Origin of the sequence: Dyella sp. OK004, from assembly GCF_900114495.1 — a bacterium.
Lineage (GTDB): Bacteria > Pseudomonadota > Gammaproteobacteria > Xanthomonadales > Rhodanobacteraceae > Dyella_D.
In genome coordinates this window covers 284110-396117 of sequence record NZ_FOZI01000002.1, presented here as the reverse complement: position 1 = coordinate 396117, position 112008 = coordinate 284110, and the positions used below count along the sequence as shown (strand labels likewise).

Below are 112008 nucleotides of genomic sequence, written 5' to 3'. Positions count from 1 at the left end.
CCAGCCTCCGTGCCGGAGGCGGCCGCCCTCGACGAGCGCGGCCGCGGTGCTGTCCTTAGTGCTTGTACTCGGAGCCCCAGTACGCCTCGATCTTCTTGACCAGGGTGTCCGGCAGGGCGACGTAGTCGAGCGAGGCCGCCTGCTGCTGGCCGTTCTCGAGCGCCCACTTGAAGAAGTCGAAGGTCACCTTGGTGTGCTCGGCGTTCTTCGGCTTCTTGTACATCACCACCCAGGTGGTGGCGGTGATCGGCCACGCCTGCGCGCCCGACGCATTCGTCATGATCACGTTGAAGTCCTTGGCGCTGGTCCAGTCCGCGGTGGCGGCGGCAGCGGCGAAGGCTTCGGCGCTCGGCGAGATGAAGTTGCCGGCGGCGTTCTTCATGTCGACCCAGCTGATCTTGTTCTTCACGGCATAGGCGTATTCGACGTAGCCTATCGAACCCTTGATCTGCTTCACGTACTGCGACACGCCTTCATTGCCCTTGCCGCCCACGCCGGTCGGCCATTCCACGGCGGTGCCGAACTTGACCTTGTCGGCCCAGTCCTTGTTCACCTTGGACAGGAAGTTGGTGAAGTTGAACGAGGTGCCCGAACCGTCGGAACGATGCACCACGGTGATCTTGCCGGCCGGCAGGGCCAGACCCGCATTCAGCGCGGCGATCTTGGGGTCGTTCCAGTTGGTGATCTTGCCGAGGAAGATGTCGGCCAGGGTGGTGCCGTCCAGCTTCAGCTTGCCGGCGTCGATGCCGCTGATGTTGATCACCGGCACGATGCCGCCGACCACGACCGGGAACTGGCCCAGGCCGAACTTCTCAAGGTCTTCGGCCTTGAGGGGCGCGTCAGTGGCGCCGAAGTCGATGGTGCCTTCCTTGATCTGCGCTACGCCGGCGCCCGAGCCCACGGACTGGTAGTTGAGCTTGTTGCCGGTCTTTTCGGCGTAAGCGGCGGACCACTTCGAGAGCACCGGGTAGACGAAGCTCGAACCGGCGCCCGTGATATCTGTGGCGTGGGCCGACATGCCGAACAACGACGCAGCGGCGAACACCGCAGTCGTGCCGATGCGAGACAGAGATTTGGTTGAGGTCAACACGGTGACTCCTTAGTGATAAGGGTTTCGGGGGATTCCCGCCCGCTCCCTATTTCATGCGTGCCGTGTTGCAATGAAATGAGTTGAATGTTTCAGATAGATGACAATTCGAACGAACTTGTCATGGAGAGCCGGGCGCGGGCGAGCGGCGCGGGCCAAAATTTGTAGGCTGGCCGTAAGCTTGCGGCATACATAGGTGAAGCTGCCGCAGGTGCGGCGTGGCCTTCAGTATTTCGCGATGAGCGGGCTTGCGCCCCGGTACCCAGGCCTTTAGAGCACATCCAGCCCGATGTGCTCGCGCTCGAACGTCTCCAGCCGGCGCCAGCGATTGACGATGGTGCAGAACAATTCGGCGGTGCGCTCGGCATCATAGATAGCGGAGTGCGCTTCGCGCGTATCGAACACGTGCCCGGCCGCCTGCACCGACTTGCTGAGCACGGTCTGCCCATAGGCCAGCCCGCCCAGGGTGGCCGTGTCGAAACAGCTGAAGGGGTGGAACGGATTGCGCTTGTGTCCGACCCGGCGCACGGCCGCATTGACGAAGCCCAGGTCGAATGCCGCGTTATGGCCGACCAGGACGGCGCGCTGGCAATCGTTGTCGCGCATCGACTCACGCACCGCCTTGAAGACGTGGTCCAGCGCCAGGCGTTCGGCGAGGGCGCCGCGCAGCGGATTGTCCGGATCGATGCCGGTGATCTCTAGCGCGCGGGGATCGATATTGGCGCCCGGAAAGGGCTCTACATGAGCCGCAACGGCCGGCCGAGGGCGCAGATAGCCTTCGGCATCCATGTCCAGGGTGACGGCGGCGATTTCCAGCAGGGCGTCGCGCTCGGCGTCGAAGCCGCCGGTTTCCACATCCACGACCACCGGCAGAAAGCCGCGAAAGCGCTCGGCCATGCGGCTGGCCATGCTGTTGCTGAGATTCTCCATTAGAGAAGCATATCAGCCGTTTCGCATCCCCAGCGAACCTGGGAGGCCCCGTAGGCGCCCGTACGCACGGGTTCGGAGGCGCGCCTGGCCGAAGCGAATGTTGCAGTTGATGGTGTGGCTGTCTTCATTTTGTCACGCAAACAGCACGGAATCGTAAACAGGCGACCGCATTCTGCGACCCGTTCCTACTGGGCGCCAGACTGATCTAGGGGGCGGTCCAGGTGATTCCTACCAACATGCGGAGAACATCCATGCGTTCCAAGTTGCTCGCGGTGGCGATTGCTGCCGGTTTGGGCGTAGCCAGCTTCCACGTTGCTGCCGAGCCGGCGACGAAAGCCAAGGCGACCCACAAGCAGACGACCACCAGCCAGGATTCGTCGGCGTCCAAGAATGCCGAGATCGAGTTGCTGAAGGCCCAGCTCGCCGAGCTGCAGGCCAAGGTGGCGTCGCTGGAGGAGCGCACGGATGCGCAGTCTGACATCAACGTCAGCACCGGCCAGAATGTCGAAGCCGTGCAGAAGGCACAGGCTGTCTCCGACAAGAAGGTCGCCACGTACGACAAGCTGGTCAACAACACCAAGATCGGCGCCACCATGTTCTTCGACATGACCGACGTCAATCACAAGGAAGCCGGCAAGACCGGTGGCTTCGTGAAGAAGGACGGCCATGGCTCGACCAATGGCACCGGTTTCGACGTCAAGCGCTTCTACCTGGTCGTCGACCACAAGTTCGACGATGTGTGGTCTGCCAACCTCACCACCGACTTCAACTATCAGTCGACGCTGGGCCAGACCAGCCTGTTCGTGAAGAAGGCCTACGTGCAGGGCACGTTCGATCCGCTCTTCGCCGTGCGCTTCGGTGCGGCTGACATGCCGTGGATTCCGTTCGTCGAGAAGTGGTACGGCTACCGCTTCCTCGAGAACACCATCACCGACCGCTCGATCGATGGCGGCCGCGGCACCGCAGGTACCGCCGCGCAGGGTGTGGGCTCGTTCGGCAACTCGTCCGACTGGGGTATCCATGCACTGGGTGCCACCACCGGCGACAACTCCATCAACTACCAGCTGTCGGCCGTCACCGGTCGCGGCTACAAGAACCCGTCGCGCTCCAACGGCATCGATGTCGAAGGCCGTTTCGGCTACTCGCCGATCGAGCAGATGGTCATCGCCGTGGGCGGTTACGACGGCAAGCGCGGCAACAAGGTGCAGAACGGTGCGCCGACCCAGAACGCTACCCGTGGCGACGCCTTGGTGGCCTACCGCGACAAGACCTTCGGCGTGGGTGCCGAGTACTTCACCGCGAAGAACTGGGACGACGTGCTGAAGATCGCTGGTCCGCTGCCGGGTCCGGCCGCGGTGCGCGACAAGGCCAATGGTTACTCGCTGTTCGGCGACTGGACCTTCATGCCGCAGTGGGCTGTGTTCGCTCGTTACGACCGCGTGGACTACAAGTACTGGGGCCTCACCGGTCCGCAGAACAAGCTGAAGGACACCTACTACAACGCCGGCGTCTCCTACGACGTGCTGAAGAACCTGCGCCTGGCGTTCGCGTGGAAGTACGACAAGCTGGAAGGCCCGATCAAGGCGTTCCAGTACAAGACCAACGAAATCGGCTTTTGGGGCCTCCTGTCCTACTGATTTCACGGTTATCGGAAGGGAGTTCGACCCAAGGACGGAAAAACGGCGGGCTTAGCCCGCCGTTTTGCTTTTCTGGGTTTGGAAAACGCAACCTGTAGGAGCGCACCCTGTGCGCGCTCCTACAGCAGATGCCGTCCGCTATCAGTCCGCGACCGTCTTGTCCTTGTAACGACACAAGTCGCGGATGACGCACTGCGGGCAGTCAGGCTTGCGCGCCTTGCACACGTAGCGGCCATGCAGGATCAGCCAATGATGGGCGTCCTGCTTGAACTCGGCCGGTACGACCTTCTCTAGCTTGTCTTCCACCGCGCGCACGTCTTTGCCTGGAGCAAGGCCGGTGCGGTTCGAGACGCGGAAGATATGGGTATCTACCGCAATGGTCGCGTGCCCGAAGGCGGTGTTGAGTACCACGTTGGCCGTCTTGCGGCCCACGCCCGGCAATGCCTCCAGTGCTTCCCGCGTGCGCGGCACCTCGCTGTCGTACTGCTCGACCAGGATGCGGGATAGCGCGATCACGTTCTTGGCTTTGCCGTTGAACAGACCAATGGTGCTGATGTAGCCCTTCAGCTTCTCTTCGCCCAGATCCAGCATGGCCTGAGGCGTATTGGCGACAGGAAAGAGTTTCTTGGTGGCCTTGTTGACGCCGACATCGGTCGCCTGCGCCGACAGCACCACGGCAACCAGCAGTTCGAACGGCGTGGAGTAGTCCAGCTCCGTGGTGGGATGCGGATCGATTTCGCGCAGGCGGGAAAACAGCTCGACGACGTCGGCTCGCTTCACGGTTTGGGTCCCTGCTGTTTGGCTTTGGCGCGGGCCAGCGCGGCCAGCACCGGATTCTCACTGATCGCCGCGCCTACCTGCGCCTTGCGCGCCGTCAGTTCTTGTTCGCGTTGCGCTTGCTCGTGCGCGAGCCGAGCTTCGCGGCGTTGAAAGTGCTGGCGCGCCGCGTCGGCATGCGCCATGTCTTCAACCTGTGCGAGAGGCATCGGCTCCAGCACGATGCAATCCACCGGGCAGGCCGGTACGCAAAGTTCGCAGCCGGTGCAGTCGTCGCTGATGACGGTGTGCATCAGTTTGGCCGCGCCCACGATGGCGTCCACCGGACAGACCTGGGTGCACTTGGTGCAGCCGATGCAATCGGCCTCGATGATGCGCGCCAGCGTGCGTGGCTTTTCCACGCCATGCTCAAGGTTGAGCGGCAGCGTCGCGCGCTCCAGCAGCGCAGCCAGCTTGGCGATGCCTGCGGCACCGCCGGGCGGGCATTGATTGATCTCAGCTTCGCCGCGCGCGATCGCCTCCGCATAGGGGCGGCAGCCGTGATAGCCGCATTGCTCGCACTGCGTCTGCGGCAGCAGGGCATCAATGCGATCAGCGAGGGTGCTCATAACTCCGTAGGCGGCGGCGCGCTGGCTTCAGCGAACCGTCGCGCCCGGCTTCGCTCCCTGGTCCGCATCCAGCAGGAACAGATCGCTGCCGCCGTCGCCGGCGGAAAGGATCATGCCTTCGGAAAGACCAAAGCGCATTTTTCGCGGTGCGAGATTGGCGATGAACACCACGTTGCGGCCGATTAGCTTCTCCGGCTCGCCGTAGGCGGCGCGGATGCCGGAGAATATCTGGCGAGTGCCGAGCTGACCCGCATCGAGTTCGAAGCGCAGCAGTTTGTCGGAGCCGTCCACGAATTCACAGGCGGTGACCTTGCCAATGCGCAGGTCGAGCCTGGCGAAGTCGTCGATACCGATGATGGCGGCGCCGTCGACGGCAATGTTGCTGATCTCACTCATGGTCTTGCTGGGTTCCTTCGGTTTCTTGGCTGGCGCGAGTTTGCTCTCGGCGACAGGGGCGCCGAGCGACTCCTTCGAAGCCTCGACCATCGCCTCGATGTGCTTGGGGTCGATGCGGGCGAGCAGGGGCTCGAACGCATTGACGGTGTGGCTGTGCAGCTCGGCACGCGCATCCTCGAAGCCGGTGATTGGCGCTGCGAGGAACTGCTCCGCGGCGGCCACCGTGGCCGGCAGCACTGGCTTGAGTACGCCGGCGAGCAGACGAAATGCAGCCAGCGCGAACGAGCAGACCTGGTGCAGTTCTTCGCGGCGGGTATTGTCTTTGGCGATCGCCCACGGTGCCTTGGCGGCGATATGGCCATTCACCAGGTCCGCCATCAGGACGAACTTGCGCATGACCTCGGCGAACTCGCCGTCGCGGTACAACACAGGTACGTCACCGTAGTGCGAGACCAGCACGCGCCACAGTTCGGCTTCTTCCTCGCCGAATGCTGGTGCAAGGCGACCGTCGAAGAACTTCTGCACAAAGCCTGCGGTGCGGCTGGCGATGTTCACCCACTTGCCGACCAGATGTGAGTTAACACGCTCCTCGAACGACTTGAGGTCGAGGTCCACGTCCACCGGCGTGTCGCTGAGCATGGTGGCGAAGTAGTAGCGCAGGAATTCCGGATGCAGTCCGGCATCCAGATAGGTGCGGGCCTTGATAAAGGTGCCGCGCGATTTGGACATCTTCGCGCCGTTCACCGTCAGGTAGCCATTGACGTGCAGTGCCGTCGGCGTGCGGAAGTTCGCGCCGTGCAGCATCGCCGGCCAGAACAGACCGTGGAAATTGATGATGTCCTTGCCGATGAAGTGATGCATCTCGGCCTTGCTGTCCGGCGCGAGGAAATCCTCGAAGCGGATGCCGATCTTGTCGCACAGGGCCTTGAAGCTGGCGAGGTAACCTACCGGCGCGTCCAGCCACACATAGAAGAACTTGCCCGGCGCATCCGGGATGGGAAAGCCGAAGTAGGGTGCGTCGCGCGAGATGTCCCAATCTTTCAGGCCACCGTCCAGCCACTCGCGCAGCTTGGCGACGACGCCGCTGTTGGCTACCGGTGCGCCGCCGGTCAGTTTGCCGGCGAACCAGTCGCGCAAAAGCTGCTCAAACTTGCCCAGTTCGAAGAAGTAGTGCTCGGAATCGCGCAGCACCGGTGTGGCGCCGGACATCACCGAATACGGGTTGATCAGATCGGTGGGCGCGTAGGTGGCACCGCAGTTTTCGCAGTTGTCGCCGTACTGGTCCGGCGTGCCGCAGTTGGGGCAGACGCCTTTGATATAGCGGTCCGGCAGGAACATCTGCTTTTCGGGATCGAACAGCTGCTGGATATCGCGGCGCGCGATATAGCCGCCGTCGCGCAGGCGCGTATAGATCAGCGAGGCCAGCGTGCGGTTCTCTTCCGAATGGGTGGAGTGGTAGTGGTCGAAGGTCACGCCGAACGCGGCGAAATCCGTCTCGTGTCCGACACGGATGCCATCGATGTAGGCCTCTGGTTCCAGCCCAGCCTTTTCCGCCGCCAGCATGATCGGCGTGCCGTGCGCGTCGTCGGCGCAGACGTAGAAGGTCTCGTTGCCTTGCATACGCTGCGCCCGCACCCAGATGTCGGCCTGGATGTAGCCCAGCATGTGGCCGAGGTGCAGGGGGCCGTTGGCGTAGGGCAGGGCGTTGGTAACGAGGAGTCGGCGGGACATGGTTGCTTGGTTGAATTTATGAGTTGGGCATTATGGCATGGGTATTCGGGGCGTTTTTGAAGGCTCACTACACCGCATCTACGTTCGTTATCCCTGCGCAGGCAGGGATCCAGTAGTGAAGTGCTTCGATGGTCGCGTCTGCGTGCTCTGGCTCGCCTGCCGCGGGCTTCCGAACCGCTGCCGCGGTCCGGGTCACTTTCTCTTTGCTGGCCCAAAGAGAAAGTAACCAAAGAGAAATGGCCTGAAGAGCAGGCGGTGTGCTTTGTAGCCACGCCCTTTCCAGTGTCAGGCGTCGGGATGGCTTTCTTCTCAGCCTGATCGTCTAAGTCTCATCGCCACACCGGGGCCATTACCGGTCCGGCTTCGCATCGCCTAGTGCAGCACTTCTCCCTCTCCCCTCCGGGGAGAGGGTTGGGGTGAGGGGTGGGTGCTCGGTGTGTTGTTGCTAGTGGTGTTTTGCAGGTTGCCTGATTCGGCTGACGCCAAATAGCTCTTTGCATGTTTGTGCATGATTGTTTACATTTATGCGCAATATCCATGCAAGGTTTTGGCAATGAGAGTCACCAGCGAACCCGTGAGCACTAGCCGCGAACCTGTGACGGCGGCGATTCGCGCCACGCGTTTGATCTTCCTGGTGTCGGGGATCGGTATGGCGGCGTGGGCGCCGATGGTGCCGTATGCCAAGGCGCGGCTTGGGCTGGACGATGCGCAGTTGGGGCTGATCTTGTTGGCCTTTGGTGGTGGCTCGATGGTTTCGATGCCGTTTGTGGGGTGGTTGAGTCATCGCTTCGGCAATCGACGGGTGATTGTGGCGTCGGGTTTGTTGCTGTGTCTGGCGCTGCCGGTGTTGGCGCTTGCACCCAGTGCGGCGGTGCTCACGGCGGCGTTGTTGTATTTCGGCGTGATGCTGGGCGCGGTGGATGTCGCCATGAATGCGCATGCGGTGGAGGTGGAGCGGCGCGACGGGCGTGTGCTGATGTCGGGCTTCCATGGGCTTTTCAGTGTCGGTGGCCTGGCTGGCGCGGCGGGTATGAGTGCGCTGCTGGCGTTGGGTTTGCCGTTGCCGGTGTCGGCTTTGGCGGTGTCGGTTTTGCTGGCTGCGCTGGTGTTGTATCTGCGCAACGGGCTGTTGTCTGAAGTGGATGATGCGGAGACGGGGCACGCACCATTCCGCATGCCGCGCGGCGTAGTGCTGTTGCTGGGCCTGTTGTGCTTCGTAAGTTTCATGGCCGAGGGTTCGATGCTGGATTGGAGCGCGGTATTCCTGCGCGATTTCCGCGGTTTCGAGCCGAGTTCGGCGGGTATCGGTTATGCGTGTTTCTCGATAGCGATGGCGCTCGGTCGTCTTACCGGTGATCGTCTGATCCAGCGGCTTGGTACGGTATGGGCGGTGCGCGCGGGTGCTGGGTTGGCTGCCCTTGGATTTGTGTTGGCGGCGAGCGTGTCGTGGCCGCCGGCTTCGTTGTGTGGCTTCGTGCTGATCGGTCTGGGCGCTTCGAATATCGTGCCGGTGATGTTCAGTGCGGCCGGTCGTCTGCCAGGGACGTCGCCGGCGATTTCCATCGCCGCGGTGACCACGCTCGGTTATGCGGGCCTGCTTAGCGGGCCTGCATTGATCGGCTTTATTTCCAAGCTCAGCAGTCTGCCGCTCGCGATGGTGGTGGTGGCGGGCTTGTTGTTGATGGTGGCGGCGTCCGCAAGGATCGTGCGGCGATGAACGGGGCTGGCAACATGATCGATACGGTGGTGTTCGACCTCGGCGGTGTGCTGATCGACTGGAATCCGCGCTATCTCTATCGCCAGCTGTTCGATGATGACGCGGCAATGGAGCGCTTTCTTTCGGAGATCTGCACCGGCCCCTGGAACGAACAGCAGGATGCGGGGCGTCCCTGGCACGAAGCGATCGCCAGCCTCAGCGCCGAGCATCCGGCGCAGGCGTCGCTTATCGCGGCCTACAGGCAGCGCTGGGAAGACATGCTGGGTGGCGTGATCCAGGAGACGGTCGATCTACTGGCCGAACTGAAGGCGCGCGGCGTGCGTCTGTATGCGTTGACCAACTGGTCGCACGAAACCTTTCCGCGCGCGCTGGAGCTTTTCGATTTCCTGCACTGGTTCGAGGGCATCGTGGTCTCCGGCGAAGAACGCCTGATTAAGCCGGACCCGCGCATCTATCAGCGGCTATTCGAGCGCTATGCGATCGATCCGGTACGCGCGCTTTACATCGACGACGCGCGACGCAATGTGGATGCCGCCGCCGCGCAGGGTATGCAAGCGTGGTGGTTCCGCGATCCGGCAGGCCTGCGTGCGTGGCTGGCTTCGCATGGGCTGGTTTCCGCGGAGGTGTCGGCATGAGCAAGTCGCGCGCGGCAGCGCCGATTCCATTGGGTGAAGCGATGCCGCAGGAGCGGCAGCAATGGATTCTGCAACGCCTGCGCAGCCATGGACGCGTGGTGGCGGCGGAGCTGGCGGCGGAATTCGAGGTCTCCGAAGACTCTATCCGACGCGATCTGCGTGAACTGGCGGGGCAGGGCTTGTGCAAGCGTGTCTATGGCGGTGCCTTGCCTTTGTCTGTTGCGGTGTCGCCGCTGAAGCAGCGGCGCGTCGAGCACACCGGCCGCAAGCAGGCGCTGGCACGCAAGGCGGTCACGCTGGTGCGGCAGGGACAGATCCTGATGATCGACGCGGGCTCGACCAACACGGCGATTGCTGCGGCCTTGCCCGAGCGCTTCGGCCTGACCGTGGTTACCAATGCGCCAGATGTCGCACTGGCACTGATGGATCGCGAGGGCTTCGAGATCCTGTTGATCGGCGGCCGCGTCGATCCGCGCATCGGTGGCGCGGTGGGCGCGCAGGCGGTGAAGGAGTTGCAGCGGATCCGCGCGGATCTTTGCTTCCCCGGCGCCTGTGCGGTCGATGTGGAAGGCGGCCTGTGGGGTTTCGATAGCGAAGAAGTGCTGTTCAAACGCGCGATGGTGGAGGCCAGCGGCGAAACCGCGGTGGTGGTCACCAGCGACAAGCTCGGCACGGTGGCGACGCATCGCGTGGCGGAACTAGCCGAGGTGCAGCATCTGGTCGTGGAGCATGACGTGGACAAAGCCACGCGCACGGCCTACACGGCACGCGGCGTGACCGTGCATCGCGCCGACGCCGCGGGCGGCGAGTAGGGCGCATAAAAAAACGCGGGCCAATGGCCCGCGTCTTGTCCAGCCGATGCCAACGCCAGGACTTATTCCTGGCGTTCCCACACCTGGCTGCGGCCGAGCAGCGAGAAGCCGATGTAGCCGTGCACATCCAGCTTGGTGCCGTTCTCGATGGTCTTGAGCTTGACCTTGTAGGTCTTGCCGTTTTTGGGGTCGAGGATTTTGCCGCCATCCCACTCGTCACCATCGGGCTTTACGCCCCACATGATGACCATGCCCTCGACGGGTTTGTCCTTGCGGTCGCCATCGCACTCCTTGCAGACCGGGTGCGGGCCTTCGTCGGACTGCAGCACCTGCAGCACCTTGCCCTGCAGCTCGCCGTTGACCTCGGTGATCTGCACGATGGACTTGGCCTGGTGGGTCTTGTCGTCGATGGTCTTCCAGGTGCCCACTGGCGAGTTGCTGGCGGCAAAGGCAGCGCCGGTGCCGAGCAGCAGGCCGGTCGCGACAGCGAGGCGAATCAGTGGCTTCATGTAACCCTCCCGTACGAAACAGTATGGACGGAGCCTGACGAGCGCGCGGCAGGGCGTCAAGCTGCAACGCGCAAGCTCTCTCGGAGCCGGGAAAGTCGGCGGACTGGCATAATGGAAGCCTTCTTCTCCCCCAATGCCCGATCCCATGACGCAAGCAAGCGAAGCCCTGGTCCGCCGCATTCTTGGCGAGCTGATCGACACCCACACCGGCGCCCCGCTGGCCGACAGCCTGCGCGCGGTGGGTGTGGACGGCGCGCGTGTATCGGTGGATCTGCAACTGGGCTATCCGGCAGGCACCGCCATGGCGGAACTGACGGCACGCGTGAAGCAGGCGCTGGAAGCGGACGCGGCGATCGAGGCGGCTTCGGTGTCGATCACCACCCGCATCTACGCGCATAAGGTGCAGGGCACGCTGGCGCCGCAGCCTAACGTGAAGAACATCATCGTGGTGGCCTCCGGCAAGGGTGGCGTGGGCAAGTCCACGGTGTCGGCCAATCTGGCGCTGGCACTGGCGGCGGAGGGCGCCAAGGTCGGCGTGCTGGATGCGGACATTTACGGTCCCAGTCAGCCACGCATGCTCGGCATCAGCGGCAGGCCGGACTCCCCGGACGGCAAGTCCATTACGCCGATGCAGGCACATGGCCTGCAGGCGATGTCGATCGGTTTCCTGGTGGACGAGGAAACGCCGATGATCTGGCGTGGCCCGATGGTCACCCAGGCGATGATGCAACTGCTCAACGACAGCCGCTGGGAGCAGCTCGACTATCTGATCGTGGATCTGCCGCCGGGTACTGGCGACATCCAGCTCACGCTGTCGCAGAAGGTACCGGTAGCTGGCGCGGTGATCGTCACCACGCCGCAAGACATCGCCCTGCTCGACGCGCGCAAGGCGCTCAAGATGTTCGAGAAGGTCGAGGTGCCGGTGCTTGGCGTCGTGGAGAACATGGCCACCCACGTGTGCTCGAACTGCGGGCACGAGGAGCACATCTTCGGCGAAGGCGGTGGCGCGCGCATGGCCGAGCAATACCACGTGGCTTATCTCGGCTCGCTGCCGCTGGATATCCGCATCCGCGAACAGGCGGACAGCGGTACGCCCACGGTGGCGGCGATACCCGATTCCGATCTCGCCGCGCGCTATCGCGAGATTGCGCGCAATACGGCCGGGCGCCTGTCGCGCCAGCCGCGCAACAAGTCGCTGGGGCTGGGCAAGATCGTGGTGCAGGGTGCGCCGTCGGCATGACGGCGGGCGCGCGGTTTCGCGTGCTGTGCCTGTCCGGCAGCCTCCGTGGCGTGTCGGGTAATACGGCATTGCTGCGCGCGGCGCGTACTTTGGCGCCGATAGAACTCGAGCTGTCGCTGTACGAGAGCATGGGCGCGCTGCCGCTGTTCAATCCCGATCTTGATGTGGAGCCGTTGCCCGAGACGGTGATCGCCCTGCGCCGTGCTATCGGTGCGAGCGATGCGCTGATCGTGGCATGCCCGGAATATGCGCACGGCATCCCCGGCCCGTTCAAGAATCTGCTCGACTGGCTGGTCGGCAGCTTGGAATTTCCTGGCAAACCGGTGGCCCAGTGGAATGCATCGGGCCGCGGCTCGCATCACGCGCAGGCGGCGCTGCGCGAAGTGCTGCAGACCATGTCGGCGCAGGTGCTGGACAGCGCAACGGCCGAAGTGCCACTGCCTGGGGCGGGATGCACGGTCGAGTCCTTGCTGGAGCAAGCGGAGCAGACGGCGCGGATCGGGGATGCGCTGGGCCGACTGCTGCAGGCATTACATGAATTGGCTGCCCTGGAAGCCGGCCGCGTCTGACCGCAAGGCGCTGTCCAAATATGCCGCGCCTTCATGGGCTTACCCTTCGATGCTTGAGGCGGCCTCATGAAAAGCGCAGGGAGACGCCGATGACCTCGACTGGCGGGGTACCGGCCGATCCGTTATTTTTCCGCATCTTGTGCCCGGCGCCTGGCGCCGACGCACCCACGAACGCAACGGGAGCCTGAGTGAGCATCAAATCCGACAAGTGGATCCGGCGCATGGCCGAGCAGCAGGGCATGATCGAGCCGTTCGAGCCGGGCCAGGTGAAAATGCGGGATGGCAACAAGCTGGTTTCCTACGGCACCTCCAGCTACGGCTACGACGTGCGTTGCGCGCGCGAGTTCAAGATTTTCACCAATATCAACTCCACCATTGTCGACCCCAAGGCGTTCGATCCGACCAGCTTTGTCGACGTGGAAGCGGATGTCTGCATCATCCCGCCCAACTCGTTCGCGCTGGCGCGCACCGTCGAGTACTTCCGCATTCCGCGCCAGGTGCTGACCATCTGCCTGGGCAAGAGCACGTATGCGCGCTGCGGCATCATCGTCAACGTGACGCCGCTGGAGCCGGAGTGGGAAGGCCACGTCACGCTGGAGTTCTCTAACACCACGCCGCTGCCCGCAAAGATTTACGCGAACGAGGGTGTGGCGCAGATGCTGTTCCTCGAATCGGACGAGGAATGCGAGACCAGCTACCGCGACCGCGGCGGCAAATATCAGGGCCAGCAAGGCGTGACCTTGCCGCGCACCTGAGTCGGCGCAGGTTCCTGTGTCCGCGTATCACGGGCGTGTGCGTTGCAGCTGAATGGCCGCCGTCCGAATGCGATGCGGCGCCAGCGCGCGGCGCTACACTCCCCACGTTGTTCTCATTGATCGAATGTCGGAGATACACATGATTCGTTTATCCACGCTGCTGAGCCGCACCGCTGCCGCCATCCTCCTGGGCAGCCTGCTGGTGCTGGCCGGTTGCCATCGCGGCGACACCAAGGGCGAGGCCATCAAGACCGAGCAGATGCAGGGCAAGTTCGACGCCACGGTAGAGGCGTACAAGAGCGGCCAGTTCGTGGTCGATGGTGCGGTGCTCTCGGCACTCGATACCGGCAGCCACTTTGCCTACCTCAAGGATCAGGGCAAGCTGCCCAAGACCGTGCTGCTGATGCGCAGCGACGAGTCGAAGATCCGCAAGCAGCACCTGGAATTCATGGCGCGCATGCAGCTCGACTACGGCTTTGTCGTGTACTACGACGACGGCGGCACGCTGAAGAAGATCAATGCGATCGAAACCAAGGCGCGCGATCTCGAGGATTACCACGCACCGGTCAAGATGAACGACGAGATGAAGGGCAAGTCGGCCAGCGACAGCGGCTACGATCCTTCGCGGCGCTGATTCGTTCCGCTCACCAAAAAAGCCCGCGGTTTCGATCGCGGGCTTTTTCTTTGCGCGCTCGCTAGGCCGATGTTGCTTGGGTTTCGAGCGCAGCGCGCAAGCGTCCGATCAAATCTTCCAGCGCATCCGGTGCATAGGCTTCGGCGTGGCCGCTGCCCCACACGGGGCCAGGCCAGGCTGCATCGCCCTCGCAGCGCGCGACCACATGCACGTGCAGCTGCCGCACGATATTGCCCAGCGCACCGAGATTGAGCTTGTCGCAGGGTGCGTTGGCGCGCAGTGCGGCGGCGGCGCGGCTCACTTCCTGCCATAGCGTCGCCTGGGCTTCCCCCGGCAAGTCGGCGATCTCGACCAGGCCAGGGCGATGCGGCACCAGGATCACCCACGGGAAGCGCGCGTCGTTCATCAGCAGCACGTCGCACAAGGGCAGCGAGGTGATGCGACGCGTATCAGCTTCCAGCCGCGCGTCGAGAATGAAACTGGCGCCTCTCATGCAGCCGCCAGTTGCTTGTCGAAGAAAGCCATAGTGCGCTCCCATGCCAGCTTGGCGCTGGCCTCGTGGTACTGCGGGCCGACATCGCGATTGAACGCGTGATCGGCCGGATACGTGAAGACCTCCATCTGCGGCAGCATCTCGCGGTGCTTGGCTACGGCCTCCGGCGGGATGCTCTTGTCCAGCTCGCCGAAGTGGAACATCACCGGGGCCGCGGGCTTCTCGCCGAGGAAGGGCAGGTTACGCGCGCCGTAGTAGCTCACGGCCGGCAAACCCAGACGTATTGCGGAAAGCATTGCGACGGTGCCACCCCAGCAGAAACCGATCACACCGATCTTGCCGGCCGATGCGATGGACTCGGCGGCGCTGGCGACGTCTTCCAGTGCGCGATCCAGTCCCAGCTCCGTCACCAGGGCTTTGCCGCGCGTGGCGCTGGCTGAGTCGTAATCCATCTCCAGGCCGGTCTCCAGGTGATCGAAGACGCTGGGAGCGATGGCGGTGTAACCCGCGGCGGCGAGGCGGTCCGCGACGCTTCGGATATGGGCGTTGACGCCGAAAATCTCCTGCACCACCACGATGCCGCCCTTCGGTTTTCCGGCAGGTTGGGCGAGATACGCGCCAATGCACTGCATGCGGGTGGTGTTGAGGTGGATCGTCTGGCCCATGGCGGGATCCTTTCGCGGTGGCAAAGCGCAATTCTAGCCAGCCGGGCGGAAGGGCCGGGCTGGCGTATAATTGACCGTTTCCCGCACGTTTACGGTAGCCCTGCCATGTCCCAGGCGTCCCACAAGATCGGTTTCGTCAGCCTCGGCTGCCCCAAGGCGCTGGTCGACTCCGAGCGCATCCTCACCCAGCTCAAGGTTGAGGGCTATGAGATCGTGCCGCGTTATGACGCCGCCGATGCCGTGGTGGTGAACACCTGCGGCTTCATCGATGCGGCTGTGCAGGAATCGCTGGACGCGATTGGCGAAGCGCTGCACGAAAACGGCAAGGTGATCGTCACCGGTTGCCTGGGCAAGCGTTCGGAGCTGATCCGCGAGGCGTATCCGGATGTGCTGGCGATCACTGGCCCGCAGGACTACAGCAGCGTAATGAACGCAGTGCACAGCGCACTGCCGCCGAAGCGCAACCCGCTGCTGGATATCATTCCTGACACCGGCGTCAAGCTGACGCCGAAGCACTACGCGTATCTGAAGATTTCCGAAGGCTGCAACCACCGTTGCAGCTTCTGCATCATTCCGTCGATGCGCGGCGACCTGGTGTCGCGTCCGGTCGACGAAGTGCTGATCGAAGCCGAGAAGCTGGTGAAGGGCGGCGTGAAGGAACTGCTGGTGATTTCGCAGGACACCAGCGCCTACGGTGTGGACCTGAAGTACGCCGAACGCCAGTGGCGCGACAAGAGCTACCGCACGCGCATGACTGAGCTGTGCGAAGGCCTGTCCGAACTGGGCGTGTGGACGCGCCTGCACTACGTCTACCCGTACCCGCACGTGGATGAGGTGATGTCGCTGATGGCCGACGGCAAGCTGCTGCCGTACCTCGACATCCCGTTCCAGCATGCGAGCCCGCGCATCCTCAAGCTGATGAAGCGCCCCGGCAACATCGATAAGACGCTGGAGCGCGTGCGCAATTGGCGCAAGGCGGTGCCCGATCTCACCATCCGCAGCACGTTCATCGTCGGCTTCCCCGGCGAGACCGATGCGGAGTTCGAGGAGCTGCTGGACTTCCTGCGCGAAGCCGAACTGGATCGCGTCGGTGCGTTTGCCTATTCGCCGGTGGACGGCGCCAAGGCCAATGAGTTGCCGAACCCGGTGTCCGAAGAGTTGAAGGAAGATCGCCTCGAACAATTCATGGCGGTGCAGGCGGAAATTTCCGCGGCCAAACTGCAGCGCAAGATCGGCCGCACCATCAAGGTGCTGGTGGACGAGGCCGGTGCCGCAGGCGCGGTCGCGCGTTCGGCTGCCGACGCGCCCGAGATTGACGGTTTGGTGCATATCGCCAACGGTCAGCTGCTCAAGCCGGGCCAGTTCGTCGACGTGGTGGTCGAATCCGCCGACGAGCACGACCTGCACGCCCGCCTCGCGGGCTGAGGTTTCGCACCATGCGCTACGTGGCACCTGCGCGCGACTCGATCGACGCGTCGGTGTTTCGCCAGCTGCCGTTGGCCGCGTGGCGCGACTATGCCGACCTGCTGGAAGGCGATGCGTGGCCGTCGATCGATGCGCTCAACGCACGTTTGCCCGCAGATGCGCGCGAGCGCTTCGTGGCGCAGACGCCGGAACTGCTCGCCGATGGCATGCATTACGAACAGCGCATTGCCGAATGCGGCGAGATCGCCACGCGCCTGTCTAACTGGCATGACCTGTTCAATGCACTGATTTGGTTGCGCTACCCGGCGATCAAGCGGGCGCTGAATGCTCGGCAGATGGCGGAGATCACGCATATGGGGACGCGTGAGCGTTCGCGGCCGCAGTATGCGCAGACGCATTTCGATGAGGCTGGGGTGATCGTCGGTGTAAGCGATGCGTCGCTCCTTGCGCTGTGGGATGCGCATGACTGGCATGGTCTGTTCTGGCGTCGCCGTGAGGCGTGGCTGGATGGGTCGATTCGTGTGCGGGTGTTTGGGCATGCGTTGCTGGAGCATGCGTTGACTGCCGGGAAGTTGTTGGTGGGCAAGGCGGTGGTGTTTTTGGTGCCGCACGGTGGAGAGGTGGATCTGGTGGCGGGATGCGCGCGGGAGATCGCGAAGGGGGAGCTATTGCGCGATCCGCTTGAATTGCGGCCGTTGCCGATGTCGGGGGCGCCGGGGTGGCATGTCGATAATGGGCGGGAGATGTTTCATCGGGAGGCGGCTTGTTATCAGCCGTTGAGGGTGGGGCGGTGTTATCCGGTTCCGCTCGATGGCTCCTCTCTTCTTTGAGTTGCTCTCTTCTTTGAGTTGAGAGGCGACTCCTAATTTCGTCATTCCGGCGCAGGCCGGAGGCGTTTTTCAACAGCGAAGCTGGTCATCCAGTGCCTTATCGCTCGGTTTTAGCGTCTGCGTGGGCTGGCTCGCCTGCCGCGGGCTTCCGAACCGCTGCCGCGGCTCGGGTCACTTTCTCTTTGCTGGCCTAAAGAGAAAGTAACCAAAGAGAAATGGCCTGAAGAGCAGGCGGCGGGCTTTGTAGATGCGCCTTTTCCAGTGTCAGGCGTCGGGATGGCGTTCTTCGGCTTGATGGTCTGTCCCGCCTTGAAGCGCAACATCTCCCTCTCCCCTTCGGGGAGAGGGTTGGGGTGAGGGGTGGGTGCTCGGGATGACGCTTCTACTTGGTTGGCCCGGTTTTCAATTGCGAAAGCAAAAGCAAGCCAAAGCAAAGACCTTTGTCTTCCTCTCGCGATTGCTCCGGTAGGCAATCGCGGCTATACACCCTTCAGGGGCTGGTCGGGGGCGATCGCTATGGGTTGGATGGTGTTGTGGCGGCGGCCGTGGGGTGGTTATAGCCGGTGGCTGCTGGCGTTGGTTTGCTGCCTGTCTGTGGGTGGCACGGGGGCGGCTGGGGCGAATCCTGAGCCGGAGGCGGCGACGATCCGCTTTGGCATTTTGCCGATTGGCAGTGCGTCGGAGTCGCGGGAGCAGTGGCGGCCGTTGCTGGCGGATCTGGAGAAGCGGCTGGGGCATCCGGTGACGACGGTGTCGGTGAGCAGCTATGCCGGTCTTTCCGGTGCGATCGGGGAGCAGCGGGTGGATATCGCGTTTCTCTCCGGTAAGCTGGCGATCGATGCGGTGTTGAAGCAGCGCATGAGTGTGATTGCGCAGTTTGTTCGTAGCGATGGAGCCAAGGGTAACGTGGGGTACCTGATCGTCCGCGTGGATGGTCCTATCCATGATTTGCCGGGGCTGCTGGCGCATCCGGGGCGCTGGCGCTATGCGCGCGGTGAGCCGCTGTCAGTGACGGGATATGTCGCGCCGGAGGCTGAGGTATTTGCGCCGCGTGGGCTGAATTCAGACACATTCTTTGCCTCGGTGCATGTGGGCAATCACCAGAACAATGCGCTGGCGGTGGTGAATGGCGAAGCGGATGTAGCCAGCAGTAATAACCCGGATCTGGATCTGTTCCGGCGCAACTTTCCGCAGGAGGCGGCGCAGCTGAAGGTGATCTGGCATTCGAGCCTGATTCCTTCCGGCGTGCTGGTAGTGCGCGACGAGATGGAGGAGCCGCTGCGCAGTCAGCTGATCGCTTTCATGCGCGGCTACGGCAAGAGCAGTGGCGTCAGTGGCGAGCGCGAGCGCGCCAATCTGGCGCGTGTTCCCGATCTGGCGGGATTTGCGCCGGCCGACAGTCTGGTGCTGCAGCCCTTTATCGATATGGAGTACACCTTGCAGCGTCAGCAAGTGCAGCATGGGCGCTGGGTGAGTGAGGCCGCACAGGCCGCACGTTTGCGACAAGTGGAGATTGACCATCAGAAAACGTTGCGCCTACTGCAGCCCCACTAACATTCATCGAATGTTTCGGGCAGGCGATATTCATCTCGGCTTGCGTAGGGTTTCGACTGTTGCAGCTTGCATGCCGCGATGCTGTGGCGCTCAACGGCTCACGGAGAACCCCATGACGATATCGAATCCGCGCAAATTTCGCGCTTCATCCACCTGGCTGTTTGCCGTGTGGCTGGCTTTCGCAGCGCTGCTGCCGCATGCCGCGGCTGCGCAGTCGGCGGCGCAGGGTCTGTCCGATGCGGATAAGAAGCAGATCAAGGACTACAACCTCAATGAGGATGTGTTCGGCCGCCTGTTGGCCGCGACGAAAGAGGCACGTACGCAGGGCATCCACTCGCAGGCGAATCCGGACCCTTCCAAGGTGCACAGCCTGGATGATCTCGCCGCGCAGGCGCTGGCCGGCGATCCGCGTATCGCGCCGCTGATCAAGAAATACGATTTCACCCCGCGCGAATTCATGCTGGCCAATATCGCGCTGGTGAACGCAGCGATTGTGGTGCAGTCGCGCAACGACCCGGAGATGGCCAAATCCGTCGATCAGTCCAAGGTCAACATGGCCAATGTGGCGTTCTACGAATCGCATCAGGCGCAGATCGCCGCCCTGATGCGCGGCGACAAATAACGCCTGGCCGTACTTGTAGGAGCGCACCCTGTGCGCTCCTACAGAAGTTGCGTTCAGTAAGTGACGCCGACGATAACGAAGCGCGTGCGTCCGCTGGGCAGTTCGGCTTCGAACTCATCGTCCAGCCGCTTCTTCAACACGGCGCGCGCCATCGGCGAGTCGATGCTGATCCAGCCTTGTTTGGCATCGGTTTCGTCGGGCCCGACGATGCGGTAGGTGAGGGCTTCGCCGGTGCCGATGTTTTCCAGTTCGATGACCGCGCCGAAAAACACTGCTTCGCGATCCGCCGGCACGCCCTCGGCTACCTTCAGTGATGGAATGCGCTTGCTGAGATAACGCACGCGCCGGTCGATCTCACCCAGCTGCTTTTTGCGATAGGTGTATTCGGCGTTCTCCGAGCGGTCGCCTTCAGCCGCGGCAGCAGCCAGCGCCTTGACCACTTCAGGGCGCAGCGTGTGCCACAGGTGATCCAGCTCAGCCTTGAGCCTTTCGAAACCTTCACGGGTGATGATCGCCGTGGAGGAGGGGGAGGGTGGACGCCAGCGGCTCATCGGGAGGTTCGCGTGTCTTGCAGTTGTTGTTTGAGCGAAAGCATCTCGGCATGCAATGCATGCTCAGGCCAAGCCGCGGTGAGTTTCCCCAGCAGCACCAGCGCTTCGGCCGATTGTTCGAGTTGCGTTCCGAGCTGCCGGGCGGCTAGCAGGCCGTAGTGAGGCACTGCTGGCGAGCTGGGCCAGGTGGACAGGTAGCCACGGCAAAGTTTCACCGCGAGACGGCTCATGCCCAGGCGAGTCGCCAGTTCGGCCAGGGTACCGGTGTTATTTGGGTCGTCAGGAAGAAACGCGGGATCGATGTCGATGCATTCCTGTAACAGGCCTAGTGCGCGCTTTGGCTCGTTGTTAGCGAGCAGCGCAGCTATCCAGATCTGTCCATGGGTCAGCAAGCCATCGCGCAGACCCTGCTGCCGCAGTAGTTGACGATAGGCTTGATGCAGTGGTGTGGGGGCGCTGCGGTCTTGCATGCGGGCAACCAGCATGGCGATGGCCATTTGCGGATCGCGCGTGGATTCTTCACGCACCGCTTCCAGTAATTGCTCGTCCGCATCCTGATGGTTTTCCCGTGCCAGCGCCTCGGCTTCGGGCGCCATGCCAAAGCGTTCGTGACGCTCATGGATCATGGCGCCCATCAGGTGGAAGCCAAGGATGATCAGGTAGGTATAGGCGAAGGCATAGAGCGGCAACGCCAGCAGCTTTGGCAGGAAGCCGGTGGCGAGGGAGGCAAGTGCGATCAGCAGGCCGATCAGCAGGTTGATCGCAACGGGGATCAGGTAAGCCGTGCCAAAGCCGGTGACGATTCGCCAGGTATGAGCTGGATTCAAGGCCGCAGCGAGATTGCCGTCGAACGCTAGCGACATGTCGATCGCCGGCAGCGCAAGTGCGGATAGGATCAGCACGGGCCAGAGCGCTTTGGGAAAAAACACGATGGCGACCACACATAAGGCGACGATCAGCAAATGGATGGCGATCAATGCCCAGCCTGCGGATTCATTGCCGCCCAGACTCACGTCCGGTGGATCGGCATAGCCGTGTGCGGTGTGCAGCATGCAGTCGGCTGCGTAGTGCCAAGTGGCGGCCCACACCATCAGGCTAGCGAAAAACCCGACGAACGACGGCAGCAATCCGACATAGTGCAGTAGCGCCAAGCCAACGCAGCTGGCAAGTGCGGCACCACGTAGCGGGTAGCCAAATGCTCTGGGCAAGCGTTCCGAGAAAGGGGTGCCGGTGGCGACAATGGCTATCCGTGGCATGGTGTCTCGCTCAACGCTTGCCGCCGAAGATGCTGCCCAGCACGCCGCGCACAATCTTCTGGCCGATGCTCGAACCAATGCTGCGGCTGGCGGATTTAGCCATCGCTTCGATCACGCCCTGGCGGCGGCCGCTGCCGAGCAGCACATCGCGAACCGTGCCGCTCCAGTCGCTTCCTTCAGCACCCGATGCGGTGCTCGCGGGCGCATGCTTGGTTGCCGGCGGTGCGCCGGCTTTCTCGTTGGCGCGTGCCGCGAGTATTTCAGCAGCGGATTCGCGGTTCACTGCCATGTCGTATTTGCCGCCGACAGGCGAGCGCTGGCGGACGGTGCTGCGCTCCGCATCCGTGATGGCACCGATGCGCGCGGAGGGCGAGGTCACCAGGACCTGTTCCACCGGCGTGGGTACGCCACCGTCGCGCAGCGTGGAAGCCAGTGCTTCGCCGACAGCCAGCTGGGTGATCGCTTCACTGACATTAAGCTTGGGATTGGCGACGAAAGTCTCGGCGGCGGCTTTCACCGCTTTCTGGTCGCGCGGCGTGAAGGCGCGCAGTGCGTGCTGGATGCGGTTGCCGAGCTGGCCGAGGATATTCCCCGGCACGTCGTCCGGATTCTGCGAGCAGAAGTACACACCCACGCCCTTGGAGCGGATCAGGCGCACCACCTGTTCCACCCGCTGCAACAGAGCAGACGGCGCATCGTCGAACAGCAGATGGGCTTCGTCGAAGAAGAACACCATCTTCGGCTGGTCCAGATCGCCCACTTCCGGTAACTGCTCGAACAATTCGGACAGCAGCCACAGTAGGAAGGTCGAATACAGACGCGGCTTCAGGATCAGCTGGTCGGCGGCGAGGATGTTGATCACGCCACGGCCGCTCATGTCCTGGCGCATCAGGTCGGCGAGTTCCAGCGCCGGCTCGCCGAAGAACTGATCGGCGCCATCCTGTTCCAGCTTCAGCACCGAGCGCTGGATCGCCGCGACGCTCTGCGTGCTGATCAGGCCGTACTTGCTGGAGATGTCCTTGGCGTTCTCAGACGCAAACGTGAGCATGGCGCGCAGATCGGGCAGATCGAGCAGCAGCCAGCCGTTGTCGTCGGCGACTTTGAAGATTACTTCGAGCACGCCTTCCTGGGTGTCATTCAATTCCAGGATGCGGCCGAGCAGGGTGGGACCCATCTCGCTGATGGTGGCGCGCACGGGGTGGCCGAGCTTGCCGTAGATGTCCCAGAAGATCACCGGATTAGCCTGCGGCTTCCAGTCGTTGAGGCCGAGCTTGGCCAGGCGCGCTTTCAGCTTGTCGCCCGGTTCGCTGGCGGCCATCGAGAGGCCGGCAAGATCGCCTTTGGCGTCGGCCAGGAAGCACGGCACGCCGAGTTTGGAGAACCCTTCGGCCAGCACCATCAGCGACACCGATTTACCGGTGCCGGTGGCGCCGGCGATCATGCCGTGGCGATTGCCGTAGTGCGGGTCCAGGTTGACGCTGGCGCTGTCGTTGCGGCCGATCAGAATGTCAGTCATGAGGTTCCGTCCGAGAGTGGCTCAGCGATTGTAGCCAAGACGCCTGCGTCATCGCGGCCTTATCGCGGCATGGCACTTAGGCAGTTTCCTGTTGAGTCAGGGCCTTGCGGAGGCTATTGTCCGTGCTTTCGAATTGTGAAGCCTGTCATGTCGGTATCTCTCTCCGCCCGCTCCCTGCGCCTGGTTCCTTTGTATACGGCGCTGGCGGCGCTTGGTGCCTGTGCCAGCACCGGCGGCGCAGCGCCCACGCCGCAGGTGAATGCGCTCTACGGCCAGCTCGATCAGGCCAGCAAGAGTTATGAAAAGGCCTTGCAGCAGGCGCGCGAGGGCGACAGCCAGGGTTCGCAGCAAACGCTGTCGTCAGCGCTGGAGCAGTTGAAGCGCGCTTCCGCGCAATGTGGCAACAGCCCGGGCTGCGATCCGCAGCGGTTCTTCTCGGTGTATGACCGCCTGCTGCGTCTGAAGGATGGCAGTTTCTCGCTCGGCGACGATGTGGAAGTGAGCGGTGAGCAGGTGCCGGAGGGCGGCAACGCCGGCAGGACCGGTGCGGCCAGCCTGCCGCAGGCGCAGCGCAGCGTGACCTTGCTGCACGGCCAGCAGCTGTCCGAGTTGATCGCGATGAACGGCCCGGTGAAGGCCGCGCTGGAGATGTGGCTGACGCAGTGGCGTCCGAACCTGATGGATGCCTACATCAACTATCAGTACCTGCGTTTCCAGATGTGGCCGCAATACCAGAACCGCGATCTGCCGGAGGCGGTGCTGTTCGGCATCCTGGCCAAGGAGTCGGGTGGCAAGGTGCATGCGGTGTCGCGTTCGGGTGCGTCAGGCCCGTTGCAGTTTATGTATGCCACTGGCTTGCGCTTCGGCTTGAGTAGCGACGGCGGCTTCGATGAGCGCTTCGATCCCGCGCAGTCCGCCCGCGCGAATGCCGAGTACCTCGACGAACAGTTGAAGATCTTCAACAACAATCTCGAACTGACGCTGGCTGCGTACAACGGCGGCGAAGGCCGCATGCGCCGCCTGGTCGGCGATGAGACCTCCACCAGCTTCTACGACCCGCGCATCTACAACCAGCTTTCACAGGAAACCCGCGATTACGTGCCGGCGGTGCTGGCGGCGGCGTGGCTGTTCCTGCATCCCGACAGCTACAACCTGCGCTTCCCAAAAGTGGATGGTGCGCCCGGCAACATTACGCTGACACGCGGTGCCTCGCTGACCGAACTGACGGTGTGCCTCGGCTCCGCCGGTGGCATGAGCGACGGCTGGTTCCGTACGCTGCGCAATCTCAATCCGCGACTCGACCCGCAGGTGACGCTGCCCAGCGGCACGCGTCTGAATGTGCCCAAGCTGCTCGAGAAGCCCTACACCGCGCGCTGTACTGATGGCCCGTGGCCGATTCTCGCCACTGACCTGCATACGGCCGTGGTGCCCGTGGCTCCATCTCCGTCGCCGGCCGCGCCCGCGCCGCGTCCATCAGCGCCGGCGAAGGCGCGCAGCTATGTGGTGAAGCGGGGCGATACGCTGGTTGGCATCGTGCGCAAGGTGGGCTGCACGGATGTGCAGGAAGTGGCGCAGTTGAACGGCATCAAGCACGAACACATTCGCCCGGGGCAGACGATCAAGCTGCCCGCTTGCCGCTGAGGCAAAAGATCGAGTGGGGGCGTTGTTACGCCCCTGAGGTCATGCGGCGGCGGCGGTTCCCATCAGGCTGTTGCCGGGGCGGGGCTGCTCCGCGCTGCGGTGAACTTCCTTTAGCTCGCGCAGCACGCGCATCAAGTGGCGATGCTGAAGCTGCAGTTTCAGATGCGGCGAATCCTTGGTCTCGTGATAGGCGACAGCGAGCCACAGTGCTATGCCGCGCATCGAGATCTCCGGATTATCCGAGCGCGCCCGCGAGTAACCGATATCGGTACCTTCGCCCCAAGGCAGGTAGCGCTGTTCGGGCGAGGTGCCATACAGGTGCGGAAACTCGCTGCGCGATGCCTGGCCGATCTCACGCAAGGTCAGCATGCCCAGCTGGGCGCGGCCGCGGCGGGGCAGGTTCTGGATATGGCGCTCGACCTCGCGGAACTGCCGGCTCAACTGACGGGCCCGGCTGATCGCGATGATCTGGCTGACGATGCGCATGGCGGTCTCCTCGGAACACAAAGGGGCGGTGCGAAGACGCACCATGAATTCCGGGAAGCATAGTCATGTGCGTGGTCGTCTTGCGCCAAAAAGGTCACAAAACGACAACGGGCGTCAGCTTGTGGCGTGAGGCGCGCGAGGTTCTGGTCAAATATTCGCCAACGACTGTGCTGTCACCAGCTTTGCGCCGGCGGCGGCGAAGGCGCTGTTGTGCCGGGCGATGATCTCGTCGGCGCTCTCGTTGCCGCTGTCCCAGGTGCCATGAGCATCGGACACCACCGTCACTTTGAAGCCGGTGTCGATGGCGCCTTGCACCGTGGCCGCGACGCAACACTCGGTCTGGGCGCCGAGCAGGATCACCTCATCGGCGCCCTGGTCTGTGACCCATGCCGCGAGTGCGGGGTTGCTGAAGGCATTGCCGACGTTCTTGGCGAAGGTCGGTTCGTCGTTGGCCTGGCCCAGCGCAGGCCACACCGGCCAGCCGGGAGCGCCCGGCGTCAGTGGGTCGCCTGCCGGTCCGTCGTGACGGATGAAGGCGATATGGCGCCCGGAACGTCTTGCCCAGGCCAGCACCGCCCGCGCGCGCTCGACCAGCGTGCCGGCGTCATGGATCGGCGGTTCCAGCACGCCATCAAACATGCCTATCTGAAGATCGATAACGATGACGGGTGCTGCGGGCGAGTGCGTATTCATGGCGGGAAGGTACTCAGCGCCTCGTTTGCAGTCCCAGTCGCTGGCCCACCTTCACGGCCTGCTGTGGCTGAAGTGCATCCAGTTCGGTCATGCCCTCGGGCAACAGCAGGATCACTGTCGAGCCCATATTGAAGCGCGCCATTTCGGCAAAGCGCTCCAGCGTAATGTTCTGGCCGGCGAAGGACTTGCGGCGGATCGACGAGGCGTAAGGCGGGATCACCAGGCCATCCCATACCGTGGCGACCGACGAAACCAGGATCGCGCCGACCATCACCACCACGAACGGACCGTGCTCGCCCTCGAAGTGGCAGACCAGGCGTTCGTTACGCGCGAACAGGCGCGGAATCGCTTCCACCGCGAACGGGGCCACGCTGAAGATGCGTCCCGGCACGTGCACGGTTTCCTTCAGCGTGCCGGCCAGCGGCATATGCACGCGGTGATAGTCGCGCGGCGACAGATAGACGGTGACGAAGCGGCCGTTGCGGTAGGGCGCGGCGGCAGCCTCGTCGCCCAGCAGCTCGGCGGCGGTGTACTCCTGGCCCTTGGCCTGGAAGATGCGCCCATCCACGATCGGGCCGGACTGGCTGATCTTGCCGTCGGCCGGGCTGATCAACGCAGTCGGGTCGCCATCCGCGCGGCGCGCATCCGGGCGCAGCTTGCGGGTGAAGAAGGCATTGAAGTGCTGGTACGCCAGAGCGTCTGGCTGTGCCGCCTCGGCCATGTTCACCTGATAGCGCTGCACGATCTGGCTGATCAGGAAATTTTTCCAGGGCGCAAACGTCCAGCGCGTGGCCCAATAGACCACCCGCGACAGGGCGCGGTGGGGCAGGATGTATTGCAGGAGTACGTTGAAGGTCATCCAGCCAGTATACGGTGGAGGTTGCGCTTTCCGTTCCTGCGAAGGAGTGTTCCATGCACGACAGGCTGACCCCGGCCGCCGCATTGGCCGCGCTCGAGAAAGTGGATACCCCGTTCGTCAAGGTATTCCAGCACGGTTCGCTGGAAGTGGAGATCTACCGGCCAATAGGTGTGGACCGGCAGACACCGCATCGTCGCGATGAGCTGTATGCGGTGGTCGCGGGCCGCGGGCAATTCTTCTGCGGCGGCGAGCGCCGCCCCTTCGAGCCGGGTGAGGTGCTGTTCGTGCCGGCAGGCGCGGAGCACCGCTTTGAGGATTTCAGCGAGGACTTCTGCACCTGGGTGTTCTTCTACGGCCCGGACGGCGGGGAGGCCGGCTGACCCACCGGGTATACTTCGCAACCCTCTTTACGATCCCTGGCCGCCGTGACTGCTGAACTCGCCTCCATCATCGACTTCATCCGCTATGGCGCCAGCCGCTTCTCGGCCGCCGGGCTGACCTTCGGCCATAGCCACGACAATCCGATCGACGAGGCCACGCATCTGGTGCTGGCCAGCCTGCACCTGCCGCCGGATATCCCGCCGGCTTATGGCGCCGGCAAGCTCACCCGCGAAGAGCGCGAGCGCGTGCTGGCGCTGATCGAGCGTCGCGTCAGCGAGCGCCTACCGGTGGCTTACCTGGTGGGCGAAACCTGGTTCGCCGGCCTCAAGTTCAAGAGCGATCACCGCGCGCTGGTGCCGCGCTCGCCGATCGCCGAGCTGATCGAATCCGGCTTCACGCCGTGGCTGGATCACCGCCATGTGGAGCGCGCGCTGGATCTGTGCACCGGCTCCGGCTGCATCGGCATCGCCATGGCCGAGTACCACCCTTCCTGGCAGGTGGACATCGTCGACATCAGCGACGAGGCGTTGTCGCTGGCGCGCGAGAACATCGTGTTCCAGCACGTCGAGGGCCGCGTCGAGGCGATCAAATCCGATTTGTTCAGCGGCTTGAAAGGCCGTCGCTACGACCTGATCGTGTCCAACCCGCCGTACGTCACCGAAGACGAGTACGCCGCACTGCCGGGTGAATACAGTCACGAGCCGAAGCTGGGCCTGACCTCGGGCGAAGACGGCCTCGACATCTGCGTGCGCATGCTCGACGAAGCGGCCGACTACCTCGCCGATGACGGCTTGCTGATCGTCGAAGTGGGCGAGAGCGAGCACGCATTGGCCGAGCTGCTGCCGGAAGTCCCGTTCGTGTGGATCGAGTTCAAGGTGGGCGCAATGGGTGTGTTCGCGCTGGAGCGCCGCGATCTGATCGAACACGCCGGCACGATTCGCGCTGCGGCGAAAGCGCGCCGGCCGTAAGGCATGCACCTCGACACGCAACGGCTGCACATCGGTGCCTTGCGTGACAAGGATGCCGCGGCGCTGTTCGCTTATCGCGGCGATCCCGTGGTGGCCCGCTATCAGGGATGGTGGCCGGCGTCGTTGGCGGAGACGGAGGAATGGATCGGTGGCCAGGCGACCATGCCAGCGCCAGGGCACTGGTACCAGCGCGCCATTCGCCTGGCGGGTGATGATCGGCTGATCGGCGATATGGGCGTGCGCCTGCCTGTGGCCGACGAGGCTGCCGAATTCGGCATCAGCATCGCGCCGCTCCATCAAGGGTGGGGCTATGCCCGTGAAGCCGTACGAGCCCTGCTGGGCTGGCTTTTCAGCGAGATGAAGCAGCGCCGCGTGTGCGCTTCGGTCGATCCGCGCAACCAGGCGAGCATGGCCTTGCTGCGCTCGCTGGGGCTGCGCCAGGAGGCGCATTTCCGGCAAAGCCTGCAGGTGCGCGGTGAATGGGTGGACGACGTGGTGTTTGCCCTGCTGGCCACGGAATGGCCATCCGCTGCGCCTTGAAGCGAGACCCCGGGGTATTCACGCGCTAAGCTGTGGAAGTTCTCATCCGGACGTCCATTCCCCGTGTCCAGCAATTCCTTCGGCAAGCTCTTCACTGTCACGACGTTCGGCGAAAGCCATGGTCCCGCCATCGGCTGCGTGATCGATGGCTGCCCGCCGGGGCTGGCGATCGACGAAAGCGAATTCCGTACTGATCTCGACCGCCGCGCCACCGGCAAGAGCCGGCATACCTCGCAGCGTCGCGAAGCCGATGACGTCGAGATTCTCTCCGGTGTGTACGAAGGCAAGACCACCGGTACGCCGATCGCGCTGCTGATCCGCAATACCGATCAGCGCAGCAAGGACTACGGCGACATCGCCAGCACCTTCCGTCCCGGTCATGCCGATTACACCTATTGGCAGAAGTACGGCATCCGCGATCCGCGTGGCGGCGGTCGTTCGTCCGCACGTGAGACCACTATGCGCGTGGCGGCGGCGGTGATCGCCAAGAAGTGGCTGGCCGAACGCTACGGCGTGCGTGTGCGCGGCTATCTCGCGCAGCTTGGCGAGATAGCGCCGGAAGGTTTCGATTGGGAAGCGGTGGAGCAGAACCCGTTCTTCTGGCCGCACGCCGCGCAGGTGCCGCAGCTTGAAAAGGCGATGGACGCGCTGCGCAAATCCGGCGACTCGGTAGGTGCACGCGTCAACGTGGTGGCCGATGGCGTACCGCCAGGCTGGGGCGAACCGATCTACGGCAAGCTCGATGGCGATCTCGCTTCGGCGCTGATGTCGATCAACGCGGTGAAGGGTGTGGAGATCGGTGATGGTTTCGCCGCCGTCGCCCAGCACGGCAGCCAGCATCGCGACGAGATGAGCGCCGACGGCTTTGCGTCCAATCACGCGGGCGGCATTCTCGGCGGCATCAGCACCGGGCAGGCGGTGATTGCCTCCATGGCACTCAAGCCGACCTCGAGCATTCTGATTCCCGGCCACAGCGTGAACCTGGCCGGCGAGCCGGTCGAGGTCGTGACCAAGGGTCGCCACGATCCCTGCGTGGGTATCCGCGCCACGCCCATCGCCGAGGCAATGATGGCGCTGGTGCTGATAGATCATGCCCTGCGCCATCGCGCTCAGTGCGGAGATGTGGGCGAGGTGAAACCACGGTTGCCCTGACCGTGGCGGCGCGGTTGTCGACGCGCCTTCGTTCCCTAAGCAGTGCGTTGATGGCACCTTTGAGAAGTGCGGGATGACTGCCAAACAGAAAGTCTGGGTTTCGCGTCCGCTGTTCCCCGAAGTGCTGGCGAAACTGTCCGAACACTTTGACGTGCAGGCCGAGGCGATCGAGCGCAAGCACACTTCGGAACAGCTGCGCGAGCGCTTGCGTCAGGTGGATGGTGCCCTGGTCGGTCTCAGTGACCGGGTGGATGCCGCCGTGCTGGAGGGCAACGAGCGCCTGCGTGTGATCGCCAACCTGGCCGTGGGCTACAACAACTTCGACCTGCCGGCGATAACCCGCGCCGGCATACTCGCGTGTAATACGCCCGATGTGCTCAACGAAACCGTGGCTGATTACGCCTGGGCACTGATGCTTGCCGCCTCCCGCCGCATCGGTGCCGCCGAACGCTGGTTGCGCGCGGGGCAGTGGGGCAGTCAGCAGCGCTTTGACGACTGGCTCGGCGTGGATGTGCACGGCAAGACCCTGGGCATTCTGGGCATGGGGCGCATCGGCCAGGCTATTGCGCGTCGCGCCGCCGGCTTCGATATGCGGGTGCTTTATCACAACCGCTCGCGCCTGCCGGAGCCGATCGAGCGCGAGTGCCGCGCCACCCTGGTGGGCAAGGACGAGCTGCTGAAGCAAGCCGATCACTTGATCCTGGTACTGCCCTATAGCAAGGCCAGTCACCATGCGATCGGCGCGCCCGAGCTGGCTTTGATGAAGCGCACGGCGGTGCTGGTGAACGTGGCTCGCGGCGGCATCGTGGATGACGTGGCGTTGGCCGCGGCCTTGCGCGAAGGGCGACTGGCGGCGGCGGGGCTGGACGTGTTCGAGGGCGAGCCGGCGGTGCATCCGGACTTGCTGGCGCTCGACAACGCCTTGCTCAGTCCACACATCGCCAGCGCCAGCGAAGATACGCGCCGCGCCATGGCCAGCCTCGCAGCTGATAATGTGCTGGCTGCGCTGGGTTACGGGCCGCATGCCGGCCGGCCGGCGACACCCCTGAATCCCGAAGTGATGACGCGCTGGTCCAGGCGTTAGCGCCAAAGCGTGATGCCATTCACGTCCAGGCAGATCGCGTATTGTTTTGCAGGCGACCCCGGCTAGATTTCCGCAAGTGCGGATATCGGCCCCGTACGGACGGTTCTCCGATTTCCTCAACTGATACCGGAACATGAGCAAGAAGAGCAGCTACAAGGTGGCGATGGTCGGCGCAACAGGCGCTGTGGGCGAAGCCCTGCTGGCCATCCTGGCCGAGCGCGAATTCCCGATCAGCGAGCTGGTGCCGCTGGCCAGCGAGCGTTCGGCGGGCGGCAAAGTGGAGTTCGCCGGCAAATCGATCACCGTGCGCAATCTTGCCGACTACGATTTCGACGGCGTGGACATCGCCTTCTTCTCGGCTGGCGGTTCGGTCAGCCGAGAACACGCGCCGCGCGCGGCCGCCGCTGGCGCGGTGGTGATCGATAACACCTCCGAGTTCCGCTACCAGGACGACATTCCGCTGGTGGTGAGCGAGGTGAATCCGCACGCCATTGCGCACTACACCAACCGCGGCATCATCGCCAACCCGAACTGCTCGACCATGGGCATGCTCGTGGCGCTGGCGCCGATCCACCGCGCGGTGGGCATTGAGCGCATCAACGTGGCTACTTACCAGTCCGTCTCCGGCGCCGGCCGCTCCGGCATGGAAGAGCTGGGCAAGCAGACCGCCGCACTGCTGAGCTTCCAAGAAGCGGAGCCGGCCAAGTTCTCCAAGCAGATCGCGTTCAACGTGATCCCGCACATCGACGACTTCCAGCCCAACGGCTACACCAAGGAAGAAATGAAGATGGTGTGGGAGACGCGGAAAATCCTGGAGGACGACAGCATCCAGGTGAACCCGACCGCGGTGCGTGTACCGGTGTTCTACGGCCACTCCGAAGCGGTGCATATCGAAACGCGCGAGAAGATCGGCGCCGATGAGGCACGCGCGCTGCTCGAGAAGGCCGCGGGCGTGGTGGTGGTGGATGAGCGCAAGGCTGGCGGCTATCCCACGCCGGTGAGCGACGCCGCCGGCAAGGACCCGGTGTTCGTCGGACGCATTCGCGAGGACATCTCGCACGAGCGCGGCCTGGATCTGTGGATCGTGGCCGACAATATTCGCAAGGGTGCCGCGCTGAACGCGGTGCAGATCGCTGAACTCCTGATCGAGGATTATCTTTAATGCGTCAAATGTGGTTCGGTCTGGGCCTGTGCGCCCTGGTGGTGATGGTCCCGGGCTGGGCGGCGGATGCGGGCAACGGGGCGAAAGCCGTCCCCGCTGCTGGCATTGAGCAGCGCATTTCCAAGCAGCGGGCCGAGCTCGAAGGTCTGCAGCACGACGTGGCGGCGCAAGAAGCCAAGAGCAAACAGGCCGACCAGAAGATGCAGGAGCAGGACAAGACCATTGCCGACCTGCAGCGGCAATTGAAGGAAGTGAAAGCGGCGCCGACGGGTTCAGCAACCCAGCACTGAATCGGGCAAAATCAAGAACAGACCGCAGCAATGCGTTGTAAATATCGGCCGCAGCTATTGTTGTCTGGCCTTTGTCTAACTTAAAGTGGCGCCTCGTTAATGGGCAGTCGCCGCTGTGATGCGGCGACCCAATAAGAAACGTCACGGGGTCGTTCGGGGGAACACGCGATGAATCGTTCGTTGAAACTGTCGGTACTGCTGGCGCTTGCCGTGGGCAGTGGCCAGGCAGCCGCGCTTGAGCTGGGCCAGATCCAGGTCAAGTCGGCACTGGGTCAGCCCTTGCTGGCCGAGATACCGCTGAACCCTGAGCACCCGTCGGAACTGCAGAATCTTTCCGCCAAGCTGGCTTCCAGCGATGAATTCGCTCGCGCCGGCATCAGTGGCGGGGCACCCAATCTCCCGCTGCAGTTCAGCGTGGTTGATGGCGGCAATGGCCGCAAGTTCATTCGGATCACCAGCAGCGCGCCGGTGAACGATCCCTACCTAGATCTGCTGGTTGAAGTGGATAGCGCCAGCGGCAAGAGCGTACGCGAGTTCACCATCCTGCTCGACCCGCCGAACGCACCGGCCGCCGCGCCGGTGACCCGCGCGCCGACCCAGGCGCCGGCCACCTCGTCCAAACCTTCGCGCCGTGCCGCCGCGCCGGTTCCGGCCGCCGATGAGCAGGCCGCTGCGCCCAAACCCGCTCCCAAGCCCGTCAGGCAGGCCGCACCGGCCGCAACGCAGGCGGGTCCGGGCCAGTTCGGTCCGGTCGAGCGCGGCCAGACCTTGTCCGGTATTGCCAAGCAGACCGCGCCGGCCGGCGTCGATATCAACCAGATGCTGGTGGCGCTGAAGCAGGCCAACCCCGACGCCTTCTATCGCGACAACATCAACGCGCTGAAGAGCGGTGCAGTGCTGCGCGTGCCCTCGCGTGAAGACGCGCAGGCCATGGCCGCTGCTGCTGCGGTGGCCGAAGTGCGCCGCCAGAACAGCGACTGGCGCTCCGGCGCCGCGCGCACGCCTACCAGTGTGGCCGATGCAGGCACGCGCGCTTCCGCCTCCACCGCACCGAGCTCGGCGAAGAGCGACAACGGCGACCGCCTGGCCCTAGTGCCGTCGAAGGACGGGCAGGGCAGCGAAGCTGGCGCCGGCAAGGGCGACAAGGGCGGCAAAGGCATGGCCGGCCTGCACCAGGATCTGCTGCGTAGCCAGGAGGCCCTGGCTTCGTTGGAGCAGCAGGGCGACGAGTTGAAGTCGCGCCTCAAAGACCTGGAAGACATCAATACCAAGAACGCCAAGCTGCTCTCGCTCAAGGACAACGAAATCGCCGAGTTGCAGGGCAAGCTGTCCGAGGCCCGCAAGTCCGCCGGCAAGCCAGCTGAGCCGGTCGCCGCGGCGAAGTCTGCAGCGTCCGAAACGGCCGAGATCAAGCCGGCCGCAGCGGCCAGTGCCGCCAAGGCGGCACCGAGCGCTGAGCCGACCCTCGCGGTAACGCCGGCAGGTGCCAGCACCGCGGCGGCAGGCAACGCGCCGGCCCATGCCGGTACCGTGGTTACTGCCCCGCTGGCCAGCACACCGGTGGCCGAACCCGCCAAGCCTGCGGTGAAGCCCCCTGTGGCGAAGCCGGCACCTGCACCGGCACCGGAAGAGCCGTGGTACACGCAGACCTGGGCTCTCGCCGCTGGCGGTGGTGCCGCCGTGCTGCTGCTCCTGGGCGCTCTGCTGGGTCGCCGTCGTAAGGCCGCCCCGGCGGTCGCCGCGGCTGCCTCGTCGTCTTCGCTGGCCGACCGTTTTGGCGCGACGCCGGCGATGGGCAATATCGATCCGGACCAGGACGAGTTACTCGACCAGCTCGCCGAGCATCCGGATGACGTCGGCCTGCATCTGGAACTGGTGAGCCTCTACTACAGCCGCCGCGACGTGGACCATTTCGAGGCCGCGGCCGAAGCCATGCACGCCCATATCAGCGGTCCGGACCAGCCGGAATGGCAGGATGTGGTGCACATGGGCGAAGACCTGGTGCCGGGCCATCCGCTGTTTGCGCGTGAGGGCTTGTCGCCGCTGCCGCCGCAGAACGAGGACGAGCACGAAGCGCTCGACCATTTCGATCTGGGCCACTACGCCGGTGATGGTTCGGACATCCCGCCGATTCCGGCGGCCCCGGTGCCGTCCAAGAGCCAGAAGGTCAGCGAGTACCACTTCGACTTCGACCTTACGCCGCGCCCGCTCAACGGCAACGCAAATGCGTCGGCATCGGTCGCCGAGCCGGAACATCACGAGTCCGCCACCAGCTGGCAGTTCGCCGATCTGGAAGACGAGCGGCCAGCCGAGCCCGCACACGATCACGTTGGCGAGCATCTGCACGACACTGGCGAGTTCAGTGACGACCCGGCTGACACCAAGCTCGACCTGGCCCGCGCCTACCTCGATATGGGCGATCCGGATGGCGCGCGCGCCATGCTGGAAGAAGTCCTGCACGAAGGCAGCCAGATGCAGAAGGAAGTGGCGAAGAAGCTGTTGGAGAGCATTCGCTAAACCGCCTTCTGTTGCGTGTCGTATCGAAAGGGCCGGCCTAGCCGGCCCTTTTCGTTTGTGTAGGAGCCCACCTTGTGGGCGGCCGGTGCTCGGATCGACGGCCCAGTTCGCGCACAGGGTGCGCTCCTACTAATCTGTGTGCTTCGCTTAGCGGAACTTGCCTTTCTTCATGCGCATCGCCCTGGGTATCGAATACGACGGCACCGATTTCCTCGGCTGGCAGCGGCTGACCCATGGCGCCACCGTGCAGGGTGCGCTGGAGCGGGCACTGTCGTTCGTGGCGGCGCATCCGGTGGACGTCACTTGCGCCGGTCGTACCGACGCTGGCGTGCATGGGCGCTGCCAGGTGGTGCATTTCGATACGGAGGTTCAGCGCGATTTGCGCGGCTGGATTCTCGGCGCCTGTTCCAACTTGCCGGTCGGCGTGGCGGTGTTGTGGGCGCAGGTGGTGCCGGATGATTTCCATGCGCGCTTCTCCGCGCGCAGCCGGCGCTATCGCTACCGCATCCTCAATCGCCCGGTACGCGCCGCGCTGGATGCTCGCTACGTGACCTGGGAGCGTCATCCGCTCGACGCCGCGCGCATGCACGAGGCCGCGCAGGTGCTGATCGGCGAGCATGATTTCAGCGCCTTCCGCGCCGTGTCCTGCCAGGCCGCGCACGCGCGTCGCGCAGTGTTGGCGGTGAGCGTGCGGCGCGAAGACGAGCAGGTGATCCTGGAGATCGAAGCGAACGCCTTCCTGCATCACATGGTGCGCAACATCGTCGGCTCGCTGCTGCCGGTGGGGCGTGGCGAACAGCCGGTGGCCTGGGTGGGCGAATTGCTGGCTGGCCGCGACCGTGAAGTGGCCGGCCCGACGGCGCCGTCTTCCGGCCTGACCTTTATCGGTCCACGTTACGAAGCGCATTGGGGTCTGCCAGCGGAGGTGAGCCAGTGACGCGTATCAAATGCTGCGGCATGACCCGTATCGAGGACGCCATGCTCGCGGCGCAACTTGGCGCCGATGCCATCGGCGTGATCTTCACCGCGCGCAGCAAGCGGCGCGTGGATATTGCTCAGGCACGGGCGATCCGCGCCGCGCTCCCGCCCTTCGTCAGCACCGTGGTGTTGTTCATGGACGACGAAGCCGCGCTGGTGCGCGAAGTGATCGATGCCGTGCAGCCGGACTTACTGCAGTTCCACGGCAACGAAAGCGATGCCTGGTGCGCGCAGTTCGGGCATCGCTATCTCAAGGCGATAGCGATGGGCGATGGCGCCGCCGCATTGCCACGCCTGCATGACTATCCGGGCGCTGCCGCATTGCTGTTGGATGGGCACGGATTGGGCGAAGCGGGCGGCAGCGGCAAGGCGTTCGATTGGTCGTTGATGCCGGCGGACCTCAAGCAGCCCTTGATCCTCGCTGGCGGACTTACCGCCGATAACGTCGCCGCCGCTGTGCGTATTGCGCGGCCGTGGGCGGTGGATGTCTCCAGCGGCATCGAATCGGCGCCGGGGATCAAGGACCCCGCCAAGATGGCGGCTTTCGTGCAGGCCGTGCGCGCGGCGAGCTAGCATGCGCCATCACCACTGATCGCTCCGGATAAACGCCATGCCAGTCCCCATGGAGGAGTTCGTCGTCGATGGCCGCGACGATGTGCTCGATGCCATCGTCGGCAGCGAACGTCCTCTGGTCATGCGCGGTCTGGTGAAGCACTGGCCCATCGTGGCGGCGGCCCGCGAATCCGAATTGGCTTTTGTGGCGCGGTTGTCGGGGTTCGATAACGGCACGCCCGTCGACGCGCTGCTGATGCCGCCCGGCGAAGACGGCGTGGTGGGCTATAGCGCCGACCTGCAGAACTTCAATTTCCGGCACCAGCGCGTTTCCGTCTCGCAAGGGCTGCAGCATATGCAGCAGTTCAACCTGCAGGAGTCGCCGCCGGCGCTGGCGATGCAGAGCGCGCCGATCGCTGCGTGCCTGCCGGGCTTTTTGGCGGAGCACGCGGTGCCGTTCCTGGATCAGACCATCCAGCCGCGCATCTGGATCGGCAACAAGGTGACTACGCCGGCGCATTTCGACGAGTTCCACAACATCGCCTGCGTGGTCAGCGGCTCGCGTCGCTTCACGCTGTTTCCGCCTGAGCAGGTGCGCAATCTCTATATCGGTCCGCTGGATTTCGCGCCCACCGGCGCGGCCATCAGTGTCGCGCGGCTCGATCAACCTGACGATCCGCGTTATCCGCGCCTCAAGCTGGCATTGGAAAACGCGTTAGTGGCGGAGCTGCAACCGGGCGACGCCATCTACATGCCGCCGATGTGGTGGCATCACGTCGCTTCACTGGGCAGCATCAACGCGCTGGTGAATTACTGGTGGAAGCCGGGGCTGGGCAGTGGCCTGGTGCCGCAAACCCTGCTGGGTTGCCTGCTGCATTGCGTGCTCGGCTTCAAATCGCTGCCGCCGGCCGAGCGCAAGGCGTGGCGCGAACTGCTCGACCACTACGTGTTCAGCGATGAAGATCCAGCCGCGCATATTCCGCCGTCGCGCCGCGGTGTGCTGGGGCCGCTGGATGCGCAACAAGTCGCCAAGCTGCGCGAAACGGTGTTGCGTTACCTCTGAACGGCAAACGCCTGCCTTAGCCAGTCCGCCAGCCCCATCAGTCGCGCTGCCGGTGCGCGCGATGGCGCTACCAGCACCCATTGTGCCGCCGTGTCCTGAAACCCCCACGGTGCCAACAGGCGTCCACTGGCTAGGTCGTCGGCGACCAGTTGTTCCGGTGCGATCGCCACACCGCGTCCCGCCACGGCCGCTTCGAGCAGGTGATAGAGGTGCGGGAAGCTCTGGCCGGACGGCAGCTGCGTTGCCGGCAGGCTCTGGCCTTGGGCCCATGCCTGCCACGCCTGCGGGCGCGAGGTGGTGTGCAGTAGTGGCTGCTCGAGCAAGGTGGATGGCGCGCTGCTCAACAGCCCGTGTTGCTCGGCGAAATGCGGGCTGACCACTGGCCCGACGCGCTCACGTGCCAGCTCATGCACCTGCCATCCCGCTGGCCAGGGCGCTTCGCCGGCGAGCAGGGCGGCGTCCAGTCCGGTCAGCGCCTCATCGAACGGCAGCTCTTGCGGACGCAGATGCAAAGTGAGTCCGGGCAGCTCGGCCATCAGCCGTTCCAGCCGCGGAATCATCCAGCGCGCCAGCAGGCTGACCGGGCAGCCCAGCACCAGTGGCGTCTGCGCGGTATGGCCACGCAATTGATCGCAGGCTTCGCGTAGTTGGGTGAAGGCCGCCGCGCTGGCGTCGCGCAGGCGCTGGCCGGCCGCGGTCAGGCTGAGGCCGCGGCCCTGGCGCTGGAACAGTGGCGTGCCCAGGTCGTCTTCCAGCGCGCGGATCTGGCGGCTCACCGCGCCGTGGGTCACATGCAGTTCCTGTGCGGCGCGGCTGACACCGCCCAGACGTGCGGTGGCCTCGAAGGCGCGCAGGGCATTCAGCGAGGGCATCGGGCGGGATGTCGGATAGGTGAGTTTTTCTGACATATGGCGGCGATCTTATCGCTTTCGCCGATGCCCGTGCTGCGCTAGGGTGGCGCTCCCGTGGCGGCTGCCGCCATGTGCGTTTTCCGCAAGTGAGACAGGCTTATGACCGCGATCCAGGATTTCCATCAATGGCCCGATGAGCGCGGCCGCTTTGGCGCTTTCGGCGGCCAATTTGTCGCCGAGACCCTGATGGCGCCGCTGGCCGAGCTGACCGAGGCCTACCTGCGCCTGCGCGAAGATCCCGAGTTTCTCGCCGAGCTGGACCGCGACCTGAAGTACTACGTCGGCCGCCCCAGCCCGATCTACCACGCCGAGCGGCTGTCGAAGCATGTCGGCGGTGCGCAGATCCTGCTCAAGCGCGAGGACCTGAACCACACCGGCGCGCACAAGATCAACAACACCATCGGCCAGGCGCTGGTCGCCAAGCGCATGGGCAAGCCGCGTGTGATCGCCGAGACCGGCGCCGGCCAGCACGGCGTGGCCAGTGCGACGGTGGCGGCGCGCTTCGGCCTGAAGTGTGTGGTCTACATGGGCGCGGTGGATATCGAGCGGCAGAAGATCAACGTCTACCGCATGAAGCTGCTTGGCGCCGACGTGGTGCCGGTGACCTCCGGCTCGAAGACGCTGAAGGATGCGCTCAACGAGGCGATGCGCGACTGGGTCACCAACGTCGCCGACACCTTCTACATCATCGGCACGGTCGCCGGCCCCCATCCGTATCCGATGATGGTGCGCGACTTCAATGCCATTGTCGGCCGCGAAGCACGCGAGCAGATGTTGGCGCAGTACGGTCGTTTGCCGGATGTGCTCACCGCTTGTGTCGGCGGCGGTTCGAATGCGATCGGCCTGTTCCACGCCTTCCTCAACGACGCCAACGTGCGCATGGTCGGCGCGGAGGCAGCGGGCGAGGGCATTGCCACCGGGCATCACGCCGCGTCGCTCGCGGCGGGCCGTCCCGGCGTGCTGCACGGCAACCGCACGTATGTGCTGTGCGACGACAACGGCCAGATCACCGAGACGCATTCGGTGTCGGCCGGCCTCGACTATCCGGGTGTCGGCCCCGAGCACGCCTTCCTCAAAGATGCCGGCCGCGCCGAGTACGTCGGTGTCACCGACGACGAGGCGCTGGAGGCCTTCCATCTACTGGCACGCACCGAGGGCATCCTTGCCGCGCTGGAATCCAGCCATGCCGTAGCGCAGGCGATGAAGCTGGCGCGTGAGATGCCGAAGGATCAGCTGGTGCTGTGCAACCTGTCTGGTCGCGGCGACAAGGACGTACACACCATTGCCGCGCGCGAAGGAGTGCAGGTATGAGCCGCATCGATCAACGCTTCGCCGCGCTGAAGAACGCCGGCCGCACCGGCCTGATTCCCTTCGTCACCGCCGGCGATCCCGTGCCCGAGCACACTGTGGCGCTGATGCACGCGCTGGTGGACGCTGGCGCCGACCTGATCGAGCTGGGCGTGCCGTTCTCCGATCCGATGGCGGATGGTCCAGTGATCCAGCACGCCAGCGAGCGCGCCATCGCCAAAGGCGTCGGCCTCGACGACGTGTTGCGCTGGGTGGCCGAGTTCCGCCAGCGCGATGCGGCAACGCCGGTGGTGTTGATGGGTTACCTCAACCCGGTGGAAATCCACGGTTACAAGCGCTTCGCGCAAGAAGCGGTAAAAGCGGGCGTGGACGGCGTGCTGCTGGTCGATTGCCCGCTGGAGGAGTCCGCCGTGCTGGCGCCGCTGAAGGCCGCGGGCCTGCAGCAGATCCTGCTGGCCGCACCCACCACCGCACCCGCGCGTATGGCGCAGTTGTGCGGGATGGCGGAGGGTTTCCTGTACTATGTGTCGTTTGCCGGCATCACCGGTGCGGGGCGTTTGAGCACCTCGGATATCGCGGCCCGCGTGGCCGACATCCGGGCCCGCGCCAAGGCGCCGGTGGCAGTGGGTTTCGGCGTGCGCGATGCGCACAGTGCGAAAGCCATCGCCGGGTTTGCCGATGCGGTAGTCATCGGCAGTGCGCTGGTCGAACGGCTGGCGGGGGCGGCGCAGGCCGGCGAGATCGCCGAACGTGCGCGGGAGTTCCTGCAACCGATACGGGCCGCGCTCGACGCACACTGAAGCAGCTTCTGGCCGCTTCGGTCAGGAACGTTTGAGGTGTTGCGATGAACTGGCTGCAGAAAATCATGACCCCGCGTGCGCGCACGCAGAGCTCCAACGGCGGCAAGGGCAAGGTGCCCGAAGGCGTGTGGGAGAAGTGCGGCGGCTGCGGCACGGTGCTGTACCGGCCTGAGCTGGAACGCAACCTGATGGTCTGCCCCAAGTGTGGCTACCACCACAATATCGAGGCGCGCGCGCGCCTCGAGGCCTTTCTCGATGAAGGCTCGACGCAGGAACTGTGGGCCAGCATGGAGCCCACCGATCCGCTGAAGTTCCGCGATTCAAAGAAGTACCGCGACCGCATCGTCGCCGCGCAGAAGTCCACCGGCGAGAAAGACGCGCTGCTGGCCATGAGCGGCAAGCTCAAGGGCCGCCCGCTGATGGCGGTGGCGTTCGAGTTCGCCTACATGGGCGGCTCGATGGGCTCGGTAGTGGGCGAGAAATTCACCCGTGCCGCCGAGAAGGCGCTGGCCGACAAGAGTGCGCTGGTGTGCTTCTCCGCCACCGGCGGCGCACGCATGCAGGAAGCCCTGTTCTCGCTGATGCAGATGGCCAAGACCTCGGCCGCGCTGGCGCGCCTGCGCGATGCCGGCGTGCCGTACATCAGCGTGTTGACGCATCCCACCACCGGCGGTGTATCCGCCAGCCTGGGCATGCTGGGCGACATCAACGTTGCCGAACCGAAGGCGCTGATTGGCTTTGCCGGCCCGCGCGTGATCGAGCAAACCGTGCGCGAGACTTTGCCGGAAGGCTTCCAGCGTTCGGAGTTCCTGGTCGAGCACGGCGCCATCGATCTGATCGTGGACCGCCGCGAGATGCGCGACAAACTGGCCGAGCTGCTCGGCATTTTGATGAAGGCACCGCGCGCCGCGTAAACGCTTCGATCAAGCGATCATGATGATGCCGCCGCAAGGCGGCATCATCGTTTCCGGACTCCGCGGCAAGGTTGTCCACAGCCACTGTGGACACTGTTCGGCTAAGCCTGTGGAAAAGCACTGCAAGTGCTTGTGCTGTCGATGCTTCGCACACGCTGCGAACATTTTCGTCATCGCGCGGTAAACCGCATCGTGTTTTCCACAGCGCCTGTGGATGTCGTATGAGCAAGTCTGTGGACAAGCGCATTGCGATGCTTTGCCAACAAGCACTTGCTACGCCATGACGAAGTTTTCGCCAGCGTGTCGAACAGGGTTTTCCACAGCCACTGTGGATGTCACCGGGGTAAGCCTGTGGACAACACGCATCAGTGCCTTTGCCAACAGTGACTTGCTACGCGCTGTCGATGTTTTGCTCAACAAGCGCGCGGGAAAAGCATGGTTTTCCACAGCGATTGTGGAATGCATGCGGTGAAACCTGTGGATAGGTGCTCTATCTGTCTGATCGCAAAGACAGGAAGTACGCACTGCTTATGAAATGCGCAGCGTGATGCTCAATGCATCCAATGCGTCATCGGCATCAGCCACAACGAGAGCGCGCCGAGCGCACTGCCGATCACCGTGGCCGCGAGTACATCGCTCGGATAGTGCAGGCCAAGAATGACGCGCGACGCACCGATCAGCGTGGTGAAGGTCAGCAGCAGCGGCGCCAGCAGCGGATACCAGGCGAGTGCCACGACGGTGAAGCTCACCGCCTGCAGTGTGTGGCCGGAGGGAAAACTGAATTCGTCCAGCGGCGGCACGTGTGCGATCACACCAGGACAGGCGCGGAACGGACGTGGCCGGCGCGTCCAGCGCTTGAGCAGGCGATAAAGAAGCAGGGCGGTAAGGCCGGTGATCGCCATCTGCGCGGCGGCGAGCAGGCCGCGCCGGCCATCGAGCAGCGCCAGCGCCAGCATCAGCGAGTACCAGAACACGCCATCGCCGAGCCGGCTGACGATGCTGAAGAACAAGCCGACGGCGCGGCGCGCGCCCCAGTGATTCGCGGCGACGCAGAGCCGTCGGTCGAAAGCGAAGCGGGGACCTGCGGAAAGGTCAGGCGTGTGCAGCGGCGGCAGAGTGTTCATCGCTGTGCTCCTTAGCCAGTTCGCTCAACAGGTTTTCGAATTCGCGGATGACCGCGTCCGGTGAGAGGGTGGCGATGCTGGCCTGCGCGGCGCGACCCATATGGCGGATCAGGCTCGCGTTGCTGGCCAGTGTCGTTGCCGATTCGATAAAGGCAGCTTCGTTGCCGGCATCGATGCGATAGCCGTTGATGCCGGTGGCGAGGTGTTCGCGCGCGGCACCTTCCTCATACGCGATCACCGGCAGGCCGGCGGCCAGCGCTTCCAGGATCACATTGCCAAAGGTTTCGCTGAGGCTGGGGAAGGGGAACAGGTCGGCGCTGGCGTAGTGCCGCGCCAGCGCTTCGCCGCGCTGCATGCCGGCGAAGATGAAATCGGGGTGGGCCGCCTGCAATGCGGCGCGGGCCGGGCCGTCGCCGACCCACACATAGCGCGCCTTGGGTACTTTCTGTTGAATCGCGCGGAAGGTGCGTACCGCGAGGTCGAGGTTTTTCTCCGGCGCGATGCGGCCGACATAGAGCACTACCGGCGTGTTGCCGTCCACGTTCCAGCTGGCGCGCAAAGCCAAGTCGCGGTAGCGCGGATGGAACAATTGCGTATCCACCGCCCGGCGCAGCAGGCGCGCAGTATCCACGCCCAATGCGCTGAGTTCGCTCGCCAGGGCGTCGGTAGGCACCAGCGTCGCGGCAGCGCGGTTATGGAAGCGGCGCAGGTAGCGGCGCACTACCGGCGTGAGAAAGCCCACGCCGTAATGATTGGCATAGGCGTCAAAGCGTGTGTGGAATCCGGTCGCCGCAGGGATGCCCAGCTTGTTGGCGGCGCGTACCGCCGACCAGCCCAGGGGGCCTTCCGTGGCCACATAGATGGCGTCCGGCCGTAGACGAGTCCAGCGTTCACGCAGCGTGCGTCCGGCGGGGAGTCCGAAGCGCAGGCCGGGATAGCGCGGCAGCGAGGCACCGCGCATCTCCATCGCCACAATGCCGGGTTCGTCGGCAAACGGCTGTGCCTGGCGCGGGCGGATCAGGTCGACGGTGTGTCCGCGCGACGCGAGTCCGGCGGCAAGGCTATGCACGGTGAGTGCAACGCCGTTGATTTCTGGCGGGTATGTCTCGGTGACAATGCCGATGCGCATGGGAATACCTGTGCTGGCCCGGCGTAGGTTCCGCTGGCGGCGTTGCGGGGGCGTGGCGCGTTCATGACGCCTGCGTGACGCCTGCGTGGAACAAGTCAGGGCAGCCAAGTCCAAATCGGCGGATTTATTGGCGCTTTCTGAATGACCGTGCGCTTACACTGGCCTTTCTTGTCCCCATGGAGAACCGACGATGAAGCGCATCCTGCTCGCTCTGGCCCTGGCTACCGTGACCGGGGCGGTGTTCGCTGCCGACACTCCCACGCTGCCGGTGACCAAGTCGCCCGCCGGGGCCGAGGTCTACATCATCTCGCCCAAGGACGGCGCCACGGTGGGGCAGGAAGTCACCGTGAGCTTCGGCCTGAAAGGCATGGGCGTGGCCCCGGCCGGCGTGAAGAAGGAAGGCACCGGCCACCATCATCTGTTGATCGACGTGACGGATCTGCCGGTAGCCGGCCAGCCGATTCCGAAGGACGACACGCATGTCCACTTCGGCAACGGCCAGACCGAAACCACTGTCAAGTTGAAGCCCGGTACGCATACCTTGCAGCTGGAACTGGCCGACGAGAACCACATTCCGTTCGACCCGGCGCTGGCGTCGAAGAAGATCACCGTGCACGTGAAGTAAGTCCCTCGCGAAGCGGTCCCGCGTTGGCGGGGTCGCTTCGGATGCGCCGCATGTTCAGCGGCCGAAGAACATCGCCACGCCTACGCCGGCTTCCCACTCCGCGGCCTGTCCGCCGAGGCGGTGCCGGAACCAGGTATCGAACTGCAGATTCGTCAGCGGCTGCCAGACCAGGCCGCCGCCGGCCTGCGTGCCGTTGCGGTGATCCGCATCGCGCAGCAGGGCGGTTTCGAGATAGAAGCCCCAGTGATCGTTGAGCTGGTAGTTGTAGTCGGGCGCCAGCAGATAGTTGTCCCGCCCGCCGCTGCGCTGCCATTGCGCGAAGTAGCTGATGTCCACCTGTTCGCCGATCTTCTGGTCCGCCACCACACCTACGGTGTAGACGCGGCGGTCGCTGCGGAAATCGCGGGCGCCGTCGGTGAACTCCACGTTGCCCAGTACCCCCCAGTTCCAGATATCGCTCGACGGCGAGGGCGCCCATTTCAGGCCAAGGATGGTATCGCCATGACCATGGCTGATCTGCGACGCGCCGTCCGCGGTCTGGCGCAAGCGGTTGTAGGGCGAGCCGCCTAGCTGCAGCTCCAGCTCATCTCCCAAGCCAAACCGGAGCAGAGTGTCGTAAGTCGCCAGATCGGTAGTGACGCCGCTGTCGCGATGACGGCTCCAGTCGGGCAGGCCTTGCTCGTAGGCGAACTGGCCGGCATGCAGCGCATTCGTGGCGAAGCCGAGGCCAGGGCGGTCGAAGCCCGGAGTGTCGTCCGCCCATGCCGGAGCGGTGCCGATGAGTAGCAGAACGGCTGCAAAGGCGCGGAGCCACCGGCCAGATCGGCTAAAATCCATCGCTTCGCTCCGCATCCCTTAAGAAAACCTCGATGACCGTCCGCACTCGCTTCGCCCCCAGTCCCACCGGCTTCCTGCATATCGGCGGCGCCCGCACCGCGCTGTATTGCTGGCTGGAAGCGCGCCGCCGCGGCGGCCAGTTCGTGCTGCGCATTGAGGATACCGACCGCGAGCGTTCAACGGACGTCGCCGTGCAAGCCATTCTCGACGGCATGCAGTGGCTGGGTCTGGTGCATGACGAGGGTCCGATTTACCAGACCCACCGCCTGGAGCGCTACAAGCAGGTGGCCGACGAGCTGCTGAAGGCCGGCAAGGCCTACTACGCCTACGAGAGCAAGGAAGCGATCGAGGCAATGCGCGAGGCCGCCATGGCCAAGGGCGAGAAGCCCCGCTACAACGGCTACTACCGCGACCGCAACGAGGCGTATCGCGACGATCCGAACCGCGTGATCCGCTTCAAGAATCCTACCGAAGGCTCGGTGGTGTTCGACGATAAGGTGAAGGGCCGCGTGGAGTGGGCCAATGCCGAGCTGGACGATCTGGTGATCTTCCGCTCCGACGGCTGGCCGACCTACAACTTCGCCGTGGTGGTCGACGACATCGACATGGGCATCACCGAAGTGATCCGCGGCGATGACCACGTCAACAACACCCCGCGCCAGATCAACATCTATCACGCGCTGGGCGCGCCGGTGCCGGAGTTCGCGCACCTGCCGATGATCCTCGGTCCGGATGGGCAGAAGCTCAGCAAGCGCCACGGCGCGGTCAGCGTGATGCAGTACCGCGATGACGGCTTCCTGCCGCACGCGCTGCTCAATTACCTGGTGCGCCTCGGCTGGTCGCATGGCGACCAGGAGATTTTCTCGCCGCAGGAAATGATCCAGCTGTTCGACATCGCCGACGTCAACAAGGCAGCGTCGCGCTTCGACGTCACCAAGCTGTCCTGGCTCAACCAGCATTACCTGAAGAGCGAAGACCCGCAGTCACTGGCGCCGGAGTTCGAGTGGCATCTGCAACAGGCAGGTATCGACTACAGCAAGGGGCCGGCGCCGGCCGACGTGATCGTGGCACTGCGCGATCGCGTGCAGACGCTGAAGGAAATGACCGAGCGCGCAAAGATCTGGTACGGCCCGATCGTCGAGTGGGACGACAAGGCCGTGGCCAAGCACCTGCAGAACGACAGCGCGGTGGCTGTGCTCGAAGCGGCCAAGGTGCTGCTGGTCGACTGCGCATGGCAGCCGGAGCCGATCCATCAGGTGATCGAGCAGGTGGCCACCAAGCTGGAGCTGGGTATGGGCAAGATTGCCCAGCCGCTACGCGTGGCGATGACTGGCACGCAGGTCTCGCCGTCGATCGATCACACCATCTATCTGGCGGGGCGCGATGAGGCGATCAAGCGCATCGACGCCGCGATCACCAAAGCAAAGGGCTGACGCTCCTACCGTTATTGCGGTGGCTGCCAGCCGCCACCGAGAGCCAGCATCAGCGCCGCGGTATCGCTATACCGCGCCGCCTGCGCCTGCACGCGCGCGATGGCGGTCTGCTGGTAGGCCGTTTGTGCGTTGAGCAGGGCGAGGCCGTTGACCTGGCCTAGCTCGAGTTGTTTGCGGGTCAGATCCAAGGTCTTGCGTGCGGACGTTTCGGCTTGCATGGCGGCATCGAGCGCGCGGGCATCGGCATCCAGTGCATAGAGCGCATCGGCGACGTTCTGGAACGCAACGAGCACCGCGTCCCGATATTGCGCCATCGACTGTTGCAGTGCCGCCTCGGCAGCGCGTTGCCGGTGTTTGAGTGTGCCGAAGTCGAAGACCGTCTCGGCCACGTTGCCGGTCAAGCCCCAGAACTTGTTGCCGCTCGCGAACATGTCGCTGAAGTGCGTGGAGCTGCCGCCGTACAACGCAGAGATGGAGAACTGTGGCAGGCGATTGGCCAGCGCCACACCTACCTGTGCGCTTGCGGCCTGAACCTGGGCTTCGGCGGCACGCACATCCGGGCGCTGTTCGACCAGTTGGGACGGCAACGTCACCGGAATGATCCGGGGCAGCTGAAAGCGGGCCAGATCGAAAGGCGCTTCGTTGCCCTGCGAAGGCAGCTTGCCGGTAAGTACGGCGATCAGATTGCGCGTCTGTTCGAGCTGTTTCTGCAACGGGGGCAGCGCCTGCCTGGCCTGCGCCAATGCCGTTTCCTGCGCGGCTACATCAAGACCCGAGGCATAGCCCAGGGCAGCCTGCTTGCGCAGGATCGCCAGCGAACGCGTGTCGGCGTCGATGATGTCCGTCGTCGCGTCGATCTGCGCGCGCAACGCGCCTTCCTGGATGGCGGCTGCGATGACGTTCGAAGCCAGAGTCTGGTACGCCGCTTCGAGCTGGAACTGTTGGCTCTCTGCCTGTGCAGACAGTGATTCGACGGTGCGGCGATTGAGCCCGAAGACGTCCGGCACATACGAAATGTTGAGCTGGGCCGTATGCAGCGTGTAGAGCGCCTGGCCAGAAGTGAGCGTCGGCGAGATCGTGCCGACGGCATTCTTCTGGCGGGTGGCTGAATAGTCGAGCTGGACGGTAGGCAAATACGCGCCGCGCTGCGCCGCCACGTTTTCCTGCGCCTGCCGCAATGCGGCTTGCGCGCTTTCGATGGACGGGTTGTGCGCAAACGCTTCATGCACCAGCGCGTCGAGCTGGGGCGAGCCGAATGCGCTCCACCATTCGCGCGCGATTTTCTCGCTGGGCTGAAGCTGCTGTTCGTCGTGGCTGGCGCCCGCTGTGCCGACTGTTTGCGGCAGCGGTTGACGGGTATAGCTGTCCGTCGATGGCAGAGGGGGGCGATGGTAATCGGGTCCTACCGCGCAGCCTGTGCAGATCAGGGCGGAGGCCATCAGCGACAGCTGGAGGTGCTTTGTGCGGGATGTCTTGGACCAAGCCATCACAGGCCTCCCGCCTCGGTGGGGCGATGAGCGCGACGATGCTTACGCCCTTGCGACCATTCCACCACTAGCACCTGCAATGCCGGTGCGACGATCAACAACATGATTGGCCCAAGCAACATGCCGCCTACCACGACGGTCGCCAGGGGACGCTGTACCTGGCTGCCGATACCAGTGGACAGCGCCGCAGGCAACAGGCCGATGCATGCAGACAACGCAGTCATCAGCATGGGGCGCATGCGTTGTTCGGCGGCAAGGTACATCGCTTCCAAGGGCGATTTACCCTCGAAGACCAGATGATTGAAGTAGGTGATCACGAGGATGCCGTTCATCACCGACACGCCGAACAGCGAGACGAAACCAATCGCGGCCGAGACGCTCAGGTTCAGGCCCGACAGATACAAGGCGATGATGCCGCCGGCAATCGAGAACGGAATCGCCGCCAGAGTCAGCAGACTGTCGCGGAACGAATTGAACAGCGTGAACAGCAGCGCCAGGATCAGGCCGATGGCGATCGGCAGCACGATGGCGAGGCGATCCTTGGCCTGCTGCATATCCTCGAACTCGCCGGCCCAGACCAGGTGATAGCCATTTGGCAGCGTGACGTGCTGGGCGATGCGCTGCTGTGCTTCGGCCACCGTGCCGCCCAGGTCGCGGCCGCGCACGCTGAATTTCACTGGGATAAAGCGCTCATTGCGCTCGTGGTAGATATAGGAGGCACCGGTGTCGAGGGTGATGCTTGCCAGTTCGCGCAGCGGGACGTATGCCGTCGCGCCGCCCGGTGTGGCGTAGCCGACCTTGATATTGCCGATCGCCTGCAGGTCGGAGCGATAGGCGGGTGCCAGCCGTACCACTAGCGAGAACTGGCGATCGCCCTCGAGTACGGTGGTGGCCTGCGTGCCGCCGGCTGCCGCCTGTACCGCGCTGTTGATATCGCCCGTGTTGAGGCCATAGCGCGCGGCTCTGGCGCGATCGATGGTGATGTTGAGGTTGGGCTGGCCCAGCACATGGAATGCATCGAGGTCTTCCACGCCCTTGACCTGACGCATCTCATGCAACACCTGATCGGCCAGTTTTTCCAATATCGGCAGTTCGGGGCCGACGATCTTCACCGAGTTGGCGCCTTTGACGCCGGACAGACCTTCCTCGATGTTGTCCTGGATGTACTGCGAGAAATTGAATTCGATGCCGGGGAATTCGTTGCTGAACTCCTGCTGCAACTTCTTCACCAGCTTGTCCTTGGTTTCGCCGCGCGGCCACTCGCTGATCGGTTTTAGCGGAACGAACAGCTCCGCGTTATAGAAACCCGAGGCATCGCTGCCGTCGTCGGGACGGCCATGCTGCGACACGACGGTGATCACTTCCGCATGCGTCTTGATGATCTGGCGCATGCGGTTGACCTTGCCCATGCCGGCTTCCAGTGAAATGGTGGCTGGCAAGGTGGCACGGATCCACAGGTTGCCTTCCTCCAGCGCGGGCAGGAACTCGGTGCCGATGCGAGGTAGCAGCAGGCCGGCCAGTAACAGGAAGCCCACGCCGATCAGCACCGTGAGCTTGCGCCGCTGCAACGCCCAATGCAGCACTGGCGAGTAGACCCGGCGGATCGATCGCACGAACAGCGTTTCGGTTTCCTTGATGTGCTTGGGAAGAAGCAACGAGGCCAGCACGGGCGTCACCGTGAAGGTGGCAATCAGCGCACCGGTGAGCGCATAAGCGTAAGTGCGCGCCATCGGATTGAAGATCTGGCCTTCGACGCCCTGCATGGTGAACAGCGGGATGAAGGCGGCAACCGTGATCGCAGAGGAGAACAGCACCGCACGATCTACCTGTGTGGTGCTGATGAACAACAAGCGCATGCGCTCGGTCCAGCCATGGGCTGCGCGCCCTTTGGCGTACATCGCGAACTCACTTTGCGCCTGCTCATGCAACAACTCTTGCCGTTCTTCCTTGTTCTTCTGGAAGTTTCGGAAAATGTTCTCAATCAGGATCACCGCCGAGTCGACGATGATGCCGAAATCCACGGCGCCCACCGATAGCAGATTGGCTGAGTCGCCCAGCAATACCAGGATGATGATGCTGAAGAAAAGCGCCACCGGAATGTTGGCGCTCACGATGATCGCGCTGCGCAGATCACCCAGGAATATCCACTGGATGAAGAACACCAGTAAACACCCGAAGAGCAGGTTGTGCAGCACCGTATGCGTGGTGACATTCACCAGGGTGGAGCGATCGTAGATGGGGGCCAGCTTCACACCGGCGGGAAGGGTGCCGTCGCTGTTGAGTTTCGCTACTTCGGCCTTGACGCGCGCGAGCACCTCATTGGTCTGCAGCGTGCGGTTCATCACCACGATGCCAGTCACCACGTCGTTCTGATCGTCGCGTCCGGCCTTCCCCAGGCGCGGCACGTTGCCGATGGAGATCTTTGCGACGTCCTTCACCAGTACTGGCGTGCCATTGTTTTGCGACAGCACGATGTTGCCGACGTCGCCGATGTCCTTGATCAGACCCACACCGCGAATGTTCACTGATTGCTGGCCGATATTGATGGTGCGACCGCCCACGTTGGTGTTGGCGTTGCCGATGGCGGCGATCAACTGAGGCAGGGTTACACCGTAGCCTTCCAGTTTGCTCAGGTCAGCGTTGACGTCGTATTCCTTGGTGGTGCCGCCCCAGGTCACCACCTGGGCGACGCCGGGTACTGACAGCAATCGGCGGGTCACCACCCAGTCCTGCAAGGTGCGCAGGTTGGTCAGGCCGTAGTGCGGCGGCCCCACCAGCTGATAACGCAGGATTTCGCCCACCAGGCTGGAAGCCTGGATTTGTGGCTGCACACCGCCGGGCAAACTCACGTTCTGCTGCAGGTTCAACGCCGCCTGTGTATAGGCCTGGTAGTAGTCGACACCGTATTTGAAGGTGACGCGCACGAAAGACAGGCCGTAGAACGAGGTGGAGCGAATGTTGTCGACGCCCGGCGTGGTGGCCAGGCCGACTTCCATCGGGCGTGTGTACGAGCGCTCCATTTCCTCCGCGGACAGGCCGGGCGATTGCGCGGTGATTTCGAGGATCACCGGCGCCGGGTTTGGATAGGCCTCGATATTGAGCTTGGCATACGCCACCAGTCCGGCAACGACAAAGGATGCCAGGGCCATGATCACGATGGACCAGCGGGTGAGCGCGAACGCGACGATGCCTCTGAGCACGATCTGGCCTTTTGGTTTCTATCCGTTGACTGGCGGCGTTACTGCGACTGCAACGCCAGGGCATTGCTGAGGAACAGCGCGCCATCGCCGGCGACGCGTTCGCCGGCTGCGAGGCCTTCGGTGATCTGGTCGAAACCGTCTTGCTGCAGCCCGAGCTTCACTGGCCGCCGCGTGAAGCGTCGTCCATCCCCGGTGGTGTAGACGGTCAGCGTGCCGTCGCCTTCGCGCACGACGGCGTTGGCGGGCACGGCCACCGAATGCTGTGGTTCGCCGGTCAGGATCACAAAGGTCGCCAGCATCTGCGGGCGCAGTTCGTGGCGCGGATCGGCGATGGCCGAGCGCACCTGCACGCGATGGGTAGCCGGGTCCACGCTGCTGCCGACCACGTCGATCACGCCATGCACTAAGTGCCCCGGCAGCGCGTTGACGCTGACGTTCACCGTCTGGCCGGGGTGCAGCACCATGGCATCGTCTTCCGCGACGTTGGCGATCATCCAGAGCTTGTCGATGTCGGCCACGGTGAACGGCGCCGCGGAGCTGCCGGGCTGCACGAAGTCGCCGGGGGCCACGGTGCGTGCGGTGACGCGCCCGGCCATGGGGCTGAGTACGCGCAGTACGCCATCCACTTTGCGTGCGGCCACGATGCGATCGATTTCGGCATCCGTTACACCCTGCATGCGCAGCACGTTACGCGCCGAGCGATAGCTGCCTTCGGCCGCCTGTTGATCGGAGATGGCCTGCTCGACGTCTTTCTGCGCGCTGGCTTGCACGTCGAGCATCTGGCGCGCGCGAGCGAGCGTGCGCGTGGTGAGTTCGCGTTGTCCGGCGGCGGCGATCAGGCCGGACTCTGCCTGCGCCAGATCGGGACTGTCGATGGTAAACAGCAGCTGGCCCTTGGCCACGCTATCGCCAAGCTTTGCCTGCACCTGGCGCACGCGTCCCTGGTATGCCGGGAAGACCTGGGCCAGCTGGTCCAGGTTGAAGTCGATATAGCCGACGGCGTCGCGGCGCTGTTCGAAGTTGCGCCATTGCGCCGGCTCCACCGTGACGTGCTGCGCCTGCTGGTCGTTGATGGTGACGCTGTCGTTCGCGGCCGGCGTGGTTTGCGCGGCATGGTCGGCGGGATCCTTACTGCAGCCGGCCAGCATGGCTGCGCCGAGGCACAGACCCAGGGCACGCCGCATGGCGGCGCGTCGCGACGGCGAACCGTAAATCTTCTGCATGCGCACTCCATGGTCGGGAATCGGCACGGGCATGCAGCGCGGCCCGATGCCCGGCCGCCACCTTAGTGGCCGGTTCTGGCAGGCAACAGTTACGGTTTGGAAAGGTTGCGCAATTCAGCTGCGCGGCAGCGCAATGACCACCCGCAGCCCTGGGCGGGCGTCTTCCAGAGCGAGCGTGCCATGGTGCAGGGCGACCACGGCGGCCACGATGGAAAGCCCCAGGCCGTTGCCACGCAGATGGCGGCTGGCGTCGAGGCGGAAGAAGCGTTCGGTGGCGCGCTCGATGGCATGGGGCGGAATGCCAGGGCCGTTGTCGGTCACTTCGATATGGACGTGATCCTGGTTGCCGCGAACAGCAACCTGCACGCTGGCGCCGTGGCCGGCGTACTTGAGTGCGTTGTCGAGCAGGTTGGCCATGATGCTGGCGAGCAGATCGCGGTCGGCAGAGACGGTGGGTTCGCCATCGATGCTCAGCGACAAGTTCATGCCTTCGTTCTCGGCGGCTGGCTGATACAGCTCCACGATATCGCCGACGACTTCGCGCAGCGGCAGCACATCGAAGCGCTGGCGGCGCAGGCCGGATTCGGCCTCGGCGATCTGCAGCAGTTTGTCGAACAGCGTGATCAGCGTATCGATTTCGTCGATGGCGTATTGCGCGCTGCCCTGCAGGCGATCCAGCGGATGTTGCGAGCGCAGGGCATCTTCCAGTGCAGCACGGATACGCCCCAGCGGTGTGCGCAGGTCGTGCGCGATGGCGTTGGAGACGTTGCGGGCGGTATCCATCAGGCGCTCGATCTCGTCGAGCATTCGGTTGACGTCGTTGGCCACTACGGCGAACTCATCGCGCGAGCGGCCCACGGCAATGCGGCGATCGAGCTGGCCGGCGGCGACTTCGCTGGTGGTGCGATGGATCGCCTGGAGCTGGCGTTGCAGTTGCGCGCGAAACAGCAGCGCGCCGCCGGCGGCCAGCACCAATGCGATCAGGCCGCCGGCGGCGAGCGCGGTAAGGATCATGCGTTCCAGGTCGCGTTGATCCTGCAGGTCGCGGCCGACCACCAGCACGGCACCGTCGGGAAAACGGTGGATCAGCAGGCGGGCGAGCGTGTCGCGTCCGAGGCGCCGGACATGGCGTTCCACGCGCGCATCGCTTTCGCCCACGGGCCAGGTCCAGGCCGTGAGGTTGCCGACCAGCTGTCGGCCGTCCGCGGCGGTGAGCTGGTAGATCTCGGTGTTCACATCCTGATCGTCGGTGAGCAGGGTATGCACTTCCTGCTGCAGCGCGGCGATGCCCTGGTGGTCGTGCAGTTGGATCAGGCGCCGCGAGGTGAGCGACAGTTGCTTGTCGATATTGCGCGCCAGCAGTCCGGCAGTGCCGACATAGAAAATGGCAGACACCACGCCGACCGAAAGCAGCAACAGCAGTCCGTAGCCCGCCGCCATGCGGAACACGACGGAATGGCGGAAGCCGGCCAGCATACTCATGGCGCCTGCAGGGTGTAGCCCACGCCGCGCACGGTCTGGATCAGCGCAGTGGGGAAATCTTTGTCGACCTTGTTGCGCAGGCGACTCATCTGCACGTCGATGACATTGGTCTCCGGGTCGAAGTGATAGCCCCACACCGCGGCGAGCAGCATCTTGCGCGTCACCACCTTGCCCTGGTGCCGAGCCAGGTATTCCAGCAGCTGGTATTCGCGCGGCTGCAGCGCGATCGGCTGCTGCCCGCGAAAGACACGGCGACTGCGCGTATCGAGGCGCAGGTCGCCCACGATGAGTTGATCCAGGTCGCCGTGGCGGGCGGCGCGACGGGTCAGCGCTTCGATCCGCGCCAGCAGTTCGTCGAACGCGAATGGCTTGCTCAGATAGTCGTCGCCGCCGGCGCGCAACCCGCGCACGCGCTCATCGAGACTCGACAAGGCGCTGAGCACGATCACTGGCGTATCGATGCCATGGCTGCGCACCGCTGAGAGGATGTCGAGCCCGTCGATATCGCCGGGCAGCAGGCGGTCGAGCACGATCACTTCCCACGGGCCGGCAGTAGCCTGTTGCAGGCCGCTGGCGCCGTCGCGGCAGGTTTCCACCTCGTAGCCGCTGCGCTCCAGCCCGTGGCAGATCAGTTCCGAGGTGGTGAGGTCATCCTCGATCAACAGACAACGCATGGGCGGCGGCTCGACTGGGTGAAAGCATGGTGTGGTGGTCGGGAAGCTTGCATCATGCAGGGCAGCGACGTACACATCATGCGCCGTATCCTGATTGTCTAGCGAGGCGCGCTTGGACGAGTTACTGAGCAAGGCTACCCAGGGCGTTGACCTCGACGCACCGGATGCGTTCTGGCACATCTTCTGGAACCTGATGGCGCTGGTGCCGTGGGCGGCGATGTTGTGGTGGAGCCTGTTGTTCCTGGTGGTCGGCGCGGTGCTGGGGTGGTGGCGCGGGCGCCTGTGGGAAGGGGTGGTATGGGCCGCCGTGCTGGGGCCGATCGGCTGGATAGTGATCCTCACGCGTCCTCGGCCGGTATCGCGTGCACAACCGCCACCACTGCCACCCAGAGGGCGTTAGCCGCCGGGGGTGTATTATCGGCATCGAGGTGACCCCCGTGAGCCAGACCGCTACCGACAAAACGCATGAGCATCATCATCACGACGACGCCAAGGGCTTCGTGCGTGCGGTGGAGCATGCCAGCGAAGAGCGCGGCCTGCGCCTGACGCCGCTGCGCAAGGAAGTGCTTGAGCTGGTGGCTGCCGCCGGCAAGCCGGTGAAGGCGTACGACCTGCTCGACCATCTGCGCGAGCGCCATGGCAACGCGGCGCCGCCCACGGTGTACCGCGCGCTGGATTTCCTGCTCGAACACGGCTTCATCCACAAGCTGGAATCGATCAACGCCTTTGTGTCCTGCCATCACCCGGCCGAGGCGCATCAGGTGCCGTTCCTGATCTGCGACGTCTGTTCCAGCGCGCAGGAAGTATGCGACGAGCGCGTGGCCGAGCTGATCGAGGCGCAGGCCAAGGCTTTCGGCTTCCGCCCGCAGGCGCAGACGCTGGAAGTGCACGGGATCTGCAAGAACTGCCGCAAGGGGTGAAGGTTTCGTTGCACGGGATAAAGACGCGGGGCGCGATGTCATGCATCGCGCCCCGCTTGTTTCGGCCCCGATCGGGGGGAGGGAGTAAGTCTCGGGGCCGAGAACGCTGGAACGATCAGAAGAACGCGCGCACGCCCACCGACACGCTGCGGCCCGGCATCAGCACGCTGTCCTTGAACAGCGAGGTGGCGAGGCGGGCCTTGCGGTTGGTCAGGTTGCTGCCGTCGAGGAAGGCTTCCCACTGGCTGCGCTCGCCGTTGTGGAAAGTCCATGCCGCATGCGCATTAACCAAGGTGTAGCCGGCGGTGCGTGTTTCGAATTCGGCGGTTTTGTTCTGCGCGAGGTACTTCACCGCACCGATGCTGGCGCGTAGATCGTTGCGGCTCCAGCTCAATTGGCTGCCAAGGCGGCCGGCGGGAATGCGCGGCAGGTTGCCGCCGTCGTCGGAGAGTGAGGCGCGCACGGTGTCGCCATAGACGCGCAGATCCCATGCGCCGCTGGTGTTCTTTGCCAGATGAAAAGTGGCCTCGGCTTCGGCGCCGCGGAACTTCGCATTGCGCTGCGACCACCGGCGCAGCGGCATGCCGTCTTCGACGTCGCCGGTGTCGGCGAGATAGATGAAGTCGTTGTATCGGTTTGCGTAAACGGCGGCTTTGCCTTCGACAAAATCGCCGTGGTGGTGCAGGGCGAGTTCGGCCTGGTTGGCGGTTTCCTTTTTGAGATTGGGGTTGCCGATCTCGAAGCTGTTGGAAGCGGCGTGCGGGCCATGCGAGAAGAGTTCTTCTTCGGCGGGTGCGCGCTGCGCACGATCCAGGTTCAGGCTCAGGTGCCACTGTTCGGCGAAACGCCAGGAGGCGCCGGCGGAGAAGCTGGACGGAGAGAAGCGGCGGCGTGCCTGATCGTTCGGCGTCACGGTTTGCCTATCCGTACGCGCGCCCAGTTCGAGTTTGATCGGGCCGAAGTGGCGTTGCTCCGTGAGGAATGCACCCCAGGCCTTGGTGGTGGTGGCCGGCACGAAGGTCTCTTCGCCGATCGCAGCGAAATCGCGATGGATGTATTGCACGCCGAACGCACCTTCCCAGCCGGCGAGTGGCTCGTGGGTGAACAGCAGACGTCCTTCGTTGGCCTTGGTGGTGAAGGTGGTGGCGGGATGCTCACCTTCGTATTCGACATGCTGGTAGTCGTTGTGGCCGAAGCTCACTTCGGCCTTGGCGATGCCGGGCAGCGGCTGGTTGAAACCGCCTTTGAGGTCGTAGCGCGTCTGCGCCAGCTTGATGGTCGCGGGTTCGGAGCCGTGGTCGTGACCGTGATCATGGTCGCCATGATCTTCCTCGCCCGGTTCGGCAGGGCTGCCGTACTTGTCCATGTAGCGCGACACTGACATGCCGAGGTAACCCCAATCGCCCAGCAGCGAGGCGCCGACCGCGCCGGAGGTCGTCTTCACCTGGCTGTTGGCCTGGGTACCGCCGGGGATGTCATAGCTGCCGTCATCGCGGCGCATGCCATCCACATGCAAGGCGAACTGCTGGTTGCCGGCGTCGGCGCGGAACAGGCCGGTCTTACCCTGCGTGCCCGAGTCGTAGCGGCCTTCGGCGCGACCGCTGAAACCGTTCTGTGGTGCGCTCATCGGAATGCGGCCATCGACCACATTCACTACGCCGCCGATGGCACCGGAACCATAGAGCAAGGTGGAGGGGCCTTTCAGCACTTCGATCTGGTCGGCCAGGAACGGCTCGACGGAGGTGGCGTGGTCCTGGCTGATGTTGGAGACGTCCTGCGCACCCATGCCGTTTTCCAGCACGGCCACACGCGGGCCATCCATGCCGCGGATGACCGGGCGGCCCACGGCCTTGCCGAGACCGGTGGTCTGCACGCCAGGGATGCCTGACACGGTTTCACCCAGGGTGCCGGCTTTGGCCTCGTCCAGTGCGGAACCTGCCAGCACCGCGACCGGGGCCACGATCTGGTCCGCCTGTTGGTTGAGCGGCACGGCGTTCACGGTGATCGCGTCCAGATTCTTGGCCTTGTGGCTTTCCTTATCAGTGGAGGCATCGGCCAGGGCTTCGGCATCGGCGGCCTGCAGCGGCAGGGCGGTGGCGCTGAGACTGGCGGCCAGGGCGAGGGCGATCACGGACTTACGCATCAGGGGACAACTCCTTGGGGTGGATTCTTGTTACGTTATAAAGTAACATTGCTTGCCAGTGCTAAGGCAAGAAGTCACGCTTCGTGTTCCGGACAGACCGATGGATTCAGGGCAAGTGAGCAAATCCCGCTGGTGGCAGGTCGCCGATCGCGTCGGCGCCACAGCTTCCTTCCTGTGTGCGATCCACTGCGCGGCGTTGCCGTTCGTGCTCGCTTTGCTGCCGCTGCTCGGTCTGGGTTTTCTCGCCGACCATCGTTTCGAGCGTGGCTTTGTGATCTTTGCCTGCGTGCTGGCCTTGATCAGTCTGCTCAATGGTTATCGCCGTCATCACCGCAGCCTGCCGCTGCGTCTGGCGATGCCGGGGCTTGCGTTGTTGCTGATTGGTGTGACGTTCGCCGAGCGCTATTCAATCGGCCTACACAGCGCGCTGGTCACCTGCGGTGGCTTGCTGGTGGCGTCGGCGCATTTCGTGAACCTGCGTGCGGATCGCCAACAGGGCCATGTGCATAGCGTGGATTGCGCGCATTGATCCGCGAGCTAACGCAGCCTCGTGATTGTGTAACGGCGTACGCGCTTCCTAGCATGCGCACATGAGCAGCACGCACACCCATTCCCACGATCATCATCACGACCACGCGCATGGTCACGATCATGCGCGCGAAAACGTCGCCGGCATGTCGGGCCGCGAGCGCAAGCTGGCATTCGCGTTTGCGCTGACCACGGTGATGATGGTTGCCGAAGTCTTCGGTGGCCTATGGTCCGGTTCGCTCGCACTGCTTGCCGATGCCGGCCACATGATGGTCGATTCGCTGGCGCTGCTACTTGCAGTGATTGGCGCGTGGATGGCACGGCGACCGGCGGATGCGCGGCGTAGCTACGGTTATGGGCGCGTTGAAGTGCTGGCGGGTTTTCTCAATGCGCTGACCCAGTTCGCGCTGGTGGGTTTTATCGCTTACGAAGCCATCGAGCGTCTGTTCACACCGAGCCCGATTCTTTCCGGCGTGATGTTGATCGTCGCGTCGATCGGTCTGGTAGTGAATCTGGTGGTGCTGCGTACGCTGCATGGTCACGACCATGACGACGTCAATGTGGCCGGTGCCGCGCTGCATGTGCTGGGCGATCTGCTCGGCTCGGTCGCGGCGGTGCTGGCCGCGCTCGCGGTGCGCTGGATGGGTTGGCTGTGGGCCGACCCGGTATTGTCGCTGCTGGTCTCGCTGCTGATCCTCAACAGCGCGTGGCAACTGCTGCGCCGTTCCGCGCACATTCTGCTGGAAGGCGTGCCCGAAGGTCTGGATACCGGCGAAGTGGAGTCGGCGCTGCGCACGGCCGATGCCTCCATCAGTGATGTGCATCATCTGCATGTGTGGCAGCTCGCTTCAGGCTCGCGCATGGCGACGGTTCATGCGGAACTGCACGAGGAAGGCGACAGTGCGATCGCCATCCTCGCCATCAACCGCGTGCTCGCCGAGCGTTTCGGCATTCGCCACGTCACGGTGCAGATCGACCCCGGGCATTGCCCCGACCCTGCGCATGGTTGTGCCGGCGGTGCCCGCTCGCACTGACCCGGCCTATTGCGCTTTGGGCGGCCGCTGATACGATGATCGGCCGTCCAACTTACGTCGAATCAAGGAGTTTCCCATGGGCAAGGGCGATCGCAAGACCCGTCGTGGCAAGACTTATCGCGGCAGCTATGGCAACACCCGTGTGCACGGCGCGCAGCCGGCCGTGGTCGGCGCCAAGGAGACCGTGACCAAGCCGGCCGCCGCCAAGAAGGCAGCGCCGAAGAAGAAATCGGCCTAAGCCGCTTTTTTCCGCTGGATCCAGGCCCCCGCTTATGCGGGGGCTTTTTTTATGGCTGCCTGGATTACAGCTCGTGGCGCGCTTCCAGCTCGAAACGGCCCTCCACCGGCGAGGCGATCACGTTCTGCGATACGCAGCCCGGGAAGATATTGCCGGGGTGCTCGGCGTAATTGTCCGGGTTGTACAGATAGGGCACATGCGACCAGCAGCGATAGCCCAGGTCCTTGAGTACCTGGATCTCGGCTTCGGCCAGCTCCAGGCCCGCCATGCGCGCATAGATCATCGGGCGATACTTGCGGATCGTCTCGGCCGCGCCGGAGAGCAGGTCGATCAGCGTGCCTGGCAGGTTCACTTTGATCAGGTGCAGCGCATCGAGTCCCAGGTCGTCGATGGTGAGCGTATTGACGATCTCATCGTCGCCGGATTTTTTTGTCGGATTGCCGGGCAGGGATGACAGCGCTGACTGACCCTTGCTGCGACCCAGCCAGCGCGCATGCGTGTACACATTGGTGAGCCCGTTGATGGCAACGTTCGCACAAGTCTGCTGGAACAGCAGGCGCCGCGGCTCGGCCACATGCACCTGGCCGCGCTCACCGACGGCCTGCGCCAGCCACAGCGCGTGCGCGCCGTAGTCGCCGCCGAATTCGAGCACGCTCTGGCCATCCTGGATCAGGCCGCTCAGCAGGTCGATTTCCTGCTCGGCCCATTCGCCGTAGAGCTGCAGCGAGCGCGAGGCGGGACAGTCGAGCGGCACGACAGCGGTGAGGCCGTAGCGGGTATTCCAGAGTCGCGGATTCTGATCGGTACTGATCGTCTTGTTGTTCATGGCGAAAAACCTTGTCGTCTAAAGTTGGAAATGTTCAGTGGCTATGGGCGGCGTTGCGTCGCAGTCGCTCGCTGGCTTGCCAGGCTTTGTCCTGGGTGGATTGCGGCAATGCCGCCGCCCACTGCCTGCTAGCTTCCTGCCAGGTGTCCATCAATGCGGATGCAGGCGTTCCGCTGCGCCACGCTTCCTCGCAGAGCTGGCAGGCGCGGGCGAAATCCGCATGGCGCAGATAGGTCTGCGCCATGCGGTGAAGCGTCTCCGGCCGGGCAACGGAGATAACTTCGAGACGGCTGGTGAGGTCGAGGGCGACCCGGCCCTGGACAGGCATGTCCGGCAGCGCTTCATAGGCGAGCTGGATGGCGAGCCGGCATTGCAGGCTCTCTGCCCGCCAGCGCGGATGACTGTCGGCAAGAAAGGCGTGCATGAGCGCGTGCGAATACGCTTGCTTGGCCTGCTCGGTCGACAGCGTCATGGCTCTGGCCAGTGATGTAGTCGCTACGGCGATGGCGATCTCCGCGGTGGGCAGGCGCGCGAACAACTCGTCGATAAGCGCTTGTGCGGCGTCGAGACTTTGGGCACGAACGCCGCCTTGTTCCACCGCCGCGCGCTGGACTAGCACTTTGACGTGGAGCCGTTGCGCCTCATCGGCGTAACCGGGTGCCGCTTCGAGCTGCCGGCATATCGCTTCGGTTTCGGTGTACTTGCTCAGTGCGCCATCGCCGATCTGACACTGCGCCCAGTACAGCAGCGCGCCGATCCAGGCTTGCAGCACCGCGCCATCGCCGTGCTGGATCACCATGGCATAACGCGCCTGCAGATTGCGCAGGCCAAGCAGGCGGGTGGCGCCTTTCTGGCGGGCAAGGCCGGCGAGTTCGAGATCGATCAAGCGCGCTTGCCAGCGCGTCTTTTCGTCGCCCTCCGTGCGGTCCATGCTGTGCCGGGTCAGCTCAACAGCCATCGCGTAGATCGAATCGGCTTCTGCCTTGCTGACTAACGCCATGCGCATCATCAGTATTTGGACGAGTAACCACTCGGCACGGGGTTCGCGCTGCCGCATTGCATCGAGAAGTATGACTTCCAGTTCATCCAGTAGTGGCTGGGGCAGCGCGGCCGGACAGGCGATGCCAGGCAAGGATTCGGTGCCCTCGATAAAGAAGGCTGGCTGCGATTCGTAGCCAGCCAAAGCCAGGGACTCAAGCCTGTCGAGGAGCGTGTCCACCCTTGTTTCTTCAATCGCAATGGCGATCGGTGTTGGCAAGGTGGATGCAGGCGGTGCGGGCTCTTCGGGATGCATGATCGCGGGCGGGGATGGGTCAAACGACTTATGCGCAACCGCCATGCTCTGGGATAGCACGCCAGGCCGCTCCTCCCAAACCGTGCGGATGGTTTTAGTCTCGCCATATTTCAAAACGAACGGAATCAGCGAAGGCGAGACATCACCCGCGGTGATGAAGTACCAGCCGTGCCACTGATCAAAATTCTGCTTTTCATTCGACCAGGCCAATAAGGGTTGAGATTCGCTCTTAGGCGCAGCGACTGGCACGACGGCGGCCACGGGTATGGATGCAGCGATAGGTGCCGGTGTCTCTTCATTCACCGCAGTCGCGAGTGTGATCTTCGGCATACGGTGGTGCGAAACGACGGTGTGTTGTCGGTTGCGACGGCGTGTCATCCATCGCAGCAGGAGTATGACGAGCAAAGTCAGCAAAAGCGGGATCAGCCAAAGGACAAATGATTTGCCCCATACGATGGCGTCATGCCAAAGCTTGACGGCGAAACTCGTCGGCTGTGCGGGAGAGAGGGGTATTTCTCCCGCTCTGTCTAGTGTTCCCGCCGCCGTCGTGAAATCCATGGATGGTGGTGGCAAAACGTTCGCTGTTTCGTTTCCAGATTCGGCGGCGCCTTCGGCCGATGAGTCCGACTTAGAAAGATCATCGGCAGGATCGCTGCCGGACAGAAAACCGACGGTATGCTCTGCTGATTGTTTGCCTGGCGCATCATGCTTCGATGCCGCATGTCGTTTTGCCTGCGTCGCATACGGGGGGGGAGGTGAGACATCGTTCGATGATGATGGCTCCACCGACTCGCTGGCTCGCTCCGTCGAGCGTGCAATCTGTCGCACCGGTGTTTGGTCGGTTTTGTCGGCGCCATCAGGCCGATACGCGCAAGCGGCAAGAAACAGGCTAAAGAAAATCGCCGAGCGGAGAGCGCGCCAGTTCACGCTCGATAGGAGGCCGCGCACCAGAATGCTCGAGTCGCGACCATGCCTGGACTCCCGTCCTTGCGGACAGAGTGCCGAGCTTTGTCCATGCTGGAATGTTTGAAACCTCACTATCGCTCCTCAAAGACGCACCACCCCGCAAAGGGGCAGGGTGATTCGAATGGGCGTGTTGTGCGGGAAGCGTTAGCACGCCGCGCGACCGATGGCAGCCATGGCCGAAGTCGCTGTGTTGGCGTGCGATGCTTGAAAGGATGCCTGCGATGCTCCGCGGCGAGCCCAGTCGGAGCATGGTATTTGCATTGTCCTTCGGAATGTTCCGAAACTATCTAGTAAACCAAGGGCTTAGATGACGCCCATAGATGGCTTAGCGGCGGTCGATGGGATGGCCCGCGACATAAATGGTGTGGACGAGATCACCACCGATCCAATAGCAAAGCTCTGCTGGCTGATCCACATTCCATACGACGAGATCCGCGCGCTGCCCCGCGGCCAGCGTGCCCCGATCACTCAGGCCCAATGCTCCTGCCGCATGGTGAGTAACACCACGCAAGGCTTCTTCCGGCGTAAGTCGGAACAAGGTGCAAGCCATGCCAGCGGCGAGGCGCAGCGACAGCAAGGGCGATGTGCCCGGATTGCAATCGGTGGCGATGGCCATGGCGACGCCGTGCTCGCGCAGGCTGGCGATGGGCGGCAGTTTCGTTTCGCGCAGTGCGTAGAACGCACCGGGCAATAGCACGGCCGTTGTGCCTGCCGCGGCCATGGCGCGGATGCTGGATTCGCTCAGGTACTCCAGGTGGTCGGCCGACAAACCGCCGTATTCGGCGACCAGGGCGGCACCCTCCAGATCGGAAAGCTGCTCCGCATGAAGTTTCACCGGCAGGCCGAGCGATCGCGCGCACTCAAACACACGTCGTGTTTCCGCCGGCGCAAAACCGATGTTTTCGCAGAAGGCATCTACGGCATCGACGAGGTCCTCGGCAGCGAGAGCGGGCAGCACCTCGTCGCAGATCAGGGCGACGTAATCGTCGCGGCGTTCCTTGTATTCCGGTGGCAAGGCATGCAGGCCAAGAAATGTGGTGCGTACGGTGACGCCCAGCGTTTCGCCGATACGTCGTGCCACGCGCAGCATGCGGCGTTCGCTTTCGAGGTTCAGGCCATAACCGGATTTGATTTCGACCGTCGTCACCCCATCGGCGAGCAGAGCACGCGCGCGCGGAAGCGATTGCGCCAGCAGCTCGTCTTCGCTTGCGGCACGCGTGGCTTTGACGGTCGAGACAATGCCACCGCCTGCCCGCGCGATCGCTTCGTAGCTGGCGCCATTGAGGCGCAGATCGAATTCATGAGCGCGGTCGCCGCCGAAGACCAGATGGGTGTGGCAGTCGATCAGGCCAGGTGTGATCAGCGCGCCGCCGACACGCTCGACGATGCCAGCGTCGCGTTCCGCGTTGGCCGGCAGATCGCTGCGGCGCCCGACCCAGGCAATGCGGCCTTCGTGCAATGCGATGGCGCCATTCGCTATCAGGCCGTAAGGCTCGTCGCCGGTAAAGGTCGCCAGCGTGGCGTCGATCAACAGACGGTCCCAGGAAGTGGTGCTCATGTCGGCTCGCGTGATTCGGGTGGGATGGGCGTAGCCGGATCTTCCACGATGGTCTCCGCGTCGGCCTCGCTCTCGTTGTCTTCTTGCGCCTTGCGCTGCGCGACTTCCTGCTCGTAGCTCTCGATCAGCCGGTCCGCCAGGGCGCGATATACCGGTTTGCGGCACAGCAAGGAGGAGGCCGCGCGCGCTAACAGGCACGTGGCCATGATCGGTATCGCCATCTGCTGGTTGGCGGTGAGTTCCATCGAGATCACCGTGGCGGTGAGCGGTGCCTGCGTGACGCCGGAGAGATACGCCGCCATCGCCAGCAGCACGACCGCGGAAGCATCGGCGCCAGGCACCAGTGCGCTGATGTTGTTGCCGAGCCCGGCGCCGACCGCCAGCGCGGGCGAGAAGATACCGCCCGGAATGCCGGCCCAGAACGAGGCGATATTGCCGAAGAACTTGAGCACGCCGAAACCAACCGTGGTGTCGGTGTGTCCTTCGAGAATCGCCCTGGCCTGCGCGTAGCCCGTGCCATACAGACCGGTATGCGTGAGCTGGCTCAGCAGTACCAATGCCAGGCCACAACAGGCGGCGAAGATCACCGGCTGGCGTCCGCGCAGGCGGCCGATAAAGCCGCGCACGCCGTGGTCATGCGGCAGGATCAGGCGCGCAAACAGTCCGCCCGCCAGGCCGCAGATCAGGCCGGTGGCGAGCACCGCCCACCATGCCTTTCCCAGCGGCAGGCCGATGTCCATGCGTCCGAAATAGGCGTAGTTGCCGAGAATGCCGAGCGACACCACACCAGCGATGATCACCGCCGTCAGCAGGATGCCGCTCATGCGATGCTCGAAGGCGCCGCTCATTTCCTCGATGGCGAACACTACCCCAGCCAGCGGCGTATTGAACGCGGCTGCAAGGCCGGCGGCGGAGCCGGCGAGAATGAAGCGACCCGCTGCCGCCGAATCGGCGAAACCGAAACGACGGCCAAGCGAATACAGCAGGCCAGCACCCACATGCACCGTGGGGCCTTCGCGTCCTACCGATGCACCGCCAAGCAACGCGGCCAGTGTCAGCGTCATCTTGCCAATCGCAACACGCAACGACAGAAGGCTCTGACGAAAACCTTCGTCTTCCACTTTCAGCGCAGCGATCGCCTGCGGAATACCCGAGCCACGCGTGGGCTTGAGCGCACCCTGGGTCAACCAGGCGAGCAGGGCGAACATCAGCGGCGTGATCACAAACGCCCACCAGCGGCTATGCGTTACCACTGCATGAAACAGTCCGAACACAAAGTCGGCGGCCTGCGCGAAGCCGACCGCGGCTAGGCCGACCAGGACTGCGCCGCTCCAGAACAGCACACGGCGGCGCCATTGCACCGGCGAGAACAGTTCGGAATCGGCCAGTCGTTGAAAGCGTCCGCGCGGTTCGGGCGAGGTATCGCGAGCGTCGTCCGGCTCGCTCATGACTGGCCGTCACGCTTGGACGTCCAACGGGTTTCGTACAGGTCGAAACGGCGATCTTTCAGGTTCTGCACCGCGCCCGCGTTACGCGCGCGGGCGAGGCTCTCCAGGCGCAGGTCGGCAAACAGCACGGTCTCAATGTTCGGCTGCGAATCTGCCGCGATGCCGTCGCGCGCGAACGGGAAATCGCTCGGGGTGAGAATGCAGCTCTGGCCGTACTGGATGTCGAAGTTGTTCACGCCCGGCAGATTGCCGACATTGCCGGACAACACCACATAGCACTGGTTTTCGATGGCGCGCGCCTGCGAGCAATAGCGCACGCGCAGATAACCTTCGCGCACATCGGTGCAGAACGGCACGAACAGAATCAGCGCACCCTGGTCGGTGAGGTGACGCGCGACTTCGGGGAACTCGGAGTCGTAGCAGATCATCACGCCGATCGGTCCGCAGTCAGTCTGCACGGTCGCCGCACTGTCGCCGCCGATAATGTTCCACACCGTGCGCTCGCTCGGCGTGGGGTGGAGTTTTTCGCGCTCGTGGATCGAGCCATCGCGCAGGCACACATAGCAGACGTTATGGATATCGCCGTTGATCTGCTCGGTGGGGTGCGAGCCCGCAATGATGTTGATGTTGTAATGCACCGCCAGCCGGCTGAAGAGTTCCTTCACCTGCGGCGTGTACTGGCTGAGCTTGCGGATGGATTCCACCGGCGACAGCTCTGCGTTTTCTATCGAGAGCAATTGCAGCGTGATCAGTTCCGGAAAGGTCACGAAGTCCGCGCTGTAATCCGCCGCGATATCGGTGAAGTACTCCACCTGCGTGGCGAACTCGTCGAACGATTTGATCCGGCGCTGCAGGTATTGCACGGATGCCACGCGCACCGAATCGGGCAGGCGCTGCGGTGTCGGGATGGAAGGAATGTCCGGCTGGTTGAGCAGCCGCGGGTTGCGCCACACCAGGTGCGCCGCATAGCCGAGCGACTCGTAGTCCGACGGCACGTAGCCGCGGAGCACGCCGATCACCTCGAAATCGTTACTCAGCTGGAAGCTCAACGTGAGGTCGCGCCGCTTGCCTTCCACCACGGCCTGCACGTAGGCCTCGGCGCTGCCGTAGCGCTGCATGTTCTTGGCCAGGCCCGGGATGCGTCCGCCGAACACGATGCCGCGCAGCTTCAGGTCGCTGCATAGCCGCTTGCGCGCGTGATACAGGCGCTGACCGATGCGCATGCCGCGATAGTCCGGGTGCACCACCACTTCCATGCCGTACAGCCAATTGCCATCCGGCTTGTGGCGCGAGGCCATGCCGCCGCCGGTGATCTGCATCCAGGTGTGCGGCGCCAGCGCAGTGGCTTCGTCGATGCGGAAAGTGGCGCAGTAGCCGACGATCCGGCCCTCGTACTCGACCACGAACTGGCCTTCGGGGAAGTGTGTCTGCTGGGAGCGCAGCATTTCCGCCCCATGGCCCCACTCGGGCGTGTACACACGGGCGGTGAGGTCGACCAGGGCCGGTACGTCGGCAGGTGTCGCCTGGCGCACCAGCAGCTTGGGGGTGTGCTCGTTGGTCTTCTTGGCCATCCCGGCATTATGCCGTAGCGAAGTCGATGCCCGATGAACCTCGCGGTCATCCACCCCGGCTACACTCCCGCCATTCGCATGGGAGCCACACGATGAGCGACACCACCCGCACCTACAGCGCCGACCAGCTTTGGCTGGGCGAGGGATGGAGCGCCGACGGCGCTTTTGCCGTCGATGCGAGCGGGCATGTGGCGCCATCGATAGGCAGTGCGGAGCGGCTGGGCGCCTGGGTGCTACCGGGTATGCCCAACCTGCATTCACACGCCTTCCAGCGCGCCATGGCCGGCCTCGCCGAGCGCAAGGGCAAGAGCGACGACAGCTTCTGGACCTGGCGCGAAACCATGTATGCGTTCGCCGCCAAGGTCGGGCCCGACGAATTGAAGGCGATCGCCGCGCAACTGTATGTCGAGATGCTCAAGGCTGGTTATACCCAGGTCTGCGAATTCCACTATCTGCATCACCAACCCGACGGCACCCCATACGCGCAGCCGGAGGCGATGTCGCTGGCGTTGATCGAGGCCGCGCGCGAAGCCGGCATCGCGCTGACCCTGCTGCCGGTGCTGTATATGACCGGCGGTTTTGATGGACGCCCGCTCACGGCGCGCCAGCGCCGCTTCGGTCACGACCTCTCGGCCTATGTGCGCCTGCTGGAAATCCTGCGCAGTCATGAGCGCGACGACCTTCGCGTCGGCATCGCCCTGCATTCACTGCGCGCCGTGCCGGAAGAAGCGATGCGTAGCCTGCTGGCGACCACCGCGGCGAAGGATGTACCCATCCATATCCATATCGCGGAACAGATTGGCGAAGTGCAGGACTGCCTCGCCACGCGCGGCGCGCGCCCGGTCGAATGGCTGCTGGATCATGCCGAGGTGAACGGGCGCTGGACCTTGGTGCATGCCACACATCTGACCGGCCACGAAACCTCGCGGCTGGCGCGCAGTGACGCTATCGCCGGTTTGTGTCCAACCACCGAAGCGAATCTCGGCGATGGTCTGTTCCCGCTGGCCGACTATCTCGATGCGCACGGCACGCTGGGCATCGGTTCCGATTCGCATATCTCGATTTCGCCGGTGGAAGAGTTGCGCTGGCTGGAGTACGGCCAGCGTTTGTCCACGCGTCATCGCAACATCGCCGCGCGCCGCGAAGGCGACAGCGTCGGCGAAACGCTATGGCGCGCCGCCCTGCGTGGCGGTGCGCAGGCGGCTGCGCTGCCGGTGGGCGAGCTGCGCACGGCCGCGCGCGCAGATCTGCTGGTGCTGGACGACGAGTCGCCGCTGCTGGCCGCGCGCGACGCTCGCTCGCTGATCGATAGTTTTCTGTTTGCCGGCAATACGCCGCTGGTGCGTCACGTGATGTGCGGCGGGCGCTGGGTGGTGCGTGATTTCCATCATCACGACGAAGCTGGTATCGCCGCGCGCTATCGCGCGGTGGTCGAGCGGTTGGCACGGGGTTGACCGCTGGAATCAGCGGCTGAACGCCAAGCATCCGTACTTATTTGCGACGTCAGCGCGCTGCGTGATGCGGCGTTTTTCGGGACACCTCCCCACTTTGGAGCGTCCCCATGTCACGCCTCAGAACCGTTTTCCTGTTAGCCGCCGCATCTGTCGTTGCCTGCCTGTCGCTGAGCGGTTGTGTCGTGGTGGCGCCGCGCCACGGCGGTGTCTGGGTGCCCGGTTATTGGGGGCCGCCGCATGTGTGGGTGGAGGGGCATTGGCGCTATCGCTGATCGCCTGCTCAAAAGCACTGATTCTGTATCGATATGCCCCTCCCCCTGCTTGGGGACTCCCTTCGATCGCAAGGGGGGCATCGCCTCTACTTCGTCATTCCGGCGCAGGCCGGAGGCGCTTCACAACAGCGAAGCTGGTCATCCAGTGCCTTATCGCTCGGTTTTAGCGTCTGCGTGCCCTGGCTCGCCTGCCGCGGGCTTCCGAACCGCTGCCGCGGTCCGGGTCACTTTCTCTTTGCTGGCCCAAAGAGAAAGTAACCAAAGAGAAATGGCCTGAAGAGCAGGCGGTGCGCTCTGTAGCTGCGCCTTTTCCAGTGTCAGACGTTTGGAGGGTTTTTCTTTTTGCTCCTCTCCCTCTGGGGAGCGGGTTGGGGTGAGGGGCGGGTGCTCGCGACGGCGTTGCTAGTAGCCACGTCGCGATAAGCCGACACCCAAAGTAGGGAGCCGCGAACCAAGGGTTTACCCCTCCCCAGCCCTCCCCTGTCCCACGGGACTAGCTTCGCGTCGCAAGCAGGGGAGGGAGAAAGAGCAAACCCGACGCCTGACACTGGAAGATGCGCAGCTACAAAGCACGCCGCGCTCTTCCCGACCATTTCTCTTTGGTTACTTTCTCTTTGGGTCAGCAAAGAGAAAGTGACTCGGGCGCCGGCAGGCGTCCGAAATGCCCGCTGCATAAGCGGCCAGGTCGCGATAACCCAACGATTGTCGCGAACACAAAGCAAACCTCTCGGCACCGCTCCATATCTTCCGGCTCAGAGGTTTAGAACAGCCCCGAAGTGCCAGCTATTTTCGGGTCGCACCCTGCGCGGGTTGCATTCGCTCGCGCAGAAAATCCATCAGCGCGCGCAGCTTCGGCGGCACCTGGAAGCGGCTGGGATAGTAGAGATAGAAGCCTTCGTACGGCGGCAGCCAGGTATCCAGTACGGTTTCGAGCCGGCCGGCGGCGATAGGTTCGCGCACGGCCGGTTCCACCGTATGTGACAGGCCCAGGCCGTCCAGCGCGGCACGAATGGCGAGCGCGGGGTCGTTGACGATCAGCGGCCCATCCACGTCGATCTCGAACCAGCGGCTGCGCTGCGCGAATTCCCAACGATAGATGGCGCCGCTGCTGATGTAGCGATTGCGGATGCACACATGCTCTTGCAGATCGCGCGGATGCTGCGGGCGTCCATGCTGTTTGAGATAGCCGGGCGAACCCACCACCACCGAGCGCACAGGGCCACCTACCGGCACCGCCACCATGTCGCGCGCCAGTCGTTCGCCGAGCCGGATGCCGGCGTCGTAACCACCGGCGACCAGATCGACGAGCCCGCCGTTCACGTCGATATCCAAGGTGATTTCCGGCCACGCGCGCAGAAAGTCGGCCTGCATCGGCGCGATCAGCCAGTCCAGCACGATCTGCGGCACGGTGATGCGCAAGGTGCCGGCGGGGCGGTCGCCGTGTTGACGCAGTTCGTCCAAGGCGCTGTCGATCACCGCGAGTGCCGGCGTGATGCGTTCGAGAAACTGCCGGCCCGCTTCGGTCAGGCCGACCTTGCGCGTGGTCCGCTGCAACAGGCGCACGCCGATGCGCTGTTCCAGCTGGCGCATGGTCTGGCTGAGCGCGGATGCGGTCACCTCCAGCTCCGCGGCGGCGCGGGTGAAGCTGCCGTGCCGGGCGATCAGGTGGAAGGCGCGCAAGGCGGGGGTGTGGTCGTCTCTCATTAATTAGCGTTCCTTAATAACGCATCAAGAGAATCCCTATTTTTCTTGCTAATCGCAAGCGGCAAACTGTGCCCATCCCAACCGGAGGACACCGCCATGTCGCTCGACCAGTACTACACCCTCGGCCGTTCCGGCCTTCGCGTCAGCCGCCTCACCCTGGGCACCATGACTTTCGGTGACGACTGGGGCTGGGGCGCGGCGGAAGACACCGCCCGCGCCATGTTCGACCGCTATCTCGCCGCCGGCGGCAACTTCATCGACACCGCTGACATGTACACCGAAGGCACCAGCGAAACGATGCTGGGCAAGTTCGTGGAGCAGGCGGGTGCGCGCGACCGCGTGGTGATCTCCACCAAGTTCACCTACAACGCGCAGCCCGGTAATCCCAATGCTGGTGGCAATGGCCGCAAGAACATCATGCGTGCGATAGAAGGTTCACTGCGCCGTCTGCGCACCGACTACATCGATCTCTATCTGCTGCACACCTGGGACCGCATCACACCGGCTGAGGAAGTGGTGCGCACGCTGGACGATCTGGTGCGCGCCGGCAAGATCCGTTACGCCGGTCTGTCCGACGTGCCAGCGTGGTACGCCGCCCGCGCACAGACCTTCGCCGAGGCGCATGCACTGACGCCGCTGGTGAATCTGCAACTGGAGTACTCGCTGATCGAGCGCCACATCGAGCACGAATACGTGTCGCTGGCGACGCAGCTGGGCATGGGCATCACCGCATGGAGTCCGCTCGGCATGGGCATGCTCTCCGGCAAATACCGGCCCAGCCAGGAGGGCGGCGCAGGCGAGGGCCGTCTGGCCAAAGTCACTGCGGCGCCGGGCTTCGAGCGCTTCACCGAGCGCAACTGGCAGATCGTGGCGGCGCTGGAGCAGGTGGCACGCGAGAGCGGGCACAGCATGGCGCAGGTCGCGTTGAACTGGGCCGCCAACCAGCCCGGCATCGCGTCGCTGATCGTGGGCGCCACCAAGCTGGCGCAGCTCGACGACAACCTGGCTGCGCTCGATTTCACTCTGCCGGATGAACTGCGCGTACGACTGGATCAGGCCAGCGCACCGTACGCACCGTTCCCGTACTACATGTTTACCGACCGTCAGCAGACGCGCATTCACGGCGGCGTTGCGGTAGGCGACAAACCGGCCAGCTACGCGCCACCGGTATTCGTGGACGCTGTCGAAGCGCGCGATGTGCGCGCCAGCCGCTGAGTCGAGGAGCTACTTTCATGTCACGCACATCAACGCGTCGCAAGGAACTCACCGCGCCGCATGCGCGCTGGGTCGAGGTCAACGGTGCGCATTTGCATACCGAGCTGGCCGGGCAGGGCGAGGCCATCACCATGCTGCATGGCTTCCTGGTCGACAGCGGGCAATGGGACGGCGAATTCGCGGATTTTGCGCAGACGCATCGCGTACTTCGGTATGACTTGCGTGGGTTCGGTCGCTCCTCCATGCCGGAGGCGCCGTTCTCGCATCATCAGGATCTCGCTGCCGTGCTCGATGCCAGCGGCATCGAACGCACTGCGCTTCTCGCCTGCTCGGGTGGCGCGGCGACGGCGCTCGATTTCGCGCTGGAACATCCGCAGCGGGTCACTTCGCTGGTCCTTGTCGGCCCGGGTTATTGGGGGCGGTTCGCCAATCGCACGCCTGAGGCGCGGGCGTTTGTAGCTGCCATACAGAGTGGTGATGCGGAAGCGATGCTGGAGCCATCCCTGCGTGCCTTCGTCGACGGTCCGCGTCGTTCGCCCGAACAAAGCAATGCCGTGGCGCGCGAACGCATTCGTGCGATGAGCGCGTGGAACTTCGGTCGCGAAGACGGCTACTGGCGCCATGCGCAGTGGCAGCGCGATCCGCAGCCGTCGGCGCTGGAGCGCCTTGGCGAGCTGTCGATGCCGGTGCTGGTGATTGTCGGCGAAGAGGATCAGGCCGAGGTGATCGAGCTCTCGCAACAATTGGTCGAAGGGCTGCCGAATGCGCGGCTGGCATTGATTCCGGATGCGGGGCATCAGACCAATATGGAGGCGCCTGATGTGGTGATGCCGCTGCTGCGCGACGTCTTTGCTCGGCCCGTCGCGCGCGGTGTTGTATGAGTGTTCTGATGAAATATGGTTCGCCGATCACCTTGGATGAAGCCGCCAGGGCGATGGCTGCGGCGGAGGACGAGGCGCGTGGTCACGGTTGGCCGATGGTGATCGCTATTGTTGGCAGTGGTGGGCATCTGGTGATGTTGCATGCGTTGGACGATGCACAGCATGGCAGTGTGATGGTGGCGCAGGGCAAGGCGGAGACTGCAGTGAATTTCCGGCGCCCGTCGAAGCTGTTTGAGGATGCGGTGAGGGAAGGTGGGCTCGGGCTGCGCTTGCTGGGGATGTCTAATTTGTTGCCGCTTGATGGTGGGTTGCCGCTGTATCGCGATGGGCGGGTGATCGGCGCTATTGGTGTGTCGGGGATGCAGTCTGTGCAGGATGCGCAGGTGGCTGCGGCAGGGGCTTCTGTGATCAATGGTGCGTGAGCGCTTTAGCCTCCTCTCCCCTTCGGGGAGAGGACTGAGGTGAGGGTGGGTGCTTGCGACACCCTTTCCTACTCGTCATTCCGGCGTAGGCCGGAATCCAGTGGCGTTGTCGCTCGGTTGTCGCGTCTGCGTGCCCTGGCTCGCCTGCCGCGGGCTTCCGAACCGCTGCCGCGGCTCGGGTCACTTTCTCTTTGCTGGCCCAAAGAGAAAGTAACCAAAGAGAAATGGCCTGAAGAGCAGGCGGTGTGCTCTGTGGCCGCGCCCTTTCCAGTGTCAGGCGCCGGGAAGGTTTCTTCTTGGCTTGATCGTCCGGTCCTCACCGCTGCACAGGGGAGGTTCGCGGCCAACATCAAAAGCGGCAGCTTCGCCCACAAAAAAACGGCGCCCGTGTTGCCACGGGCGCCGTCCCACCGGGGTGCTACTTGTCGGGTTGGAGAGCTTACTGAGCGGACGTCGTACCCGACGGCGACGACACGGGGTGCTGGGACTTGAACTGTTCCCACTGTTGCTTGCGTTCCTGGCGCTCGGCCTTCAGCGAGGCGAGCTGGGTTTTCTGCGCAGGGGTCAGCAGGGCGTAGATCTGCGTGCGCAGGGCGGCGCGTTGCTGGATGCGTGCCTGCAGGGCGCTGGCTTCCGCCTGGGCGAAGGTGGCGGCGGCGGACTGGTAGCCGACCTGGTCCGGCGTCATCGCTTCGAACGCTTCGCGCTGCTGGCGCAGGTTCTGACGCTGTGACTTGTTCTGCTCGAAGCTGCTCTTCACCAGCTGCTTGATGCTGGTGCGCTGGGCGTCGGTCAGGTTGAGCTTGTCCATGCCTGCGAGCATGGCGTGGCCGCGGTGGCCGTGACCGTGGTCGCCACGGAAGCCGCCATCCTGGCCGGCAGCGACGGCAACGGTGGTGAGAGTCATGGCCGAAGCCAGAGCCAGGCCAAGGAGGAGATTCTTGCGCATAGGTCGTGCCTTTCGTGGTTGGGGGACTTGCGGAGTATTTGACGACACCCCGGCGTGTATGTTCTTTGCGGAAAGGTAAAGATGCGTAAAGCCTGGGGCATGGCTGCCATCGCAAGTTCTGACAGGTTCTAATAGCGCATGTCCAGAATCCTGCTCGTTGACGACGACCGCGCCCTGACCGATCTGTTGGCCGAATACCTGCGGCGCGAGGGCTTTACCGTGGATGTCGCGCATGACGGCGATGCCGCCCTGACGCTGCTGCGCAATCCGTCGCAGCGCCCTGACTTGTTGGTCCTCGATGTGATGATGCCCGGCCGCGATGGGCTGGAAACCCTGCGCGAGCTGCGCCTGCAGCATCGTCTGCCGGTGATCATGCTGTCCGCGCGCGGCGAGCCGGTGGATCGGGTGATCGGTCTTGAACTGGGCGCGGACGACTATCTGTCGAAACCCTGCCTCCCACGCGAGTTGCTGGCGCGCGTGCGTGCGCAACTGCGTCGCAATGCTCCCGCCGCGACGGGTACGGTGGAGGTAGGTGTGTTGCGCCTGCTGCCGGGCGAACGCCGCGCTTATGCCGCAGACAACGAGCTGAGCCTGACAGGCGCCGAGTTCATGCTGTTGCTCGCACTGGCGCAGCGTGCGGGCGAACTGGTGGACAAGGCCTCGCTGACACGCCTTGCTCTCGGGCGTGAGCTGGAGCGTTTCGACCGCAGCGTGGATGTGCATATCAGCCGGTTGCGGCACAAGCTGGCCGAAGCATCGGAGAAGTCGCCACGCATTGAGTCCGTGCGCGGCGCGGGTTATGTACTGGTGACCGGAGCTGTGGCGTGAATCCCTTCAAGAGTTCGCTCTATGGACGCCTGCTGCTGTGGTTCTTCGTAGTCAATCTACTAGTGCTGGTGCTCGGTGGCTTTCTTACGCGTCGTTTCATCGAGTACACCACCGAGGTCGAGATCAACTGGTCCGCGCTGGCGCAGAGTGCGGGAGAGGCATACGACAGTGGCGGCGTGCCGGCTCTGCAGGCATGGGCTGCGGCGCAGCGTCAGGAAGGCATCGACGCCACGTTGTTCGAGAACGGCCAACCGCTGACGCCGATGCGTTCGCCGTCCGCGTTGCGCCAATCGATGACCGATGCGCTGGCCGAAGGGCGCGACATGGTGATGCAGCCGTATCCGCGCGTGTACCTTGCCGTGCAGCAAGTTGCTGGTGGCGACGGCAAAGTGCGGCAACTGGTGGCGCTGAGCCGCACCCACGTGCGCATGAATAGGGAAACGCGGGATCAGATTTTCCTGGCGTTTCAGTTTGGCCTGTCTTTGTTGCTGATCGGTCTAGCGAGCTGGTGGGTGGCGCGCAGCGTCGCAAAGCCGGTGGAAGCATTGCGCGATGCGACCCGGCGCATGGCATCCGGTGAGCTGTCCACGCGGGTCGGACCGGAGGGGCGCAAAGGACCAGGCGAGTTGTCCCTGCTTGCGCATGACTTTGATGCTATGGCCGAACGCATCGAGGCGCTGGTATCGCATGACCGCGGCGTGCTGCAGGATCTCTCGCACGAACTGCGCTCACCGCTGGCGCGCCTGCATCTGATCCTGGATCTTGCCCAGCGCAGCGACGCGGCCCAGGCGGCGGCGTATTTTCGCCAAGCCGAACAGGAGATCGGCCGGCTCGACCGCATGACCGGCGAGATGCTGGCGCTGTCGCGGCTGGAGGGTGGACTCCCCGGCATGGAGCGCGAACGCGTGGATCTGGCCGAAGTCGTGCGCGATGGCATAGCGCAGGTCGAGCTGGAGGCCGCCGCACGCGGGGTGCAGCTGCAACCGGCGATTGAAAGTGCCGTGATCGTATCGGGCAACGCACAACTCCTGGAGCGTGCGCTGGACAACCTGCTGGCCAACGCGATCAAGTTCAGTCCCGAGGGCGGGCGCATCGAGCTTGGTGTGCGCACGGTGGAGGGCATGGCGGAGCTGACCGTTCGCGACCATGGCCCGGGCGCACCGGAAGAAGAGCTGGAGCAATTGTTCCGCCCGTTCTTCCGCGGCAGCAATGCGGCGTGCGCGGAGGGACACGGGCTGGGACTTGCCATCGTGCGACGTGTGACCCAGGTGCATGGCGGTGACATCCATGCGCGCAATGCCGACGGCGGCGGATTGGAAGTCCGGCTGCGTCTGCCGCTGATCGCCCTGTAGGAGCGCACCCTGTGCGCGAAGGCCCTTCGCGCACAGGGTGCGCTCCTACAATGGGTCTGGATGATTAGGCAGCGGGAATTGTGGCCGCCATACTAGTCACGTCTTCTTGGTTCGCAGGATCCCGATGCGCTCTCATGCACCCGCCGCCGTAGGGCTCGCGCTGTGTTCGGCGTTGTTCTTCACGCTCACCTATGTACTTAACCGCAGCCTGGTGGCGGGCGGTGGGCATTGGGTGTGGGCGGGCATCCTGCGCTATCTGATCACCTTGCCGCTGCTCGCGCTGGTGTTGCCCTGGCAGGGTGGCACCGGCACGCTGCCGCAAGAACTACGGCGCCATCCGCGCACCTGGCTGCTGTGGAGCAGTGTGGGTTTTGTACTGTTTGGCGTGCCGCTGACCTGGGCGGCGAGCAGTGGGCCGTCATGGCTGATCGCAGGCAGTTTCCAGACCACGGTGCTGGCGGGACCGCTGATGGCGCCGCTGATCTATCGCGATCATCGGCGCCAGCTTGCATGGCGCAGTCTCGCCATTGGCTTGTTGATCGTGCTGGGCGTGTTTGCGCTGCAATGGGGACATGCGCAGGGACAACTGCATGCCAGCGACTGGCTGGCGATCGCTGCGGTGGTGGTGTCGGCCTTCGCGTATCCGCTAGGCAATCGCATGCTGCTGTTGCATATGGAGCGCGAAGGTACGCAGCTGACGGCGGTGCAGCGCGTGTTCGGCATGACCTTGTGCAGCTGGCCGTTGTGGTGGTTGCTCGCCGTGGTTGCGTGGTTCACTGTCGGACCGCCCGGCTGGCGAGAAGTATGGCTGGCCGGTGGTGTGGCGCTTTCGTCGGGTGTGATCGCCACCGTGCTGTTCTTTCGCGCGACCGATATGGTGCGCAGCGAACCCACCGCACTGGCTGCCGTGGAATCCATGCAGGCGGCGGAGTTGTTGTTCGCTACCGTGCTGGGCGCGGTTTTTCTTGGCGAGGTGTGGCCTCACGGTTTCTCTGCGTTCGGCGCACTGCTGATTATCGTCGGCATTGCACTGTTTGGCTGGATCAGCGGTCGCTCCGCCGCGGGCCATGATGAGGACGTGCGCACACTTCGCACAGATCGTGGCGCGTGATTTAGACGTCTGGAACTTGCCCCTGAGTGCCAAACCGGGTTAAACACATCGACTTTCGTCATGTCGTGATGAGGTCGCAATGAATAACCGGTGCTGTGCGTGGATGGTGGTAGGCGCGTTGCTGGGAGCCGCTCCCGCTGTAATGGCCACACCAACGGCCTCCATGCCAGTGTTGCGCTGGGATGCCTCGAAGTTCGGCAATCATCGCTATCTCGTGCAGGTAGACGCGGCGGCGCCGGCGGTGCGTGTGGATATTCCATGGCGTCGGCGTGATGCACATCCGGAGCAGGCGGCGGTAATTGTCACGGGGCCTGACGGCGATGTGGTTGCCAACGTGCAGCGCGGCACGATCGATCAGGCTCACGGCGAACTGGCGTTCCAGGCGGCCAAGGCCGGTACCTATGCGATCTATTACCAGCCTTATCTCAGCAACGGCCGCAGCAACTACCCGACGGTGGCCTACGCGACACCGAAAGACGGTGCCGATGCCGGCTGGGCGCACAAGCTCGGCAAGGACTGGCAGAAACTGCCGTCGGCGAAAGTGCTGCGCTATGAGGCTGTCGATGATTTCGACGCTTATACCGAGATGGAGCGCACCGCCACGCCCGCGGAGCTGCAGTCGCTGCTCGCGGCACACAAGGATGCGCCCTGGCTACTGTTTCCCGAGACACGCGCGTTTCCCGCGCGTATGTTCGATGCGCTTCCCGAACGCTGGGCCCAGCGCGGTCCGGGCGGTGAGTTGAGCGATAGTGCGCTGCGCGGCGAATATCTGAGTTTCCAGGTCGGCGTGTGGGCGCCAAACCAAGCTATCCGCCAGGTGCAGGTGGCTTTCGCGGACTTGCATGGCCCGGATGGCGCGGTGATTCCCGCCACGGCGCTGACCTGTTTCAACCTCGGCGGCACCGACTTCACCGGCAAGCCTTTCACCACACCGGTGGAGGTGGCCAAGGGACGCGTGCAGCCGCTATGGATGGGGCTCGACATTCCTGCCGACGCCAAGCCTGGCATCTACCGTGGCGAAGTTACCGTGAGCGCGGAAGGCGTGCCCGCGCAGAAGGTGCCGCTGGTGATCACGGTGGGCCAGGATGCCGCCGTCGCGCATGGCGATGACGATCCGTTCAAGCTCACCCGCCTGCGTTGGCTCAACTCCACGATGGCGCAGGACGACGCACTGGTGAAGCCGTTCACGGCGATCACGGTGAAGGGTTCGACGCTGGGGATTCTTGGACGCGAAGTGAAGCTGGGGCGCAACGGCCTGCCAGCGCAGATCGAGAGCCGCTTCGACGAGAAGATGACGGGCTTTGCCGCGCAGCCGCGCGCCGTGCTCGCGGCACCAATGCAGTTGATCGTGCAGGACGCCAGCGGTGCGCATGCATGGGAGGCCAAAGGCACGCCCGGCGTGCAGAAGGATGGCCCCGGCAAAGTGCATTGGACGGTCGCTGGCAACGCGGGTCCTTTGCAGGGTGAGGTCAAGGCTTCGCTGGAGGCCGACGGTACGTTGACTTATGCCGTGGCATTGACCGCTACCAAGGCCACCACGCTCAGCGATATTCGTCTGGAGATGCCGCTGCGTAACGACGTCGCTCAGTTCCAGCTCGGTCTCGGCCGCACCGGCGCGGCCGCACCGGCCGACTTCAGCTGGAAATGGAATGTGCAGAACAACCAGGACGGCGCCTGGATCGGTGCGGTCAATGCAGGTGTGGAATTCCACCTGCGCGACGAGCACTACCTGCGCCCGCTCAACACGAATTTCTATCACCAGCAGCCATTGCGCATGCCGGCGTCGTGGGATAACGGTGGCCAGGGCGGCGTCACCTTGCACCGCGACGATACGCGTTACCTGGTCAAGGCTTTCAGCGGTCCACGCAGCATGCAGGCTGGCGAAACGCTGCGCTACGACCTGGTGATGCGCGTAACGCCGTTCAAGACGATCAACCCCGCGCAGCATTTCAGCGAACGCTTCTTTCACAAATATGGCGATCTGGACGCGATCAAGGCCGATGGCGCGAATGTGGTGAATATCCACCACGCCACACCGATCAATCCGTGGATCAACTATCCCTTCCTCGAATCGAAGGCAATGCGCGCGTATGTCGACGCGGCGCATCAGCGCGGCATGAAGGTGAAGATCTACGACACCGTGCGCGAAGTCTCCGACCGCGCGCCCGAACTGCCAATGCTGGAGTCGCTGGGCCATGAGGTGATCAGCGCCGGCAAGGGCGGTGGTTTCTCCTGGCTGCAAGAACATATGGACGGCGACTACATCGCCGCCTGGCATGTGCCGGAGAACCGCGACGCGGCGGTGATCAACGCAGGCCAGAGCCGCTGGCACAACTACTACATCGAAGGGCTGGATTGGCTCGCGCGCAACGTGGGTATCGATGGCCTGTATCTGGACGACGTCGCCTACGACCGCACCACCATGAAGCGCGTGCGCAAAGTGTTGCAAGCCCATCGTCCGAATCCGTTGATCGACCTGCACTCGGCCAGCCAGTACAACCCGCGCGATGGCTATATCAACAGCGCATTGCTCTACATGGAGCTGTTTCCGTACATCGACCGTCTGTGGTTCGGCGAGGAATTCGATTACGAAAAGACCTCGCCCGATTACTGGCTCACCGAGATCTCCGGCATCCCCTATGGCCTGATGGGCGAGATGCTGCAGCACGACGGCAACCCGTGGCGCGGCATGGTGTTCGGCATGACCAATCGCCTTGGCTGGTCGCCGGACAGCGATCCGCGCGGGCTGTGGAAGCTGTGGGATGAGTTCGGTATTACCAAGGCCGACATGATCGGCTGGTGGGTACATGACACGCCGGTAAAAACCGGGCGCGACGATGTACTGGCCACCAGTTATGTGCGCAAAGGGCAGGGCACGTTGATCGCTATCGCTTCCTGGGCGCCTGAGAAGACGGACATGAAGCTCAGCATCGACTGGAAGGCGCTTGGCCTCGATCCGCGCAAGGCGAAACTGGTGGCAACTGCCGTGCAGGGCTTCCAGCCGGCCGCGACATTCGCGCCCGGCGATGCGATTCCGGTCGAGCCTGGCAAGGGCTGGCTGCTGCGCTTGGAATAAGTGCAGGCAGCGACAGATACCTTCCGCCGAGGTCGATGCACCGGGCGGAAGGTTTTATCCTAGGCGGGATGCGCCGATGATTCGGCGCGATGCCAAGGCTCAGCATGCAGGCGAACAACGCACCGGTGGTGGATGATTACATCCGTCACGGCACCCCGATCTTCCGGCGCACCAACCTAGCGTTGTTCGCCGCCGGCATCGCCACCTTCGGCCTGCTCTATTGCATCCAGCCGCTGATGCCGGAATTCAGTAAGGACTTCCAGGTCAGCGCCGCCACCAGCGCGCTCTCGCTGTCGCTGACCACCGGTGTGCTCGCCGTCGCCATGCTGTTCGCCGGTGCGGTGTCCGATGCGTGGGGGCGCAAGTCGGTGATGACGATGTCGCTGCTTTCTTCGTCCGTGCTGGTGCTGGCGACCGCGCTGGTGTCGGACTGGCACATGCTGCTGATCCTGCGCACGCTGCTGGGCCTGACCCTGAGTGGATTGCCGGCGGTGGCGATGACCTATCTCAGCGAAGAGATGCATCCCGATTCCATTGGCCTGGGCATGGGGCTGTATATCAGCGGCAATGCCATCGGCGGCATGGGCGGGCGTCTGGTCGCTGGTGTGCTGGCGGATTTCGTCGGCTGGCGTGCCGGCGTGGCGACGGTCGGCGTGATCGGCCTGATATCGGGGCTGGTGTTCTGGAGCAGCCTGCCTCCATCGCGGCATTTCACCGTCCAGCCGTTGAACTGGCGCACCTTGCATGCCCGCTTCACCGGTGCGTTCCGCGACGCGGGCCTGCCGTGGCTGTTTGCCGAAGGCTTCCTGCTGCTCGGCGCCTTCGTCACGGTCTACAACTACATCGGCTATCGCCTGTTGGCAGCGCCCTACCATTTGAGCCAGGCCGTCGTCGGCCTGATTTTCAGCGTGTATCTGATCGGCACCTTCAGCTCAACCTGGATGGGCCATCTCGCCGGCAAGCTGGGCCGACGCAAGGTGCTGTGGACCGCCTTCGCGCTGATGTTCTGTGGTGTGTTGCTGACCATGACCCAGCCGCTGATGTTGATTGTGCTGGGCATCGTGGCGATCACCTTCGGCTTCTTTGGCGGACATTCCATCGCCAGCAGCTGGGTGGGCCGACGCGCCGGCGCGGCCAAGGCACAGGCTTCATCGATGTATCTGTTCTCGTACTACATGGGCTCGAGTCTGGCTGGCGTGGGCGGCGGCTTTTTCTATGCCTCGCATGGATGGCAAGGCGTGGCGATATTCGTCGGCGCGCTGGTATTGGCTGGTTTGCTGATTGCGTGGCGGCTGTACAAGTTGGCGCCGCTGCCGGGGCCGCCGTCGCCCGGTACCGAGCCACCGCTGGCGGAGATGTAATCCATGAAGATCGAATCGCTCGATCATCTCGTACTCACCGTGACCGACATCGAAGCCAGTTGCGCGTTCTACACGCGTGTACTCGGCATGCAGGAAGTGAAGTTCGGCGCAGGGCGTAAGGCGCTGGGCTTCGGCGTGCAGAAGATCAATCTGCACCGGCATGGCCACGAATTCGAACCGAAGGCGCATCGGCCCACGCCGGGTTCGGCCGATCTGTGCCTGATCACCCGGGCAACGATGGATGAGGTGCTTGTGCAGCTGACGCAATGCGGCGTCGCGGTGGAGCAAGGGCCGGTGGCCCGCACGGGTGCGCGTGGGCCGATCGAATCGGTGTATTTCCGCGATCCCGACGGCAACCTGATCGAGGTCAGCCGTTATCCCGAATGAGCCATCGCCCGCTGAGCGGGCGATGGCCAGAGGTTCGGATTACTGCAGTTCGGGCTTCAGCGCGTCTTTCACGGCGTTGTAGTCACCGTCGTTCTTCGCCGGCGTCAGATTCAGCAGATGGGTCATCAGCGGATAGACGTCCACATTGGGGAATGCGGGAATCTGCACGCCCTCGCGGAACGCAGGGCCATGGGCGACGAACACGGCTTTCATGCGCGGGTCGGCGTTGTCATAGCCATGCTCGCCAAGGCTCAGCTTGCCGTCCTTGTGTTTCTTGGCCTGGTAAGCGCTGGTGGTGATGCGCCAGCCAACGTCCGCCAGGCAAATCAATTGCGGCACGCGCGGATTGCTGCCGTAAACGAAGCGCTCCGGCACGCGGGTCTTGTCCCAGCACTGCATATGCTTCTGCGGCTTCTCCAGCTTGGCTTCGATCTTGGCGAAGTCGAAGCCGGGCTTGGGATTGAACCCGGCAAGCACGCCCATGCTGACGGTCTGCACGTGATCCAGCGGGATCAGCTTTTCGATCATCACGCTGTTCTTGGCCGGCACGCTGGCCATGCCGTGATCAGAGACCACGATCAGGTTGATGCGGTCGAACAGCTGGCGTTGCTTGAGGCCATCCACCAGATGGGCAAGCGCAATGTCGACTTTGCCCAAGGCGGCATTGACCTGCCGCGAATCCGGGCCGTGCTCGTGGCCGGCGTGGTCGACGTCGTCGAAGTAAAGGGTGAGGAAGCTGGGGCGCTGGTCGGCGGGCAGGTCCAGCCAGGCCAGTACCTGATCGACGCGCTGCTCGGGTGTGACCGAGCCGTCGTAGGGCTGCCAGTGATCCGGGCGGTAGTCGTGGATGGGCGCTTCGGAGCCGGGCCAGAACATGGTGGCGGTGTTCAAGCCGCTGCGGCCCGCGGTTTCCCAGATCGGCGTGCCCTGCGCCCACCAGCGGCCGTCGGCGCCGGCCTTGCGGTTGCTCAGGGTGAACTCGCCCAGCTCAGGGTCGAACATGGTGTTGTTGACCATGCCGTGATGGTCCGGGCGCAGACCCGTGACGATGGTGTAGTGATTGGGGAAGGTCAGCGACGGAAACGAGGGCTGCATCGATTCAGCCGTTACACCGCCTTTGGCCAGCGCGGACAAAGTGGGGCTAAGGCCGCGGCCGATGTAGTCGGCGCGATAGCCGTCGATGGAGATCAGCAGCAGCGGCGCCGGAGCGGGTTTGGCCGCGGCTGTTGCTGGCGCGGCGGGCGGCTGTGTGGCACACCCGGCGCTGAACGCCACAACGGAACATAACAACAGGCGAAACGGGAATTTCATGCGTGATTCCATACTATTTCTTCAGGCAATCCGCACATGATGGCGTAGTCATATGACCAATACATCTCTTTCCCTCGCTCGCCGGATTGCAGTGCCATTTCTAGGTGTTTCCCTGCTGCTTTCCGCCGGTGCAGTCATGGCCTGGCAGCAACAGCGTCCGCCCACGTCGCAGCCACCGACGATGAGCGCTTCGGCGATCCAGGCGCAGCAGGCCAATCAGCAGGCGCTGTTGATGGATCAGGTGCAGAAGAACCGGGTGCAGGAGGAGCAGCGCCAGCGCAATGCGGCGGCGATCCGCCGGCCGTTTGCCAATGACAGGGCGGCGACGGGAGCGCTGGATAGCAGTGATCAGGCGCAGCGTGATCAGTACAACGCCAGGCAGCAGGATTTGTTGAATCGGTATCGGGCGGCATCTTCGGTGAATCCGGTGGTGTTGCCGCAGCAGGTGCCGCCGCCGAAGCAGAAGGTGCAGCCGCAGGGAGCGGGGCAGCAGCCTGCGCGGTGAGGGTTCGGCCCTTGCGATACCCCTCCTAACTCGTCATTCCGGCGTAGGCTGGACGAGCGCATAGCGCGAAGAACGTCCGCAGGACGGCCCCGAAGGGGTGAGCGAAGCGAATCATCCAGTGTCTTGTCGCTCGATTGTCGCGCTATCTCAGTCGGGTCCGCCTGCGGCGGGCTTTCGAACCGCTGCCGCGGTCCGAGTCACTTTCTCTTGCTTGCCCAAGAGAAAGTAACCAAAGAGAAAGGCACCCCTCTTGCGCGCCCTCTGGCTTCGCCTGCGGGTCCGTGCACGGCTCGCTTCGCATCGCCCTGCAAAGATAAAGAAAGAGCAGCTCCCTCTCCCCTCCGGGGAGAGGGTTGGGGTGAGGGGCGGGTGCTCGGTATGACGCTGCTATTGGAGGCTTTCAGCCCGGCATCGCAAACAAATCCCCGTGCACCACACGATCTTCCATCGACAGCAGGAATCGCTTGGTTGGCAGGCCGCCGCCGAAGCCGGTGAGGCTGCCGTTGCTGCCGATGACGCGATGGCAGGGGAGGACGATGGGTAGGGGGTTGCGTCCGTTGGCGGCGCCGACGGCGCGCACGGCCAGGGGTTGGTCGATGCGGCGGGCGAGTTCGCCGTAGCTGATGGTGACGCCGTAGGGGATGCGGCCGAGTTCGTGCCATACCTGCAATTGGAAGGGCGTGCCCAGGGGATGCAGTTTCAGGGTGAAGTGCTGGCGTTCGCCGGCGAAATATTCCTCGAGTTGGCGGCGCGCTTCGGCGACAGGTTCGGCGGCGCGGATCCAACTGGAATCGGCGGCTTTCTGGTGGCGGCCGGTTTCGAACCAGATTTCGCGCAGGCCTTCGGTATCGGCGACGAGGCGGAGTCGGCCGATCGGGGTGGGCATGTCATCGAACCAGACAGGGTGGGTGGCTTTCATGGTGTCGGTCCCTTGGTCTTGGCGCGTGCGCTGGCAGCATCGCTCGCGCTGCGCCACAGGTGCATCACGGCGTAGGCGCGCCATGGGCGCCAGGTTTCCGCGAGGGAGGTGAGGGCTTTGGTGCTCAGCTCGATGCCGTCGCTTGCGGCCGCGCGGCGCAGGATCAGGTCGGCGGCGGGGAACGCGTCGGGATGGCTGAGGGCGCGCATGGCCATGTAGTGGGCGGTCCATTCGCCGATACCGGCCAGTTCCACCCAGCGAGCGACGAATTCGTCGAGGGGCTGTTCGCTGCGGAAGTCGATGCGGCCGTCGAGCAGGGCTTGCGCCACGCCGCGTACGGTGGCGGCACGCGCCGTGGTAAGGCCGACTTCGCGCAGATCGGCATCGGCCAGAATGTCAGGGTCGGGGAACAGCCGCTCCAGGCCTGTGGGGAGCGGCGCGCTCACCGTCGCGCCGTAGCGCTGCACGATGCGCGTTGCCAATGTGCGTGCCGCGGCGACGCTGATTTGCTGGCCAAGAATGGCGCGCACAGCGATTTCGAAACCATCCCAGCCGCCAGGCAGGCGCAAGCCGGGGCGGCGGCGGTGCATGGGTTTCAGCACTTTGCTGGCGTGCAGGACCTCGCCAATGGATTGAGGGTCGGCGTCGAGATCGAACATGCGTCGCAGTTTTGCCACTACGCCGAGCATCTGCGCTGGCTGTGGGCAATGCAGTTGCAATTGCAGCGCATGCTCGTCGCCAGGCCACGCACTGAGACGCAGCCAGCTTGGTGCGTCGGCGGCACCGAACACGCGCGCATAACTGTGTTCATCCACTTGCTCCACGCCGGGCAGTGCGCGGGTGCGCAGGAAGCTCAGGATCGCCTCGAAGTCGTACGGTGGGCGATAGCCAAGCCGCAGTGTGAGTGCATCGCCAGTGCTCTTGCCCGGATGCCGGCGCAGTTCGCGCGGCGGAATGCGGTTCGCCTGCTGGAATGCGGCATTGAAGCGGCGCAGGCTGCGGAAACCGGAGGCCATCGCCACGTCGGTGACCGGCATGGTGGTTTCAGTCAGCAACTGCTTGGCGAACAGCAGCCGGCGCGTGATGTGCACGCTGATCGGCGGTGCGCCGAGACGCTCGACAAACAGGCGCCGCAACTGGCGCGCGCCGATGCCGACGCGTTGCGCAATCTGTTCCAGGGAGTTGTCCTCGAGCGCCCCTTGCTCCATCAGTTTCAGCGTACGTGCGATGACATGGTCACCGCGCTGCCACGCGTCGTTGCCCGGCGCCAGTTCCGGCCGGCAACGCAGGCAAGGGCGAAAACCCGCCGCCTCGGCCGCTGCGGCCGTCGCGTAATAGCGGATGTTTTCCGGTTTCGGCGACGGCGCAGGGCACACTGGCCGGCAGTAGATCCGTGTGCTGGTGACGGCGGTGAAGAACAGGCCGTCGAAGCGCGCGTCGCGGCTCTGGCGAGCCTGGTCGCAGATGCGCCAATCGGGGAGATGGGGAGCGTTCGATTCCTGCATAGATGCAGGCTAGCACCGTCAGCGAGTGCCGACTCGCCGTTTTCGGACATCAATACCCGGCTGGCCGGCGCGGCGGCGCCGGCAGGTGGCGGTGCTGCAAGCTCCCGTTTATTTCACAGGTGCCATCAGGTGCTGGTAGGGCGTGCCGGCCCACATCACATAGGGCATGGACGTATCCGGTTCCGCGTTCTTCGGATACATGTCGTAGAACGCCGGATCGGCGCCGACGACCATGAAATGCGGCCCGGTCTTGATCCAGTGATTGCCCGCCTCGGGCTTCTGCGCGTATGGATCAGTGTTGCTCGCATCCGTACCGCCTTCGAGCATGTACATCACGCCGATCTTGCCGGCCGGTGGCGGCTTGTGCGCCATGTATGCCTGCACCCATTCCATCGCATTCTTGTCCATGCACATAGAGTCGGGCCCAGGTGTGGTCGGGTTGTCCGGCATGCAGGTGTAGTCATTGCTGCCCTTGCGCAGCGTGCGCATCTTGCCGTCTGCCTCCATGGCGATGATGGTGGCGCCTTTCGCGACGCCCGCCGGTGCCGCGCGCATCGCGCTCGCGATCAATTCGGCATCCGTGGGCGCATGTTTTTCCGCAGCCGGCACACCGCCCGCCAAGGCGAGCAGGACAGCGACGGCAACGGTCCGGTACATCGAGCCTTGGGTATTCATCTAGCCTCCCCATCAAGGTCGTCCCGGGATTCCCGCCTTTGAGTCTGGGCCGCCGCCAGGGGGCGGACAATCAGCCAAACGGACAGGCCGGGCACGGTTTTGCCGCAGTGCAGTTGGCGATGGCAAAACCGCGCGCCCATAATCGTGATTTCCCCCTCCGCAGTTCAGGATTTCCGATGAATGCCCCGACGCGTATCGACACCACCCGCACCATCCGCGCCCCGCGCGGCAGCGAACTGAGCTGCAAGAGCTGGCTCACCGAGGCGCCGTTCCGCATGCTGCAGAACAACCTCGACCCGGAAGTGGCGGAGAACCCGGCCGAGCTGGTGGTGTATGGCGGTATCGGTCGCGCCGCGCGCAACTGGGAATGCTTCGACGCGATCCTGCGCGCGTTGCGCGAACTCAACGACAACGAAACCCTGCTGATCCAGTCCGGCAAGCCGGTCGGCGTATTTCCCACTCATGCCGACGCGCCGCGCGTGCTGTTGGCCAATTCCAACCTGGTGCCGGCCTGGGCGAACTGGGAGCACTTCAACGAGCTCGATAAAAAGGGCCTCATGATGTACGGCCAGATGACGGCCGGCTCGTGGATCTATATCGGCTCGCAGGGCATCGTGCAGGGCACCTACGAAACCTTTGTCGAGATGGGTCGCCAGCATTACGGCGGCAGCCTCAAGGGCAAGTGGATTCTCACCGCAGGCCTTGGCGGCATGGGTGGCGCCCAGCCGCTCGCGGCGACCTTGGCCGGTGCTTGTTCGCTGAATATCGAATGCCAGCAGAAGAGTATCGATTTCCGCCTCAAGACGCGTTACGTCGATGAGCAGGCGACCGATCTCGACGACGCGCTCGCACGCATCGCGAAATACACCGCCGCCGGCGAAGCGAAATCCATCGCGCTGCTGGGCAACGCGGCCGATGTGCTGCCGGAACTGGTGCGCCGCGGCGTGAGGCCGGATGCGGTCACCGACCAGACCAGCGCACACGATCCGGTCAACGGCTATCTGCCCAGCGGCTGGACCGTGGAGCAGTGGTTCGAGCGCCGCAAGATCGATCCGGCCGGCACGGCAAAAGCCGCCAAGCAATCCATGCGTACGCATGTGGAAGCGATGCTCGCGTTCCACGCGCAGGGCATCCCCACCTTCGATTACGGCAACAACATCCGCCAGATGGCGAAAGACGAAGGGCTGGCGAACGCGTTCGCGTTCCCCGGCTTTGTGCCTGCTTTCGTGCGTCCGCTGTTCTGCCGCGGCGTCGGCCCGTTCCGCTGGGTCGCACTGTCCGGCGATCCGGAGGACATCTACAAGACCGACCAGAAAGTGAAGGAGCTGATCCCCGACGATCCGCACCTGCACCGCTGGCTGGATATGGCCAAGGAGCGCATCAGCTTCCAGGGCCTGCCGGCGCGCATCTGCTGGGTCGGCCTGGGCCTGCGCCACAAGCTCGGCCTGGCCTTCAATGAGATGGTGCGCAAGGGCGAGCTGAAGGCACCGGTGGTGATCGGCCGCGACCATCTCGACTCCGGCTCCGTCGCCAGCCCCAATCGAGAGACCGAGGCCATGAAGGACGGCAGCGATGCCGTGTCCGACTGGCCGTTGCTTAACGCCATGCTCAACGTGGCCGGTGGTGCGACCTGGGTGTCGCTGCACCATGGCGGCGGTGTAGGCATGGGCTACTCGCAGCACTCCGGCGTGGTGATTGTGTGCGACGGCACCGAGGCCGCCGACAAGCGCATTGCGCGCGTGCTGTGGAACGATCCGGGCACTGGCGTGATGCGTCATGCCGATGCGGGGTACGACATCGCGGTGCAGTGCGCAAAAGAGCAGGGTTTGAAGCTGCCGATGGTGTAAAGGCTGCCACCCGTTATCAGGTTCCATTACGCCCTCTTTTGAGGGCGTAATGCTTCATGGGGTCGGTGAAATGGGTCATGGCTGCCCCCGGGACAAGCGGCACTGGATATTGGGGCGCGGATCGACTCATCATCAGACGCCCTGTCCCCAAAGCGTTCCAACGGGCTCCCCTGATTTAACGGTCCAAGATTCCGGGCATGCAGGTGCAGTGACATTCCTTGCGAGTGATGCGTGGCGTGCGTGCCCGAGTTTTCGTGTCGGTACACAACAGGAGGTGTGCGATGGTCAGGTTTCTTGTTTCAAGCGCAGTGGTTCTGATGCTTGCCGGGTGTGCGACGGCAGGCACCCAATACAGCAAAGTGGATCAAGCGACGGTCGACTCGTTCAAGCCGGGAGAGACCACGGTCGCGCAGGTCGAGGCAGCGTTGGGCCAGCCGTTCCAGTCGAACCGCCTGCCTGACGGTTCCGAGCAGTTGCAGTACATATCCAAGGTGCGCGATCTGGCCGTCGACGACACCCCGACGACGGGCTCGGCGATTCCCAAGAAGGTGGACAAGGTGGTGTCGACCATGTTGAGTTTCGACAAGAGCGGGCATTTCGTCCGCTCCTGGAGCACCGCGAAAGCCGGCGTAGACAAGTGGCCCAGCGACCTGGGCAGGATGCAGGGCACCGATATCGAGCGGGGGCCGACACACCAGCAACAATGACGGTGTGGACTGCTGGCTATGAATATGCCCCTGGCTACGGCCGGGGGCATTCGGGATGTTCATGAATCTGTTTTATTGGGTCCTGTTTTTCGCAGCCAGCTCAGTCTTTGTGCTTTGGGTGATGCGCTGGGGCGGCGCCGAATGGATGGAAGGCTGGCGCTCTCTGTTCTTCATCGACTGGCTGCATGCGTCGCTGTGGAATGCCGAGCAGATCAAACTGTATTTTCTGCTGCTGTGGGTGGTTCACGCGGCCTGGTTTGTGATCGGGATTTTTGCTCCAGGGGCGCGTGCATGGTCGTGAGTGTCGGCGCCTGTGCGCCCGACACTGCCCCATCCATCACGCGTTGCTGTAGAGCCCCATGTCGGCGCGTACGCCGAGTTTCTGCATGAATGCCGCAGGGTCGAAACCTTCTTTCGCGTACGCTGCCTGGATCGTGGTCTTGGCAGCGGCGATCGCTTCGGCACCGCTCCATTCGACCACGGTGATGACGTTGCACTCGCCCGTGTCATCGATTCGATTCAGCACCAGGTTCTGCTTGCAGCCGGGAACGGTATCCAGCGTCTGCTGGCTGATGCGTACGCGCTCCATGAAGGCCGGCATGGCCTCGGCCGGCACAACGAAGCGGTCGATACGAAAGACGGAGGCATGGTTGGCTGACGAGGAAGCGTTCATGGCGGGAAACTCCTGTGAGGGTCGGGTTTGAGCCGGGATAGGCGCGCACTGTAAAACCTCATGTAAAGTTGAGGTCAAGAGGTGACGCATGAAAACCAGACTGGAACAGGCCGGTATCCCATCGACCCTGTCCGTGGGCGACGTGGCGCGACGCGCGGGCGTATCCGTGTCGGCGCTGCATTTCTACGAAGCCAAGGGCTTGATCAGCAGTGACCGCACCGAAGGCAACCAGCGGCGTTACTCGCGGGATGTGCTGCGTCGCGTCGCGTTTATCCGCGTGGCACAGCGGGTTGGGATTGCCTTGACAGACATCGCATCTGCGTTGGCTGGCTTGCCCGCGACCGCCGCCCCCACTCGCGCGGACTGGGCGCGTTTGTCCGCCGCGTGGCGAGCCGATCTGGACGAGCGGATGGCACAGTTGAAGAAGCTGCGCGACACCCTCGATGACTGCATCGGTTGCGGCTGCCTGTCGATTGACCGCTGCCGGCTGCGCAATCCTCTCGACAAGCTTGCCGAGCAGGGCGCAGGGCCTCAGCGCCTGTGGGTCGGTCGCCGATCTGCTGACTGAATACCCCTGCGCACGAATAACGGCACATGATCCGTCCACATCCACCCGGGGAGGGGCGTCATGGCGATTGAGCTGAAGGTGTTGGCGTGGGCCGTGGTACTTGGACTGGTTTATGTGCTGCTGGCCGCGACGCTATCAACGCAACAACGCGGCATCACGTGGAATGCCAGCAGCCGTGATAGCGAGCCCAAGCCGTTGACCGGCGTCGCTGCCCGCGCTGACCGGGCGAGCCGCAATTTTCTGGAGACGTTCGTGTTCTTCGCCGCCGCCGTGCTGGCGGTGGTTCTGGCGCAGCGGAACACGACGAGCACGGCACTGGGCGCGGAGATCTATGTGTGGGCGCGGGTTGCTTATTTGCCGGTCTACCTCGCGGGTATTCCCTATTTGCGCACGCTGATCTGGGCGGTCTCGCTATGGGGGCTAATACAGGTACTTGCCGGTCTGCTTTGACGTTCCTCCACGATACCTTGGTTCTTTGACGAGGGACGAGATGTCGGTCGGCCGGCGTGTGCGCGTGGGTTATGCTTTTTGCCTATGCTCACCTACAGCGCTTATCTCGCCCGCATCAACCGCGTGTTCGACTACATCGACACGCATCTGTCCGAGCCGCTCGATCTCGATGCGGTGGCCAGGGTGGCGCATTTCTCGCCGTATCACTTCCATCGCATCTTCAAGGCCATGGCCGGCGAGACGCTGGCCGAGCGCGTGCGCCGGCGGCGGGTGGAAGTGGCGGCGACGCGGCTGGTGGCGACGCGCGATGTCACGGCGTCGAAGATTGCGCTGGATGTGGGCTTCACCTCGCCGGAGGTGTTCACGCGCGCATTCCGCGGCTATTTCGGCATGACGCCCACACAGTGGCGCGGTGGCGGTCACTTGTCCTGGGGCGTGGCGCGTCGCGAAGCGCTTAGCAAGATTCATCAAGACGAAAGCAAGAAGCATCAAGTCGTTCTCGAGGCGATCCGCAAGGATGTAGGCATATGGCCGCACGGCCATGTTCCCGCCACTGGAGATGCCCCTATGCACGTCGAAATCAACAACCTTCCCGATGCCCGCGTTGCCTATATGCGCCACGTGGGTCCTTATGGCAGCGCCGGCATCACGGCGATGTGGCAGCGCTTCGGCGGCTGGTGCCGCGATCAGGGGCTGATACCCCCGCCGCGCATCATGTACGGGGTGTGCATGGACAACCCCGGCATGACTCCTGCCGACAAGCTTCGCTACGACGCTTGCGTCGAGGTCAGTACGGATTTCAAACCGCAGGGTGAAATCGGCGTGACGACGCTGAAGGGCGGTCGTTACGCATGTGCGTCATTTGCTGGCACAGCTGCGCAGATCGCGGGTGCCTGGGGCCGCTTTGTATCGGACTGGCTGCCGGGCAGCGGCTATGCCATCGACACCAGCGACGAGGCGCGTTGTGCCGTCGAGCTGTACGGCACGGACTTCAAAATGGACAAGGACACTGGCGTGTTCAACTGCAAGCTGTGCCTGCCGGTACGGCACGCCTAATCAGCTCCGGAGTGCCCACGCCGGATCGCCTGCCGATCCGGCGCTGGATGCAACTACAGCTGCACGATCGGCTTGAACCCGCCCCAGAACATGCGCATGCCGTCGAACGGCAGCGTCTTGGGATCCATGCCGGACAGGCGCGGATCCTCCATCACTTTCTTGTTGATGCGGTCGCGCTGGGCGCGCGATTTGAAGACGATCCATGAGAACACCACTACCTCGTCCGGCTTGAGTTTGACGGCCTGGGGGAACGAGGTCTGCTTGCCGGGCTTCACATCGTCGGCCAGGCATTCGATGTATTCCAGCGCGCCATGTTCGCGCCAGATGCTGCCCGCCTTGCGGGCCAGGCGGCGGTACGCCGCGAGGTTTTTCCTGGGTACGGGTACCACGAAACCATCGACGTAACTCATACGGGTTCTCCGTTGGGCGACGGGGGAGGGAGCGCCTTCACACACGCGCCGGTGCGGTGCGGGCGCCTTGGGATCATGCGCCGGTTTGCTGGCGGTGGCGAGTCGCCGCGCGCCGTTCCGGCGGGTGGCAGGGACAAGGAGCGGACTCCGAAACTGGCCGATGTCGCCAAGGCTCCCGTGGGCGAAGACTATGAGGTTCCGGTGCCGCGATGGCACCGGCGCGCCGGCCATGTGCGCCGGCGATGACCTGAAAGCCAACACTGGAGAAGCAACATGAACACGCACTTCGAACGCACTGGCGCGCTGACTGAACTAACCAGCTACCCGCATTGGGCGCAGGACATGGTCGCCGCCTGCGAGGACGCGAAACGGGGGGTGGTGGACCACGAGCTGTGGTCGGTTATGAAGGAGGTTCGTCTTGACGCCACCTCCAACCGCCATTTTATGGTCGGCGTCTGGCCGGTCATTGAGCGTTTCCCGGCCTACATGGCACTAAACCTGCTTAAAACTCAGTACGGCAGGAGCGCCGGGGAGAACATGGCCCGGCGCTGGCTGGTCCGCAATATCCGCGTGGAGCAGAACCATGCTGACTATTGGATCAATTGGGCGGAAGGCGCCGGCGTCAGCCGGGACGAGGTCCTGCATGGGCAGCCCCCCCACGGCACGCAGGCCTTGGCGGATTGGTGTGAGCAAGTCAGCAGCAAGGCATCGCTGGCGGCCGGCATAATTGCCACCAACTACGCGGTAGAAGGGGCGACCGGGGACTGGTCGCAGATTGTCTACGAGAGCACGGCCTATGCGGAGAGTTTCCCCAAGGACAAGCGTGCCAACAGCCTGCGCTGGCTACAGCTGCATGCCGCGTATGACGATACCCATCCATGGGAAGCGCTGGAGATAGTCTGTACGCTTATGGGCACGGCACCGACGCCGGCCGAGGTCGCGTATCTGGGTGAATGTGTGCGGCGCAGTTACGTCAGCATGCACATCACGCTGGATCGTTGCCTGGATGTGCGTCAAGGTCCGTGGGCAGTCAGTGAAGCCGCAGCCTGAGTAACGTGATCGCCGGGCGATACGTATCCACAGGCAGCGGATGTCGTCGAAGGGGATACAGGACAAGATGCGTATCGCTCGTACTGGCTTGCGTAGACCCCTGTTGCAGCGACTGATGCCGCTGGCGTACGCGCTGGCGGCCATGATCGGGTTGATCCTCGCCCTTACCTGGGGCGCCTTGCAGGTCCAGGTGACTCTCGCCGGTTTTCTCAACGGTGAGAGTCTTTGGTCCAAGGCGCAGAAGCAGGCGGTGATCGATCTCGATAACTATGCCGTCAAGGGCAACGCGGCCGACCTCGCGAGCTTCAGGAAAAACTATTTGGTGGTGAAGTCGGATCGCTGGGCGCGCGATGCCATCGACAGCGGCCACTACGACTCGCAGCAGGTCGACCAGGCGTTCCGCCGCGGCGGGGTGATTCCGTCGGCGATCCCGGGCATGGTGTTCATGCTGCAGTATTTCTCCGGCGCCCCCAACATGCGCGAGGCGATCGAGGCCTGGCATTCGGTGGACGGCCAGATCGCCGAGCTCGATACCATCGCCGGCGAACTCGAAGAGGCTTATACGCACGGCGAGTTGTCCAGCCAGGAGCTGCTGCGCCAGCGCGACCGCATCAACACACTCAATAATTTCATCGAGCCGCGCAGTAACCGTTTCTCGCTATATATCGCCAAGGGCGCCACCTGGCTCGGCCGCGTACTGTTCGCCAGCGTGTTCCTCATTGCGCTGATCGCTGCGCTGCTATGGCTGCGCATGGGACGGCGCATCCTGGCTGGTATCCGCGGTACGGAGGAGCGCTATCGCTTGCTGTTCGACAGTGCGTCCTCGGCCATCGTGATGGTCGACGAAGCCAGCGGCCGCATCCTCGATGCCAACCGCATGGCCGGCCACTGGACTGGGCGCGAACCCGGCGAGCTGGTCGGCGATGTGTTTGCGCACCTGTTCGCCCGCATTGGCCTGCCGCAGGAGGGCGGGGTAAGTCTGCTGCGCGGTACCGATGGCGATCATCGTCCGGTGGAAATGCGCAGTGCGCTGGCCATGTGGGGCGAGCGTTTCGTGCGGCAGGCCATCATTAGCGACATCTCCGAGCGAGTGTCGATGGAGCAGGAGCGCCGCATCGCCTCCGAGGCGCTGGCCGGTATCGCCGAAGGCGTGATCATCGCCGACGCCGATCGCCTGGTGACCACGGTCAACGCCGCCTACACCCGCATCACTGGCTATGACGCCACCACGCTGCGCCTTTGCCGTTTCGATGAAACGCGCAGCCTGCCTAATGGCTCTCCGCTGTCCGCGTCGGTGTGGGACACGGTGGCCAGCGGCGGTAACTGGAAAGGCGAGGTGCTGAGCCGGCGCAAGGACGGTAGTACCTATCCCGAGCTGCTCAGCGTCAGCGCCATCCGCGACACTTATGGCCGCGTGCAGCACTACGTGGCGGTGTGTACCGACATCACCGCGACCAAGGCCGATCGCCTGCGCCTGGAACATCTCGCCACGCACGATCCGCTGACTGGCCTGGTCAACCGCGCCGAATTCGAACGCCTGTGCGAGCACGCCATTCTCAATGCCACGCACGAGCGCAATGCGGTGGCGGTGCTGTTCGTCGACCTCGATGCGTTCAAGGTCGTCAACGACAGCTACAGTCATGCGATCGGCGACAACCTGCTGGCGAAGGTGGCCGAGCGCATCGACAAGATCATGGGCAAGCACGATGTAGCCGGCCGTATCGGCGGCGACGAGTTCACCGTGCTATTGAGCCGCCTGAGTGCGCGTGAAGATGCGCGCGGCATCGCCAATCGCCTGCTGGCCGCGCTGGCGGAGCCGGTGATGGTGGGCGATTACGAAATCGCGCTCAGCGCCAGCATCGGCATCGCCGGCTATCCGCTGGACGGCGGCGATGCGAACACGCTGATCACCAACGCCGACGCTGCGATGTATGTGGCCAAGACCGAGGAGCGCAACGCCTACCGTTTCTACACACCGCTGATGCATGCCGATGCGCGACGCCGCTTGATGCTCGGTTCGGATCTGCGCCAGGCGCTGGCCAGGAGCGAATTCCATCTCGTCTATCAGCCCAATATCGAACTGCGCACCGGCCGCATTGTGGCGGTGGAGGCACTGTTGCGCTGGCACCACCCCGAACGCGGGCTGCTGCTGCCGGACGAGTTCATCCCGATGGCGGAAAGCCTCGGTCTGATCCGCCAGATCGACGAATGGGTGATGCGCGAGGCCAGCTCGCAATTGCGACGCTGGGACGACGCACGCATGCCGCAGTTGCGCATGGCGATCAATGTGTCGGCCAGTACCTTCGGGCATCGTTCCTTTATCGACAAGCTGAGTTCCGCGCTGGATGCTGTGCAGTTGCCCGGCCAGCGCCTGCTGATCGAAATCACCGAGAGCGCGATCCTGCGCCTGGGCGAGCAGACCGACCGCACCATGCACGCCTTGCATGCGCTGGGCGTCGGTGTGGCTATCGACGATTTCGGTACGGGCTATTCCTCGCTGGCCTACCTCAAACTGTCAGCGATTGCTTTCCTCAAGATCGATCGCTCGTTTATCTCCGGCCTGCCGGCGGACACCAATAACCTGGCGATCACCGAGGCGATGCTGGCCATCGCGCGCAGCCTCGGGCTGCGGCCCATCGCTGAGGGCATCGAAACGCAGGAGCAGCACGAATTCCTGCTGCGCGCGGGTTGTGCGGAGGGCCAGGGTTTCTACTACGCGCGTCCGCAGGCCGCCGAGGACATCGAACGCCTGCTGCGGCCCAGTTCCCGCCATGCGCATTCGCGGCTACGCCTGGTACCGCCAAAGCACTCGTAGGAGCCCACAGGGTGGGCTCCTACAGCAATCAGTGAAGCTGTACGTCGACGACAGTTTCTTCGGCCTTGTACACGTTGGGGAACAGCTGTTTCAGGTTCCTTACTTTCGGTGCGTCGTTGAACACGATGTACGGCTGGTTGGGGTGCAGCCGCGCATAGTCCTGGTGATACGCCTCGGCGACATAAAACGCCTTGAGCGGCACTACCTGGGTAACGATGGGATCGCCGAAAGCCTTGGCCTGGGTGAGCTGGTCGATATACGCCGTGGCGATGCGTTTCTGCTCATCGTTGCCGTAGAACACCACGGAGCGGTACTGCGTGCCGACATCCGGACCCTGGCGGTTGAGCTCGGTCGGGTCCGCAGCCACCGAGAAGAACACCTGCAATAGCTGGCCATAGCTGACCTGCGCGGGGTCGTACAGGATCTTCACCGATTCGGCGTGGCCGGTATTGCCGTCGCTGACCAGGTCGTAATGCGCCGTGTCGGCGTTGCCGCCGGCATAGCCCGACCAGACTTTCTTCACGCCTTTGACGTGTTCGAACACGGACTCCACCCCCCAGAAGCAGCCGCCGGCCAGCACGGCGACCTGTTCGCTGTGGGTGGTGGCGAGCGGCGCGTCCAGCTTGGGCGACGGCAAGGCGCTGGCCGCATTGGCGACCGGCAGGCTGCATGCGCTGGTGCCGGCCAGGATCAGTAGGCTGGCGAGCGCGTGGATCGAACGGCGACGGATGACAGTCATGGCAATGCTCCTGGAGGTTGCATGTTCCACAGCTGATTCGCTGGCGAGGCGGGCAGGGTTACTTCCCGCACCATTCACCTCGATAGTGCGGTGTTATCGTGCGGACCCCACATCTTCCCCGATGCCCACATGACCTACCGCTTCGACCTTGCCGCCTATTTGCGCCGCATTGACTACCAGGCGCCAGTGCAGCCGGACCTCGCGACCCTGCGCGCACTGGTGGCGGCGCATGTCGCCGCCATCCCGTTCGAAAACCTCGATCCACTGCTGCGCGTGCCGGTGGTGATCGAGCCGGAGGCGATCGAGCGGAAGCTGGTACATGCTGGCCGTGGCGGTTACTGCTTTGAACAGAACCATCTGTTCCGCGCTGCACTGAGCGCCATCGGCTATGAGGTCACGGGCCTGATAGCGCGCGTGCTCTGGGGGCGCGAGGAAGATGCGATCACCGCGCAAAGCCACATGCTGTTGCGTGTGGTGCTGGATGGCGAGAGCTGGCTAGTGGACGTCGGTTTTGGTGGCCAGACACTCACTGGTGCCTTGCGGCTGGAAGCGGACACGGTGCAGCCGAGCGCGCACGAACCGTATCGCCTGCTGCACACCGACGGCATGTGGCGCATGCAGACCCTGGTGCGCGATACCTGGGGCACGTTGTACCGCTTCGATCTGCAGCCGCGCTATCCGATCGACTACGTGGTGGCCAACCACTACACCTCGACCTATCCGGAATCGCACTTCCTGCACAGTCTGGTGGTGGCGCGCAGCCTGCCGGGGCGCCGCCTGAATCTGCGCAACCGCGACTTTGTCATCCATCATCTCGGCGGCGAATCCGTGCGGCGCACGCTGCAGAACGTGGCGGAGATCCGCGACGTGCTGCAGCGTGAGTTCTCGATCCGCCTGCCGGAACATCCGGAGCTGGATCAACGCCTCGAGGCGCTGCCGTTCCCGGAATAAGCGTTGCTCAGCCCGCGGCGAAGACGTGAATCGTCACGTCTTCCAGCTGCACGACCTGGCCCGCGTGGATCTTGCAGGTCTTGCGCAGCTCCTGCTGCCCGTCGACATACACCGCGCCGCTGGCGACGATCGCCTTGCCGGCGCCACCGCTGTCGCACAAGCCCACTAGCTTGAGCAGCTGGTTGAGTTCTACGTGGTCGCGGTCGAGTTCAAAATCCAGTTCTTGCATGCGGCTTAGTCATCCGTATCGTTGAAGGCGCTTTCCGGTAGCGCGAAGAAGGCGAAGAAAGGCACGCCATCGTCCAGCCAGCCCTCGGCCGCCTCGTCGAGGATATCGAGCAAGGTGTCGAAGTCGTCCTCGTTGGCGTTGCGCAAATCGTCGGCGTGGTCGAACAGCAGCAGATAACCTTGCGCTTTCAGCCAGGCAAAATCGCGCACACAGTCGGCGAGTGCATCCCAGTTATCACCGAATGTTGCCGGTAGCTGCCACGACGCGGCGAGGCGGCGCAGCAGTTCCTCCTTGCTATCGCAGCCCTTGAGGCTGGTGCGGCCGATGAACATCGACTGGGGATCGGCTGATGCGGCAAGGGGATCCAGATCTTCTTCGATCACGAAAAAGACGCCGCCGCGGGCCGGGTCGGTCAGGTCGATAATATCGGTGTCGTGCGCGCTCATCGGTTCACCTGAAAGCTTTGGAAAGTGCGGTAGTGGTCGTCGGTGTAGTAGTAGATCACCGGCGGATTACCGCCAGTGATGATGCGTCGCGCACCGCGGTAATCGAGCCCGGGCGTCTCCACGGTGTACTCGTGGTAGTAGCCGTTGGGCTGCGAGGGCAGGCGGCCTTCGCGGTTGCCGAAGACGGTACCGTCCTGGCGGTGGGCGAAGGGGCCGCCGCGCTGGATGAGCTGGATGACGTCACGCGCTTCCGGCGGGAGGAAGCTGGGGAATGCTGTGGTGGCTGGCGCTGTGTTGGGTGCGGTTGTCGGTGTGGCCGCGCTGGTGGGCGGCGGGGTGGGGTGCCGGTTCCAGAGGAGGGCGGCGACGGCCAGGATGATGATGAGGATGGCGGGTTTTAGGGGGCGCATGTTTGTGTGCGGGTGGAGGGTGGGGGCAGCTTATCAGGGGTGTTGTGACGCTCGTTGTTGATCCGCTCGCTGGTGCGCTTTAGCTCAGTGGGTTCGATTCTTGTGGCACCCCTTTCCTACTTCGTCATTCCGGCGCAGGCCGGAGGCGCTTCACAACAGCGAAGCTGGTCATCCAGTGGCATTATCGCTTCGGTTGTCGCGTCTGCGTACTCTGGCTCGCCTGCCGCGGGCTTCCGAACCGCTGCCGCGGCTCGGGTCACTTTCTCTTTGCTGGCCCAAAGAGAAAGTAACCAAAGAGAAATGGCCTGAGAGCAGGCGGTATGCTCTGTAGCTACGCCTTTTCCGGTGTCAGGCGTCGAGATGGTTTTCTTCGGGGACTGGTCGCCCGTCCCTCATCGAAGCGTCACATCTCCCTCTCCCCTCCGGGGAGAGGGTCGGGGTGAGGGGTGGGTGCTCGAGCGGTGGCTGCTATGGGCCGGCCCCATTTGGCTCCCGCAAGAACTTGCGGCAAACTCGGTGGTTTCGCCTGTCAGGAGCGTCCATGAGCGCTGCCAAGCCTACCGAGCGCGGTCGTTTGCCGCGGCAGATTCCTTTCATCATCGGTAACGAGGGGTGTGAGCGGTTTTCGTTTTATGGGATGCGCAACATCCTTACGCCGTTTTTGATCACGTCGTTGTTGATGTATTTGCCGGAGTCGGAGCGGCCGGGGGCGGCGAAGGATGTGTTTCATACCTTCGTGATCGGGGTGTATTTCTTTCCGCTGCTGGGTGGTTGGTTGGCGGACCGGTTTTTCGGCAAGTACCAGACGGTGTTGTGGATGAGTCTGGTGTATTGCCTGGGGCATTTGTGTCTGGCGCTGTTCGAACACCATCCCACGGGTTTCTATGTGGGGCTTGGGTTGATTGCGTTGGGGGCGGGTGGGATCAAGCCGTTGGTGGCGTCGTTTGTGGGCGATCAGTTTGATCAGTCGAACAAGCATTGGGCGAAGCTGGTGTTCGATGCGTTTTACTGGATCATCAATTTCGGTTCGTTCTTCGCTTCGTTGCTGATGCCGATTTTTCTGCGGCAGTTCGGTGCGGCGGTGGCGTTTGGTATTCCCGGTGCGCTGATGTTGCTGGCGACGGTGGTGTTCTGGCTGGGGCGCAAGCAGTACGTGATGGTGCCGCCATCGCCGCCGGATCCGGATGCGTTTTCGCGCGTGTTGCGCAGTGCATTGTTGGCGAAGCGTGCGGGGCAGGGGCGGCCCGGGTTGTGGGTGGCGGGAGCGGGCGTGTTGGCTGCATTCGCTGCGCTGGCGTCGTCGCCTGCCTTGGGTTTTGTGATTGCCGCGTGTCTGGCGCTGGTGGCGCTGATTGGTGGCGTGGGCGGCGGCGCGTGGCTGCAGATGGAGCGTGCGCGCGGGCTGCATCCGGATGCGGCGGTGGATGGCGCGCGCAATGTGTTGCGGGTGCTGGTGATCTTCGCGCTGACTACGCCGTTCTTCTCGCTGTTCGATCAGAAGGCGTCGACGTGGGTGTTGCAGGGGAATGAGATGGGTGCGCCGGACTGGTTTCATCCGGCGCAGATGCAGGCGCTGAATCCCTTGCTGGTGATGCTGCTGATTCCGTTCAACAACCTGGTGCTGTATCCGCTGCTGCGCCGCCGCGGCTACGAGCCGACGGCGCTGCGCCGGATGACGGCGGGTATCGCTTTCAGCGGTCTGGCCTGGATCGTGGTGGGCGGCTATCAGCTGGTGATCGATGGTGGCGATGCACTATCAATCGTGTGGCAGATCGCGCCGTATGCGCTGCTTACTTTCGGCGAGGTGCTGGTTTCCGCCACGGGCCTGGAGTTCGCCTATAGCCAGGCGCCGGCCTCAATGAAAAGTGTGGTGATGAGTTTCTGGAACCTCACCACCACCATCGGCAACTTGTGGGTGTTGATCGCCAATGCCGCGGTGCGCAGCGAGATGGTAACTGGCCATATTGCAGTGACCGGGCTCAGCGTGACGGCATTCCAGATGTTTTTCTTCGCCACATTCGCGCTGTTGGCAGCGCTGGCGTTCGGTGCGTATGCGCGACGTTATCGCGAGGTGGACAACTACCGCACCGTGTAGTGGTTGGCGCTCTTGCTGCCGTACGCCCATTGCAGGAACGGCGGCAGCATCATCGCCCACGACGCCTGGTTGTGCTTGCCTTCGTCCAGTAGGTAGAAGGCCACGTTCGCTTGACGCGAAGGGTGCTGCGCGTAGTCCATGTTCACCCGATAACCGAGCTGGCGCAGGCCGCGCAGGTGACCGCCGCCGGGGATGCGATAGCCCTCGATCAGGTCACGCACGTCGCCGACCGCATCGATCACGCCATCATGGTCGCGGTCGTCAGTCTCTTCCGCGCTGCCCACCGAGAACCATAGCTTGAGCTGCGGACGTTTACGGCTGGCGTCGACCATGCGCTGGGCAAATCGTGTGCGATCGATGCTGAGGCCGTCGCTGCGATCCTTGGCAAGCCAGAACGACGGTGAGAACGCGCCGACGCGGCCAAATATTTCCGGGTACTGCCAGGCCAGGTTGAAGGCATGCAGCCCGCCCAGCGACCAGCCCAGCACGGTGCGGCCCTCGGGTGTGCGCTGGGTGCGGAAGCGCGCATCGATGGCGGGCACCAGTCGCGTGACAAACCATTGCGTGTAGTCCTGCGCGTGCGTGCCGATCGGGCCGAAGCGAGAATCGCCGATCACGCTGCGCGCCTGCTTGCGGTCGGAAAGACCATAAGCGCCGGTGCGGTCGGGCGGCATGTCCACCGCCACCACGATCACCGGTTCGATCAATCGGTCCCGGTACAACGTCTCCAGGGAGCCGAGCAGGCCGACAGCGCTCATGTCCTGTCCATCGTTGGCATACAGCACCGGATAGTGACGGCCTGTGCGGGCGCCATAGCCCGGCGGCAGATAGACACTGATGTGCAGCGGCTGGGGCGAAACGCCAGGGGCGTCGAGATGGAGCTCGGCGACCTCAATCGAAGGCGTGTTTTCTTGCACGCTGGTGCGTTCTTCCGGGTGGCCCGGCCATCGCGCGGTGGCGGTGCCGGAGGCAACCAGGAGGGAAAGGACCAGCCAGAAGCGAAAGCGCATACGACACGACTCGGTGTAAAGCGGCAGCCTCAGCATCCTGCCATGAGTTCGCATCGGCGCGTTGAGGTTGGGGTGTGGCGGGCAGATGTTGCGAACAGGCACACAATGACAGCCTTTCAGCGTTGCTCCCCCCGCAGGGCGCCTGTACAGTCCAACGCTTTGTCATGGGGGGAAACCATGTTCAAGCAAGTGTTGACGATGGGGGCGATGGCCCTGGTGCTGTGCGCCTGCGGGAGCCAGAAGACGCGCGAGACGGTGCCGCTGGATGCGCTGGTGGTGCCGGCTTCGGCACCGTGGATCAGTGTGGAGCCATCGCAGGGCGATCTGCTGGTGCGCGGGCTGGATCAGAAAGTGATCCTGACGCCGTCGCGTCCGGTGTCCGACGTGCTGCAGGCGCAACTGCGCCAGGCTTTGCAGCCGGCCTATATTTCCAACCTCACCGTGACCTGTGAGCGCGTGAAGACGGACATGCGCGTGAAGCACGAAGACGACGCGCCGAGCACGGCGACGCTGGATATCTCCATGCGCTGCACCACCAATGCACGCGGCTTTGTGACCCGCAGCGAGCTGCGTTCGCAGCCGTCGGCGCCGGTGTCCACGCAGACCGACTACGCCAAGCTGTTCGTGGTGCTGCTCGACGGTGTGTCGAAGGAAATGGCCGGCAAGGTGCAGGCCGACATCGACACCAGCAAGAGCAACCTCAAGTAAGTCACCGCCCGGCAACGGCCGGGCCAACAGCGGTCAGCGCTTTAGCCACGCCGCCGCGCCTTGGCCGGCGATGTGTCCGCTGGCGTAGCAGGCAGTGAGCAGGTAGCCGCCGGTTGGCGCTTCCCAGTCCAGCATTTCGCCCGCGCAGAACACGCCGGGCAGGGCGCTGAGCATCAGCGCATCGTCCATCGATTCCAGCCGCACGCCGCCGCTGCTGCTGATCGCCTCGGCGATCGGTCGTGGCTGTTTGAGATGCAGCGGCAGGCGCTTGATGGTGTTAGCAAGCACGGAGCTGTCGTGGAGCTGTTCCGCGTTCAACACTTCGCGCAGCAGCGCCGCCTTGACGCCGGTGATGCCTGCCTGCCGCCGCAGATGCTCGCTGAGCGAGCGGCTGCCACGCGGCTTGGCGAGGTCGCGCTGCAGGCGTTCCAGTGTGCGGTCAGGTGCCAGATCCAGTTGCAGGGTGGTGTGTCCGTGCCTGGCGATGGCGTCGCGCAAGGTGGCGGAGAGCGCATAGATGAGACTGCCCTCGATGCCGGTTTCGGTGATCACGCATTCGCCCTGGCGCTGATGACCCTGGCCATGCGCATCGCGCCAATGCGCGACCACCGGCTTCAGCGGTGCGCCGGCATGGCGGCTGGCGAGCAGTTCGCTCCAGCCGATATCGAAGCCGCAATTGGATGGCTGTAGCGGCGCCACATCCACGCCGCGCGCCGCCAGCCACGATTGCCACACGCCATCCGAACCCAGCTGCGGCCAGCTGCCACCACCTAGCGCCAGCACGGTCGCGCTCGCTTGTACGGCGCGTTCGCCATCGGGTGTGTCGAAGCGCAGTGCGCCCTGTTGATCCCAGCCTAGCCAGCGGTAATGCACATGAAAGCGCACGCCGCTTTCGCGCAGGCGGTGCACCCAGCCGCGCAGCAGCGGTGCAGCCTTGAGATCGCTGGGAAACACGCGGCCGGAACTGCCGACGAAAGTCTCCACGCCAAGGCAGCGCGCCCATGCGCGCAAGTCATCGGCGTCGAAGGTTTCCAGCCATCGGCCGACTTCTTTCGCACGGGCGCCGTAGCGCTGCACGAAATCGGCCTTGGCTTCGCCGTGGGTGAGGTTCATGCCGCCTTTGCCGGCGAGCAGAAATTTACGTCCGACGGAACCCTTGCCTTCGTAGACATCCACCTCGACACCCGCTGCGCGCGCGCTTTCGGCCGCCATCAGGCCGGCCGGACCGCCGCCGATGATCACCAGCCCGGGTGCGGTGCCGGCGGACATAGCTCAGGCGTTGCCCATGCGGCGCGTGGGTTCGATCGACACCGCAGTGGTGTCGCTCATCATCTGCAGCTGCGCGTCCTGGATCAGGCATTGCAGACGCATGCCGCGCTGGGTGAGTTCAAGCAGCGCTTCGACGGTGGCGGTGGGAATGTCGAGTACGGTGAGGTTGTTGTGGCGCGCCAGTGTGGAGCCGGCCTTGTCCCACCAGATGTCGGCCGTGCGCCCGCCGTAGTTGATCACCACCACCTGCTGCGCGCGGCCGCAGGCTTTGCGGATGCGCGCTTCGTCGGGCTGGCCCAGTTCGATCCATTGCTCGATTTCGCCGGTGTAGGCCTTGCGCCACAGGTCAGGTTCGTCGTCGGTGCTGAGGCCCTTGCCGAACTCCAGGCGCTCGTCGGCATGCAGAGCGAAAGCGAGCAGGCGCACCATCAGGCGCTCTTCGGTTTCGGAGGGGTGCCGGGCGAGGGTGAGGGCATGGGTGGCGTAGTAGTGCCGGTCCATGTCGCTGATTTGCAGCTCGGCTTTGTAGATGGTGGCGTTTAGGGCCATGGGTGGGGGTCTGGTGGAGGTAGCCCTCTATTGTAGGGCACGCGCGTGCCCTCACCCTGCTGGAGAGGGTTCGGTTCTTGTAATACCCCTTCTACTTTGTCATCCCTGCGTAGGCAGGGATCCAGTGGCGTTGTCGCCTGGTTGTCGCGTTGTCGCGACCGGGCTCGCCTGCCGCGGGCTTCCGAACCGCTGCCGCGGTCCGGGTCACTTTCTCTTTGCTGGCCCAAAGAGAAAGTAACCAAAGAGAAATGGCCTGAAGAGCAGGCGGTGTGCTCTGTAGCTGTGCCTTTTCCAGTGTCAGGCGTCGGGATGGTTTCTTCTCGGCCTGATCGTCCTCCACTCACCGCCGCACCAAGCTTTGCTCCCTCCCCTGCTTGCGACGCGCAGCTAGTCCCGTGGGACAGGGGAGGGCTGGGGAGGGGTTTGGGTGCTCGCGATGGCGTCGCTACTTGGCGGCACTGATTCATCCCGCCGGTGGCGTCTTCGGCAATACCTCCAGCAACGGTCTGATCATGTCCAGCGGTAGCGGAAAGACGATGGTGGAGGTGTTGCCGCTGCTGGACATGTCGGCGAGGGTTTGCAGGTAGCGGAGTTGCAGGGCCTGGGGTTGTTGGGAGAGGGTGGCGGCGGCGTCGCGGAGTTTTTCGGCGGCCTGGAGTTCGCCTTCGGCGTGGATGACTTTGGCGCGGCGGACGCGTTCGGCTTCGGCCTGGCGGGCGATGGCGCGGATCATGGTTTCGTTGAGGTCGACGTCTTTCAGTTCGACGTTGCTGACTTTGATGCCCCAGGCGTCGGTGGCTTCGTCGAGGATGGTTTGCAGGATGCGGTTGATGGAGTCGCGCTGGGAGAGGATTTCGTCCAGTTCGTGCTGGCCGAGTACAGAGCGCAGGCGGGTCTGGGCGAGCTGACTGGTGGCTTGCAGGAAGTCGGCGACTTTCAGCATGGATTTGTCAGGCTCGACGACGCGGAAGTACACCACCGCGTTGACGCGCACGGAGACGTTGTCGCGGGAGATCACATCTTGTGGCGGCACGTCCATCACCGTCACGCGCAGGTCGACGCGCATCATGCGTTGCACGACGGGTACCAGGATCACCAGACCGGGGCCTTTGGTGCCGGTGTAGCGGCCAAGCGTCAGCACCACGCCGCGCTGATATTCCGGCAGCACCTTGATCGACATGAAGAGCAGGGCGGCGGCAAGTACCACCACGACACCAGCAAATCCGAACATGGGAATCTCCATAGTGTTCACCTAGAGAGGGGTCACCCAAAGCTGCAAGCCTTCGCGGCGCAATACCCGCACGCGCGCACCGGCAGGGAGGGATGTATCGCAATGCACACGCCAGCGTTCGCCGCCGACCAGCGCCCAACTTTCGCTGTCGGGTTGCACGGCTTGCAGCAGTTCGCCGGTGGCTTGTAGGACTTGTTCGTCGCCGCTGAAGGGACGGGTACGGCGCGCGCGCATCACCAGGCGCAGAATCAGCGCGAGCAGGGCGATGGCGCAGAAGGCGATGCCGGCGATCACACCGATATTCACCGCGTAGCCGGGTACGCCAGTATTGAACAGCATGATCGAGCCGATCACGAAAGCGATCACTCCACCTACACCAACGGCACCGACGGTGGGCGTGAGTGCTTCGGTCAGCAGGAGGGCGACGCCGAGCGCCATCAAAGTTAACCCGGCGTAATTCACCGGCAGCAATTGCAGGGCGTAAAGGCCGATCAGCAGACAGATGCCGCCGACGATGCCGGGCAACCATGCGCCTGGATGAAACGCTTCCAGCACCAGCCCGTAGATACCGGCGAGCAACAATACATAGGCAATGGTGGGGTTGGTGATGATGCCGAGGAAGCGCGTGCGCCAGTTCGGCGCGTAGTCGCGCAACGGCAGACCGGTGAGTTGCAGCACCTGCACTTGACCGGCGATCTGCACCTTGCGGCCGTTCGATTGCACAAGCAGTGCATTGGCATCGGTGGCGACAAAATCGACCACATGCTTCGTCACCGCTTCGTTCGCGGTGAGCGTGGCGGCGCCGCGCACCGCCTGCTCCGCCCACGCCGCGTCGCGACCGCGCAGCTGTGCAAGCGAACGGATATAGGCGATGGCATCGTTGAGCACCTTGTTAGCTTCCGCATCGCGTGTGGCGTCATTGCCGGCGGCGGGTTTCTCCGCACTCCCCGCTGGCGCAGGTGCTCCCAGCGGCGACGGCATCGGCGTACCGCCACCGAGACTCACCGGCGTCGCCGCACCCAGATGCGTTGCCGGCGCCATCGCCGCGACGTGACAGGCATAGAGAATGTAAGTGCCGGCAGACGCGGCGCGCGCACCATCCGGCGCCACATAACCAATCACCGGTAGTCGTGAAGCGAGAATGCCGCTGACAATCTGCCGCATCGACTCCGCCAGCCCACCCGGCGTATCCAGCCGCAACACCACCGCCACTGCCCCTTCGCGTGAAGCGCGCTGCATGGCATCGTCGAAATACTCCGCCGCCGCCGGACCAATAGCACCGTCCAGCTCAATGCGCGCCACAAATGGCGAACTTCTCTCAGGCGCCGGCTGCGCCAACGCCATAGCACCCAGCGCCAGACTAAACAGCGCGACCCACAAAACCCACATGCTTCGCGACATCGTGCCGTCTCCCGCATGCCTGCAACACCACATTGCGCCGATGAATGTTGTGCGGATGTGGAAGTTGTCTTTATCAGGCGGGTGGAGAAGTGATTCTGGTATTCGCAGTAGCAGCTCGATCCCGAGCACCCGAACCCCTCCCCAACCCTCCCCTGTCCCACGGGACTAGCTTCGCGTCGCAAGCAGGGGAGGGAGCAAAAGCGCGGTGCGGTGCGAGTTGGACGATCAGGCCCCAAGAAAACCATCCCGACGCCTGACACTGGAACAGGCGCAGCTACAAAGTCGGCCGCTAGCTCTTCAGGCCATTTCTCTTTGGTTACTTTCTCTTTGGGCCAGCAAAGAGAAAGTGACCCGGGCCGCGGCAGCGGTTCGGAAGCCCGCGGCAGGCGAGCCCGATCGCGATAACGCGACAACCGAGCGACAACACCACTGGATCCCTGCCTACGCAGGGATGACGAGTAGGAAGGCGAGTCACAAGAACCGAACCCCAACCCCTCCCGCAGGGACTACCTTTGGGCCGCCGAAGGAGGGGGACTAACCGCGAAGTAGATGGCGATCACCCGAGCCCTACAATCCATACCCCAATGACCAACATCGCCCCCAGCACCCTCCATCTCCGCCCAGGTCCCTGGATCACCATCCTCGACTGCCTCTGCGCACACTTCACAACCATCCCCCGCGAAACATGGCTCGACCGCATGACACGCGGCCGCGTAATTGACGCCGACGGTATGCCACTCGATCCACAGACGCCTCACCGCGTCGGCCTATGCGTCCGTTACTACCGCGAAGTAGCGGTCGAAACACCGATCCCGTTCTGCGAACACTTGCTACATGTCGACGAACACCTCGTAGTCGCCGACAAGCCACATTTTCTTCCAGTCACCCCGGCTGGAGGTTTCGTGCAAGAAACGCTGCTGCATCGCCTGATCCAGCGCCTGGGTAATCCGGATCTGGTGCCGCTGCATCGGATCGATCGCGCCACCGCCGGCTTGGTGATGTTCTCCGCCAACCCGGCGAGCCGCTCGGCGTATCAGGCGTTGTTTCGCGAGCGGCGCATCGACAAGCAGTACCTCGCCCTTGCACCAGCATTGCCGGCCACGGATTTTCCGCTGGTGCGGCGCTCGCGCATCGTTACCGGCGAACCGTTCTTCCGCATGGGCGAAGTGCCAGGCGAAGCGAACAGCGAAAGCCGTATCGATGTGTACGAGCGTGGTGGCGACTACTGGTGCTACACCTTGCAACCGGTCACCGGGCGCAAGCATCAGCTGCGCGTGCATATGGCAGCGCTTGGTGCGCCGATCCTCAACGATGGGTTCTATCCGGTGCTGACTGAGCGCGCCGAGGACGACTATGCGAAGCCACTGCAGTTGCTGGCGAAGTCGTTGTCTTTCATCGATCCGCTCAGTGGTTTGCAACGTTCTTTCGAAAGCAGTTTGCGTTTGCACGCACCGCATTGAATCGCCACGTGGAGCGGCATGGCCGCTCCACGTGGCGTGCATCACACGTCGGCGACGCGTACCACCAGCTTGCCGAAGTTGCGGCCTTCGAGCAGGCCGATGAACGCATTGGGTGCATGCTCCAGTCCATCCACCACATCTTCGCGCAGCTTCACGCGGCCAGCGGCGATCCATTCGCTCATGTCGCGACGGAAATCGTCGAAGCGGTCGCCGTAGTGGTCGAGGATGATGAAGCCTTCCATGCGGATACGCTTTTGCAACAGCGTCGACATGGTCTTCGGCAAACGGTCTGGACCCGCAGGCGCGTCGTCTTCGTTGTAGTGGGCAATCACGCCGCATACCGGCACGCGCGCGCCGTTGTTGAGCAGTGGCAGCACCGCGTCGAACACAGCGCCGCCGACGTTTTCGAAATAGACGTCGATACCGTCCGGGCAGGCGGCGGCGAGATGTTCGGCCAGCTGCGGATCGCGACGATCCAGGCAGAGGTCGAAGCCAAGTTCCTCGACGGCGTAGCGGCGTTTGTCGGCACCGCCGGCGATACCGATCACGCGCGCGCCCTTGAGCTTGGCGATCTGCCCGACCACCGAACCTACCGCGCCAGTGGCGGCGGCAACGACTACGGTTTCGCCCGGCTTGGGCTGGCCGATATCGAGCAGGCCGACGTAGGCGGTGAACGCGGGCATGCCCAGTCCGCCCAACGCCAACGACGGCTGCGCCATGTCGCCGAGCGGGATCAGATCCTTGCCGTCCGACAGCGTGTAGTCCTGCCAGCCGGCGTTGCCGAGCACCAGGTCGCCATCGCGGAAGTGCGGATGGCGGGAGGCGACCACGCGATTGACGGTACCGCCCACGATGGGCGCGCCCACCGGCACAGGCGGCGCGTAGCTGGTGCCCGCTTCGTCCATCAGATTGCGCATGTAGGGGTCGAGCGACAGATACAGCGTGCGCAGCAGCAGCTGGCCTTCGTCGGGTGTCGGGACGACGGTCTGGTCGAGGTGGAAATCCTGCGGCGTCGGCAGGCCGCGCGGACGGGTGGCGAGTACGACGCGGCGATTGACGGTATCCGTGGGTGACATCGACTTACTCCTGTGGGGTGGGGTGATTAGATATGGATTGATTAGACCGGTCGTCTAGAAGACGGGCGAAAAAAGCGGAAGCGTATAAGCTGCGCCCGCCTCAGGCATGTTGCGCCAGGCTCAGCTGCTGCCGTGTGTTGGCCATGGCGATGTCCAGCGGCGCGCGATCGCGGCTGATCTTGGCCAGCAAGCTGGCGCCGAACCAGCTCTGGTAAAGCGTTTGCGCGAGCATGGGCGCGTCGGTCGCGGCCGGCAGCGAGCCATCCGCCTTGGCTGCTTCGACACAGCGCGTAAGGCGTTCGGCCACTCCGCGGGTGCCGCGTGCCAGCGCCGTGCGCATGCTCTCCGACAGATCGCAGACCTCCGCGCCAAGCTTCACCGCCAGGCAGCGGCTTTGCGCCTCGTTGCCGGTCTGAGAATCGAGCCAGTCATCGAAGAAGCGGAGCAGCGCCTGCGCGGCGGTGCCGGGTGCCGCCATCAGCGCGTCCACGCGCGTCAGGTAAGCGGTGAAATAGGCATCGAGCACAGCCTCGCCAAAGGCCTCTTTGGAGCCGAAGTAGTGATAGAACGAGCCTTTCGGCACCTGTGCCGCCGCCAGTATTTCGGACAGCCCGACTGCGGTGAAGCCCTTGCGCAGCATCAGCGGGTGGGCCACGTCGAGGATGTGCTGGCGGACGTCGGAGGAGGGAGCGGTCGCGTTCATGAGGCGGCACTTTAGTTGCTATTAGACCAGTCGTCTAGTGGCTGTCGGCCGCCTGCGCATGCAGCCGTCGGAAGCGCGCCGGCGTCATCCCGCTGTACTGGCGGAAGGCTTTGCCGAACGCGGCCTCGGATTGATAACCCACGTCCTGCCCGATATCGCCGGTGCGGCGCCGCGTCTGCATCAGCAGGTCGCTGGCGATCTGCATACGCAGGCGAGTCAGGCATTCCCACGGTGTCATGCCGGCGCGATCGCTGAAATGGCGCGCGAAGCTGGCGCGGGACATCGCGGCGACGCGGCCGAGATCTTCCAGGGTCCACGCGCGGGCGGGCTCGGCCAGCATCGCGCGCACGGCGGCGCCCAATCGCGGCTCCGCCAGCAAAGCAAGCAGGCCGCTTTGCTGCGGTCTGCTGCTGTAACTACGCAATGTCATCGCGAACAAGGCATGGGTCAGCGCGGTGACGATCGCCAGAGCGCCGGCCTGACGCTGGCTTGCTTCGCTGCGCATCAGCTCGACCAGCGCGTGCAGGCTCGCTGCCGTGCCGCTCTCGTGTAGCGAGACCCGCAAGGTGGCGGGCAGGCCAGCCAGCAGCAGCGACGCGGAGTTCGGTGCGTAGTGGAAGCGGCCGCACAGCAGGTCCAGTTCCACCGTGTTTTCGACGTTGCGACGTAGCGGCAGCATGCCGTCGTGTTCGTGTCGGATCGGCGCAGGCGGCACACCGTTGTCACTGCCGCGGATCCAGTGCCCTGCGCCGCGCGGAAACAGCACCAGGTCACCGGCCATCAGCGTCAGTGGCGCTTCGCCGGCCGGCTCGACCGTGCAGTGTCCGTCCAGCACCAGATGGAACAGCGCCACGCCGGCTTCCGCCGGTGCGTGGTCGACGGCGAAGGCGCCGGCGAACTGGCAGCGCAGGTCGAGGCTGCCTTGCAGGCGGGCGAGCTGGATCAGGCGACTCAAAGCATCCATGAGACGATCGCGCTAGAAATAGAGCGGATGGAGTATTCGTCGTAAACCTGGGCGGAGCAACACTACGCAGCACGGCGGACACCTTGCCCGCCTCTCTTGAAGGAGATGCGTCATGCTCGATTGGGTTGCTTATCGCAAAGAACTGCTGGGCCGTATCGGTGAGATCGGCAAGCTGAGTCCCGACACTGTGGCCGGCTACCAGACGTTGTCCAACGCCGGCCAGAAAACCGGCCACCTCGACGCCAAGACACACGAGCTGATTGCGCTCGCCGTGGC

General features: G+C 63.9%; 108 protein-coding genes (1 of these 108 only partly in view). 59 read left to right on the top strand and 49 right to left on the bottom strand.

Annotation, left to right across the window (positions count from 1 at the left end):
* Positions 1-55: 55 nt before the first annotated feature.
* Together pstS and rnt are read right to left on the bottom strand one after the other, a co-directional pair.
* Entirely contained in the window at positions 56-1090 is a 1035-nt protein-coding gene (pstS, locus tag BM338_RS08490) for a phosphate ABC transporter substrate-binding protein PstS (RefSeq protein ID WP_218156320.1), read from the bottom strand.
* Between the two features lie 267 nt (positions 1091-1357).
* A complete protein-coding gene (rnt, locus tag BM338_RS08485) occupies positions 1358-2017 on the bottom strand; it encodes a ribonuclease T (RefSeq protein WP_090450458.1) in 660 nt (219 codons plus the stop codon).
* Positions 2018-2268: 251 nt separating this feature from the next.
* Between rnt and BM338_RS08480 the strand changes: the two genes are divergently transcribed.
* Positions 2269-3654, top strand: coding sequence for a porin (locus tag BM338_RS08480; RefSeq protein WP_090450457.1), 1386 nt, complete (start codon positions 2269-2271; stop codon positions 3652-3654).
* A 141-nt stretch (positions 3655-3795) separates the two neighbouring features.
* On the opposite strand, the gene nth is transcribed toward BM338_RS08480, so the two are convergent.
* From nth to metG, 3 genes are read right to left on the bottom strand one after another with little or no spacing between them, the layout of a single operon-like run.
* Positions 3796-4434 (bottom strand): endonuclease III, encoded by a 639-nt coding sequence (nth, locus tag BM338_RS08475; RefSeq protein ID WP_090450456.1) that lies wholly within the window; start codon positions 4432-4434, stop codon positions 3796-3798.
* Positions 4431-5039, bottom strand: coding sequence for an RnfABCDGE type electron transport complex subunit B (locus tag BM338_RS08470; RefSeq protein ID WP_090450455.1), 609 nt, complete (start codon positions 5037-5039; stop codon positions 4431-4433). Before BM338_RS08470 ends, nth begins: the two co-directional genes overlap by 4 nt.
* A 27-nt stretch (positions 5040-5066) precedes the next feature.
* Positions 5067-7166 (bottom strand): methionine--tRNA ligase, encoded by a 2100-nt coding sequence (metG, locus tag BM338_RS08465; protein WP_090450454.1) that lies wholly within the window; start codon positions 7164-7166, stop codon positions 5067-5069.
* Between the two features lie 553 nt (positions 7167-7719).
* On the opposite strand from metG, the gene BM338_RS08460 reads away from it, so the two are divergent.
* The 3 genes from BM338_RS08460 to BM338_RS08450 are packed head-to-tail and all read left to right on the top strand — an operon-like array spanning position 7720 to position 10330.
* Positions 7720-8883, top strand: a complete 1164-nt coding sequence (locus BM338_RS08460) for an MFS transporter (protein WP_090450453.1) — start codon at positions 7720-7722, stop codon at positions 8881-8883.
* Positions 8880-9518, top strand: coding sequence for an HAD family hydrolase (locus BM338_RS08455; RefSeq protein ID WP_255367236.1), 639 nt, complete (start codon positions 8880-8882; stop codon positions 9516-9518). Before BM338_RS08460 ends, BM338_RS08455 begins: the two co-directional genes overlap by 4 nt.
* Positions 9515-10330: a DeoR/GlpR family DNA-binding transcription regulator gene (locus BM338_RS08450; protein ID WP_090450452.1), complete on the top strand. Its 816-nt coding sequence runs from the start codon at positions 9515-9517 to the stop codon at positions 10328-10330. The genes BM338_RS08455 and BM338_RS08450 overlap by 4 nt, the downstream gene beginning before the upstream one ends.
* Positions 10331-10392: 62 nt before the next feature.
* Here the strand turns inward: BM338_RS08450 and BM338_RS08445 are convergent, their stop codons facing one another.
* On the bottom strand, positions 10393-10839 hold the full coding sequence (locus BM338_RS08445; protein WP_090450451.1) for a DUF2147 domain-containing protein: 447 nt from the start codon (positions 10837-10839) through the stop codon (positions 10393-10395).
* Positions 10840-10984: 145 nt separating this feature from the next.
* On the opposite strand from BM338_RS08445, the gene apbC reads away from it, so the two are divergent.
* The 4 genes from apbC to BM338_RS08425 all read left to right on the top strand — a co-directional run bounded on the left by apbC (position 10985) and on the right by BM338_RS08425 (position 14037).
* Positions 10985-12079 carry an iron-sulfur cluster carrier protein ApbC gene (gene apbC / locus BM338_RS08440; RefSeq protein WP_090451213.1) on the top strand — a complete coding sequence of 365 codons (1095 nt, stop codon included), beginning with the start codon at positions 10985-10987 and terminating at the stop codon, positions 12077-12079.
* On the top strand, positions 12076-12648 hold the full coding sequence (locus BM338_RS08435) for an NADPH-dependent FMN reductase (protein WP_090450450.1): 573 nt from the start codon (positions 12076-12078) through the stop codon (positions 12646-12648). The genes apbC and BM338_RS08435 overlap by 4 nt, the downstream gene beginning before the upstream one ends.
* A 188-nt stretch (positions 12649-12836) precedes the next feature.
* Positions 12837-13403: a dCTP deaminase gene (dcd, locus tag BM338_RS08430; protein ID WP_090450449.1), complete on the top strand. Its 567-nt coding sequence runs from the start codon at positions 12837-12839 to the stop codon at positions 13401-13403.
* Between the two features lie 139 nt (positions 13404-13542).
* Positions 13543-14037 carry a hypothetical protein gene (locus BM338_RS08425; protein WP_090450448.1) on the top strand — a complete coding sequence of 165 codons (495 nt, stop codon included), beginning with the start codon at positions 13543-13545 and terminating at the stop codon, positions 14035-14037.
* A gap of 61 nt (positions 14038-14098) precedes the next feature.
* Here BM338_RS08425 and BM338_RS08420 read toward each other — a convergent pair whose 3' ends face one another.
* Positions 14099-14530: an HIT domain-containing protein gene (locus BM338_RS08420; protein WP_090450447.1), complete on the bottom strand. Its 432-nt coding sequence runs from the start codon at positions 14528-14530 to the stop codon at positions 14099-14101.
* Positions 14527-15195, bottom strand: coding sequence for a dienelactone hydrolase family protein (locus BM338_RS08415; protein ID WP_090450446.1), 669 nt, complete (start codon positions 15193-15195; stop codon positions 14527-14529). The genes BM338_RS08420 and BM338_RS08415 overlap by 4 nt, the downstream gene beginning before the upstream one ends.
* Before the next feature lie 105 nt (positions 15196-15300).
* On the opposite strand from BM338_RS08415, the gene rimO reads away from it, so the two are divergent.
* The 4 genes from rimO (at position 15301) to BM338_RS08395 (ending at position 19626) form a co-directional block, all read left to right on the top strand.
* Positions 15301-16620 (top strand): 30S ribosomal protein S12 methylthiotransferase RimO, encoded by a 1320-nt coding sequence (gene rimO, locus BM338_RS08410; RefSeq protein WP_090450445.1) that lies wholly within the window; start codon positions 15301-15303, stop codon positions 16618-16620.
* Between the two features lie 11 nt (positions 16621-16631).
* Positions 16632-17450 carry a DUF3025 domain-containing protein gene (locus BM338_RS08405; protein WP_090450444.1) on the top strand — a complete coding sequence of 273 codons (819 nt, stop codon included), beginning with the start codon at positions 16632-16634 and terminating at the stop codon, positions 17448-17450.
* Positions 17451-17966: 516 nt separating this feature from the next.
* Entirely contained in the window at positions 17967-19004 is a 1038-nt protein-coding gene (gene phnD / locus BM338_RS08400; RefSeq protein ID WP_255367235.1) for a phosphate/phosphite/phosphonate ABC transporter substrate-binding protein, read from the top strand.
* 112 nt (positions 19005-19116) lie between these two features.
* Positions 19117-19626, top strand: a complete 510-nt coding sequence (locus BM338_RS08395) for a hypothetical protein (protein ID WP_090450443.1) — start codon at positions 19117-19119, stop codon at positions 19624-19626.
* A gap of 53 nt (positions 19627-19679) precedes the next feature.
* On the opposite strand, the gene greB is transcribed toward BM338_RS08395, so the two are convergent.
* From greB to BM338_RS08380, 3 genes are read right to left on the bottom strand one after another with little or no spacing between them, the layout of a single operon-like run.
* On the bottom strand, positions 19680-20177 hold the full coding sequence (greB, locus tag BM338_RS08390; protein ID WP_090450442.1) for a transcription elongation factor GreB: 498 nt from the start codon (positions 20175-20177) through the stop codon (positions 19680-19682).
* The gene (locus tag BM338_RS08385; protein WP_090450441.1) at positions 20174-21433 is read right to left on the bottom strand and encodes a hypothetical protein; all 1260 of its coding nucleotides are present in this window, start codon (positions 21431-21433) and stop codon (positions 20174-20176) included. The genes greB and BM338_RS08385 overlap by 4 nt, the downstream gene beginning before the upstream one ends.
* A gap of 10 nt (positions 21434-21443) precedes the next feature.
* The gene (locus BM338_RS08380) at positions 21444-22949 is read right to left on the bottom strand and encodes a helicase HerA-like domain-containing protein (RefSeq protein WP_090450440.1); all 1506 of its coding nucleotides are present in this window, start codon (positions 22947-22949) and stop codon (positions 21444-21446) included.
* 147 nt (positions 22950-23096) lie between these two features.
* Between BM338_RS08380 and BM338_RS08375 the strand changes: the two genes are divergently transcribed.
* Positions 23097-24590 carry a transglycosylase SLT domain-containing protein gene (locus tag BM338_RS08375; RefSeq protein WP_090450439.1) on the top strand — a complete coding sequence of 498 codons (1494 nt, stop codon included), beginning with the start codon at positions 23097-23099 and terminating at the stop codon, positions 24588-24590.
* 39 nt (positions 24591-24629) lie between these two features.
* On the opposite strand, the gene BM338_RS08370 is transcribed toward BM338_RS08375, so the two are convergent.
* The 3 genes from BM338_RS08370 to asd all read right to left on the bottom strand — a co-directional run bounded on the left by BM338_RS08370 (position 24630) and on the right by asd (position 26628).
* A complete protein-coding gene (locus BM338_RS08370; RefSeq protein WP_090450438.1) occupies positions 24630-25076 on the bottom strand; it encodes a hypothetical protein in 447 nt (148 codons plus the stop codon).
* A 147-nt stretch (positions 25077-25223) separates the two neighbouring features.
* Positions 25224-25769 carry an isochorismatase family protein gene (locus BM338_RS08365; protein WP_090450437.1) on the bottom strand — a complete coding sequence of 182 codons (546 nt, stop codon included), beginning with the start codon at positions 25767-25769 and terminating at the stop codon, positions 25224-25226.
* Positions 25770-25782: 13 nt separating this feature from the next.
* On the bottom strand, positions 25783-26628 hold the full coding sequence (asd, locus tag BM338_RS08360; protein WP_090450436.1) for an archaetidylserine decarboxylase: 846 nt from the start codon (positions 26626-26628) through the stop codon (positions 25783-25785).
* 53 nt (positions 26629-26681) lie between these two features.
* On the opposite strand from asd, the gene BM338_RS08355 reads away from it, so the two are divergent.
* The 11 genes from BM338_RS08355 (at position 26682) to BM338_RS08305 (ending at position 37315) form a co-directional block, all read left to right on the top strand.
* On the top strand, positions 26682-27008 hold the full coding sequence (locus BM338_RS08355) for a cupin domain-containing protein (RefSeq protein WP_090450435.1): 327 nt from the start codon (positions 26682-26684) through the stop codon (positions 27006-27008).
* A gap of 45 nt (positions 27009-27053) precedes the next feature.
* Positions 27054-27977, top strand: coding sequence for a 50S ribosomal protein L3 N(5)-glutamine methyltransferase (gene prmB / locus BM338_RS08350; RefSeq protein ID WP_090450434.1), 924 nt, complete (start codon positions 27054-27056; stop codon positions 27975-27977).
* A gap of 3 nt (positions 27978-27980) precedes the next feature.
* Complete coding sequence (locus BM338_RS08345; protein ID WP_090450433.1) at positions 27981-28517, top strand: GNAT family N-acetyltransferase; 537 nt, start codon at positions 27981-27983, stop codon at positions 28515-28517.
* Between the two features lie 63 nt (positions 28518-28580).
* Positions 28581-29669 carry a chorismate synthase gene (gene aroC / locus BM338_RS08340; protein ID WP_090450432.1) on the top strand — a complete coding sequence of 363 codons (1089 nt, stop codon included), beginning with the start codon at positions 28581-28583 and terminating at the stop codon, positions 29667-29669.
* A 73-nt stretch (positions 29670-29742) separates the two neighbouring features.
* Positions 29743-30753, top strand: a complete 1011-nt coding sequence (locus BM338_RS08335) for a 2-hydroxyacid dehydrogenase (protein ID WP_090450431.1) — start codon at positions 29743-29745, stop codon at positions 30751-30753.
* A gap of 133 nt (positions 30754-30886) precedes the next feature.
* A complete protein-coding gene (locus BM338_RS08330; RefSeq protein WP_090450430.1) occupies positions 30887-31915 on the top strand; it encodes an aspartate-semialdehyde dehydrogenase in 1029 nt (342 codons plus the stop codon).
* Positions 31915-32205 (top strand): hypothetical protein, encoded by a 291-nt coding sequence (locus BM338_RS08325; protein ID WP_090450429.1) that lies wholly within the window; start codon positions 31915-31917, stop codon positions 32203-32205. The genes BM338_RS08330 and BM338_RS08325 overlap by 1 nt, the downstream gene beginning before the upstream one ends.
* Before the next feature lie 168 nt (positions 32206-32373).
* The gene (locus BM338_RS08320) at positions 32374-34722 is read left to right on the top strand and encodes a motility hub landmark protein FimV (protein ID WP_090450428.1); all 2349 of its coding nucleotides are present in this window, start codon (positions 32374-32376) and stop codon (positions 34720-34722) included.
* A 169-nt stretch (positions 34723-34891) separates the two neighbouring features.
* Positions 34892-35659 carry a tRNA pseudouridine(38-40) synthase TruA gene (truA, locus tag BM338_RS08315; protein ID WP_090450427.1) on the top strand — a complete coding sequence of 256 codons (768 nt, stop codon included), beginning with the start codon at positions 34892-34894 and terminating at the stop codon, positions 35657-35659.
* Positions 35656-36273, top strand: a complete 618-nt coding sequence (locus tag BM338_RS08310; RefSeq protein WP_090450426.1) for a phosphoribosylanthranilate isomerase — start codon at positions 35656-35658, stop codon at positions 36271-36273. Before truA ends, BM338_RS08310 begins: the two co-directional genes overlap by 4 nt.
* A 37-nt stretch (positions 36274-36310) precedes the next feature.
* A complete protein-coding gene (locus BM338_RS08305) occupies positions 36311-37315 on the top strand; it encodes a cupin-like domain-containing protein (protein ID WP_090450425.1) in 1005 nt (334 codons plus the stop codon).
* Here the strand turns inward: BM338_RS08305 and BM338_RS08300 are convergent.
* Positions 37306-38223 (bottom strand): LysR family transcriptional regulator, encoded by a 918-nt coding sequence (locus tag BM338_RS08300; RefSeq protein ID WP_090450424.1) that lies wholly within the window; start codon positions 38221-38223, stop codon positions 37306-37308. The two genes, BM338_RS08305 and BM338_RS08300, sit on opposite strands and share 10 nt — an antisense overlap.
* Positions 38224-38325: 102 nt before the next feature.
* Between BM338_RS08300 and trpB the strand changes: the two genes are divergently transcribed.
* The 3 genes from trpB to accD are packed head-to-tail and all read left to right on the top strand — an operon-like array spanning position 38326 to position 41248.
* The gene (trpB, locus tag BM338_RS08295; RefSeq protein WP_090450423.1) at positions 38326-39537 is read left to right on the top strand and encodes a tryptophan synthase subunit beta; all 1212 of its coding nucleotides are present in this window, start codon (positions 38326-38328) and stop codon (positions 39535-39537) included.
* Positions 39534-40334 carry a tryptophan synthase subunit alpha gene (gene trpA / locus BM338_RS08290; protein ID WP_090450422.1) on the top strand — a complete coding sequence of 267 codons (801 nt, stop codon included), beginning with the start codon at positions 39534-39536 and terminating at the stop codon, positions 40332-40334. The genes trpB and trpA overlap by 4 nt, the downstream gene beginning before the upstream one ends.
* A gap of 44 nt (positions 40335-40378) precedes the next feature.
* The gene (gene accD / locus BM338_RS08285) at positions 40379-41248 is read left to right on the top strand and encodes an acetyl-CoA carboxylase, carboxyltransferase subunit beta (RefSeq protein ID WP_090450421.1); all 870 of its coding nucleotides are present in this window, start codon (positions 40379-40381) and stop codon (positions 41246-41248) included.
* 551 nt (positions 41249-41799) lie between these two features.
* Here the strand turns inward: accD and BM338_RS08280 are convergent.
* Together BM338_RS08280 and BM338_RS08275 are read right to left on the bottom strand one after the other, a co-directional pair.
* A complete protein-coding gene (locus BM338_RS08280) occupies positions 41800-42372 on the bottom strand; it encodes a phosphatase PAP2 family protein (RefSeq protein WP_090450420.1) in 573 nt (190 codons plus the stop codon).
* On the bottom strand, positions 42341-43501 hold the full coding sequence (locus BM338_RS08275) for a glycosyltransferase family 4 protein (protein WP_090450419.1): 1161 nt from the start codon (positions 43499-43501) through the stop codon (positions 42341-42343). Before BM338_RS08275 ends, BM338_RS08280 begins: the two co-directional genes overlap by 32 nt.
* 190 nt (positions 43502-43691) lie before the next feature.
* Between BM338_RS08275 and BM338_RS08270 the strand changes: the two genes are divergently transcribed.
* Positions 43692-44126: a DUF4399 domain-containing protein gene (locus BM338_RS08270; RefSeq protein ID WP_090450418.1), complete on the top strand. Its 435-nt coding sequence runs from the start codon at positions 43692-43694 to the stop codon at positions 44124-44126.
* A gap of 54 nt (positions 44127-44180) precedes the next feature.
* Here BM338_RS08270 and BM338_RS08265 read toward each other — a convergent pair whose 3' ends face one another.
* Positions 44181-44963 carry a transporter gene (locus BM338_RS08265; RefSeq protein ID WP_090450417.1) on the bottom strand — a complete coding sequence of 261 codons (783 nt, stop codon included), beginning with the start codon at positions 44961-44963 and terminating at the stop codon, positions 44181-44183.
* A gap of 32 nt (positions 44964-44995) precedes the next feature.
* Between BM338_RS08265 and gltX the strand changes: the two genes are divergently transcribed.
* Positions 44996-46396, top strand: coding sequence for a glutamate--tRNA ligase (gene gltX / locus BM338_RS08260; protein ID WP_090450416.1), 1401 nt, complete (start codon positions 44996-44998; stop codon positions 46394-46396).
* 11 nt (positions 46397-46407) lie between these two features.
* Here gltX and BM338_RS08255 read toward each other — a convergent pair whose 3' ends face one another.
* The 5 genes from BM338_RS08255 to BM338_RS08235 form a co-directional block, all read right to left on the bottom strand.
* A complete protein-coding gene (locus BM338_RS08255) occupies positions 46408-47883 on the bottom strand; it encodes an efflux transporter outer membrane subunit (RefSeq protein WP_090450415.1) in 1476 nt (491 codons plus the stop codon).
* Positions 47883-51083, bottom strand: a complete 3201-nt coding sequence (locus BM338_RS08250) for an efflux RND transporter permease subunit (protein ID WP_090450414.1) — start codon at positions 51081-51083, stop codon at positions 47883-47885. The genes BM338_RS08255 and BM338_RS08250 overlap by 1 nt, the downstream gene beginning before the upstream one ends.
* A gap of 38 nt (positions 51084-51121) precedes the next feature.
* Positions 51122-52306, bottom strand: a complete 1185-nt coding sequence (locus BM338_RS08245; RefSeq protein ID WP_090450413.1) for an efflux RND transporter periplasmic adaptor subunit — start codon at positions 52304-52306, stop codon at positions 51122-51124.
* Between the two features lie 114 nt (positions 52307-52420).
* Positions 52421-53788 carry a sensor histidine kinase gene (locus tag BM338_RS08240; RefSeq protein ID WP_090450412.1) on the bottom strand — a complete coding sequence of 456 codons (1368 nt, stop codon included), beginning with the start codon at positions 53786-53788 and terminating at the stop codon, positions 52421-52423.
* On the bottom strand, positions 53785-54462 hold the full coding sequence (locus BM338_RS08235; RefSeq protein ID WP_090450411.1) for a response regulator transcription factor: 678 nt from the start codon (positions 54460-54462) through the stop codon (positions 53785-53787). Before BM338_RS08235 ends, BM338_RS08240 begins: the two co-directional genes overlap by 4 nt.
* Before the next feature lie 112 nt (positions 54463-54574).
* Here BM338_RS08235 and BM338_RS08230 point away from each other — a divergent pair, with 112 nt between their 5' ends.
* Complete coding sequence (locus BM338_RS08230; RefSeq protein ID WP_090450410.1) at positions 54575-54862, top strand: hypothetical protein; 288 nt, start codon at positions 54575-54577, stop codon at positions 54860-54862.
* Between the two features lie 28 nt (positions 54863-54890).
* On the top strand, positions 54891-55382 hold the full coding sequence (locus BM338_RS08225; protein ID WP_090450409.1) for a transcriptional repressor: 492 nt from the start codon (positions 54891-54893) through the stop codon (positions 55380-55382).
* A 115-nt stretch (positions 55383-55497) separates the two neighbouring features.
* Here BM338_RS08225 and BM338_RS08220 read toward each other — a convergent pair whose 3' ends face one another.
* The gene (locus BM338_RS08220; RefSeq protein WP_090450408.1) at positions 55498-57525 is read right to left on the bottom strand and encodes a TonB-dependent receptor domain-containing protein; all 2028 of its coding nucleotides are present in this window, start codon (positions 57523-57525) and stop codon (positions 55498-55500) included.
* A gap of 100 nt (positions 57526-57625) precedes the next feature.
* On the opposite strand from BM338_RS08220, the gene BM338_RS08215 reads away from it, so the two are divergent.
* From BM338_RS08215 to BM338_RS08205, 3 genes are all read left to right on the top strand, one after another.
* On the top strand, positions 57626-58054 hold the full coding sequence (locus tag BM338_RS08215) for a MerC domain-containing protein (RefSeq protein WP_090450407.1): 429 nt from the start codon (positions 57626-57628) through the stop codon (positions 58052-58054).
* A 61-nt stretch (positions 58055-58115) separates the two neighbouring features.
* A complete protein-coding gene (locus tag BM338_RS08210) occupies positions 58116-59087 on the top strand; it encodes a cation diffusion facilitator family transporter (protein WP_090450406.1) in 972 nt (323 codons plus the stop codon).
* A 76-nt stretch (positions 59088-59163) separates the two neighbouring features.
* Positions 59164-59325 carry a 30S ribosomal protein THX gene (locus BM338_RS08205; RefSeq protein WP_090450405.1) on the top strand — a complete coding sequence of 54 codons (162 nt, stop codon included), beginning with the start codon at positions 59164-59166 and terminating at the stop codon, positions 59323-59325.
* Between the two features lie 64 nt (positions 59326-59389).
* Here BM338_RS08205 and BM338_RS08200 read toward each other — a convergent pair whose 3' ends face one another.
* The 5 genes from BM338_RS08200 to BM338_RS08180 all read right to left on the bottom strand — a co-directional run bounded on the left by BM338_RS08200 (position 59390) and on the right by BM338_RS08180 (position 66988).
* A complete protein-coding gene (locus tag BM338_RS08200; RefSeq protein ID WP_090450404.1) occupies positions 59390-60151 on the bottom strand; it encodes an FkbM family methyltransferase in 762 nt (253 codons plus the stop codon).
* A gap of 34 nt (positions 60152-60185) precedes the next feature.
* Positions 60186-62393 (bottom strand): hypothetical protein, encoded by a 2208-nt coding sequence (locus tag BM338_RS08195; RefSeq protein ID WP_143109274.1) that lies wholly within the window; start codon positions 62391-62393, stop codon positions 60186-60188.
* A 343-nt stretch (positions 62394-62736) separates the two neighbouring features.
* Positions 62737-63969, bottom strand: coding sequence for an imidazolonepropionase (gene hutI, locus BM338_RS08190; protein WP_090450402.1), 1233 nt, complete (start codon positions 63967-63969; stop codon positions 62737-62739).
* Positions 63966-65417 carry a chloride channel protein gene (locus tag BM338_RS08185; protein WP_090450401.1) on the bottom strand — a complete coding sequence of 484 codons (1452 nt, stop codon included), beginning with the start codon at positions 65415-65417 and terminating at the stop codon, positions 63966-63968. The genes hutI and BM338_RS08185 overlap by 4 nt, the downstream gene beginning before the upstream one ends.
* The gene (locus BM338_RS08180) at positions 65414-66988 is read right to left on the bottom strand and encodes a bifunctional GNAT family N-acetyltransferase/carbon-nitrogen hydrolase family protein (RefSeq protein ID WP_090450400.1); all 1575 of its coding nucleotides are present in this window, start codon (positions 66986-66988) and stop codon (positions 65414-65416) included. Before BM338_RS08180 ends, BM338_RS08185 begins: the two co-directional genes overlap by 4 nt.
* Before the next feature lie 92 nt (positions 66989-67080).
* Between BM338_RS08180 and BM338_RS08175 the strand changes: the two genes are divergently transcribed.
* Together BM338_RS08175 and BM338_RS21595 are read left to right on the top strand one after the other, a co-directional pair.
* The gene (locus tag BM338_RS08175; RefSeq protein ID WP_090450399.1) at positions 67081-68442 is read left to right on the top strand and encodes a formimidoylglutamate deiminase; all 1362 of its coding nucleotides are present in this window, start codon (positions 67081-67083) and stop codon (positions 68440-68442) included.
* A gap of 107 nt (positions 68443-68549) precedes the next feature.
* Complete coding sequence (locus tag BM338_RS21595; protein ID WP_177229272.1) at positions 68550-68714, top strand: hypothetical protein; 165 nt, start codon at positions 68550-68552, stop codon at positions 68712-68714.
* Positions 68715-69497: 783 nt separating this feature from the next.
* Here BM338_RS21595 and BM338_RS08170 read toward each other — a convergent pair.
* Positions 69498-70418, bottom strand: coding sequence for a LysR family transcriptional regulator (locus BM338_RS08170; RefSeq protein ID WP_090450398.1), 921 nt, complete (start codon positions 70416-70418; stop codon positions 69498-69500).
* A gap of 96 nt (positions 70419-70514) precedes the next feature.
* On the opposite strand from BM338_RS08170, the gene BM338_RS08165 reads away from it, so the two are divergent.
* Genes BM338_RS08165 through BM338_RS08155 form a run of 3 tightly spaced genes read left to right on the top strand, consistent with a single transcriptional unit; the run spans position 70515 to position 72936 of the window.
* On the top strand, positions 70515-71633 hold the full coding sequence (locus BM338_RS08165; protein ID WP_090450397.1) for an aldo/keto reductase: 1119 nt from the start codon (positions 70515-70517) through the stop codon (positions 71631-71633).
* Positions 71634-71650: 17 nt separating this feature from the next.
* Positions 71651-72514, top strand: a complete 864-nt coding sequence (locus BM338_RS08160) for an alpha/beta fold hydrolase (RefSeq protein WP_090450396.1) — start codon at positions 71651-71653, stop codon at positions 72512-72514.
* Between the two features lie 8 nt (positions 72515-72522).
* Positions 72523-72936 carry a GlcG/HbpS family heme-binding protein gene (locus BM338_RS08155; RefSeq protein WP_218156319.1) on the top strand — a complete coding sequence of 138 codons (414 nt, stop codon included), beginning with the start codon at positions 72523-72525 and terminating at the stop codon, positions 72934-72936.
* Positions 72937-73375: 439 nt separating this feature from the next.
* Here BM338_RS08155 and BM338_RS08150 read toward each other — a convergent pair whose 3' ends face one another.
* Complete coding sequence (locus BM338_RS08150; protein WP_090450394.1) at positions 73376-73885, bottom strand: Spy/CpxP family protein refolding chaperone; 510 nt, start codon at positions 73883-73885, stop codon at positions 73376-73378.
* Between the two features lie 138 nt (positions 73886-74023).
* Here BM338_RS08150 and BM338_RS08145 point away from each other — a divergent pair, with 138 nt between their 5' ends.
* The 6 genes from BM338_RS08145 to BM338_RS08120 all read left to right on the top strand — a co-directional run bounded on the left by BM338_RS08145 (position 74024) and on the right by BM338_RS08120 (position 82000).
* Entirely contained in the window at positions 74024-74713 is a 690-nt protein-coding gene (locus BM338_RS08145; RefSeq protein WP_090450393.1) for a response regulator, read from the top strand.
* Complete coding sequence (locus BM338_RS08140) at positions 74710-76065, top strand: sensor histidine kinase (RefSeq protein WP_090450392.1); 1356 nt, start codon at positions 74710-74712, stop codon at positions 76063-76065. Before BM338_RS08145 ends, BM338_RS08140 begins: the two co-directional genes overlap by 4 nt.
* A gap of 124 nt (positions 76066-76189) precedes the next feature.
* Positions 76190-77176, top strand: a complete 987-nt coding sequence (locus BM338_RS08135) for a DMT family transporter (RefSeq protein WP_090450391.1) — start codon at positions 76190-76192, stop codon at positions 77174-77176.
* A gap of 79 nt (positions 77177-77255) precedes the next feature.
* A complete protein-coding gene (locus BM338_RS08130; protein ID WP_143109273.1) occupies positions 77256-80252 on the top strand; it encodes a glycoside hydrolase domain-containing protein in 2997 nt (998 codons plus the stop codon).
* A gap of 89 nt (positions 80253-80341) precedes the next feature.
* Complete coding sequence (locus BM338_RS08125; RefSeq protein ID WP_218156318.1) at positions 80342-81613, top strand: MFS transporter; 1272 nt, start codon at positions 80342-80344, stop codon at positions 81611-81613.
* A gap of 3 nt (positions 81614-81616) precedes the next feature.
* Positions 81617-82000 (top strand): VOC family protein, encoded by a 384-nt coding sequence (locus BM338_RS08120; protein ID WP_090450388.1) that lies wholly within the window; start codon positions 81617-81619, stop codon positions 81998-82000.
* A gap of 39 nt (positions 82001-82039) precedes the next feature.
* On the opposite strand, the gene BM338_RS08115 is transcribed toward BM338_RS08120, so the two are convergent.
* Complete coding sequence (locus BM338_RS08115; protein ID WP_090450387.1) at positions 82040-83311, bottom strand: alkaline phosphatase family protein; 1272 nt, start codon at positions 83309-83311, stop codon at positions 82040-82042.
* Between the two features lie 52 nt (positions 83312-83363).
* Between BM338_RS08115 and BM338_RS08110 the strand changes: the two genes are divergently transcribed.
* Positions 83364-83816 (top strand): hypothetical protein, encoded by a 453-nt coding sequence (locus BM338_RS08110; protein WP_218156317.1) that lies wholly within the window; start codon positions 83364-83366, stop codon positions 83814-83816.
* Between the two features lie 400 nt (positions 83817-84216).
* On the opposite strand, the gene BM338_RS08105 is transcribed toward BM338_RS08110, so the two are convergent.
* From BM338_RS08105 to BM338_RS08095, 3 genes are all read right to left on the bottom strand, one after another.
* A complete protein-coding gene (locus BM338_RS08105) occupies positions 84217-84735 on the bottom strand; it encodes a methylated-DNA--[protein]-cysteine S-methyltransferase (protein WP_090450385.1) in 519 nt (172 codons plus the stop codon).
* Entirely contained in the window at positions 84732-86240 is a 1509-nt protein-coding gene (locus BM338_RS08100) for a DNA-3-methyladenine glycosylase 2 family protein (RefSeq protein WP_090450384.1), read from the bottom strand. The genes BM338_RS08105 and BM338_RS08100 overlap by 4 nt, the downstream gene beginning before the upstream one ends.
* A gap of 108 nt (positions 86241-86348) precedes the next feature.
* Positions 86349-86915 carry a hypothetical protein gene (locus BM338_RS08095; protein WP_090450383.1) on the bottom strand — a complete coding sequence of 189 codons (567 nt, stop codon included), beginning with the start codon at positions 86913-86915 and terminating at the stop codon, positions 86349-86351.
* Positions 86916-87091: 176 nt separating this feature from the next.
* On the opposite strand from BM338_RS08095, the gene hutU reads away from it, so the two are divergent.
* The 3 genes from hutU (at position 87092) to BM338_RS08080 (ending at position 89770) form a co-directional block, all read left to right on the top strand.
* A complete protein-coding gene (gene hutU / locus BM338_RS08090) occupies positions 87092-88762 on the top strand; it encodes a urocanate hydratase (RefSeq protein ID WP_090450382.1) in 1671 nt (556 codons plus the stop codon).
* Between the two features lie 281 nt (positions 88763-89043).
* Positions 89044-89469 carry a hypothetical protein gene (locus BM338_RS08085; RefSeq protein WP_090450381.1) on the top strand — a complete coding sequence of 142 codons (426 nt, stop codon included), beginning with the start codon at positions 89044-89046 and terminating at the stop codon, positions 89467-89469.
* A gap of 55 nt (positions 89470-89524) precedes the next feature.
* Positions 89525-89770: a hypothetical protein gene (locus BM338_RS08080; RefSeq protein WP_255367234.1), complete on the top strand. Its 246-nt coding sequence runs from the start codon at positions 89525-89527 to the stop codon at positions 89768-89770.
* Between the two features lie 36 nt (positions 89771-89806).
* On the opposite strand, the gene BM338_RS08075 is transcribed toward BM338_RS08080, so the two are convergent.
* Positions 89807-90142 (bottom strand): hypothetical protein, encoded by a 336-nt coding sequence (locus BM338_RS08075; protein ID WP_090450380.1) that lies wholly within the window; start codon positions 90140-90142, stop codon positions 89807-89809.
* Between the two features lie 115 nt (positions 90143-90257).
* On the opposite strand from BM338_RS08075, the gene soxR reads away from it, so the two are divergent.
* From soxR to BM338_RS08060, 3 genes are all read left to right on the top strand, one after another.
* Positions 90258-90710 carry a redox-sensitive transcriptional activator SoxR gene (gene soxR, locus BM338_RS08070; RefSeq protein WP_304529042.1) on the top strand — a complete coding sequence of 151 codons (453 nt, stop codon included), beginning with the start codon at positions 90258-90260 and terminating at the stop codon, positions 90708-90710.
* Positions 90711-90770: 60 nt separating this feature from the next.
* Positions 90771-91160, top strand: coding sequence for an MAPEG family protein (locus BM338_RS08065; RefSeq protein ID WP_090450378.1), 390 nt, complete (start codon positions 90771-90773; stop codon positions 91158-91160).
* A gap of 84 nt (positions 91161-91244) precedes the next feature.
* Positions 91245-92216 (top strand): AraC family transcriptional regulator, encoded by a 972-nt coding sequence (locus BM338_RS08060; RefSeq protein ID WP_090450377.1) that lies wholly within the window; start codon positions 91245-91247, stop codon positions 92214-92216.
* Between the two features lie 53 nt (positions 92217-92269).
* Here BM338_RS08060 and BM338_RS08055 read toward each other — a convergent pair whose 3' ends face one another.
* Complete coding sequence (locus BM338_RS08055) at positions 92270-92626, bottom strand: DUF1428 domain-containing protein (RefSeq protein ID WP_090450376.1); 357 nt, start codon at positions 92624-92626, stop codon at positions 92270-92272.
* A gap of 273 nt (positions 92627-92899) precedes the next feature.
* Between BM338_RS08055 and BM338_RS08050 the strand changes: the two genes are divergently transcribed.
* A complete protein-coding gene (locus BM338_RS08050; RefSeq protein ID WP_090450375.1) occupies positions 92900-93676 on the top strand; it encodes an iron-containing redox enzyme family protein in 777 nt (258 codons plus the stop codon).
* Positions 93677-93764: 88 nt separating this feature from the next.
* The gene (locus tag BM338_RS08045) at positions 93765-96491 is read left to right on the top strand and encodes a putative bifunctional diguanylate cyclase/phosphodiesterase (protein ID WP_343124154.1); all 2727 of its coding nucleotides are present in this window, start codon (positions 93765-93767) and stop codon (positions 96489-96491) included.
* Between the two features lie 28 nt (positions 96492-96519).
* Here the strand turns inward: BM338_RS08045 and msrA are convergent, their stop codons facing one another.
* Positions 96520-97230, bottom strand: a complete 711-nt coding sequence (gene msrA / locus BM338_RS08040; protein WP_090450373.1) for a peptide-methionine (S)-S-oxide reductase MsrA — start codon at positions 97228-97230, stop codon at positions 96520-96522.
* A 129-nt stretch (positions 97231-97359) separates the two neighbouring features.
* Here msrA and BM338_RS08035 point away from each other — a divergent pair, with 129 nt between their 5' ends.
* A complete protein-coding gene (locus tag BM338_RS08035) occupies positions 97360-98181 on the top strand; it encodes an arylamine N-acetyltransferase family protein (RefSeq protein ID WP_090450372.1) in 822 nt (273 codons plus the stop codon).
* 7 nt (positions 98182-98188) lie between these two features.
* Here BM338_RS08035 and BM338_RS08030 read toward each other — a convergent pair whose 3' ends face one another.
* Genes BM338_RS08030 through BM338_RS08020 form a run of 3 tightly spaced genes read right to left on the bottom strand, consistent with a single transcriptional unit; the run spans position 98189 to position 99266 of the window.
* Positions 98189-98410: an RNA-binding S4 domain-containing protein gene (locus BM338_RS08030; protein WP_090450371.1), complete on the bottom strand. Its 222-nt coding sequence runs from the start codon at positions 98408-98410 to the stop codon at positions 98189-98191.
* Between the two features lie 5 nt (positions 98411-98415).
* Entirely contained in the window at positions 98416-98856 is a 441-nt protein-coding gene (locus BM338_RS08025; protein ID WP_090450370.1) for a barstar family protein, read from the bottom strand.
* A complete protein-coding gene (locus BM338_RS08020; RefSeq protein WP_090450369.1) occupies positions 98853-99266 on the bottom strand; it encodes a guanyl-specific ribonuclease in 414 nt (137 codons plus the stop codon). Before BM338_RS08020 ends, BM338_RS08025 begins: the two co-directional genes overlap by 4 nt.
* Positions 99267-99807: 541 nt before the next feature.
* On the opposite strand from BM338_RS08020, the gene BM338_RS08015 reads away from it, so the two are divergent.
* Positions 99808-101361, top strand: a complete 1554-nt coding sequence (locus BM338_RS08015; RefSeq protein WP_090450368.1) for a POT-type proton-dependent oligopeptide transporter — start codon at positions 99808-99810, stop codon at positions 101359-101361.
* Here BM338_RS08015 and BM338_RS08010 read toward each other — a convergent pair.
* Positions 101346-102371: an alpha/beta hydrolase gene (locus tag BM338_RS08010; RefSeq protein ID WP_090450367.1), complete on the bottom strand. Its 1026-nt coding sequence runs from the start codon at positions 102369-102371 to the stop codon at positions 101346-101348. The two genes, BM338_RS08015 and BM338_RS08010, sit on opposite strands and share 16 nt — an antisense overlap.
* 177 nt (positions 102372-102548) lie before the next feature.
* On the opposite strand from BM338_RS08010, the gene BM338_RS08005 reads away from it, so the two are divergent.
* Complete coding sequence (locus BM338_RS08005) at positions 102549-103079, top strand: hypothetical protein (protein ID WP_090450366.1); 531 nt, start codon at positions 102549-102551, stop codon at positions 103077-103079.
* Between the two features lie 33 nt (positions 103080-103112).
* On the opposite strand, the gene BM338_RS08000 is transcribed toward BM338_RS08005, so the two are convergent.
* From BM338_RS08000 to BM338_RS07985, 4 genes are all read right to left on the bottom strand, one after another.
* Positions 103113-104348, bottom strand: coding sequence for a TIGR03862 family flavoprotein (locus BM338_RS08000; protein ID WP_090450365.1), 1236 nt, complete (start codon positions 104346-104348; stop codon positions 103113-103115).
* Positions 104349-104351: 3 nt separating this feature from the next.
* Positions 104352-104897 carry a YaeQ family protein gene (locus tag BM338_RS07995; protein ID WP_090450364.1) on the bottom strand — a complete coding sequence of 182 codons (546 nt, stop codon included), beginning with the start codon at positions 104895-104897 and terminating at the stop codon, positions 104352-104354.
* Between the two features lie 463 nt (positions 104898-105360).
* Positions 105361-106128, bottom strand: coding sequence for a slipin family protein (locus BM338_RS07990; RefSeq protein WP_090450363.1), 768 nt, complete (start codon positions 106126-106128; stop codon positions 105361-105363).
* Between the two features lie 21 nt (positions 106129-106149).
* Complete coding sequence (locus BM338_RS07985) at positions 106150-107529, bottom strand: NfeD family protein (protein WP_090450362.1); 1380 nt, start codon at positions 107527-107529, stop codon at positions 106150-106152.
* 584 nt (positions 107530-108113) lie between these two features.
* On the opposite strand from BM338_RS07985, the gene BM338_RS07980 reads away from it, so the two are divergent.
* The gene (locus tag BM338_RS07980; protein WP_090450361.1) at positions 108114-108989 is read left to right on the top strand and encodes an RluA family pseudouridine synthase; all 876 of its coding nucleotides are present in this window, start codon (positions 108114-108116) and stop codon (positions 108987-108989) included.
* A gap of 41 nt (positions 108990-109030) precedes the next feature.
* On the opposite strand, the gene BM338_RS07975 is transcribed toward BM338_RS07980, so the two are convergent.
* From BM338_RS07975 to BM338_RS07965, 3 genes are all read right to left on the bottom strand, one after another.
* Entirely contained in the window at positions 109031-110065 is a 1035-nt protein-coding gene (locus tag BM338_RS07975; RefSeq protein WP_090450360.1) for an NADP-dependent oxidoreductase, read from the bottom strand.
* 100 nt (positions 110066-110165) lie between these two features.
* The gene (locus BM338_RS07970) at positions 110166-110768 is read right to left on the bottom strand and encodes a TetR/AcrR family transcriptional regulator (RefSeq protein WP_090450359.1); all 603 of its coding nucleotides are present in this window, start codon (positions 110766-110768) and stop codon (positions 110166-110168) included.
* Between the two features lie 34 nt (positions 110769-110802).
* A complete protein-coding gene (locus BM338_RS07965) occupies positions 110803-111732 on the bottom strand; it encodes a cupin domain-containing protein (RefSeq protein WP_090450358.1) in 930 nt (309 codons plus the stop codon).
* A 112-nt stretch (positions 111733-111844) separates the two neighbouring features.
* Here BM338_RS07965 and BM338_RS07960 point away from each other — a divergent pair, with 112 nt between their 5' ends.
* Positions 111845-112008, top strand: the beginning of a protein-coding gene (locus BM338_RS07960) for a carboxymuconolactone decarboxylase family protein (RefSeq protein ID WP_090450357.1). It continues 178 nt past the right edge of the window; the window shows 164 of its 342 coding nt (coding positions 1-164); it begins with the start codon at positions 111845-111847; the stop codon falls past the right edge of the window.

What these genes read in the sequence shown, in the direction of transcription:
- BM338_RS08280 (WP_090450420.1), bottom strand. Translation starts at nt 42,372, where the DNA reads ATGAACACTCTGCCGCCGCTGCACACGCCTGACCTTTCCGCAGGTCCC.
- BM338_RS08480 (WP_090450457.1), top strand. Translation starts at nt 2,269, where the DNA reads ATGCGTTCCAAGTTGCTCGCGGTGGCGATTGCTGCCGGTTTGGGCGTA.
- BM338_RS07965 (WP_090450358.1), bottom strand. Translation starts at nt 111,732, where the DNA reads ATGGATGCTTTGAGTCGCCTGATCCAGCTCGCCCGCCTGCAAGGCAGC.
- BM338_RS08215 (WP_090450407.1), top strand. Translation starts at nt 57,626, where the DNA reads ATGGATTCAGGGCAAGTGAGCAAATCCCGCTGGTGGCAGGTCGCCGAT.
- BM338_RS08470 (WP_090450455.1), bottom strand. Translation starts at nt 5,039, where the DNA reads ATGAGCACCCTCGCTGATCGCATTGATGCCCTGCTGCCGCAGACGCAG.
- BM338_RS08015 (WP_090450368.1), top strand. Translation starts at nt 99,808, where the DNA reads ATGAGCGCTGCCAAGCCTACCGAGCGCGGTCGTTTGCCGCGGCAGATT.
- BM338_RS08385 (WP_090450441.1), bottom strand. Translation starts at nt 21,433, where the DNA reads ATGCCACGGATAGCCATTGTCGCCACCGGCACCCCTTTCTCGGAACGC.
- BM338_RS08095 (WP_090450383.1), bottom strand. Translation starts at nt 86,915, where the DNA reads ATGAATACCCAAGGCTCGATGTACCGGACCGTTGCCGTCGCTGTCCTG.
- BM338_RS08405 (WP_090450444.1), top strand. Translation starts at nt 16,632, where the DNA reads ATGCGCTACGTGGCACCTGCGCGCGACTCGATCGACGCGTCGGTGTTT.
- truA (WP_090450427.1), top strand. Translation starts at nt 34,892, where the DNA reads ATGCGCATCGCCCTGGGTATCGAATACGACGGCACCGATTTCCTCGGC.
- apbC (WP_090451213.1), top strand. Translation starts at nt 10,985, where the DNA reads ATGACGCAAGCAAGCGAAGCCCTGGTCCGCCGCATTCTTGGCGAGCTG.
- accD (WP_090450421.1), top strand. Translation starts at nt 40,379, where the DNA reads ATGAACTGGCTGCAGAAAATCATGACCCCGCGTGCGCGCACGCAGAGC.
- BM338_RS21595 (WP_177229272.1), top strand. Translation starts at nt 68,550, where the DNA reads ATGTCACGCCTCAGAACCGTTTTCCTGTTAGCCGCCGCATCTGTCGTT.
- BM338_RS07985 (WP_090450362.1), bottom strand. Translation starts at nt 107,529, where the DNA reads ATGTCGCGAAGCATGTGGGTTTTGTGGGTCGCGCTGTTTAGTCTGGCG.
- BM338_RS08130 (WP_143109273.1), top strand. Translation starts at nt 77,256, where the DNA reads ATGAATAACCGGTGCTGTGCGTGGATGGTGGTAGGCGCGTTGCTGGGA.
- BM338_RS08420 (WP_090450447.1), bottom strand. Translation starts at nt 14,530, where the DNA reads ATGAGAGGCGCCAGTTTCATTCTCGACGCGCGGCTGGAAGCTGATACG.
- BM338_RS08000 (WP_090450365.1), bottom strand. Translation starts at nt 104,348, where the DNA reads ATGTCCGCCGGCACCGCACCCGGGCTGGTGATCATCGGCGGCGGTCCG.
- BM338_RS08145 (WP_090450393.1), top strand. Translation starts at nt 74,024, where the DNA reads ATGTCCAGAATCCTGCTCGTTGACGACGACCGCGCCCTGACCGATCTG.
- BM338_RS08305 (WP_090450425.1), top strand. Translation starts at nt 36,311, where the DNA reads ATGCCAGTCCCCATGGAGGAGTTCGTCGTCGATGGCCGCGACGATGTG.
- BM338_RS08030 (WP_090450371.1), bottom strand. Translation starts at nt 98,410, where the DNA reads ATGCAAGAACTGGATTTTGAACTCGACCGCGACCACGTAGAACTCAAC.
- BM338_RS08150 (WP_090450394.1), bottom strand. Translation starts at nt 73,885, where the DNA reads ATGCGCAAGAATCTCCTCCTTGGCCTGGCTCTGGCTTCGGCCATGACT.
- BM338_RS08375 (WP_090450439.1), top strand. Translation starts at nt 23,097, where the DNA reads ATGTCGGTATCTCTCTCCGCCCGCTCCCTGCGCCTGGTTCCTTTGTAT.
- BM338_RS08270 (WP_090450418.1), top strand. Translation starts at nt 43,692, where the DNA reads ATGAAGCGCATCCTGCTCGCTCTGGCCCTGGCTACCGTGACCGGGGCG.
- BM338_RS08125 (WP_218156318.1), top strand. Translation starts at nt 80,342, where the DNA reads ATGCCAAGGCTCAGCATGCAGGCGAACAACGCACCGGTGGTGGATGAT.
- BM338_RS08035 (WP_090450372.1), top strand. Translation starts at nt 97,360, where the DNA reads ATGACCTACCGCTTCGACCTTGCCGCCTATTTGCGCCGCATTGACTAC.
- BM338_RS08425 (WP_090450448.1), top strand. Translation starts at nt 13,543, where the DNA reads ATGATTCGTTTATCCACGCTGCTGAGCCGCACCGCTGCCGCCATCCTC.
- rnt (WP_090450458.1), bottom strand. Translation starts at nt 2,017, where the DNA reads ATGGAGAATCTCAGCAACAGCATGGCCAGCCGCATGGCCGAGCGCTTT.
- BM338_RS07970 (WP_090450359.1), bottom strand. Translation starts at nt 110,768, where the DNA reads ATGAACGCGACCGCTCCCTCCTCCGACGTCCGCCAGCACATCCTCGAC.
- BM338_RS08020 (WP_090450369.1), bottom strand. Translation starts at nt 99,266, where the DNA reads ATGCGCCCCCTAAAACCCGCCATCCTCATCATCATCCTGGCCGTCGCC.
- BM338_RS08435 (WP_090450450.1), top strand. Translation starts at nt 12,076, where the DNA reads ATGACGGCGGGCGCGCGGTTTCGCGTGCTGTGCCTGTCCGGCAGCCTC.
- BM338_RS08060 (WP_090450377.1), top strand. Translation starts at nt 91,245, where the DNA reads ATGCTCACCTACAGCGCTTATCTCGCCCGCATCAACCGCGTGTTCGAC.
- hutU (WP_090450382.1), top strand. Translation starts at nt 87,092, where the DNA reads ATGAATGCCCCGACGCGTATCGACACCACCCGCACCATCCGCGCCCCG.
- asd (WP_090450436.1), bottom strand. Translation starts at nt 26,628, where the DNA reads ATGACCTTCAACGTACTCCTGCAATACATCCTGCCCCACCGCGCCCTG.
- BM338_RS07990 (WP_090450363.1), bottom strand. Translation starts at nt 106,128, where the DNA reads ATGTTCGGATTTGCTGGTGTCGTGGTGGTACTTGCCGCCGCCCTGCTC.
- BM338_RS08240 (WP_090450412.1), bottom strand. Translation starts at nt 53,788, where the DNA reads ATGAGTATGCTGGCCGGCTTCCGCCATTCCGTCGTGTTCCGCATGGCG.
- greB (WP_090450442.1), bottom strand. Translation starts at nt 20,177, where the DNA reads ATGAGCCGCTGGCGTCCACCCTCCCCCTCCTCCACGGCGATCATCACC.
- BM338_RS08010 (WP_090450367.1), bottom strand. Translation starts at nt 102,371, where the DNA reads ATGCGCTTTCGCTTCTGGCTGGTCCTTTCCCTCCTGGTTGCCTCCGGC.
- trpB (WP_090450423.1), top strand. Translation starts at nt 38,326, where the DNA reads ATGACCGCGATCCAGGATTTCCATCAATGGCCCGATGAGCGCGGCCGC.
- BM338_RS08100 (WP_090450384.1), bottom strand. Translation starts at nt 86,240, where the DNA reads ATGCAGGAATCGAACGCTCCCCATCTCCCCGATTGGCGCATCTGCGAC.
- BM338_RS08330 (WP_090450430.1), top strand. Translation starts at nt 30,887, where the DNA reads ATGAGCAAGAAGAGCAGCTACAAGGTGGCGATGGTCGGCGCAACAGGC.
- msrA (WP_090450373.1), bottom strand. Translation starts at nt 97,230, where the DNA reads ATGACTGTCATCCGTCGCCGTTCGATCCACGCGCTCGCCAGCCTACTG.
- BM338_RS08175 (WP_090450399.1), top strand. Translation starts at nt 67,081, where the DNA reads ATGAGCGACACCACCCGCACCTACAGCGCCGACCAGCTTTGGCTGGGC.
- hutI (WP_090450402.1), bottom strand. Translation starts at nt 63,969, where the DNA reads ATGAGCACCACTTCCTGGGACCGTCTGTTGATCGACGCCACGCTGGCG.
- BM338_RS08160 (WP_090450396.1), top strand. Translation starts at nt 71,651, where the DNA reads ATGTCACGCACATCAACGCGTCGCAAGGAACTCACCGCGCCGCATGCG.
- BM338_RS08055 (WP_090450376.1), bottom strand. Translation starts at nt 92,626, where the DNA reads ATGAGTTACGTCGATGGTTTCGTGGTACCCGTACCCAGGAAAAACCTC.
- BM338_RS07980 (WP_090450361.1), top strand. Translation starts at nt 108,114, where the DNA reads ATGACCAACATCGCCCCCAGCACCCTCCATCTCCGCCCAGGTCCCTGG.
- BM338_RS08050 (WP_090450375.1), top strand. Translation starts at nt 92,900, where the DNA reads ATGAACACGCACTTCGAACGCACTGGCGCGCTGACTGAACTAACCAGC.
- BM338_RS08185 (WP_090450401.1), bottom strand. Translation starts at nt 65,417, where the DNA reads ATGAGCGAGCCGGACGACGCTCGCGATACCTCGCCCGAACCGCGCGGA.
- BM338_RS08080 (WP_255367234.1), top strand. Translation starts at nt 89,525, where the DNA reads ATGTTCATGAATCTGTTTTATTGGGTCCTGTTTTTCGCAGCCAGCTCA.
- BM338_RS08180 (WP_090450400.1), bottom strand. Translation starts at nt 66,988, where the DNA reads ATGGCCAAGAAGACCAACGAGCACACCCCCAAGCTGCTGGTGCGCCAG.
- BM338_RS08170 (WP_090450398.1), bottom strand. Translation starts at nt 70,418, where the DNA reads ATGAGAGACGACCACACCCCCGCCTTGCGCGCCTTCCACCTGATCGCC.
- phnD (WP_255367235.1), top strand. Translation starts at nt 17,967, where the DNA reads ATGGGTTGGATGGTGTTGTGGCGGCGGCCGTGGGGTGGTTATAGCCGG.
- BM338_RS07995 (WP_090450364.1), bottom strand. Translation starts at nt 104,897, where the DNA reads ATGGCCCTAAACGCCACCATCTACAAAGCCGAGCTGCAAATCAGCGAC.
- trpA (WP_090450422.1), top strand. Translation starts at nt 39,534, where the DNA reads ATGAGCCGCATCGATCAACGCTTCGCCGCGCTGAAGAACGCCGGCCGC.
- BM338_RS08445 (WP_090450451.1), bottom strand. Translation starts at nt 10,839, where the DNA reads ATGAAGCCACTGATTCGCCTCGCTGTCGCGACCGGCCTGCTGCTCGGC.
- BM338_RS08355 (WP_090450435.1), top strand. Translation starts at nt 26,682, where the DNA reads ATGCACGACAGGCTGACCCCGGCCGCCGCATTGGCCGCGCTCGAGAAA.
- BM338_RS08025 (WP_090450370.1), bottom strand. Translation starts at nt 98,856, where the DNA reads ATGAGCGCGCACGACACCGATATTATCGACCTGACCGACCCGGCCCGC.
- BM338_RS08105 (WP_090450385.1), bottom strand. Translation starts at nt 84,735, where the DNA reads ATGAAAGCCACCCACCCTGTCTGGTTCGATGACATGCCCACCCCGATC.
- BM338_RS08155 (WP_218156319.1), top strand. Translation starts at nt 72,523, where the DNA reads ATGAAATATGGTTCGCCGATCACCTTGGATGAAGCCGCCAGGGCGATG.
- BM338_RS08065 (WP_090450378.1), top strand. Translation starts at nt 90,771, where the DNA reads ATGGCGATTGAGCTGAAGGTGTTGGCGTGGGCCGTGGTACTTGGACTG.
- BM338_RS08210 (WP_090450406.1), top strand. Translation starts at nt 58,116, where the DNA reads ATGAGCAGCACGCACACCCATTCCCACGATCATCATCACGACCACGCG.
- BM338_RS08110 (WP_218156317.1), top strand. Translation starts at nt 83,364, where the DNA reads ATGACCAATACATCTCTTTCCCTCGCTCGCCGGATTGCAGTGCCATTT.
- BM338_RS08165 (WP_090450397.1), top strand. Translation starts at nt 70,515, where the DNA reads ATGTCGCTCGACCAGTACTACACCCTCGGCCGTTCCGGCCTTCGCGTC.
- BM338_RS08370 (WP_090450438.1), bottom strand. Translation starts at nt 25,076, where the DNA reads ATGCGCATCGTCAGCCAGATCATCGCGATCAGCCGGGCCCGTCAGTTG.
- BM338_RS08320 (WP_090450428.1), top strand. Translation starts at nt 32,374, where the DNA reads ATGAATCGTTCGTTGAAACTGTCGGTACTGCTGGCGCTTGCCGTGGGC.
- BM338_RS08245 (WP_090450413.1), bottom strand. Translation starts at nt 52,306, where the DNA reads ATGCAGAAGATTTACGGTTCGCCGTCGCGACGCGCCGCCATGCGGCGT.
- BM338_RS08220 (WP_090450408.1), bottom strand. Translation starts at nt 57,525, where the DNA reads ATGCGTAAGTCCGTGATCGCCCTCGCCCTGGCCGCCAGTCTCAGCGCC.
- BM338_RS08085 (WP_090450381.1), top strand. Translation starts at nt 89,044, where the DNA reads ATGGTCAGGTTTCTTGTTTCAAGCGCAGTGGTTCTGATGCTTGCCGGG.
- BM338_RS08345 (WP_090450433.1), top strand. Translation starts at nt 27,981, where the DNA reads ATGCACCTCGACACGCAACGGCTGCACATCGGTGCCTTGCGTGACAAG.
- BM338_RS08235 (WP_090450411.1), bottom strand. Translation starts at nt 54,462, where the DNA reads ATGCGTTGTCTGTTGATCGAGGATGACCTCACCACCTCGGAACTGATC.
- rimO (WP_090450445.1), top strand. Translation starts at nt 15,301, where the DNA reads ATGTCCCAGGCGTCCCACAAGATCGGTTTCGTCAGCCTCGGCTGCCCC.
- BM338_RS08135 (WP_090450391.1), top strand. Translation starts at nt 76,190, where the DNA reads ATGCGCTCTCATGCACCCGCCGCCGTAGGGCTCGCGCTGTGTTCGGCG.
- BM338_RS07975 (WP_090450360.1), bottom strand. Translation starts at nt 110,065, where the DNA reads ATGTCACCCACGGATACCGTCAATCGCCGCGTCGTACTCGCCACCCGT.
- metG (WP_090450454.1), bottom strand. Translation starts at nt 7,166, where the DNA reads ATGTCCCGCCGACTCCTCGTTACCAACGCCCTGCCCTACGCCAACGGC.
- BM338_RS08200 (WP_090450404.1), bottom strand. Translation starts at nt 60,151, where the DNA reads ATGAACAACAAGACGATCAGTACCGATCAGAATCCGCGACTCTGGAAT.
- gltX (WP_090450416.1), top strand. Translation starts at nt 44,996, where the DNA reads ATGACCGTCCGCACTCGCTTCGCCCCCAGTCCCACCGGCTTCCTGCAT.
- BM338_RS08115 (WP_090450387.1), bottom strand. Translation starts at nt 83,311, where the DNA reads ATGAAATTCCCGTTTCGCCTGTTGTTATGTTCCGTTGTGGCGTTCAGC.
- BM338_RS08455 (WP_255367236.1), top strand. Translation starts at nt 8,880, where the DNA reads ATGAACGGGGCTGGCAACATGATCGATACGGTGGTGTTCGACCTCGGC.
- BM338_RS08005 (WP_090450366.1), top strand. Translation starts at nt 102,549, where the DNA reads ATGTTCAAGCAAGTGTTGACGATGGGGGCGATGGCCCTGGTGCTGTGC.
- BM338_RS08460 (WP_090450453.1), top strand. Translation starts at nt 7,720, where the DNA reads ATGAGAGTCACCAGCGAACCCGTGAGCACTAGCCGCGAACCTGTGACG.
- BM338_RS08205 (WP_090450405.1), top strand. Translation starts at nt 59,164, where the DNA reads ATGGGCAAGGGCGATCGCAAGACCCGTCGTGGCAAGACTTATCGCGGC.
- BM338_RS08450 (WP_090450452.1), top strand. Translation starts at nt 9,515, where the DNA reads ATGAGCAAGTCGCGCGCGGCAGCGCCGATTCCATTGGGTGAAGCGATG.
- BM338_RS08265 (WP_090450417.1), bottom strand. Translation starts at nt 44,963, where the DNA reads ATGGATTTTAGCCGATCTGGCCGGTGGCTCCGCGCCTTTGCAGCCGTT.
- BM338_RS08415 (WP_090450446.1), bottom strand. Translation starts at nt 15,195, where the DNA reads ATGGGCCAGACGATCCACCTCAACACCACCCGCATGCAGTGCATTGGC.
- BM338_RS08275 (WP_090450419.1), bottom strand. Translation starts at nt 43,501, where the DNA reads ATGCGCATCGGCATTGTCACCGAGACATACCCGCCAGAAATCAACGGC.
- BM338_RS08325 (WP_090450429.1), top strand. Translation starts at nt 31,915, where the DNA reads ATGCGTCAAATGTGGTTCGGTCTGGGCCTGTGCGCCCTGGTGGTGATG.
- BM338_RS08120 (WP_090450388.1), top strand. Translation starts at nt 81,617, where the DNA reads ATGAAGATCGAATCGCTCGATCATCTCGTACTCACCGTGACCGACATC.
- BM338_RS08395 (WP_090450443.1), top strand. Translation starts at nt 19,117, where the DNA reads ATGACGATATCGAATCCGCGCAAATTTCGCGCTTCATCCACCTGGCTG.
- BM338_RS08365 (WP_090450437.1), bottom strand. Translation starts at nt 25,769, where the DNA reads ATGAATACGCACTCGCCCGCAGCACCCGTCATCGTTATCGATCTTCAG.
- BM338_RS08380 (WP_090450440.1), bottom strand. Translation starts at nt 22,949, where the DNA reads ATGACTGACATTCTGATCGGCCGCAACGACAGCGCCAGCGTCAACCTG.
- BM338_RS08075 (WP_090450380.1), bottom strand. Translation starts at nt 90,142, where the DNA reads ATGAACGCTTCCTCGTCAGCCAACCATGCCTCCGTCTTTCGTATCGAC.
- BM338_RS08300 (WP_090450424.1), bottom strand. Translation starts at nt 38,223, where the DNA reads ATGTCAGAAAAACTCACCTATCCGACATCCCGCCCGATGCCCTCGCTG.
- BM338_RS08335 (WP_090450431.1), top strand. Translation starts at nt 29,743, where the DNA reads ATGACTGCCAAACAGAAAGTCTGGGTTTCGCGTCCGCTGTTCCCCGAA.
- BM338_RS08255 (WP_090450415.1), bottom strand. Translation starts at nt 47,883, where the DNA reads ATGGCTTGGTCCAAGACATCCCGCACAAAGCACCTCCAGCTGTCGCTG.